We start from the raw sequence: 110,930 nt of genomic DNA, 5'->3' as shown, positions 1-110,930 counted from the left end.
TCACGACGCTCGGTGGTGCGCTGCTGGGCGTGCTCGCCGTCATCGGCGGACCGCTGACGATGTTCAAGGGCCTCAACGAGACCGGTGCGCTGCTCTCCGACCCCGGTGCCTACTCGGCGGGGCAGCTCGCACTGTTCGCCGGGGTGAAGCTCGTCGCGCTGGTGATCGCCGCGGCGGCCGGGTTCCGTGGCGGCCGGGTGTTCCCGGTCGTGTTCATCGGCGTGGCCCTCGGACTGCTCGCCGCAGCACTTTTCCCCGGCATCCCGCTCGCGCTCGCGGTGGCCTGCGCGGCGCTCGGCGCGACGCTGGTCGCCACACACGACGGCTGGATCGCCCTGTTCCTCGCGGTCGCGCTCGTCGGCGACATCACCGTCCTGCCCCTGCTGTGCGTGATCATCCTGCCGCTCTGGCTGGTCGTCACGGCGGCGCCCGAGTTGATCGTGGCGCCGAGGAAGGACGAGCCCGCGACGGCCTGACGAGAGTCGTCAGTCCCAGTGGCCCGGACGCTCCAGCACGTGCGACGAGACGGTCGCGCCGCCGGCGCCGACCGCGGCCGTGGCGTAGAGCAGCGACAGCGTCGGGTAGCCGTGCGAGGTGTTGTCGCGGATGATCGCGCGGTCGTCGTCGGGGTCGAGCGCGGCGGTCTCCCGCAGCAGCGCGGTCCAGTCCTCCGGATCGGATGCCCGGAACCGCGGCAGCCAGGCGGCGATCCGCGCCGTGGCGGGGTCGTCGAGGTCGTCGTGCGCGATCATGTGCACGCCCGGCTCGACGGGGGTCTCGCGCAGTGCCTCACCGTCCCAGGCGAGCACCCGTGCGCCCTCGGGCGAGACCTCGAGCAGGTTGAAGCCGTGCATGCGCGGTGAGCCTGCGGGAGAACGGCCGGCGACCGACTCCAGCGCGAGCGAGCCGCGCGAGAGCGCCTGATCGTCGGGCAGATCGAGCAGGTCGGCGCGATTGAGCAGCACGGCCAGGCGCCGGGAGGCCGGATCGATGGCGAGCCATGCGCCGCCGGCGCGACGGTCGCGGATGCCGATCACGCCTGGGTACTGCTCGGGCCACCACGGGCCGAGGTCGTCCCAATCGCGCTGCGGGTCCTCATCGCGGACGGCGAGCAGTCGGGCCGAGCCCGGTTCGGTCTCGATCACGACGGTGCACACGCGGCCAGTCTATGGGCGGTGCGGCCCCGGGGATCCGAGCGCCCTTCGCCACGAAGGGCGGTCAGCGCCGGTCGGCGGGAACCCGGTTCCAGTCCGTGGGGACCGGACGGTAGCCGTCGCGGCGGAGCTCGACGACGGTCGCGATGAGACCCCACAGGGCCACTGCACTGAGAAGGATCACGATGAACATGGCAGTAACGCTACGTCTGGTGGAAAACCGCCACGAGTGGCATGATGGACAGCATTCGCAGGAAAACTGCCAACTTGAATCGAGTGCCGATGAAGACCGTCGCCTGCATCATCCAGCCCGGGTTCGCCCCCTTCGAGTTCGGCATCGCGTGCGAGGTGTTCGGCCTCGACCGCTCCGACGACGGCGTGCCGAACTTCGACTTCCGCGTGGTCGCCGCCGATGCCGGAGAGGTGCCCTCGAAGCTGGGCTTCACCGTCGGGGGAGTGGGCGACCTCTCCTTCGCGCGCGAGGCCGACGTGCTCGTGCTGTGCCCGTTCCCGCGCGAGCAGTGGGACTCGGTCGATCCCCGCATTCTGGACGTGGTCCGCGAGGCGAGCGAGCGCGGCGCGTGGATCCTCAGCGAGTGCAGTGGCGTCTTCGCGCTCGCCGAGGCCGGGGTGCTCGACGGACGCCGCGCGACGACGCACTGGATGTACGCCGACGTGCTGGCCGAGCGGTATCCCGCGGTCACGGTCGACCCCGACGTGCTGTTCGTGCACGACGGCCGCATCATCACCAGCGCCGGCACCGCGGCCGGCATCGACGCGTGCCTGTCGCTGCTGCGCATCGAGCTGGGGGCCGAGCTCACCAACCGCATCGCGCGCCGGATGGTCGTGCCTCCGCAGCGCGACGGCGGGCAGGCGCAGTTCATCGATCGGCCGATCCCGGTCGTCGTCGAGGCCTCGCTCTCGAGCCTGGCGAACTGGGCCGTCGAGCACCTCGGCGACGACCTGCCGGTCGAGCGCCTCGCCGAGCGCGCGCACATGTCGCCGCGCACGTTCGCACGACGGTTCAAGGCAGAGCACGGTGTCACGCCCGCAGTCTGGCTGACCAGGCAGCGCGTGATCCAGGCGCAGCGGATGCTGGAGCGCACCGAAGCGGGCATCGATCAGATCGCCGCGGAGTGCGGCTTCGGATCGGCGGCGGTGCTGCGGCAGAACTTCGCCCGCATCGTCGGGACCAGCCCTACTGCCTACCGCGCGGCGTTCAGCTGCGTCGAGGAGTCCGTCGTCTGATCCTCGAAACATTCCGAAACTCTTGCTTATTGTCTCGGCATCCTTCTATGTTTTTGTTGCAAGCAGAAACATATGCGTCACGCCTGTGACGTCTGTGTCCGACGACGAAGTCAGGAGAGAGATCCATGCGCCGATCGACCCGTTCCCTGTTGGTGGCCACGGCCGCCGCAGCACTGGTGCTGCCGTTGTGCGGCGTCACCGCAGCGAACGCCGCCCCGCCCTCGTTCAGCAACTCCGACAAGGACGCGCTGCGCAACCAGGCTCCCGTCGATCTCGCGATCGGCAGCGCGGCCTGGGGGCAGCAGGAGCTGACGGACTACGACCCCGCAGCCCCGACCGAGTTCCAGAACGTGCTCAGCAGGCAGTTCTCATCGATCTCGCCCGAGAACGACATGAAGTGGGACGCTGTGCACCCGGCACCCGACGTCTACGACTTCACGTCGGCCGATGCGCTCGTCGCATTCGCTCAGGCGAACCACCAGAAGGTGCGCGGCCACACCCTGGTCTGGCACAGCCAGAACCCGGCATGGGTCACCGAGGCCAGCAAGACCTGGACCTGCGACGAGGCGAAGAGCGTTCTGGAGGACCACATCCGCACGGTCGTCGGCCACTTCAAGGGCCAGGTGTACGAGTGGGACGTCGCCAACGAGATCTTCAAGGACACCTGGGATGCCGGCGGCGTGTCGCTCCGCACCGACAGCAACCCCTTCCTCAAGGCCTGCGCCGACGACCCGGTCGGCCTCCTCGCCGACGCGTTCACCTGGGCGCATGAGGCGGACCCCGACGCGGTGCTGTTCCTCAACGACTACAACGCCGAGGGCATCAACGAGAAGACGGACGCCTACTACGACCTCGCGCAGCAGCTGCTCGACCGTGGCGCCCCGCTGGGTGGGTTCGGCGCGCAGGCGCACCTGAGCCTGCTGTACGGCTTCGACACGTCACTCCAGGCGAACATGGAGCGCTTCGCCGCGCTCGGGCTGAAGGTGGCCATCACCGAGGCCGACGTGCGCATCCCGCTGCTGGACGGAGAGATGGAGCCGACCGCCGACCAGGTCGCCACCCAGACGGAGCGGTACCAGGCGCTGCTCGAGGCGTGCCTCAACGTGAAGGCGTGCTCGTCGTTCACGGTCTGGGGCTTCTCGGACGCGCACTCCTGGGTGCCCGGCGTCTTCCCCGGTGAGGGCTGGGCGACGATCATGGACGAGTCCTACGCGCCGAAGCCCGCTTTCCAGGCGCTGCTGACCTCGCTGGAGGACGCGACGCCCGGCGTCTCCCCGCGCCGCGGCTGACCCGCATCGAGTGAGACCGGAGCCGCGGGGGAGCCCGACCTCCTACAGCTCCGGTCTCAACCGTTGCGGGTGTTCGCCCGCCGCACCCGCATCGAGTGAGACCGGAGCAGGGGTGGGCGGAGCCGAACTACGGCAGACTTGACGGTGTGAACATCGTCGTCGGGGTCACGGGCGGGATCGCCGCCTACAAGGCAGTGCAGCTGGTCCGGCTGCTGACCAAGGGGGGTCATGACGTCACCGTCGTGCCCACCGACGACGCGCTGCGCTTCGTCGGCCTGCCGACCTGGGAGTCGCTCAGCCGCAACCCGGTGACCACGAGCGTCCACGAGGACGTCGCCCGAGTGCGGCACGTCGCCCTCGGGCAGAATGCCGATCTCGTCGTCATCGCGCCCGCCACGGCCAACACCATCGCGAAGATGGCCGCGGGCATCGCCGACGACCTGCTCGGCACCACCCTGCTCGCGACCGAGGCGCCGGTCGTGATCGCCCCGGCCATGCACGCCGAGATGTGGCGGCATCCGGCGACGCAGGCGAACATCCGCACCCTGCGCGAGCGCGGGGTGCTCATCGTCGGTCCCGCCGAGGGTGAGCTGGCCGGCGGCGACTCGGGTCCGGGACGCATGTCCGAGCCGGAGGAGATCCTGGATGCCGCGCACGCGGCGCTCGCGCCGCAGGACCTCGTCGGCCTCACCGTGGCGGTGTCAGCGGGCGGCACCCGCGAGCCGATCGACCCGGTGCGCTTCCTCGGCAATCGCTCCAGCGGTCGGCAGGGGGTCGCGCTCGCGGCAGCCGCCGCCGCGCGCGGCGCCGACGTGGTGCTGGTCGCCGCGCACGTCGAGCAGGACGTGCTGGCGGATGCCCGGCACCCGGGCATCCGCGTCGAGAAGGTCGAGACGGCGGCGGAGCTGGCCGACGCGATGCGTGCGGTCGCGCGCGACGCGGACGTGATCGTGATGGCCGCGGCCGTCGCCGACTACCGGCCCGCCGAGCCCGCCGCGCACAAGCTCACCAAGGAGGACGGCGTGCTCACGCGCATCGACCTCGTCGAGAACGAGGACGTCGTCGCCGGTCTGGCGGCGAACCGCCCGGGTGAGCAGACGATCGTGGCCTTCGCAGCGGAGACGCTCGCCGACCCCGAGCAGCGGCGCGAGCGCGCTCGCCGCAAGAGGGAGCGCAAGGGCGTCGACCTGCTCGCGGTGAACAGAGCGGATGCCGCGCATGGCTTCGAGCGCGCAGACAACGCGGTCGAGATCATCGGCGACGGCGGCGAGGTCGTTGCCGAGCGGTCCGGCTCCAAGACCGAGGTCGCAGACGCGATCTGGGATGCGGTCCTCGTCTACCGCGCAGAGTGAACAGGTACAGTTGCACGACCCGGGAACACCCGCACGAGCGGATGCCGATTCTCGGCGTGCATCCGTTCCCGCGTCGTGCATCCGTGCCGGGGCATGCTGGCGCCGTCCGATTCACCGCGCTAAACTTTTCGTACTGTAGAAATCTACTTCCATGAAATGGAATAACTAATGAACGCTCCGCTGCCCGCCTCGAACACGCGCGAGATCGCGCCCGAGCTCGCCCGTTCCTGGCTGCTCGTCGCGGCGACGCGCCCCGACACCTTCGACGCCGCCGCCGCCTCCCATGCCGACGCCGTCGTCCTCGACATCGAGGACGCAGTGGACGCCAGTCACAAGGATGAGGCCCGCGACGACGTCATCCGCTGGCTGAGCACCGAGGGCAACAGCGCCTGGGTGCGCATCAACGACGCCACCAGCGAGCACTGGAGTGCCGACATCGAGGGCCTGCGATCGGCCCGAGGTCTGCGCGGCGTGATGCTCGCGAAGACCGAGTACGGCGGGCAGGTCATGGACACCTTCAACCGCCTCGGCGCCCAGGTGCCCGTGGTCGCTCTGGTCGAGTCGGCGATCGGCATCGAGAACGCCACCGAGATCGCTCGCGCCAAGGGTGCCTTCCGCCTGGCCTTCGGCAGCGGCGACTTCCGCCGCGACACCGGCATGTCCGCCGACCGCGAGGCGATGGCGTATCCGCGCGCTCGCCTGGTGATCTCCAGCCGCGCCGGCGGCCTGCCCGGTCCGATCGACGGCCCGACCGTCGGGTCCAGCCACCCCATCCTGCGCGAGCAGTCCGCGATCACCGTGTCGATGGGGATGACCGGCAAGCTCTGCCTCTCGACCGACCAGACACCCGTCGTCAATGAGGTCATCAGCCCGACGCGCACCGACGTCGAGTGGGCCTACGAGTTCCTCGAGGACTTCGACGCCCGCGGGCGCATCGTGCGCGACGGCAGCGACCTGCCGCGCCTGGGCCGCGCACGCAAGATCATGCAGCTCGCGGAGGCCTTCGGAGTCACGCCGAGCGGCCTGTGACCGCCCTGCGACGGGCTCACGGACCCATACCGAAGAAGAAGGAGACACCCATGTCCGAACGACTCGCCGCGGGCGACGTCGCCCCCGCGTTCACCCTGTCCGACGCCGACGGCGTCACCACCGCGCTGTCCGACTACCGCGGGAAGAACGTCGTCGTGTACTTCTACCCGAAGGCGGCGACGCCGGGCTGCACCACCGAGGCATGCGACTTCCGCGACAGTCTGTCCTCGCTCGCCGCCGCCGGCTACGCCGTCGTGGGTGTCTCGCCCGACGAGGTCGCCGACATCAAGTCGTTCTCGGATGCCGAGGGGCTGACCTTCCCCCTCCTGGCCGACACCGACGCCTCCGTCGCGCGCGCCTGGGGCGTGTGGGGCGAGAAGACGGTCGACGGCCGCACGTTCGAGGGCGTCATCCGCTCGACCTTCGTGCTGGACGGCGAGGGCGTCGTGCAGCGTGCCGAGTACGGCGTCGACGCGAACGGTCATGTCGCGCGCCTGCGCGAGGAGCTCGGCGTCTGAGTTCTCGCGTCGCGGAAGAATCTTGGCGGGCGGGGTTGACAGACCCCGCCCGCCTTCTGCATACTAATTGCACATGCTGAAAGAACAGTTCCGGGATACGGAATCGAATCTTCTCGGAGATTCCCGTATAGCCTTACACCCCGGATGCCAGCATGACTTGAGGTACGAAGATGTCGCTCGAGGAGTTCAACGCTCTTCCGCGTGAAGACGCAGTCAGCATCGTCAAGCCGGCGCTCGATGTCGCCCGCTGGATCGATGCGATCGTCGATTCCCGTCCGTTCGGATCGGTCGACGAGATCACCGCAGCCGCCGCCGTCGTGGCAGCGCCGCTCTCCGAGGCGGAGATCGACGGGGCGCTCGCGCACCACCCCCGCATCGGTGAGCAGCCGAAGGGCGCCACAGCCGAGGCCGCGCACTCGCGCAACGAGCAGGCCGGTGTGGACGCATCCGCCGCGGCAGCCCTCGCCGAGGGCAACCGCGCCTACGAGGCGAAGTTCGACCGCGTGTACCTGGTGCGCGCCGCCGGGCGCTCCGCGGACGACATCCTCGCCCTGCTGCAGACGCGGCTCGGCAACACCCCCGAGCAGGAGCTCGCCGTCATCGACCAGCAGCTGCGCGAGATCGCGGCGCTTCGTCTGGTGGCGGCCATCGAGACTGAAGGAGCGCGCGCATGAGCGTCTCTCACGTGACCACCCACATCCTGGACACATCGATCGGGCGCCCCGCGCCCGGCGTCGCCGTCGAACTCGAGGCCCGAGTCGGCGACGGATGGGTCGGGATCGGTTCGGGCCTCACCGATGCTGACGGGCGGGTGAAAGCGCTCGGCCCGGAGCGGCTGGAGAGCGGTGCCTACCGCCTCCGGTTCGACACCGCGGCCTACTTCGCCGGCATCGAAACGGACACCTTCTTCCCGGAGGTGGTGTTGACCTTCCTGGTCGACGCTGAGCAGGCGCACTATCACGTGCCGCTGCTGCTCAGCCCGTTCGCCTATTCCACTTACCGAGGAAGCTGAGTACGAAAATGACCAACATCATTCTGGGCAAGAACCAGTACGGCAAGGCCGAGAACCGTGTCGTCCGCATCACCCGCGACAGCCCCCGCCACGAGATCGAGGATCTCAACGTCACCTCGCAGCTGCGCGGCGACTTCGCCAGCGCCCACTTCGAGGGCAACAACGAGCATGTCGTCGCCACCGACACGCAGAAGAACACGGTCTACGCCTTCGCCAAGGACGGCATCGGCAGCCCGGAGGAGTTCCTGCTGCGTCTCGGGCGGCACTTCACCGGCGAGTTCGACTGGGTGACCGGTGGCCGCTGGGCCGCCGAGCAGTACACCTGGGCACGCATCGAGAGCGACGGCGGCGAGCACGACCACTCGTTCGTGCGCGCAGGCACCGAGACCCGCACCGCCGTCGTGCAGATCGACGGCGACGACACCACCGTCATCGCCGGCCTGCAGGACCTCACGGTCCTCAAGTCGACCCAGAGCGGCTTCGTGGGCTACCCGCGCGACAAGTACACCACCCTCCCCGAGACCGAGGACCGCATCCTCGCCACCTCCGTCACGGCGAAGTGGCGCTACAACCGCACCGACCTCGACTTCAACGAGGTCTACGCGGACGTCCGCCGCGTGCTGCTCGCCGCGTTCTCGCGCAACTACTCGTACGCCCTGCAGCACACGCTGAAGGAGATGGCCGAGGCCGTGCTCGAGGCGCACCCGGAGATCGACGAGATCCGCTTCTCGACCCCGAACAAGCACCACTTCGTGGTCGACCTGTCGCCGTTCGGCCTGGAGAACCCCAACGAGGTGTTCTTCGCGGCCGACCGCCCGTACGGCCTGATCGAGGCGTCCTTCCTGCGCGAAGGCGCCGACACCGACCACTGGTCGTGGGACGGCATCGCCGGCTTCTGCTGAACCGGCGCAGCTGAGTCGGCGAACGCCGAACAGCCAGGGGTGGGCCCGTGGGGGCGGGCCCACCTTCTTCCGTCATGCCCCCGAACGCATGCCCACCCCGAATAGCGGGTCACCGGACAAGGAGGTCCACCAATGACTGCTGCACGCAGCTCGGCCAAGAGCAAGACCAACGACAAGACAGAATCCACACGTCCGGAGGACGAGAAGCTCAGCGTCGGCTCGGCGTTCACCTACGGACTCCAGCACGTCCTGACCATGTACGGCGGCATCATCGCCCCGCCGCTCATCATCGGCAGCGCCGCGGGCGTCGACCCGCAGATGATCGGCGTCCTGATCGCCGCCTGCCTCTTCGTCGGCGGCCTCGCGACACTGCTGCAGACCCTCGGCCTGCCGTTCTTCGGATCCCAGCTGCCGCTGGTGCAGGGTGTCTCGTTCGCCGGTGTCGCGACCATGCTCGCGATCGTGAACGGCAACAAGGAGACCGGCCTCACCGACATCTTCGGCGCGGTGATGATCGCGGGACTGATCGGCCTCGTGATCGCACCGTTCTTCGCGCAGATCGTGCGCTTCTTCCCCCCGGTGGTCACGGGCGTCGTGATCACCACGATCGGTCTGTCGCTGATGCCGGTCGCCGCCCGCTGGATCACCGGCGCGGTTCCGGACGCCCCCGGCTACGCCGATCCGGTGAACGTCGGCATCGCGGCCTTCACGCTCGCGACGATCATGCTGCTGAGCAAGGTGGGCAACGCGTTCATCTCCCGTCTGTCGATCCTGATCGCGATGGTCGTGGGCACCGTGTTCGCCGTGATCATCGGCAAGGCCGACTTCACCAAGGTCTTCGAAGGGCCGGTGTTCGCCTTCCCGACGCCGTTCGCCTTCGGCGTGCCGACCTTCAACGTCGCCGCCATCATCTCGATGGTCATCGTCGTGCTGGTGATCCTCACCGAGACGACCGCCGACATCCTCGCCGTCGCCGAGATCACCGGGTCGAAGGTCGACCGGAAGCGCATCGCCGCCGGTCTGCGCGCCGACATGGCGTCTACGGCACTCGCGCCGATCTTCAACTCCTTCACCCAGAGCGCGTTCGCCCAGAACGTCGGCCTGGTGGCGGTCACCAAGATCAAGAGCCGCTACGCGGTCGCCGCCGGAGGCGCGGTGCTGATCATCCTCGGCCTGTTCCCGGTGCTCGGCCGCGTCGTCGCCGCGATGCCCACCGCCGTGCTCGGCGGCGCCGGGATCGTGCTGTTCGGCACCGTCACCGCATCCGGCATCCGCACCCTCGCGAAGGTCAAGTACGAGGGCAACATGAACCTGATCATCGTCGCCGCGTCGATCTCGTTCGGCATGATCCCGGTGATCAACCACGACATCTACTCGAACTTCCCGACCTGGTTCCAGGTGATCTTCGACTCGGGCATCAGCTCGGCCGCCATGATGGCGATCCTGCTGAACCTCGTCTTCAACGTCTGGACGAAGGGCACCCCGGAGAACCCGTCCGTGTTCGGCGCCGCGCCGGTGCGCACGATCAAGACCGACGTCATCCGGGTGCTGAAGGAGGGTGACCGTGTGAAAGACGGCAAGCTCGTCGACGCGGACGGCAAGGACGTGCTCGTGCTCGACGACGAGGTCGACTCGTCGCACCACTGACGCAGGACGCAGACGGAAGCGGGGTTCGCAGGGCCGGAAGGCCTCGCGGACCCCGCTTCCGTCTTGACAACCTCGCCGCAGAGGGCGCACACTTGTTTACGTATGATGAAAGGTTTCTTTCACATGGTGAAAGAGGATGGAAGAACGGACGAGGAGGTCCGCATGATCGGCTCCCCGCTCCGCGGATCAGCCGCGACCGCCGAAAGGCATCCCCGCCGCGGTCACCACCATTCCGGTGATGTTCGCCTCCGGTGGCAGCTGGGCCATGAACAGCACGGCTCTGGCCGCGTCGTCGACGTCGAACGTCGGCTCCACCAGGCGCGACCCGTCGGGCTGCAGGGCGCCGGAACCCACGCCGATCTCGGTCATGATGCTCGTGGCCGCGTTGCCGATGTCGATCTGGCCGCAGGAGATGCCGTCGGCACGGCCGTCCAGGTCGATCGACTTCGTCAGCCCGGTGATGGCATGCTTGCTCACCGCGTAGGCCACGGACTGCGGACGCGGCACATGCGCCGCGATCGACCCGTTGTTGATGATCCGGCCGCCGCGTGGCTGCTGGGCGCGCATCGCGCGCATCGCGGCGCGCGCGCAGAGCAGCGCGCCGGTCACGTTCACCTCGATCGTCGCGCGCCACTCGTCCGGCTCCACGTCGGCGGCGGATGCAGCGGGGCCGAAGGTGCCGGCGTTGTTGAACAGCACGTCGACGCGGCCCCATTCGGCCACGACGGCCGCGAACGCGGCATCCACGTCGGCCTCCGACGTCACGTCGGCCGGCAGCACCAGCATCCGCTCCCTGCCCTGCGCGGTCTCCTGCAGCGCCGCCTCACGGCGCCCGATCAGCGCCACCCGGAACCCGGCCTCCTGCAGGACGTGCGCGGTCGCCCGGCCGATACCCGAACCCGCACCCGTCACCACGGCGATGCGTCCGTCCATCTTCAGACCTCCTGGCGTTTCGTCTCGCTTCGCTCGCTCAACGACCGAGCTGACTCCTACATCTAACAAGAAAGGCCGACCATGTATGCAGATCGCAGCACCGGCGCACTCGGCTCCGACACCACGGACCATGACCCCGAAGAGACCGCCGAATGGCTCGAGTCGCTCGATGCGCTGATCGCGCTGCGCGGCGCCGACCGTGGCGAGTACATCGTCCGTGAACTGGTCGATCGCGCAGGGGTCGCGGCAGAGCCCAGCGCGACCACCGACTACGTCAACACCATCCCGGCATCCGCCGAGCCGGAGTACCCCGGTGACGAAGAGCTGGAGCGGCGCTACCGCGCCTGGATGCGCTGGAACGCCGCCGTGCTCGTGCACCGCGCACAGCGCCCCGGCATCGGCGTCGGCGGGCACATCTCCACCTACGCCGGAGCGGCGACTCTGTACGAGGTGGGCTTCAACCACTTCTTCCGCGGCAAGGACCACCCCGGCGGCGGCGACCAGGTCTTCTTCCAGGGCCACGCCTCGCCGGGCATGTACGCCCGCGCGTTCATGGAGGGGCGCCTCACCGAGGAGGACCTCGACGGCTTCCGCCAGGAGAAGTCCCGCGAAGGCCACGCACTGAGCTCGTACCCGCACCCCCGCCTGATGCCGGAGTTCTGGGAGTTCCCGACCGTGTCGATGGGCATCGGCCCGATGAACGCGATCTATCAGGCGCAGTCGAACCGCTACCTGCACAACCGCGGCCTGAAGGACACCTCCGACCAGCACATCTGGGCGTTCCTCGGCGACGGCGAGATGGACGAGCCGGAGAGCCGCGGTCTGCTGCAGCTCGCTGCCAACGACGGCCTCGACAACCTCACCTTCGTCGTGAACTGCAACCTGCAGCGACTGGACGGTCCTGTGCGCGGCAACGGCAAGATCATCCAGGAGCTCGAGGGCTTCTTCCGCGGCGCCGGCTGGAACGTCATCAAGGTCGTCTGGGGCCGTCAGTGGGACGACCTGCTGGAGCGCGACACCGAGGGCGCGCTGCTCGACATCATGAACACCACCCGCGACGGCGACTACCAGACCTACAAGGCCGAGTCCGGTGGCTTCATCCGGGAGAACTTCTTCGGCCGCGACCCGCGCGCAAAGGCGCTGGTCGAGAACCTCACCGACGACGAGATCTGGGGCCTCAAGCGCGGCGGTCACGACTACCACAAGGTCTTCGCGGCCTACCAGCAGTCGATGCAGCGCAATGGCAAGCCCACCGTGATCCTTGTGAAGACCGTCAAGGGCTACGGCCTCGGTCCGCACTTCGAGGCGCGCAACGCGACGCACCAGATGAAGAAGCTCACGCTGCAGGACCTCAAGGACTTCCGTGACCACCTGCGCGTGCCGATCACCGACGCGCAGCTCGAAGAGAACCCGTACCTGCCGCCGTACTACCACCCGGGTCAGGATGCTCCCGAGATCCAGTACCTGCAGGAGCGCCGCCGCGCGCTCGGCGGCTACCTGCCCGAGCGGCGGCCGAACGCCTCCGGCGAGATCGCGCTGCCCGACGCGAAGGCGTACGAGGTCGCGGCACGCGGCTCCGGCAAGCAGCAGGCGGCCACCACGATGGCCTTCGTCCGCGTGCTGAAGGACCTGATGCGCGACAAGGAGTTCGGCAAGCGCATCGTGCCGATCATCCCCGACGAGGCGCGCACGTTCGGCATGGACGCGTTCTTCCCGACCGCGAAGATCTACAACCCGAACGGCCAGAACTACCTCGCTGTCGACCGCGAGATCGTGCTGTCGTACAAGGAGTCCGAGGCCGGTCAGATCCTGCACATCGGCATCAACGAGGCGGGCTCGATCGCCGCGTTCACCGCCGCGGGCACCGCGTACGCCACGCACGGCGTGCCGCTCGTGCCCGTGTACGTGTTCTACTCGATGTTCGGCTTCCAGCGCACCGGCGACTCGCTGTGGGCGGCAGCAGACCAGATGACGCGCGGCTTCCTCATCTCGGCCACCGCCGGCCGCACCACGCTGACCGGTGAGGGCCTGCAGCACGCCGACGGGCACTCGCCGCTGCTCGCGGCGACGAACCCGGCCGTGGTCACCTACGACCCTGCGTTCGGCTACGAGATCGGCCACATCATGCGCGCCGGCCTGGAGCGGATGTACGGAGCGGACTCCACCGACCGCAACCACATCTACAACCTCATGGTGTACAACGAGCCGATCGTGCAGCCGGCCGAGCCGGAGGACGTCGATGTCCAGGGCATCCTCGGCGGTATCCACCGGATCGCTCCCGTGGCCGCGCCGAAGGCGCACCTGCTGGCATCCGGCATCGGCGTGACCTGGGCGCAGGAGGCGCAGCAGCTGCTGCGCGACGACTGGGGCGTCGACGCGGACATCTGGTCCGTGACCTCGTGGACCGAGCTGCGCCGTGACGCGGTCGCCGCCGAGGAGGAGGAGTTCCTCGGTCAGGGATCGCGAGTGCCGTTCATCCGGCAGCAGCTCGCGGACGCGCACGGCCCGGTCGTCGCGGTCAGCGACTACGCGAAGGACTGGGCCGATTCGGTGCGCCAGTTCGTGCCGAACGACTGGGCGACCCTCGGTGCCGACGGCTTCGGCTTCTCGGACACCCGCGCCGCCGCCCGCCGGTACTTCAAGATCGACGGCCCGTCAGTCGTCGTGCGCACCCTGCAGCTGCTCGCCAAGCGCGGCGAGGTGGATGCCGCAGTGCCGGCGCAGGCGGCCGAGAAGTACCGCCTGCTCGATGTGAACGCCGGCAGCAGCGGCTCCGACGCGGAGTGACCCGCTGACGGGTCGCTCAAGGATGGGAAACGCGGCTCCCTTCGCCGGGGGAGCCGCGTTTTCCATCTCCGGCTGCTGTCAGGGCGTGAGGGTGCGCGGCCGCCGCATCACCACGAGACCTACGACGCCGATCCACAGGACGGTCAGTCCGTTGAAGGTTGCGACCGATCCCCACCCGTTCGCCGCGAAGAACTCCGACGAGTTGTAGCCGAGGAACATCGTCGGGATCAAGGCGACCTGCAGCACGAGCACGCCCATCGCGCTCCAGCCGACCCACTTCGGCAGCACCGAGGTCTTCAGCACCGCATAGCCGAAGGCGGCGGCGAACACGGCGAGCATGATGTGGCTGATCGCGCCGTACAGCAGGTAGGTCGGCACGACCCGGGTGGGGTCGATCCACTCCTCGGTGCGGATCGCGGTGCTGCCCTCGAGGCCCTTGGCGGTCAGGTCGACGATCGTCCAGGCGACGCCCGCGGTGCCCGCCACCGCGCCGAACCACTCGTACCGTGCGTCTCGCTCTGCGATCAGGTATCGGATCCCGGTCATGAAGACGAGGATGCCGGTCAGCGCGAGGAAGCTCAGCAGTGTCCGGGTGAGGATCAGCTCGTCGGGCATGAGCGAGCCGTGGTCGGTTCCGCAGACGGACTCCTCGCAGGCAGGCACCACGAAGTACAGCGGGATCTCGATCATGGCGAAGAAAGCGCCGAGGACCGCAGACAGGCCGGCCCAGCGGCGGGCGCGGGATGGAAACTGTGTATGCAATGAAGTGTTCATGCCGTACACAATATGACTAACTGTGCAAGCCGTCTACTATTTCTTTCAGGAGGATGCTGCACATGACCGATCTCGACGCTCTGCCCCCCGGGCTCGCCGCCGCCTGGGGCGTCGCCGAGCCGTCAGGACGACGCGGGCCGAAGCCCGCGCACTCCGTCGACGAGATCGTCGCCGCCGCGTCCTCGCTCGCCGACGAGGAGGGCATTGCCGCCGCGTCGCTGCCGCGGGTCGCCGCCGCCGTCGGTGTCAGCACGAACGCGCTCTACCGCTACGTGTCGTCGAAGGAGGAGCTGATCGTCCTCGTCGCCGACCGTGCCTGGGGTGAGCCACCGCAGCTGCCCTCCGGAGACTGGCGCGCTGCCGCGCGGTCATGGGCCCGCCGTCTCTTCGAGCGGTTCTCGGCGCGGCCCTGGCTGCTGGACGTCCCCGCGACCGTGCCTCTCACGCCGCACAACGCCGCGTGGCTCGATGTGCTGATCACCGCGCTCGAGCCCACCGGAATGGCGCCGGACGAGATGCTCGACTGCGCCTACCTGCTCGACAGCCACGCGCGGTACGGCGCGAACCTGCGTCGCAGCAGGCCGACGCCCGCGGCGCTGCGCGGCGCGGGGCCGGAGCGGGCGGGGACGGTGGGCGCGGTGCGCGGATTCCTCGACGAACAGCTTCGCGCGCGCGGGCTCGACGCCGTGGCGCGGGTGATGAAGGACCCGTCCTTCCTCGCCGAGGAGCCTTCGATCGACGGCTTCGAGTTCGGTCTCGCGCGCATCCTCGACGGCATCGAGGCGCACCTGCAGTGACCGACGAAGAAGGCCCCCGGATCGCTCCGGAGGCCTCCTCGTCACCGCGGCCGTCAGGCCGCGAGATCCGCAGAAATCGCGTCGGCCGCCTGCCGCAGCAGCGGGATGGCGCGCGAGGCGAACTCCTCGGTGACGCGCGAGATCGGTCCGGACACCGACACGGCCGTCAGCGTCGGAGCATCCGGCACCGCCATCGCGTAGCACCGAACGCCGATCTCCTGCTCCTGCTCGTCGATCGAGTAGCCGCGCTCGCGGATGCGGTCGAGTTCGGCGATCAGGTCCTCGACGGTGCCGATGCTGTACTCGGTGGGTGTCGCCATGCCAGTGCGGCTGACGATGCCGCGCACCGTGTCGTTCGGCAGTTGCGCGAGGATCGCCTTGCCCACGCCGGTGTCGTGCACGTTGGCGCGGCGCCCGACCTCGGTGAACATGCGCATCGAGTGCTGGGACTGCACCTGCGCGACATAGACGACCATGTCGCCGTCGAGCACGGCCATGTTCGCGCTCTCGCCGAGCTGATCGACGAGGTTCTTCAGCTGCGGGCGCGCGAGCGCGCCGAACTGGCGGGCGGCGCCCTCGCCGATGCGGATCAGCCGCGGGCCGAGTGCGTAGCGCCGGTTGGGCAGTTGGCGGGCGTACCCGAGGGCGACCAGGGTGCGCAGCAGACGGTGGATGGTGGGCAGCGGCAGGTCCGTCGATGCGGATAGTTCGCTGAGGGTGACGTCGCCGCCGGCATCCGTTATCAGCTCGAGCAGCTCGAAGACACGCTCCACTGACTGGACTCCGGACGCCGAGCTCTTGGCGGGCTTCATCGCATCGACCATGGTCACTCCTCAATATTCGTCTTGTAATTCCATCATGCGAAAGGCCTTTGCCGGAAACTCGGCAACCATTCGGTATACCACTTGCGGAAAACTTTCGCTAAGTAGATAATAGTGTCCACGATACGAAAAACAAGCTCTCGAAGGGGAGGCATCATGGCGAACCCGGGTCCCGGAAACTCCATCACCCTGCGCATCGACGCGCCGTCCAACTTCAGCGTGACCAGCGAGCTCGCGGCGACCGCCGCCGACGCGGGGGCGGTCATCACCGCACTCGACGTCGTCGAGTCGCACCCGACGACGATCGTCGTCGACCTGACCTGCAACACCATCGACGAGGACCACGCCGACCGCATCCGCGACGCCGTCGAGGCGCTCGACGGCGTCACCGTGCGTCAGGTCAGCGACCGCACCTTCCTCATGCACCTCGGCGGCAAGCTCGAGGTCGTCCCCAGCGTCCCGCTGCGCAACCGCGACGACCTGTCCCGCGCGTACACCCCCGGTGTCGCCCGCGTCTGCATGGCGATCGCGGAGGACAAGAGCAAGGCCCGCAAGCTCACCGTCAAGCGCAACACCATCGCCGTGGTCACCGACGGCTCCGCCGTCCTCGGCCTGGGCAACATCGGCCCCGAGGCCGCGCTGCCCGTCATGGAGGGCAAGGCCGCCCTCTTCAAGCAGTTCGCCAACGTCGACGCCTGGCCGGTCTGCCTGGACACCCAGGACACAGAGGAGATCATCAAGATCGTCAAGGCGATCGCGCCCGTCTACGGCGGAGTGAACCTCGAGGACATCGCCGCCCCACGCTGCTTCGAGATCGAGGCCCGTCTGCGCGACGAGCTCGACATCCCCGTCTTCCACGACGACCAGCACGGCACTGCGATCGTCACCCTTGCGGCGCTGCACAACGCGCTGAAGGTCACAGGCAAGAAGATCGAGGACGTCCGCATCGTGCTCTCCGGCGTCGGCGCGGCAGGCAACGCGATCGCCCAGCTGCTGCTCGAGCAGGGCGCGGTCGACATCGTCGCCTGCGGCCGCAACGGTGCGATCAACCGCGACGACGAGTACACCGACGCGCACCGCATCGAGCTCGCCGCCACCACCAACCCGCGCAACTTCAAGGGCTCCCTCAAGGAGGCCGTGGTCGGCGCAGACGTGTTCATCGGCGTCAGCGCCCCGAACGTGCTCGACGAGAACGACATCGCCGCGATGGCGGACGACGCGATCGTGTTCGCCATGGCCAACCCGACCCCCGAGGTCGACCCGGTCGTCGCCTCCAAGCACGCCGCCGTCGTGGCCACCGGCCGCAGCGACTTCCCGAACCAGATCAACAACGTGCTGGCGTTCCCCGGCTTCTTCCGCGGTCTGCTCGACGCGGGCGTGTCCGACATCACGCCACCTATGCTGGTCGCAGCCGCCGAGGCGATCGCGAGCCGCGTCGACGATGAGGAGCGCAACGCCAGCTTCATCATCCCCAGCGTGTTCGACCCCGAGGTGGCGGGCGCCGTCGCCGAGGCGATCGTGCGCGTCGTCAAGGCCGGCAAGGAGTGAAGGATTTGACCGTCGATTCCACACTGGGCGAGCAGGACCTCGCCGTCGTCGACTCCGCGCTGAGCGGCACCGACACGCTGCTCGCGACCGAGTATCCCGGGGATGACGGCTCGCGCCAGCCCGTGCACACACTGTACGTGCCGGCCGACCGCTTCACCCCGGAGCTGACCGCGCAGCTCGGCACGGATGCCGCCGCCGCGGCATCCGCGTTCGGCGGCATCGCCGCACTGGCCGAGGCCGTCGGGCTCGGGCACCTCGCCGGCGAGCTCGCCCCGCTCGTCGAGGCCAAGCTCGCGAACGAGCCGGTCGAAGACCTGCGCCTCGACTTCGAGGACGGCTACGGCTCCCGTCCCGATGCGGAGGAGGACGCCGACGCGGTCCTGGCCGCCCAGCGCGTCTCGCAGGCGGTCGCCGCCGGTGTCGCGCCGCCGTACATCGGCATCCGGTTCAAGTGCTTCGAGGCGCCGACGCGGCGCCGCGGTATCCGCACCCTCGACCTGTTCCTGACCACGCTGGTGCGCAACGGCGGCCTGCCGGATGGCCTCGTGCTCACGCTGCCGAAGGTCACGACTGTCGAGCAGGTCGAGGCGATGGTCTCGCTCTGCGAGATCTTCGAGGAGCGGCTCGGCCTTCCCTCCGGCCGTCTGCGCTTCGAGGTGCAGATGGAGACCCCGCAGCTCATCGTCGCCGCGGACGGGAGCGTGCCGGTCGCGACGCTGCTGCACCGGTCGAACGGCCGCGTCACCGCGCTGCACTACGGCACCTACGACTACAGCGCCTCGCTGCAGATCGCCGCGGCATACCAGTCGATGGAGCACCCCGCAGCCGACTACGCCAAGCAGGTCATGCAGGTCGCGGTCGCAGAGACCGGCGTGCGCCTCTCGGACGGGTCGACGAACGTCATCCCCGTCGGCGAGAATGCGGAGGATGCCTGGAAGCTGCACGCCCGCCTGGTGCGGCGCTCGCTCGAGCGCGGCTACTACCAGGGCTGGGACCTGCACGCCGCACAGCTGCCCACCCGCTATCTTGCGACCTACGCGTTCTACCGCGAGGGCTTCGCCGCCGCCGCGAAGCGCCTGGACAACTACCTGCACGGCAGCGACGCGACCATCATGGACGAGCCCGCCACCGCCCGCGCGCTGGCGCGATTCGTCGTCCGCGGCGCCGAGTGCGGTGCGATCACCGAGGCCGAGGTGCGAGAGGCGACCGGCGCCGAGCCCGAGGAGCTGATCCGGCTCGCGCACCCGAAGCTCGCCGCGTCCGAAGCATCCGTTCGATAAGGAGAAGCCATGAGCTACTACACCCCCGCCGGCGGCCTGCCGCCGCAGACCGACCTGCTCACCGACCGCGCGATCGTCAAGCTGGCGTACACCGTGATCCCGAAGGGCGTGCTGCGCGACATCGTCACCAGCAGCCTGCCCGGGTTCACGAACACCCGCGCGTGGATCATCGCCAAGCCGACGCCGAGCTCCGCGATGACGTTCTCGCAGCTGATCGTCGAGATCGCCCCCGGCGGTGGCGCGGCGAAGCCCGAGGTCGAGGCCGGGGTCGAGGGCGTGGTGTTCGTCACCACCGGTCGGCTGACCCTGACCCTCGAGGGCGAGGAGCACGTTCTCGAAGAGGGCGGCTACGCCTTCCTCGCGCCTGGGGCGAACTGGTCGCTGAAGAACGAGGGCGACGAGATCACCAGCTTCCACTGGATCCGCAAGGCCTACGAGTGGATCGAGGGCATCGACGCACCGGCATCCTTCGTCACCCGCGACCAGGACATCGAGCCGACCCCCATGGTCGGCACCGACGCCTGGCTGACCACGCGCTTCGCCGACTCGAACGACATGGCGCACGACATGCAGGTGAACATCGTCACCTTCAAGCCGGGTGGATCGATCCCGTTCGCCGAGACCCACGTCATGGAGCACGGCCTGTTCGTGCTCGAGGGCAAGGCCGTCTACCGCCTCAACGACGACTGGGTCGAGGTCGAGGCCGGCGACTACATGCTGCTCCGCGCGTTCTGCCCGCAGGCTTGCTACGCCGGTGGCCCCGGTGACTTCCGCTACCTGCTGTACAAGGACATGAACCGCCAGATCAAGCTGACCTGACGCTCGGTCCTGCCGCCGAAAGATCAGAAACGCACCTTCCCGCCGCTGGGGAGGTGCGTTTCTGATCTTTCATCGGCGGGATGCGAGGGCGCGGCGGAGACGGGGGATGAACGACGAAGCCGGAGAGAGGTCGTGCTGAGTGAGGCGGATGACGATCCAGCCGCGGTCCTCGAGGTCGCGCTGCCTGCGGATGTCTCTGCGCCACTGAGTCTGGCTGGTCCTGTGGCCGTCGCCCTCGTACTCGACGGCGATGCGCAACTCGGGATACGCGAGGTCGACGCGCGCGATGAGGACTCCGCGGTCCCGGACCTCGTGCTGGAGGACTGGCTCGGGAAGCCCGGCGGACACGATGAGCCATCGGGTCTCGGTCTCCTTCGGCGACTCGACGCCTGCTCGCACGAACGCCAGGGCGCGGCGGATCGTCGCGCATCCGGGAAAGCGTCCCCAGGCGTCCAGCCGCGCCTCGATCTGCGCCGGCGTGGTGCCGGGGCGGCCGGGCCTGAGTCCGGGATAGTTGTCCGCCTCCGTGATGAGCGCATCGATCAGGATCACAGCCTGCAGGATGGTGAGGCCAGGCGCGCACTGGAACAGTGCGGCGATCGGATCGATCACCGGCGCGCCATCGACTCGCCAAGTCTCCGCCCTGCCCGCGGCGAGGCGGTGGCCTGCGGTGCCACGTGCCCTGGGCGGGGTAGAGGTCGGCAGCACCGTCACGTCGACAGGTTCGTCGGGCTGCCAGCGCTGCGGGAAGGGCATCCCCCAGAGGCGGAGGGCGGTCCGCGCAGCGAGCCGCTGCCCCGGGCGGAGCCGGGGGAGATAACAGGCGACACGCACCGAGAAGCTCTCCGGTACGACTTGGGATCGGATGCCGTGGAAGGGCCGAGCCAGATCGGCAGCATCCCGGCGCCCGCGCCCGACGCCGTGGGCGGCGGCTTCGGACACGGAGAAGTGCGCCCCCAGCTCACGGGGCAGGCTGATCCGATGCCGCATCCGCCGATCCTCCTCGGCCGCGGCATTCCCGCCCGCCCGGTTTCCCCTGTCTGTGGACTCTCCCGCCGCCAGTGCCGCCTGTGCAGGCCGAATCACCGTGACGCTCGAAGATCGGAAACGCACCTCCACGGCCGCAGGGAGGTGCGTTTCCGATCTCTGAGCGGCGGCGGCCCGGAGTGAGTAGCCCGCAGCCCGTTGACATCCCCGGCATCCGCGCGTACGATTTCAGATAACAGAACTTTTCTTCCACGATTCGAAATCAAGGAAGACGAACCACGAGAACGAATCAAGGGTGATCACATGAGCTACACCGTGAACTGCTCGATCCTGCTGACCGACCTGCCGGTGAACGAGCGTCCGGCCGCCGCCAAGGCCGCCGGCTTCGACGCCGTCGAGTTCTGGTGGCCCTTCGCCTCGGCCGTTCCCGCGGCATCCGAGGTCGACGCCTTCGTCACCGCGATCCAGGATGCCGGTGTGCAGCTGACCGGCCTGAACTTCTTCGCGGGCGACATGCCCGCCGGTGACCGCGGCCTGGTCTCGTGGGTCGGCCGTGAGGGCGAGTTCCGCGACAACGTCGACGTCGTCGTCGCGATCGGTGAGCGCCTCGGCACCAAAGCCTTCAACGCGCTCTACGGCCTCCGCCAGGAGGGCGTCTCCGAGCAGGAGCAGGACGACCTCGCGGTCGAGAATCTTGCGATCGCGGGCCGCGCCGTCGCCGAGCTGGGCGGCATCGTTCTGCTCGAGCCGGTCTCGGGCGCCGACGCCTACCCGCTGAAGACCGCTGCGGACGCGCTGGCGATCATCGAGCGGGTGAAGAACGAGCAGGGCGTCGACAACGTCAAGCTGCTCGCCGACTTCTACCACCTGGCCGTCAACGGCGACGACGTCGCCGCCGTGATCGCCGGCCACGCCGCCGACTTCGGCCACATCCAGATCGCCGACGCCCCTGGCCGCGGCGAGCCGGGCACTGGTGACCTGCCGATCGCGCAGTGGATCGCCGACGCCCAGGCCGGTGGCTACGAGGGCGTCATCGGCCTCGAGTACAAGGCCACCCAGGCCGACCCGTTCGCCTGGACCGCGGCAACCGCGCAGGCCTGACCACACTTTCCGCGAAGGAGCGAAGACATGACCAACATCGCATTCATCGGGCTCGGCATCATGGGCCTGCCGATGGCCAAGAACCTCGTGAACGCCGGCTTCGACGTGACCGGCTTCAACCGCAGCCCGGAGGCGATCGAGAAGCTCGTCGCCGCCGGCGGCAAGGGCGCCACCAGCATCGTCGACGCCGTGAAGGACGCCGATGTCGTCGTGACCATGGTCCCGGACTCCCCGGATGTCGCGGGCGTCGTGCAGGGTCCGGACGGCGTGTTCGCGAACGCCAAGGCCGGTGCGCTGTGGATCGACAACTCGTCGATCCGCCCCGACGTCGCGAAGGAGCTCGCCGAGGAGGCCGTTGCTGCCGGCTTCGGCGCCGTCGACGCGCCCGTCTCCGGTGGCGAGCAGGGCGCCATCGACGGCGTCCTCTCGATCATGACCGGTGGCTCGCCGGAGGACTTCGCCAAGGCGGAGCCCGTTCTGAACGCGGTCGGCAAGACCATCGTGCACGTCGGCCCCGCCGGCGCCGGCCAGACCGTCAAGGCCGCCAACCAGCTGATCGTCGCCGTCAACATCCAGGCGCTCTCCGAGGCGATCCTCTTCCTCGAGGCCTACGGCGTCGACACGGATGCCGCGCTCAAGGTGCTCGGCGGAGGCCTGGCCGGCTCGAAGGTGCTGGACCAGAAGGGTCAGAAGATCCTCGATCGCGACTTCACCCCCGGATTCCGCCTGGCCCTGCACAACAAGGACCTGGGCATCGTCACCGCCGCCGCACGACAGGCCGGCATTTCCGTTCCGCTCGGCTCGGCAGTCGCGCAGCTGGTCACCTCGCTCGTCGCCCGCGGCGACGGCGGCCTCGACCACTCCGGACTGTTCAAGCTCACCGCCGAGCTCTCCGGTCGCGACTGAGCGATCCCACACAGGGCGCCCTTCGTCTCGCTCCGCTCGCTCAGGACCCGGTTCCTGAGCGAGGAGCGGAGCGACGAGACGAAGGATCCCGAACAACTTTCTAAGGACTGAAATCATGACTCGCATGCGCGCAGTGGACGCCATCGTCCAGATCCTGATCAAGGAGGGGGCCGACGAGGCCTTCGGCCTGCCGGGCGCCGCCATCAACCCGCTGTACTCCGCGATGCGCGCCAACGGCGGCATCCGGCACACCCTGGCCCGCCACGTCGAGGGCGCCTCGCACATGGCCGACGGCTACAGCCGCACCGGCGACGGCCGCATCGGCGTCTGCCTCGGCACCTCCGGCCCCGCCGGCACCGACATGATCACCGGCCTCTACGCCGCGATCGCCGACTCCATCCCGATGCTGTGCATCACCGGCCAGGCGCCGGTAGCGAAGCTCGACAAGGAGGACTTCCAGGCCGTCGACATCGCGTCCATCGCGAAGCCGGTCACGAAGTTCGCCAAGACCGTCCTCGAGGGCGCGCAGGTCCCCGGCGTCTTCCAGACCGCGTTCCAGATCATGCGCTCCGGCCGCCCCGGCCCGGTGCTGATCGATCTGCCGTTCGACGTGCAGATGACCGAGATCGAGTTCGACATCGACACCTACGAGCCGCTTCCGGTGGCGAAGCCGGTCGCGACCCGCGCGCAGGCCGAGAAGGTGCTCGACATGCTCCTGGCCGCGAAGCACCCGGCGATCATCGCCGGTGGCGGGATCGTCAACTCCGGGGCATCCGACAAGCTCGTGGAGCTGGCCGAGACCCTCGGCGTGCCCGTGTTCCCCACCCTGATGGGCTGGGGTGCGATCGCCGACGACCACCCGCTGGCTGCGGGCCTGGTCGGCATCCAGACCTCGCAGCGCTACGGCAACGCGAGCTTCCTGGAGAGCGACTTCGTGCTGGGCATCGGCAACCGCTGGGCCAACCGCCACACAGGTGGCCTGGACACCTACCGCAATGGCCGCACCTTCGTGCACGTCGACATCGAGCCCACCCAGATCGGCCGCGTGTTCGCGCCCGACTATGGCGTGGTCTCCGACGCCGGCGCGTTCATCGACGCCCTGCTCGAGGCCGCCCGCGACCGCGTCGCCGAGCTGCCCGACTACAACGGCTGGGCCGAGGAGTGCCGCGACCGCAAGGCGCGCCTGCAGCGCAAGACCAACTTCGACAACGTGCCGATGAAGCCGCACCGCGTGTACCAGGAGATGCTCTCGGCGTTCGACCGCGACACCACCTTCGTCACGACGATCGGCCTGTCGCAGATCGCCGGCGCGCAGCTGCTGCACGTCTACGGCCCGCGCAAGTGGATCAACGCCGGCCAGGCCGGCCCGCTGGGCTGGACCGGTCCCGCCGCCCTCGGCGTCGTCCGCGGCAAGCCGGGCGAGCAGGTCGTCGCGCTCTCGGGCGACTACGACTTCCAGTTCATGATCGAGGAGCTCGCCGTGGGCGCGCAGCACAAGCTGCCCTACATCCACGTCGTGGTGAACAACAGCTACCTGGGCCTGATCCGTCAGTCGCAGCGCGGCTTCGAGATGGACTACGAGGTGTCGCTGGCGTTCGACAACGTCAACACCCCGCAGGACTCCTCGTCGATCGCCACCGGCTACGGCGTCGACCACGTCAAGGTGGCCGAGGGCCTCGGCTGCAAGGCCCTGCGCGTCGAGCGTCCCGAGGACCTCGCCGCCGGCTTCGCCGAGGCGACCCGCCTGCGCGACGAGTTCCAGGTGCCGGTCGTCGTCGAGGTCATCCTCGAGCGCGTCACGAACATCGCCATGGGCGCCGACCTCGACACCATGAACGAGTTCGAGGACCTGGCCGCGACTCCCGCAGACGCCCCCGAGGCGATCTACGCGCTGCTCGACTGAGCCGACGCTGATCATGCGCATTCTCATCGCGTCCGACAAGTTCAAGGGCTCCGCGACGGGGGCCGAGGTCGCCGCCGCTCTCGGTGAGGGGATCCTGTCGGTCCGTGCGGATGTCGTGATCGAGTCGGTGCCGGTCGCCGACGGCGGCGAGGGGACGGTCGACGCCGCCCTCGCCGCCGGTTTCACGGCGGATGCCGCAGAGGCGACGGGCCCGGTGGGGGATCCCGTCACGGCGGTGTTCGCGGTCCGCGGCCCGCAGGCCATCATCGAGATGGCCGCCGCGAGCGGGCTGGACGTGCTCCCGGGCGGTGTGCGCGCCGCCCGGGAGGCCACCAGCCGCGGCACCGGCGACCTCATCCGCGCCGCCCTGGACCGCGGGTGCACGCAGGTCGTGCTCGGCATCGGCGGCAGCGCGAACACCGACGCCGGGGCGGGGATGCTGCAGGCCCTCGGCGTCTCGCTGAAGGATGCCTCGGGGGAGGAGCTTCCCGGCGGAGGAGCCGCGCTCGCGTCGCTCGCGACCGTCGACGTCTCCGGCCTCGATCCGCGGCTGGCCGATGCCGACATCGTGCTGGCCAGCGACGTGGACAACCCGCTGCTCGGTGAGCGGGGCGCTGCGGCCGTGTTCGGGCCGCAGAAGGGGGCATCCGCTGCGGATGTCGCGGAGCTGGACGCCGCCCTCGCACACTTCGCGGCACTGCTGGAAGCCGAGCCGGGAGTCCGGCCGTCGACCGCCGAAGCAGGGGCCGGTGCCGCCGGCGGCGTCGGCTACGCGGCGCTCGCCGTGCTCGGCGCGCGTCGCGAGCCCGGCGTCGAGGTCGTGCAGCGACTGACCGGACTGGCCGAGCGCGTCGTCGGCGCCGACCTCGTCATCACGGGCGAGGGCAGTCTCGACGATCAGAGCCTCGGCGGCAAGACGCCGCTCGGCGTCGCCGCGATCGCCCGGGCGGCAGGCGTGCCGGTCATCGCGGTGTGCGGCCGGTCGACTCTGGATGCCGCGGCCGTGGCATCCGCCGGATTCGCGCGCGTCTACGCGCTGTCCGACATCGAGCCCGATATCGCGAAGAGCATTGCGAACGCGAAGACCCTGCTGGTCGACGTCGGGCGCACCGTCGCCCGCGACATCCTCTGACCACAGACTCGGCGGGGCGGGGACAACGGCGTCCGCCTCCCGTCGTGCCCAGCTCCTCCTCCTGGAATAGGGACATTCCTCGGGTAAGAGGGGGAGGCGTGCCAGGATGTTGCCGAGGAGGCCGGCGATGGAGCAGACCGCGGAGGCGCAGACCCAGAACGCACCGCGCAGGAAGAAGCGCGATGTCTTCGACGTGATCGCGGTGTTCGTGCTGTCGATCACCGCGGTCGTCACGGCATGGTGCGGGTTCGAGGCGTCCAAATGGGGCGGCGACATGTCGATCTCGTTCAGCCAGGCCTCCAGCGCCCGCGTGCAGGCCACGGCGGCTGAGGGGCAGGCCCGCGACGCCCGTCAGTACGACCTCACGATCTGGACGCAGTACGTGCTCGCCGAAGCCGAGGGGAACACGCAGCTCGTCTCCTACATCGAGCAGCGGTTCACTCCGGAGTTCCGCACGGCCTTCGACGCCTGGAACGCGGACGGCCGGGTCGAGCAGGGGCCGTTCGTGATGGAGGAGTACGTGCCGCCGGGCACGCTCGAGGCGAAGAAGCTCGCCGAACGCGCGGACGCGAAGTACGAGCGGGCGCTCGCGAGCAACCAGCGCGGCGACGACTACACGCTGCTGACCGTGCTGTTCGCGCTCGTGCTGTTCCTCACCGCGATGTCACAGCGCGACCTGGTGCCTTGGGTGCGCTGGACGCTGCTGTCGCTGGCGATGGTCGTCGGCGCCGCCGGGATCGTCATCATGCTGACCTTCCCGATCCTGATCTGACGCATCTGGAGGGTGCGCTTCTCCCGTTCCGGTCTCACTCGTTGCGGGTGTCGGCACCCGTGGACCCACATCCGTTGAGACCGGAGCAGTGGGGGAGGCTACTCGCGCGACCAGTCGCCCGACTTGCCACCGGACTTCGCGAGCACCTGGATGTCGGTGATCACGGCGCGGTTGTCGACTGCCTTGATCATGTCGTAGAGGGTCAGCGCGGCGACGCTCGCGGCGGTGAGCGCCTCCATCTCCACTCCGGTCACGCCGTTCGTGACGGCGGTCGCGACGATGCGCACCCGGTCGCCGCCCGGCTCCAGGTCGACGGCGAGCTTCGTCAGCGGCAGCGGGTGGCACAGCGGGATGAGGTTCGAGGTCTGCTTCGCGCCCATGATGCCGGCCAGCCGGGCGGTGCCGAGCGCCTCGCCCTTGGGTAGGGTGCCGTCTGCGATCGCGGCGACCACCTCCGGGGTGGTGATGAGCACCGCCTGTGCCTTCGCCTCGCGGCGCGTCACGGCCTTCTCGGTCACGTCGACCATGTGGGCAGAGCCGTCGGCACGCAGGTGGGTGAGCTGGGGTCCAGTCTCAGTCATCGATCCTCCAGTAGTCGACCTCGGCGCCGGCGGGCAGGGAACCCACTCCTACAGGGAGGTGCACGAGCGCATTCGCCGTGGCGTACGCGTGCAGCAGGTGGGAGCTCGGGGCGCCGACCTCGACGCTACCGTCTGCGTGCACCGTGCCGCGCCGCACCTGGTGCCGGGCGGGCGGCGAGGTGACCGGATGCGCGAGCGCGCCGCGCTCGGTGCGGCGCTGCGCCGGCAGCCCGGCGAAGCCGCGCAGCAGCGGCCGCAGGAACAGCTCGAACGAGACGAGCGCCGACACAGGGTTCCCGGGGAACGCCAGCACCGGCATCCGCCGTCCGCTCGGCAGCACGGCGGTGCCGAGGCCCTGTGGGCCTCCCGGCTGCATCGCGACAGGGCCGAACTCCACGCCGAGCGGCGCGAGCGCGTCGCGCACGACCTCGAACGCACCGGCGCTGACGCCGCCCGTGGTCACGACCAGGTCGACGTCCGGATGCTGCTCGATGGCGTCCACGACGGCGGGGGCGTCGTCCGGCGCCGACGCGGTCACGGCGGTCGCGCCGGCGGCCATGACGGCGGCGGCCATCATCGCGGAGTTCGAGTCGTAGATCGCGCCGCTGTCGGCCACCGGATCGAGCCGGATGCCCGGCATCCGCAGTTCATGGCCGGTCGAGAGCACGAGCACGCGGACCGGGTTCTGCACGCGCACGAGCGGCACCCCGGCCGCCGCGAGCGACCCGAGCTGTGCCGGCCCGAGCCGGGTGCCTGCGGGCAGCAGCAGCGCACCCTCCCGGATGTCGGTGCCGACGGCCCGCACGAACGTGCCGGATTCGACGGGTGCGCGGAACGCGACGGTCGTGCCGGCCGGGGCGTCGTGCGTGCCCCCGCCGATGCCGACGAAGTGCGCGGGATCGCACTGCTCGATCGGCACCACGGCGTCGGCGCCGTCCGGCACCGCCGCGCCGGTCATGACAGGGGAGGCGGTTCCCGGAGCGATCGTGCCGACAGGATCGCCGGCGGCGCTGGTCGGGCCGACCGGGAGGCGCACGGGATTGTCGGCGGATGCCGCGGCGAGATCCACCGCGCGCACGGCGTAGCCGTCCATCTGCGAGTTCGCGAAGCGGGGGAGGGAGATCGGGGAGGTCACGTCCTCGGCGAGGATCCGGTCCAGAGGTGAGTTCTCGGCATCGACGGGCCAGACGCCGGAACGAGAAGGATCCGTCAGGCGCTCAGCGAGCGGCGCGAGCAGTTCCGCCGCCGCGGCGGCGTGCTCGAGGTGCGTGCGCACGGTCATCCGCCCGCGAACGGAGGCAGCACGTCGACGTTCGCCGAGATCGGCGAAGCGGGGTCGCGGCGCACGATGCCGTCGACGAGGAACGACCCGGAGCGCAGCACCTTCTCCATCGCTGCGCCGTAGCGCTCCTGCAGGGCGTCGCGCAGCGCGCCCACGGTCGCGCCGGAGCTGAGCTCGAGCTGCTCCTGCTCGCAGCCGGCCGCATCCGCCGCCGCCGCGAAGTACCGCACCGTCACCATCGCCATGTCTCCATCGTACCCGCGATGCGGAATCCGGCATCCGCGAAGTGGAAGTGAATATCCGCCTGGCGGACAGCGAAAGCGTAGACTCGGAACCATGTCTCCGCTCGTCGAGCCGGGTCCGCCGCTGGACTCCGACCGGGTCTCCCGATACAGCCGTCAGCTCATGCTGCCCGGGTTCGGCGAGGTCGCCCAGCGCCGGCTGCGCAACGCTCGCGTGCTGGTCATCGGAGCCGGCGGTCTCGGCAGCGCCGTTGTCCCGTCGCTCGCCGCGGCAGGTATCGGCACGATCGGCATCATCGACGATGACGACGTCGAGCTTTCCAACCTGCACCGTCAGCTCAGCCATGGCGTCGCCGACATCGGCCGTCCCAAGGTCGACTCGCTCGCCGAGACCGTCGCCGCGATCGATCCGGAGTGCCGAGTGAATCGGCATCCGGTGCGCGTGACCAGCGCGAACCTGCCCGAGATCCTCGCCGGTTACGACCTGTTGATCGACGGCAGCGACAACTTCCCGACGCGGTACCTCGCCAACGACGCCGCCGTGCTGGCGGGCGTGCCGCTGGTGTGGGGTGCGATCCTGCGGTTCCACGGCCAGGTCGGCGTCTCCTGGCACGGCCACGGCCCCACCTGGCGCGACCTTTTCCCGGCCCCGCCGCCCGCCGACGAAGCGCTGTCCTGCGAGCTTGGCGGCGTGCTGCCGACGCTCTGCCCGGCGATCGGGGCGTTCCTGGCCACCGAGGCCATCAAGCTCATCACCGGTGTCGGCGAACCGCTGATCGGCCGCGTGCTCGTCTACGACGCGCTCACCGCGCGCACCCGCGAGATCTCGTACGGCGTCTCCGACGAGACCCCGGAGGTCACCGAGCTGATCGACTACGACCTGTTCTGCGGCGTGGACGCCGATGACGACCTCGTCGCGGTCGCCGCCGCCGATCTGCTGCGCCGGATGCGCGCCGGCGAGCGGCTGCGCCTGCTCGACGTGCGCGAGCAGCACGAGGCCGACGCGCGCCGCATCGACGGCAGCATCCTGCTTCCCATCGGCGACCTGCGCAGCGGTTCGCTGCCGGATGCCGGTGACGAGACGCTCGTGGTCTACTGCGAGAAGGATCCGCGGTCGCGCAGCGCGGCCCGCATCCTGAACGAGCGCGGCTTCGACGACGTCGTGTACCTCGCCGGCGGCATCCAGGCCTTCGCAGCCGTCGGCGGCGAGACCGTATCCAGCATCCGGGAGGCGCTGTGAACTTCGACCTGATCTCCGAGACGCCCCTCGACGAGGTCGCGATCCGCACGGCCGTCGAGGCCGATGCCAGCGGTGCCGTGGTGATGTTCTGCGGCGTGGTGCGCGATCACGACGGCGGCAAGCCGGTGCGCTCGCTGGACTACCGCGCGCATCCGGATGCCGCGCGCTTCCTCGAGGCCTGCGTCACGCGGATCCGTGAGGAGACCGGCTTCGCGGTCGCCGCGTCGCACCGCGTGGGCGATCTGCGCATCGGCGACGTGGCGCTGTTCGCCGCGGCATCTGCTCCGCACCGCGCCGAGGCGTTCGACGCCTGCGAGCGTCTGGTCGAGATCATCAAGCACGAGGTGCCGATCTGGAAGCGCCAGCACTACGACGACGGCGTCTCGGAGTGGGTCGGGCTCTGAACAGCCTGTACAGCGTCGTGGGAGGATGACGGCGTGATCGAAGCGCTCGCCGAACTCCTGCCCATGGCCTTCGTGCTCGCGCTCAGCCCGCTTCCGATCATGGCGGTGATCCTGGCGCTCATGGCGCCGGCGGGACTGCGCGGCGGAATGGCGCTGGCGCTCGGCCGGCTGATCAGCCTGCTCGTCGCGGTTGCGCTGGCGGGTGTCGCGGCCGAGTACCTCGCTGAACTCTCCGGGAGCGGAGTCTGGGGCGCTGTCCTGCAGTTACTCCTGGGGGCCGGGCTCGTCATCGCGGCCTTCGTGAGCTGGTCGCGCCGCCCGCGCGACGGCTCGGCCTGCTTGCCCGCCTGGCTGGCGTCGATGACGCAGGCCACACCGGCGCGTGCCTTCGGGCTGGGCCTGCTCGTGACGGCGACGAATCCGAAGGATCTCGCGATCGCGATCGGTGCCGGGCTGACCATCGGTGCCACCATCGATGACATCCCGGGTGCCTTCGGTGCGGCGACCGTGTTCGCGCTGCTCGCGACGCTCACGGCGATTGCGCCCCTCGTCGCCTTCGTGATGCTGGGGGATCGTGCGGGCGATGTGCTCTCCGCGGCCCGCGACTGGCTGACGGCGAACCTGAAGCTCGTAGTGTCCGTGATCCTGCTGCTGATCGGTGTGCTGCTGATCAGCGATGGCCTCGCCTTCTTCGGCGACGGCATCTGAACGGCGGCGGTCAGCCGCCGATGTAGCTCATCTCGATGCGCTTGCGCTGCTCGCGCAGTTCAGGCGTGAGGCTGGAGCGGATCTCGGAGTAGCGGTCCTCGCGGCCGCCCCAGATCGACGCCATCGCCGCGGAGAGTTCTTCATCGGATGCTCCGCCGCGCAGCAGCGCGCGCAGGTCGTGGCCCTCCGAGGCGAACAGGCACGTGAACAGCCTGCCCTCGGTGGAGATGCGGGCACGGTTGCAGGTGCCGCAGAAGGCGTTGGTCACGCTGGAGATCAGGCCGATCTCGCCGGAGCCGTCGGCGTACCGCCAGCGCTTCGCGGTCTCGCCGTGCACGGCCTCACCGACCGGCTCGAGCGGGAACACCGCATTGATGCGCTCCACGACCTCCGATGACGGGACGACCTCGTCGAGCGACCAGCCGTTGGTGTTGCCGACGTCCATGTACTCGATGAAGCGCAGTGTGTAGGGCGTGCCCTTGAACCGGCGTGCCATGTCGATGATCTCGCCGTCGTTGAGTCCGCGCTTGACCACCATGTTCAGCCGGATCGGGCCGAGACCGGCCTCATGGGCGGCGTCGATGCCGTCCAGCACCCGGCTCACCGGGAAGCGGACGTCGTTCATCTTCTGGAACAGCTCGTCGTCGAGCGAGTCCACCGACACGGTGACCCGTGTGAGGCCGGCCGCCTTCAGCGCCGCGGCCTTCACAGCCAGTGCTGATCCATTCGTGGTCAGGGCGATGTCGAGCTTCTCGCCTTCCGATGTGCGCAGCTCGGCGAGCTGTCCGATGAGCTCCTCGATGCCGCGGCGCAGCAGTGGTTCGCCTCCGGTGAGGCGGATCTTGTGCACGCCGTGGGCCGCGGCGACCCGCGCGATCCGGGTGATCTCCTCGAAGGAGAGCAGTTCATTCCTATCGAGGAATGCGTAATCGCGACCGAATACCTCTTTCGGCATGCAGTACACGCAGCGGAAGTTGCACCGGTCGGTGACAGAGATCCGCAGGTCTCGCAGCGGGCGCCGGTACTTGTCTGTCAGCGCGATGGGCATGCCGGTGGACGGCAGCCTCACGGCACCGTCGGAACGGTCGTTGTGCGTGATCGACATCGGTCACCCCCTTACGGATCGCAACGGTAGCACCGGTTTCGGTGTGCCGGATGCCGGGGTGGCCGGATCATCTCCTGCCGATCGCCGCGTGCGCTCTGGTCGCAGTTCGCCTCGGTCTGGGCGGCCGCGATCGTTCAGGTTGCAGTTGGTCCCGCTGCGGCACCGGGATTCCGGGACCAAGTGCGACCTGGAGGGGACGGTGCGCGGATCAGGCCCGGCGCACCGACACATCGTCGGGATGCACGGTGAAGCGCAGCCGCACGCCGGGGGCGACCCCGGCGGCGACGGCCACGGTCGACGGGCAGTCCACGGCGATGCCGGGCTGCTCCGCGGTGCGGAGCCGCATGCCGCCGGGCAGCGGCTCGAGCGTCGCGACGGTACCCTCCCAGGTGTTCGCCGCGGTCGTCGCTGCGGCATCCGGCTGTTGGATCCGCACCGATCCCGGCGCGAATGCGATCGTCGCGGCAGCACCGACAGCCACGGCGTCGCCGGCGCCTCGCCACACGAGGTCGGAGCTCGGTGATGTCGGAGCGCTGGATGCGGGGCCGGTCCGGTCAGCGATTTCGGGCGCCGTGAGGTCGGGGCCCTCCCCGGTGGATCCCGCCCCGGCCGATACTGCGCCTGCCGGGGCCGCGCTGAGCACGGTGCCGTCTGCGGATCCGTACCCGGCCACGAGGTTCACCCCGGCCAGCGCGGCGACGAAAGCCGAACGTGGATGCCCGAGCACTTCGGCCGTCGGTCCCTGCTGCACGATCCGGCCGTCGTGCACGATCGCCGTCCGCGCCGCGAGAACGACCGCGTCGAGCGGGTCGTGGGTGACCAGGACGAGCGGGATGCCTGCGCTGTCGCGCTGCTCGGCCACCAGGCGGCGTGCCTGCGCGGCAGTCTCCACGTCGAGTGCGGCGAACGGCTCGTCCAGCAGCAGCGCGGCGGGCCGTGCCGCCAAGGCTCTCGCCAGAGCGACGCGCTGCTGCTGCCCACCGGACAGCTGCGCGGGGCGGTGCCCGGCGAGGTCGCCGAGCCCCACCCGATCGAGCCAGCTCGCCGCATCCGTCCGCGCCTCCGCGCGCGGCACCCCCTGCGCGCGCGGGCCGAACGCCACGTTCTCGAGCGCGGACAGATGCGGGAACAGCAGGGGTCGCTGCCCGAGCAGCCCGACACGGCGCTGCGCGGGCGCAACGCGCACAGCGCGACCGTCGCCGCCCCGACCGTCGAGCATCCGCCCGTCGAGGGCGACGTGCCCGTCGTCGATCTCCAGGTGTCCCGCGAGTGCGGCGAGCAGCGTCGACTTGCCGGAGCCGTTCGGCCCGAGGATCGCGAGGACCTCGCCCGGCCCGGCATCCAGAGCCATGTCGACCCGGAACGCGCCGACCCGCGCACGGAAGTCAGCCGACAGCGTCATCGTCGCCGCCCCGCTCGTCGAATGCACGTCCTGCTGCCGAGTGCACGGCGTGTTGACGTCGAAAGCCCGTGCGCTCGACAGGAAGCCGTGCGCTCGACGCCGCGCGTGCACTCCGAGTGGGACCCAGACACCTCACTCATCGCACCGCATCCGCTCGCCAGCCGCGCATCAGCACGAGCACTGCGATCGCCACCAGGATCAGCATCAGCGACAGCGCGATGGCCGTGTCCTCGCCGACACCCGCGCCGTTGAACGCGGTGTAGATCGCGAGCGGCATGGTGCGGGTCACGCCCGCGGCGTTGCCGGCGAACAGCGCGGTCGCGCCGAACTCCCCGAGCGCCCGGGCGAAGCACAGCACCGTCCCCGCGATGAGACCGGGCGCCACCAGTGGCAGCGTCACCCGGCGGAACACCGTGAACGGCCGCGCGCCGAGCGTTGCGGCGACCAGCTCGTGCGCGGTGCCGCCGGTGCGCAGCGACCCCTCGACCGAGATCACCAGGAACGGCATCGCCACGAAGGTCTGCGCGATCACCACGGCGGCGGTCGTGAACGGCACGCGGATGCCGACCTCGGCGAGCAGGTCTCCGAGCACGCTCTGCCGCCCGAGCAGAGCCAGCAGCGCGATGCCGCCGACCAGCGGCGGCAGCACCAGCGGCAGCGTGGTCAGCGTGCGCAGCACCGCGGCCAGCCAGGCGGGCGCGCGGGCGATGAGCATCGCGAGCGGCACTCCGAGCAGCAGGCACAGTGCGGTCGCGACCGATGCGGTGCCGAGCGACAGTCCGAGCGCCTGCAGCGCGGCATCCGACGTGATCGCGGCCGGCACACCGGCCCAGTCGAGCCTCGCCAGCAGGGCGACGAACGGCAGCACCAGCAGCGCCGTGCCCAGCGCCGCGGGGGCGATCAGCCAGGCGGGCAGTCGGGTGCCGGTCGCCGTGCTCACGGCGCCTCGAAGCCGAACTCCTCGAGCACCGCGCGGCCCTCCGGGCTGGTCACGAATGCCACGAACGCCGCCGCCGCGTCGGCGTTCGGCGCGTCCTTCAGCGCGGCGATCGGGTACACGTTGGTCGCGGCATCCGCACCGTCGATCGGGATGCCGGTGACGGCGTCGCCCGCGGCCTCGACGTCGGTCACATACACGAGCCCGGCATCCGCCTCGCCGCTGGCGACCTTCGTCAGCACCGCCGTGACGTTCTGCTCCTCGCTGGCCGGTGCCAGCGTCACGCCGGCGTTCTTCAGCAGCGTCTGCGACGCCGCGCCGCAGGGCACCTCGGGCGCGCACAGCACGACCGTGAGGCCCTTCGCCGTCAGCGACGCGAGATCTGTGATGCCCTTCGGGTTCCCCGGCGCCGTCGCGATCTGCATGACGTTCGCGGCGAAGTCCACAGGCTCCTCTGCGAGACCGGCATCCGTGACCTTCGCCATGTTCTTCTCGTCGGCCGAGGCGAACACGTCGGCGGGTGCCCCGCCGATCAGCTGGGTGGCGAGCACCGAGGACCCGTCGTAGCTGATCGGCTTGACGGTGACGCCAGGATGCGCGGCGGAGAACTCCTTCGCGAGCTCGTCGAAGGCGCCGGACAGGGATGCCGCGGCGTAGACGGTCAGGTCGCCGGAGAGCGAGTCCTCCGTCTGCGTGGCTGTCGGCTCGGCGACGGGGGAACCTGAGCAGCCTGCCAGCAGCAGGACGGCGGTCACGGCAGCGGCGAGGACGCCGGTTCGGTGCATGCTCACGGGTGGGTCTCCTTGGCGGTTGCTTCGATGATGACGGTGGTGGCCTTCACGATCGCGACGCCGCGGTCGCCGACCTCGAGGCGCAGATCGCGCGCGGCCTCGGCCGACATCAGCGACACCACGCGGAACGGCCCGCATTGCAGCTCGACCTGAGCCATCAGCCCCTCGATCTCGACCCGGGTGACGAGCCCGACGAACCGGTTGCGGGCGCTGAGCCGCCGGTCGCCGTCCTCGTTCGCCGCGCTGGCCAGCCACTGCGCATGGGCGGCCAGTTCGTCGCCCGGCACGACCTGGCGCCCGGCTTCGTCGTGTGACACGGTGAGCAGCCCGTCGCGCGCCCAGCGCCGGACGGTGTCATCGCTCACTCCGAGGAGAGTCGCCGCCTCAGCGATCCGAAAATGCGTCATGGGAGCGACTGTAGCGCCGCAAATGCGGAAGCGCAAAATGAAATACCGCGATGCGGTAAAGGACTTTCGAAATCGCTGGACGAAGCGGGAACCGGTTGTTATGCTCGTCAGGCCGCGACGCTCACGAATTGCGCCCGGCAAGAAGGAAAAACCTAGCGGTTCGACGTATATCTCGTGGAACGACCCGATCCGGGCCCGACCCGATAAGCCGTATCACTGCGACGACAGCAAGGGAGCTTTCCGTGCACAGCACCGCTATATCCGAATCCGCCACTCGGCCGACGCCGGCGGAGTATCTCGCCGAGGCGGTTCGCATAGCCGTCGACAACGTCCGCAACGAAGGCGGCCCGTTCGGGGCGATCGTCGTCTCCGCGGACGGACAGGTCTTCGAGGGCGTCAACCGGGTCACCGCGAACCTCGATCCGTCGGCGCACGCCGAGGTCACCGCCATACGGAACGCCTGCCAGGGTCTCGGCACGTTCGACCTCTCCGGCGCCACGCTCTACACGAGCTGCGAGCCCTGCCCGATGTGCCTCGCGACATCGCTGTGGGCTCGGCTCGACCGCGTGTACTTCGCGGCCAGCCGTGATGACGCGGCCGACGGCGGCTTCGACGACGCCGTGTTCTACCGCTACTTCGAGGGCGATGCGGCCGATCGCGTGATCCTGCCCGTCGCACAGGAGCCGCTGCCGGCAGAGGAGCGCGTCGCGCCCTTCACCGAGTGGAAGCTCACCACCACCCGCGTCGAGTACTGACGCGCGACCTCACCACCGCGTCGAGTACTGACGCGTAACCGAAACGTACTGACAACCCGGAGCCGATGATGTCTTCAGAACGCCCTGCTTCCACACGCCCATCCGCCCCCGACACGTCGTCGAATGCCGTCCCAGGCAACGACGCGACGGGACTCTTCACCCGCAGCGAGGAGGAGCTGCCGCCCCTGTCCACGGGGGCGACCACGACCGTCGAGGGAGAGCCGAAGAACGCCTTCGACCGCTTCTTCGAGATCACCCGCCGAGGCTCGACACTGGGCCGTGAGATCCGAGGCGGCATCGTCACGTTCGTGACGATGGCCTACATCGTCATCCTGAACCCGCTGATCCTCGGCGGCGTCGACGACGTCGCAGGGAACGCCCTCGACGCCGCGCAGATCGGCGCGGCGACCGGCCTCACCGCCGGTGTCATGACGATCCTGTTCGGCGTGATCGCGCGGTTGCCGTTCGCGCTCGCCGCCGGCCTCGGCATCAACTCCTTCCTGGCCGTGTCCGTCGTCGGACAGGTCACCTGGCAGGAGGCCATGGGCCTGGTCGTGATCAACGGCATCCTGATCGTGATCTTCGGTGCCACCGGCATCCGGACCGCGATCTTCAAGGCGGTGCCGCAGCCGCTGAAGGCGGCGATCACGGTCGGAATCGGCCTGTTCATCGCCTTCATCGGCTTCGTCGACTCCGGGTTCGTCACGCGCACACCGGGTGGCCCGCCGGTGCAGCTGGGTACCGACGGATCGATCACCTCCGTGCCGACGCTGATCTTCCTGCTCGGCCTGGTGCTGATCGGCATCCTCGTCGCGCGGAAGGTGCCCGGCGGCATCCTGATCGGCATCGTGGCCACCACCGTCGTGGCGCTCATCGCCCAGTCGGTGCTGAAGCTCGGTCCCTCGTTCGAGGACCCGAACGGCTGGCACATGACGATCCCCGAGCTGCCCAGCTCGTGGGTGACGATCCCCGACTTCGGACTGATCGGGCAGTTCGATCTGTTCGGCTCCTTCGGCCGCGTGGGCGTGCTGTCGGCGACGATGCTCGTGTTCACCCTGGTGTTCTCGAACTTCTTCGATGCCATGGGCACCATGACGGGGCTGGCCAAGAACGCCGGTCTCGCCTACAAGGACGGCACGTTCCCTCGTCTGCGCTCGGCGTTCGTCGTCGAGGGCTTCGGCGCCGTCGCCGGCGGTATGACCTCGACCTCGTCGAACACGGTCTACGTCGACAGCGCCTCCGGCATCGGCGAGGGAGCACGCTCCGGCGTTGCTTCGCTGGTGGTGGGTGTGCTGTTCCTGCTGTCGATGTTCCTCACGCCACTCACCCTGGTGGTGCCGATCGAGGTCGGCTCGGCGGCGCTGGTCGTGGTCGGTGCGATGATGATGGCGCAGATCCGCGAGATCAAGTTCGACAAGTTCGCGGTCGCTCTGCCCGCGTTCCTCACGATCGTGACGATGCCGCTGACCTACTCGATCGCCAACGGCATCGGCATCGGGTTCATCTCGTGGGCGCTGGTCAACGCGTTCTCAGGTCGAGCCCGCAAGGTGCACTGGCTGATGTGGGTGGTCGCGGCCGGCTTCGCCCTGTACTTCGTCCGCGGCCCCATCGAGGCGATGCTGGGGAGCTGACGCACGGAAAAAGAAGACCCGGTCCCCGAAAGGGACCGGGTCTTCTTTTGTGTGTATTCCTCGCGCGATGAGAAATGCGAATATCCCCCAACGGAATTCGCTGCGGGATATCCAGAAAGAATTCAGGCGGATGCCGCGGGCGCGGACTCCTCGATCAATTGCAGAATTCGCGCCGCGACGCTCACGGCGATCACGGCGGGCTGCTTTCCGGAGACCTCGGGAATGCCGATCGGGGTGGTGACGCGTTCCAGTTCCTCGGCGGAGTGCCCGGCCTCGCCGAGCTTCTTGCGGAACCGTGCCCACTTCGACGCCGATCCGATCAGGCCGATCGACGCCGGAGCATCCGATCTCAGCGCCTGATCGACGATCGCGAGGTCCTCGACGTGGTCGTGCGTCATGACCAGCACGTGCGCGCCTGCCGGGATGTCGGCGAGGGCAGCCTCCGGCACGGGGGAGTGGTGCACCTGCACCCGGGCCACGGCGCCGGTGCGCACCGGCTCGAGGCGCTCGGCATCCAGCATCTCCGCGCGGGAGTCGACCAGATGCAGGTCGAGCTCGTGCCGCGACAGGATGCGGGCGAGCTCGACGCCGACGTGTCCGAGACCGAACACGGCCACCGTCGGCACGACGCGGACCGGTTCCAGCATGATCGTGACCTCTCCTCCGCAGCACTGCACGCCGTACTCCGTCGTGGCCCTGTCGCTCAGCGTCAGCGTGAGCAGCTCGGGCTCGGCGGTGCCCGCGGCCAGCATGGCTCGGGCACGGTCGGCGGCGGTCGCCTCGAGGTTCCCGCCGCCGATCGTGCCGAACATCCGGTCCGGTGAGACGACCATCTTCGCGCCGCCGTTGCGAGGCGCGTGCCCGCGCACCATGGCGAGCGTGACGATCACCGCAGGGGTGCGCGCGTCACGCAGGTCGCGCAGCGCGTCGAGCCAGTCCATGGGTCGCTTCCTTCTCGCTCAGGTCGCAGAATCCGTCGTCACGCGCGAGTCAGAGCGACATCTTCCGCGACCTGGGCGCCGACGGAGGCGGCGGATGCCGCTGCGCGGGCAGCCTCAACGGCCCAGTAGACCGACTCCGGCGTCGCCGGAGAGGCCAGTTCGACGACGTGACCGGCGGGCCCGAAGGCCCCGACCGCCTGACGCAGCGCCTCGCGGGCGCTGAACGCCAGCATGAACGGCGGCTCGCCGACGGCCTTCGAGCCGTACACGGCGCCGTCCTCGCGGGCGTTCTCGAACAGGCGCACGTTGAACTCCTCGGGCATCTCGGAGAAGCTCGGCAGCTTGTACGTCGAGGCGGACTGGGTCTGCAGACGGCCGCGGTGCGGACCGTCCGTCTCGTCCCAGCGCAGGTCCTCGAGCGTGAGCCAGCCCATGCCCTGCACGTACGCTCCCTCGATCTGGCCGATGTCGAGCATCGGTGAGAGCGAGTCGCCCACGTCGTGCACGATGTCGACGCGACGGATGCGGTACGCACCGGTGAACCCGTCGATCTCGACCTCGGTGGCGGCCGCGCCGTAGGCGAAGTACTTGAACGGCGAACCCTGCATGATCTCGGGGTTCCAGTGCAGTCCTTCGGTGCGGTAGTACCCGGCGGCGAACAGCTGCACGCGCTGGAAGTACGCCTCCTTCGCGACCTGGGCGAACGTCAGCCGGTCGGGCTTGCCGAGCGCGGTCACGTATCCGCCGCCGAAGCGCACGTCGCGGCCGTCGACGCCGAGCAGGCGCCCGGCGACCGCGGACATTCGGTCGCGGATCTGCTCGCAGGCGTTCTTCACGGCCCCGCCGTTCAGGTCGGCACCCGAGGATGCCGCAGTGGCAGAGGTGTTCGGCACCTTGTCGGTGCGGGTCGGTGCGAGGCGCACCTGGTGCAGTTCGAGGCCGAGAGCGGTCGCGGCGACCTGCAGCATCTTCGTGTGCAGGCCCTGGCCCATCTCGGTGCCGCCGTGGTTGACCAGTACCGAGCCGTCCTTGTAGACGTGCACGAGGGCCCCGGCCTGGTTGAAGGCCGCGAAGTTGAACGAGATGCCGAACTTGATCGGCGTCATCGAGATCGCGCGCTTCACGTCGGGGTTCGCCGCGTTGAAAGCGTCGATCTCTGCGCGCCGCTCGGCGATCGTCGCCTCGCCGGCGAGCTGGTCCCAGATCGTCGGCATACGGTCGGCGTCCTTCACGACCTGCCCGTACGGCGTGCTCTGGCCCTGCCGGTAGAAGTTGCGGCGACGCAGCTCCAGCGGATCGATGCCGAGCGCCGGGGCGACCCGGCCCAGGATGTCCTCGATGAGGAACACGCCCTGCGGGCCGCCGAACCCGCGGTACGCGGTGTTCGACTGCTTGTTGGTCTTCGCGATCTGCCCGTAGGCGTGCACGTTCGGGATCCAGTAGGCGTTGTCGAGGTGGCACAGCGCGCGGCCGAGCACCGGCTCGGACAGGTCGATCGACCAGCCGCCGTCCGCCGTGAGCACGGTGTCCAGCGCCTGCAGCATCCCGTCCTCGTCGAGACCGACCTTCCACGTGATGTGGAACGGGTGCCGTTTGCCGGTCATCGTGAGGTCCTGCGTGCGGTTCAGGCGCACGCGCACCGGACGCCCGGTGAGCTTGGCGCCCAGCGCCGCGACCGCGGCGAAGCCGTGCGGCTGCATCTCCTTGCCGCCGAACCCGCCGCCCATGCGCAGGCACTGCACGGTGACCTCGTTGGCGTGGATGCCGAGCACGTGCGAGACCAGATCCTGCGTCTCCGACGGATGCTGCGTGGAGCACTGGATGAAGTACTGCCCCTCCGAGTCGCGCACGGCGAAGGACGCCTGCGTCTCGAGGTAGAAGTGCTCCTGACCGGCGAACTCCGTGACGCCTTCGAAGACGTGCGCCGCCGACGCGAGGGCGGATGCCGCGTCGCCGCGCTCCACCGTGCGCGGGGTGCCCATGAAGGACTGCGCCTCTATGGCGTCCTGCACCGTGATCAGCGACGGCAGCGGCTCGTAGTCGACCTTCACCCGCGCAGCACCCAGGCGCGCGGCCTCGGTGCTCTCGCCGAGCACCCACACCAGCGCGTGCCCGTAGAACATCGCCTCGCTGGGGAAGAGCGGCTCGTCGTTGCGGATGCCGGCGTCGTTCAGCCCGGGCACGTCGTCGGCGGTGAGCACGCGGACGACGCCGGGCACGTCGTAGGCGCCGGAGACGTCGATGGTCACGCGCGCGTGCGCGCTGGTGGACTGCACCGGCCAGGCCGTGAGCACACCGGCGGTCTGTTCGGCGACGTCGTCGGTGTACATCGCCGCTCCGGTGACGTGCAGCGCCGCACTCTCGTGCGCGTGGTGCTGTCCGACGACGGGGTGCTCGGGGCGGTCGGCGAGAGCGCTCATGCCGACACCTCCTTCGACTGGATGACGGTCTGGCTGTAGAACTTCAGGAGTGCGGAGCCCAGCATGTGCGCGCGGTAGTCGCTGCTGGCGCGGTGGTCGGACATCGGGGTGCCCTCGCCCTGCAGCACGGCGGATGCCGCCTTGACGGTGGTGATGTCCCACGGCCGCCCGATGAGGGCCTCCTCGGTGTCGCGGGCGCGCAGCGGCGTGGCGGCGACACCGCCCAGGCCGATCCGCGCGCCGGTCACGACGCCGTCCTCGACGTCGAGCGCGAAGCCGATCGCGACCGAGGAGATGTCGTCGAAGCGGCGCTTGGCGATCTTGTGGAAGGCGGTGTACTCGGCCAGCGGCAGCGGGATGCGCACGGCGGTGATCAGCTCGTCCTTCGCGCGCACCGACTGTCGGTAGCCGGTGAAGTACTCGGCGAGGTCGACCTCGCGTTGACCGTCGACGGATGCCAGCACGAGGCGCGCGCCCAGGGCCAGCAGCGCAGGCGGGGTGTCGCCGATCGGGGATCCGGTGCCGAGATTGCCGCCGAAGGTGCCGCGGTTGCGGATCAACCGGGAGGCGAACTGGGGGAACAGCTTCGCCAGCAGCGGGATGCGGCCGTCCAGCCGGCGCTCGACCTCGGACAGCGGCAGGGCCGCTCCGATCTCGACGTACTCGTCGGTCTCGGTGAGACCGCGCAGCTCCTCGAGCTGGTCGATCGCGACGACGAACGGGGCGCGGCTGCCGCGGATGTTCACCTCGACGCCCCAGTCGGTGGAGCCGGCGACGACGAGCGCGGTGGGCTCGTCGCGCAGCACCTGGAGTGCCTCGGCCAGGGTGGCGGGCCGGAGGAAACGGCTGCCGTCGACCACGGCGTCGGTCGCGACCGGCGCAGGGGCGGGGCCGGCGAGTCGCTGCTGCAGCGGGTCGTCCGCCTCGGGGGAACCCAGCGCGTACGCGGCATCCCGGATCGGGCGGTAGCCGGTGCAGCGGCACAGGTTGCCGCTCAAGGCGTGCAGGTCGAAGCCGTTCGGGCCGTGCTCGGCGTCGTGGGCGTCGTCGTGGACCGGGCAGGTCTCGTCAGCGGCCGCGCCACGGTCCGGCCGGTAGTACTCCGCCGCCATCGAGCAGGCGAAGCCGGGGGTGCAGTAGCCGCACTGCGAGCCGCCCGCCTCGGCGAGCTTCTCCTGCACGGGGTGCAGATCCTCGACGGTGCCGAGGCCCTCTGCGGTGACGATCTCCTGGCCGTCCAGCGCGTACACCGGCACGAGGCAGGCGTTCACCGGGGTCCAGGTGGTGCCGCCGGCGGCGTCCGGCGTCGCGAGCATCATCGCGCACGCTCCGCACTCGCCCTCGGCGCAGCCCTCCTTGCTTCCGGACAGGCCCGTGTCGCGCAGCCAGTCCAGCGCCGTCGCGTGCGTCGCGACCCCGTCGAGCGGGCGGCTGCGCCCGTTCACGGTCACGGCGGGAGCGGTGACAGCGATGTCAGTCATTCTGTGTCTCCTCAGGTCCTGCGCCGAAGCGCTCTGGCGGCACGTCCATGCGTGCCATCTGGAGATCCCGAGGTCCCGCTCCGGCGGGCTGATCAGACGGCGCGCGCGGATGCGGTGAGTCTACGCCGCTTCGGCGTAGCGGTGGCGGCCTCGGAATCGTGGGGATTCCGGGCCTGCTCAGGCGCCGTGTGCGTACCAGTTGCCCCAGGCGAAGGGGCGCTCGGAGGAGGGGGTGCAGGCGTCGATGTGCGGCATGACGTCCCCTCTCTTCTTCGAGTTTCCGGGATTCGGAAAGTCAGTTCTGACCAATGGACATCGTAAGCTCTGGCGGGCGCGGGGTCAAGATGGTAAACTTGAGTCGTCTTAACTCAACTTTGATAAGGAGTCTCCCCAGGAGGAACGGAATGACCAACCCCAGCCAGCAGCAGGAAGAGCAGCAGAGCGCGCTCGAGCAGTTCGGAATCAACCTCACCGATCGCGCCCGTCAGGGCAAGCTCGATCCGGTGATCGGCCGCGACGGCGAGATCCGTCGCGTGAGCCAGGTGCTCACCCGCCGTACCAAGAACAACCCCGTGCTCATCGGCGAGCCCGGCGTCGGCAAGACCGCCGTCGTCGAGGGGCTCGCCCAGCGCATCGTCGCCGGCGACGTCGCCGAGTCGCTCAAGGACAAGGAGCTGATCAGCCTCGACATCTCCGCCCTCGTCGCCGGTGCCATGTACCGCGGCCAGTTCGAGGAGCGTCTGAAGAGCGTGCTCAAGGAGATCACCGAGTCCGACGGCAAGGTCATCACCTTCATCGACGAGCTGCATGTGCTGATGGGCGCGGGCGGCGGTGAGGGATCGGTCGCGGCATCCAACATGCTCAAGCCCATGCTCGCCCGCGGCGAGCTGCGCATGATCGGGGCGACCACGCTCAACGAGTACCGCGAGTTCATCGAGAAGGATGCCGCTCTCGAGCGGCGCTTCCAGCAGGTCTACGTCGGTGAGCCGTCCGTCGAGGACACCATCGCGATCCTCCGAGGGCTGAAGGGGCGGTACGAGGCCCACCACGGAGTGACGATCGCCGACAGTGCGCTCGTCGCCGCCGCTGCGCTCTCGAACCGCTACCTGCCCAGCAGGCAGCTGCCCGACAAGGCCATCGACCTCATCGACGAGGCCATGTCGCGGCTGAAGATGGAGATCGACTCCTCGCCGGTCGAGATCGACGAGCTCAAGCGACAGGTCGACCGGATGAAGCTCGAGGAGCTCGCCCTGAAGAAGGAGAAGGACGACGCCTCGAAGGAGCGACTGGCCACGCTGCGCGAGCAGCTCGGCGACCTCGAGAAGGAGCTCGCCGTGCTGCAGGAGCGGTGGTCGCGCGAACGGCAGGGCCTGAATCGGGTGGGCGAGCTGAAGAAGCAGCTCGACGACGCGGTCACCCAGCGCGATCTCGCGATGCGCAACGCCGACTACACGAAGGCGTCCAAGCTCGAGTACGAGACCATCAAGCGCCTGGAGCGCGACATCGCCGAGGCCGAGGCTGCCGAGCAGGCCGTGTCGAGCGAGGGGCGCATGGTCAACGAGCAGGTCACCGACGAGGACATCGCCGGCGTCATCGCCGCGTGGACCGGCATCCCGGTCGGCCGGCTCATGCAGGGCGAGAGCGAGAAGCTGCTGCACCTCGAGAACGAGCTGGGCAGGCGGCTGATCGGGCAGAAGGATGCTGTTCGCGCCGTCTCCGACGCGGTTCGGCGCTCGCGCGCAGGCATCAGCGACCCCGGTCGCCCGACCGGATCGTTCCTGTTCCTCGGCCCCACCGGCGTCGGCAAGACCGAGCTGGCCAAGGCGCTCGCTGAGTTCCTCTTCGACGACGAGCACGCCATGGTGCGCATCGACATGTCGGAGTACGGCGAGAAGCACTCCGTCTCGCGGCTGGTCGGCGCCCCTCCGGGGTACGTCGGCTACGAGCAGGGCGGTCAGCTCACCGAGGCCGTACGGCGGCGTCCGTACAGCGTGGTGCTGCTCGACGAGGTCGAGAAGGCGCACCCCGAGGTGTTCGACGTGCTGCTGCAGGTGCTCGACGACGGGCGGCTCACCGACGGCCAGGGGCGCACGGTGGACTTCTCCAACGTCATCCTGATCCTGACGAGCAACATCGGCTCCCCGATCCTCATCGACCCGACGATGTCGACGGAGGTCAAGAGCGAGCAGGTGATGGCGCTGGTGCGGCAGTCGTTCCGCCCTGAGTTCCTGAACCGTCTCGACGACATCGTGATGTTCCAGGCGCTGTCGGAGGACGACCTCGCGCAGATCGTCTCGCTGTCGGTCGACCAGCTGCAGAAGCGGCTGCACGAGCGCCGTCTCTCGCTCGCCGTCACGCCGGATGCCCGGTCGTGGCTGGCAGAGCGCGGGTACGACCCGGTGTTCGGAGCGCGACCCCTGCGTCGCCTCATCCAGACCGAGGTGCAGAACCGCCTCGCGACAGCGCTGCTGTCTGGCAATGTGCACGACGGCGACACCGTGCGGGTGGACGTCGCAGCCGACGGGTCGGGTCTGGTACTCACCAGCGCCGCGGTCTGAACGGCCGCGCTCGACGAGAAGGGGCGGATGCGCGGCATCCGCCCCTTCTCTCATCTCCGGAACCGCTCGGCGATCCAGCCGGCGGCCACCGACGGGGCGTACCGCGGGTGCATCGTGCCGGAGTGGTGCGTCGGCCACCAGCGGGAGACGAGCGCGACGCCAGCGCGACGATACGCACCCAGCAGCCGCGTCGAGAGCGGTGCGGGCGCGACCTCGTCGAAGCGCGCGGCGTCGATACGCACCGGCGCACGGAAACCGGTGAGCCCGGCGACCTCGTTGGCACGGAACGATTCATCCAGCAACCGGAACAGCTCCTCGCCGGCGGGCCCACCGATCCGGGAGGGGGCGATCCCGCCCCATGACGTCGGTGCGGCGAGCTCCGTGAGGCACAGCCGGTCCAGGTCGGTCCACTGCGCCGCGGCGCGTGTGCTCAGTCCTTCGCCGGCGATGAGCCGCTCCATCCGCTCGTCGGTCACCGCAGCTCCGCGCAGCATGAGTGCGATGAGCGCCGAGACGACCCCGGAGCCCGGAAAGCGGCCTGGTACGCGGCGCGCTGCGCGGATGCTGAGGTCCATCCGGGTGACGGGAGCGAAGGCCGCGGTGCCGACCAGATGCGTCCCGGCATCCGGCTCCGCTGCGACGGAGGCGTGCAGCGCGGCGACCGCGCCCTCGGAGTGCCCGGCGGCGACCCAGGCGTCGCCGAGGCCGGCGTCGAACAGCTCTCTGGCGCGCATCATCCCGGTCATCGACGCGGCCAGCGACGATCCGATCAGGTAAGGGTGGATGCCGGGCCCTCCGATGCCCTCGTAGTCCGGGCGCAGCACCGCGATTCCCCGGACGACGAGGGCCGCGCACAGGGCGTCTCCCTGCGACATCCGCCGCCATTCGGGGTGCGAGGGCTCGCCGCCGCTGGGTGCCGAGCGCGGCGAACCGCCGGTGGTCATGTGTCCGTACACGACGACCGGATATCCGCGGCGCGGTGGGGCCGCGGCGGGGACGTGAAGCAGCCCGGTCTGCTGCTGCACCCTCCCGTCGATCCCCGTCGTGGGGAAGGAGACGACGCGGCCGCTCACCAGCGTCCTCTCGGCAGACGACGCCGCAGACCCGAGGGAAGGGTGCCGAGCCTCCGCCCGTCGTGGCGCTCCGCATCGTCGACGACGTCGGCGAAGAAGCGGGCGACGGGAACGAGCTGGGCGCGGTCGATGCGATCGATCGTGTCGGCGTCGTCGTAGAGATAGAGGGGCCCTGAGATCAGGCTGATCGTCGGCACCCCGCTGACGAACGTGAAGGAGGCGTCGGTGGGGATGCCCGAGGCGAGGAACTCCAGCGCGCCGGCGCCGAGCAGGCTCGTTCCGTGGAGGCCATGTCGGCGCACGGCGCGGCCGATGCGCCAGGTGAACGCCGGATTCACGTTCACGAAGATGCCGCGCGGCTCGGTCTCGCCGGTGGACGCGAAGCCGCCGTCATCGCCCTCCACCGCGCGCAGTCCGATGTGCTCGATCGTGGTGTTCAGCACGATGTTCCAGGGGGCATCAGATGACAGCACGTGCCGGGCCGCGAACTCGCGATGCGCCTGGTATCCGGTGAAGTGAGTGTCGAATGTGACGAACAGCAGCGTCTTCTCCCGTTGGACGCCCGCCGCTGCAGCCGCGCCGTAGTGCTCGGCGAGGGCGATCACCTCGGCCGTGCCGGAGGCGTCCTCGACGGCCCCAGGGCCGATCGAATCGTGGTGCGACTGGATCATCACAGCATCCGTCGACCTGCCGGGCAGCACGCCGATCACGGTGCGGGACACGACCTCCTCCCGGGCGATGTCGAGCGTCAGCCGGGCGCGAGCCCCGTCCTGCAGCAGGGTGCGCAGGCGGACCCCGTCGGCCCGGGTGACCCAGACGCCGGGCAGCGGGAACAGCGTCCTGCGGTAGTACTCGTTGTGGTAGTTCCGGGAGTCGGGGTAGTCCCGCAGTACGCCGATCACGCCGACCGCTCCCGCGGCCGCGGCATCCGTCATGGTGCGTGCGAGGGACGTGACGTAGGGGTTGCGGCTGCCGAGCACTTCTCGGCGCAGCACCCGGCGGCCGGGGTCGTGCAGGTAGAGGGTCAGCGGAAGCGAATGCGCGACTGTCATGTCGAAGGTGAGATCGAAGAGCACGATCGCCCCCCGCACGTCACGGCGGCCCACCCGGTCGGCGCCGATGTCGACCACGCGCGCCTCGACGCGATGTTCGGCGGCACCGGTCCATCCGTGCGCGGGGAGTGCGGAATGCAGGATCGGAGCGCAGCCGACGGACTCGCCGCCGACCTCGACGGCGCAGCGCTCCGCGCGCCAGGAGAAGGACGGAACCTCGAGCACCTCGGTCGACAGTCCCGCGGTGTCGAAGCGCTGCTGCACGTACGAGGCGGCGCGCTCGCCGCCGGGGGAGCCGGTGGCTCGGGGAGCCATCGAGACGAGGTCCTCGACGGTCGCGAGGATCTCCTCTTCGGTCATGCTCATGGCTCTGAGGCTAGAGAGAGCTCGAGAATCCAGATCTACGCACATCGAATCCTTCAGAACTGAGCTATCACTTCGTACGATTCGTCACATGGAACTCCTCAACGACGACGGGCCCCGGATGCTCGGCGAACTCGACCTCGCCATCGTGCACGCACTGCAGATCGATGCACGCGCGCCGTGGACGCGTGTCGCCGCGGCCGTCGGAGCGGATGCGGCCACCGTCGCCCGGCACTGGCAGACGCTGCGTGAGGAGTCTCTGGCCTGGCTCACCTCCTGGCCCACGCCCGAGCGATGGTCGTCGACGACCGATGTGGCCGTCGTGCTGCTGGACCCGCGCACCGCGCCGTCGGTGGTCGACGAGGTCGCCGCGCGCCCGTGGGTGCTCAGCGTCGACGAGACCTCGGCGGGCTGTCTCGCACTCGTCGCGGGTGCGGGCGGTCTTCTCCTGCTCGGCGAGCGCGTACGCGAGATCGCCGCGCTCGGTGCCAGGGTGCGGCGGATGGATGTCGCCGCGGCCGTCACCGCGGAGGACTCCGGCTGGCGGCTGCGCGTGCTCTCCCGTCAGCAGCAACGGGTCCTGCGCGACCCGAGTCGCCCGGACGAGGCCCGACCGCCGCGGCCGGAGGTCGTCGCCGAACTGGCCGAGGTGCTCGACGAGGACCCCCGCATGCCCGCCTCGGCCGTCGCCGCGGCGGTCGGCGTCTCCGAGGCGACGGCGAGACGCACCGTCGATCGCGCGGTGTTCGCGGGGCTGCTGCGGCTGGGCTGCGACTTCGCGATGCCGTGGGCCGGGCACCGTCGTGGAGCGGTGCTCTGGGCGCGATCGTCGGATGCGGGGAGCGCGGCCATGCTCGCCGCACGTCTGCCCGAGGCGCATCGCGTCGGCGTCGTCGTCGGCCGTGCCCCGCTCTTCGTCTGCGTGCGTGCGCGCTCGCTGACGGACCTGCAGCGGATCGAGGAGGCGTGGGGGAGCGACGTCGACATCGTCGATCGGTGGACCGTCCTGCGCAGCGTCAAGCGCAACGGCCACCTGCTCGACGCGCAGGGGCGGACGGCGGGCCGCGTCCCGCTGAGGTGGTGACGGCCGGCCGGCTCAGGCCGCGCGCAGACGCGCGTCGAGGCGGTAACGGGAGAGTGGCACCAGACTGATCGCGCACAGTGCCGCCGGTATCACCGAGACGCCGAGCACGATCGCCCACTGCGCGGAGTCCGACTGGACGACCTCGGTGCCGGTGGAGGCCACGTAGCCGCCGATGCTGAGGACCAGGCCGAGCAGCGCAGGGCCCAGGGCGTAGCCGAGCAACTCGAATCCCGACCACACCCCCGAGATCATGCCGATCCGGTTCATGCCGCTCCGCCGTGCGTCCTCGGCGGCGAGGTCGGGCAGCATCGCCAGCGGGAACAGCTGCGCACCGGCGTATCCGACACCGACGACACCCGCGGCGATCAGCATCGGCGTGGCGTCGCCGCCACGAGCACTGAGCAGAGCCAGCAGCCCCGCGGTCATGACGACGGTCGCCGCCGCGAATCCGCCCTTCTTGCCGATCCGCCGTCCGAGCGCCGACCAGAGCGGCGTGAGCACCACCGCCGGTGCCACGAAGCAGACGAACGCGATCGTCGCGACGGCTGGGTCGTGCACGACGTGCCGCGCCACGTAGACCACTCCGCCGAGCACCATCCCGATCGCGACGGCCTGCAGCACGAACGAGACGATGAGCGTGCGGGCGTCGCGGTCGCGGAGCACGATGACGAGCTGTCCGAACAGCCGGCCGCCGGCGTCCTCGGTGCGGGTGAGCGGCACCCTGCGCGTTCCCCACCACACGCCGGCGGTGCCGATCAGGATCAGCGCTGCCATCGCTCCGGCCATGATCCGATAGCCGGCGACGCCGCCGAAGGTCTCGACGAGGGCGGGCGCCGTCGCTCCGGAGACCAGGATCGCGAGAGTGAACACGATCACCCGCCAGCTGATCAGCCGGGTGCGCTCTGCGTAGTCGTCGGTGATCTCGGCCGACATCGCGAGATACGGGACCTGGAAGAACGCGTACACGGTGGCGGAGGCGAGGAAGAGGATGAGCACCCAGAGAGCTGCCGCGACCGGTGGCGCCGTGGGGCCGAAGAACATCGCGAGGAACGAGAGGGCGAGCAGGACTCCGGCCCGCAGGATGAACGGCCGTCGGCGGTCGTGCGGATGCCGGGAGCGATCGCTGAGCCGTCCGGCGAGCGGGTTGAGGAAGAAGTCCCAGGCCTTCGGCGCGAACACGATCATGCCGGCGATCGCCGCCTCCACGCCGAGGAGGTCGGTGAGGAACGGCATGAGGATGAGGCCGGGCACCGTCCCGTAGGTGCCCGAGGCGATGCCTCCGAGGGCGTAGCCGGCCCGGGTGCGACGGGAGAGGGCGATCATAGGGCCGATGCTAGGGGCGGCCGCTCATGTCAGTCGCAGAGATGAGGCCGATCCGTCAGCCGGCGCGCGCGGACGTGCGGCATCCGTCGTGTGCGCGAGACGCAACGCGTTGAATTAGATTCCGAACTGCGGAATCAAGCATCCGTTATTCGGAAGAAATCATTGACGCGCGGAAAGTGCCCGTGGTAGATCTTTATGAGCCTCCGACGAGGGAGGCCCCTGGATCAGCAGACAGGGACTAACTGAGCTGGCACCTCCGGGTGCCGCTCCGTGCGGCCCCGCCGATCCGAGGATGGAGCCACTGAATGTCCGCACTGCAGCCCACGACCTGGCTGAAGAACCCGCTCGGGATCCACACCGGCGACGCCGCCGACGCACGAGGCGGCCTGGTCATCGCCGGGGATCGCGTGCTCGAGAGCGTCCCGCTCGGCGGAGAGCCGTCGCAGCCTGTCGACGAGATCGTCGACGCCTCGCGCCACGTGATCATCCCGGGCCTGATCAACACGCACCACCACTTCTACCAGACCCTCACCCGGGCCTGGCGGCCGGTCGTCAGCGCCGAGCTGTTCCCCTGGCTGAAAGGCCTCTACGGCGTCTGGGCGGGCCTGACCCCGCGCGACCTCGAGCTCGCGACCACCGCCGCGCTCGCTGAGCTGCTGCTCTCCGGATGCACCACTGCGGCCGATCATCACTACCTGTTCCCGAGCGGGCTGGAGGAGGGCATCGACGTGCAGGTCGAGGTCCTGCGCAGCCTCGGGATGCGGGCCACGCTGACGCGCGGGTCGATGTCGCTGGGGGAGAAGGACGGCGGCCTGCCGCCGCAGAGCACTGTGCAGGACGCCGACACGATCCTCGCCGACAGTGAGCGACTCATCGGCGCGTACCACGAGCGCGGCGAGGGCGCGAAGGTGCAGATCGCGCTCGCCCCGTGCTCGCCGTTCTCCGTGACCACGGGCGTCATGCGCGACACCGCCGACCTCGCCGCCAGGCACGACGTGCGCCTGCACACCCACCTCGCCGAGACCCTCGATGAGGAGGACTTCTGCCGCGAGATGTTCGGTCTGCGCACGGTCGACTACCTCGAGAGCGTGGGCTGGCTCGGCGATCGCACCTGGCTCGCGCACGGCATCCACTTCGACGATGCGGAGATCGCGCGACTGGGCGCAGCGGGCACGGCCGTGTCGCACTGCGCGACCTCGAACATGCGCCTCGCGTCCGGCATCGCGCGCGCCGTCGAGCTCGAGGAGGCCGGTGTGCCGGTCGGCCTCGGCGTCGACGGCTCCGCCTCGAACGACGGCTCGAACATGATCCAGGAGGTGCGTCAGGCGCTCTATCTGCAGCGGCTGCGCTACGGTGCAGCATCCGTCACGCCGGAACGCGCGCTGGACTGGGCGACCGCAGGATCCGCGCGTGCCCTCGGCCGCAGCGACATCGGCGTGCTGGCACCGGGAAAGCAGGCCGACCTGGCCATGTTCACGCTCGACGAGCTGCGCTTCTCGGGCAGCCACGACCCGGTCGCCGCACTGCTGCTGTGCGGCGCCGAGCGCGCCGACCGCGTGATGGTCGGCGGCACCTGGCGCGTGCTCGACGGGCAGATCGTCGGACTCGACGTGCCCCAGCTCGTCGCCCACCACAGCGAAGCGGCCCGCGCGCTGCTCGCCCGCCATTCCTGAACCCACCCGAAACCCACACCCACCACGACGAAGAGGTCGAACAATGTCGAAGAGAGACAAGAAGGTCGCCGCGCGACCCGAGGATGAGCGCCTGCCGATCGGGCCCACCATCGGCTACGGCATACAGCATGTGCTCACGATGTACGGCGGCATCATCGCCCCGCCGCTGATCATCGGGCAGATCGCGGGCCTGAGCCAGGGCGAGATCGGCGTGCTGATCGCCGCGTGCCTCTTCATGGGCGGTCTCGCCACGATCCTGCAGACCGTCGGCGTGCCGTTCTTCGGTTCGCAGCTGCCGCTGGTGCAGGGCGTCTCGTTCGCCGGCGTCGCCACGATGGGTGCCATCGTCACGAGCGGCGGCGGGCTGCCCGCCGTGTTCGGATCGGTGATCGCGGCCTCCGTGATCGGTCTGCTCATCGCCCCCGTGTTCGCGACCGTCATCCGGTTCTTCCCGCCGGTCGTGACCGGCACCGTGATCACCACGATCGGTCTGACCCTGCTGCCCGTCGCGGCCGGCTGGATCATCGGCTCCGGCGAGGATGCCGCAGAGGGCGCCACCCCCGACAACCTGCTGCTCGCAGGCATCACCCTCGTCATCGTGCTGGTCCTCAGCAAGGTGCCGGTCGGGGCGATCTCGCGGCTCGCGATCCTGCTCTCGATCGTGCTCGGCACGATCGTCGCGGTCTTCCTCGGCAAGGCCGACTTCAGCTCGGTGGGCGAAGGACCGATCTTCGCCTTCCCGCAGGTCTTCGGATTCGGCATGCCCACGTTCGAGCTCGCCGCGATCATCTCGATGTTCATCGTGATCCTGGTGACATTGACCGAGACCACCGCCGACATCCTCGCGGTGAGCGAGATCGTCGGCACCAAGGTCGACTCCAAGCGCATCGCGGCCGGTCTGCGTGCCGACATGCTCTCCAGCGCCGTCTCGCCGATCTTCGGCACCTTCACCCAGTCCGCGTTCGCGCAGAACGTCGGCCTGGTCGCGATCACCGGTGTGAAGAGCCGCTTCGTGGTCACCGCCGGCGGTGGCGTGCTGGTGATCCTCGGCCTGCTGCCGGTGCTCGGCCGGGTCGTGGGCGCCATCCCGTCGCCGGTTCTCGGCGGTGCCGGCCTGGTGCTGTTCGGCTCGGTCGCGGCATCCGGCATCCGCACGCTCGCCAAGGTCGAGTACAAGGGCAACATGAACCTCGTCATCGTCGCCACGTCGCTGGCCGTGGGCATGCTCCCCATCGCCGTGCCGACGATCTACGAGCAGATGCCGGCCTGGTTCGTGACGATCTTCCACTCCGGGATCAGCTCGGCCGCGGTCACCGCGATCCTGCTGAACCTGCTGTTCAACCACCTGGGCAGCCGCGCGTCGAAGGGCGCCAACAGCTTCGTCGCGGCGCCGACGCGCAGCATCCCGGTCGCGTACCTGGAGGCCTTCGAGGACGGCGACTCGATCATCGACGGCAAGATCGTCGACCGCGACGGCAACGAGGTGGAGCTGGCAAGGCCCGAGCACTGATGGCCCTCGCCTGCTGACGACCGCCGCCCCTCCTGATCCGGAAGGACCAGGAGGGGCGGCGCGCAGAACTGTAGCCTGGGCACGTGACCCTGCTGAACAAGGACATGACCTTGTGCATCTCGTTGTCGGCCCGGCCCAGCAACAACGGCACTCGGTTCCACAACCACCTGTACGAGGCGCTCGGGCTGAACTGGATCTACAAGGCGTTCGCGCCGACCGACCTCGCCCAGGCGATCGCCGGCGTGCGGGGGCTCGGCATCAGGGGATGCGCGATCTCGATGCCGTACAAGGAGGACGTCATCGCGCTGGTCGATCGGATGGATGCCTCCGCGACCGCGATCGCTTCGGTGAACACGATCGTGAATGACGACGGCGTGCTGTCCGCATACAACACCGACTACTCGGCGATCGCGCAACTCATCGAGCGGAACGCTCTCGATCCGGCATCCTCCGTGCTGCTGCGGGGTTCCGGCGGCATGGCGAAGGCGACGGCGGCGGCCTTCCGCGACGCGGGATTCGGCCGGGTGACGATCGTCGCCCGCAATGAAGGGGCCGGGCGCGACTTGGCCGATCTCTACGGGTTCTCCTGGCGGCCGGAGGCCGGCGCGGCGAACGCCGACGTGCTCGTCAACGTCACCCCGATCGGCATGGCCGGTGGGGCGGAGGAACGCGCGATGTCGTTCTCCGCGGAGGCCGTCGACGCGGCGGCGGTCGTCTTCGACGTCGTCGCACTGCCGGCGGAGACGCCGCTGATCGCGGCCGGCAGAGCTGCGGGCAAGACCGTGATCACGGGGACCGAGGTGGCGACCCTGCAGGCGCTGGAGCAGTTCGTGCTGTACACCGGCATCCATCCCTCGGCCGAGCAGGTGAGAGCCGCCGAGGCCTTCATGCGTGCCGGGAACTGACGGTCTCGCGCACGCGCCGCGGAACGATCAGAGCAGGAACAGGGTCGCCGCCAGCAGGGCGATCGTGATGCCGTTGAGCGCGACCCGCAGCGGCAGCAGAGAGTCCCAGCGCGCCTGCAGGGCGCGGGCGTCGGCGGGAACCTCGTCCGCGAGAGCGGCCGCGGTCATCGCGGTGTTGATCGGCTTGGCGAGGCGCGCGTAGACGAGCAGCCAGGTGACGAGCAGCACGAGTCCCGCCGCCGAGAGGATGCCGGAGAGCGTCGTGCCCCAGAGGAACGCGGCGGCAGTGGTGAGGGCGGTGAGGACCGTCGCGGGGATGCCGATGGCCGGCATCCGGCGGTCGGCGTAGTAGTGGCCGCGCCCGACCACCTGCACCAGGGTGCGGTCGTCGAGGTCGGCGTAGACCGAGCGCTGGACGAGGACGCCGACGACGTCGGCGCCGAAGATGACGGCGAGGCCGAGGATGGCGAGTGCTCCGGTGATGGCGATGATGACGGTCATGATTCCTCCGCGGTCGTGGTGTTAGCAATGCTAAGAGTTAGCGGTGCTAATATAACGACATGCCCCGATCAGCGCAAGAGACCGAACGGATCCGTGACCGTGAGCGGCAGATCGTCCGCGCTGCCCGTGAGATCGCGGAGCAGGAGGGATGGCCGGCGGTCACGGTGCGTCGCCTCGCCGATGCGATCGGGTTCAGCCAGCCGATCCTGTACCGGCACTTCCCGCGCGGGCGGGACGAGATCGTCGAGCACGTGGTCATCGACGGCTACGCCGACCTCCTCGCGGCGATCAGCGCCGGCGGCGAGGGGCTGGCGGCTCTCGTCGCCGCCTATCTCGCGTTCGCTGGTGAGCACCCCGCCGTCTACTACGCGATGACCACGGCGCGCACCGGCATCGTGTTCGCCTCCGACGAGACGCCGGAACTGCTGCGGCAGGGGTTCGCGATGTTCGAGCGCGCCGTCGGCGGTGAGACGCCCCGCGAGCGCGCGGTGCGCGCCGAGCTGCTCTGGAGCACCCTGCACGGCGTCAGCCGGTTCGCGGCCGACGGGCGGCTGGATGCCGCGCTCGACGATGTGCGCGAGGAGGAGATCGTCGCGCTGTTCAGCGCCCCCGCGTCCGGCTCCGGCTCCTGAGCGAGGAGCGCCAGCGACGAGACGAAGGACGCCCTTCGTCTCGCTTCGCTCGCTCAGGGTGCGGGTGACTCCGGCGAGGGACGCCCTCCTGATGCTCCGGTCTCACTCGTTGCGGGTGTTTCCGCTCACAGACCCGCAACGAGTGGGACCGGAGCTGGAAGAGCGTCGGTCAATGGCGAGGTCTCGGTGGCCCAGGGGCTGATCAGCGGGCGGACGACGTCGCCCAGTCCGCCGGGCCGGTCGACCCCGCCGGGTAGTCCTCGATCGGGACATCCCCTCGGTTCCAGGCATCCCGCACCGGCTGGATGATGCGCCAGCACTGCTCCGCGGCATCCGCCCGCACCGACAGCGCGACATCGCCGTCGAGGATGTCGCTGATGACCTCGGTGTAGGCGAGCAGAGTGCCTTTGCCGAGCTTGGTGGAGAGCACGTCGCGGCGCAGCGCGAACGGGTCGTCGCCACCGTTCACATTGAGCTCGAGGTCGATCCGGTCGGGGCCGAGCACGAAGCGCAGCACGCCGCCGTCGTCCGGCTTGCCCGTGAGCCCCTCGGGGATGTGCCGCACCGGGCGGAACGTCACGACGATCTCGGCGTGGCGGTCGGCCAGCGCCTTGCCGCTGCGCAGCGTGAACGGCACCCCGGCCCAGCGGGCCGTGCGCACTTCGCAGGTGATCTCGGCGAGCGTCTCGGTGTCGAGGGCGGGGTCGACGCCGTCCTCGTCGACGTACGACGGCACGTCGCGGCGATGATCCTTGTCGCCGATCGTGCCCGCGGTGTACCGGCCGCGCCGCGACGAGCGCACCGGGTTGTCGTCCCAGACGTAGGTCGCGCGCAGCGCCGCGGCCATCGCGTCGCGCAGGTCGATCTCGTCCAGGTCGGCGGGCTGCTCCATCGCCAGGATCGCCAGCACCTGCAGCAGATGGCTCTGGATCATGTCGATCATCGCGCCGGCCTTGTCGTAGTACCTGGCCCGGTTCTCCAGGGCCAGCGACTCGTCGTAGCGGATCAGCACGGACTGCACATGATCGGCCGACCAGACCGGCTCGACCAGACGGTTCGCGAACCGCACGCCGATCACGTTCAGCAGTGTCGAACGGCCGAGGAAGTGGTCCACCCGGAAGATGCGCTTCTCGGGTACCAGCTGCTGCAGCAGGTCGTTCAGCTCGCGAGCGCTCTTCTGGTCGCTGCCGAACGGCTTCTCCAGCGCCAGCACGGTGTTCTCCGGCAGCTTCACGTCGCGCAGCACCTCACATGCCGCGACGGCGACCGCCGGCGGCAGCGCGAAGTAGATCACGAGCGGACCCTCGACGCCCTCGACGAGCCCTGCGAGGGCGTCGCGATCGGTGACATCAGCCCTGGTGTACGTCGTCCCTGCGATGCGGTCGAGCTGGTCCGCGGCATCCGACGAGGTGAACGCCTTCTGCACGGCCTCCTGCCAGCGCTCCGCGCTCCAGTCGTCCGACCCTGCGCCGTGCAGGGTGAGCTTGCGTCCCGGTTCGCGGCGCAGCAGCTGGCCGATCGCAGGCAGCAGCAGTCGCGAGGTGAGATCGCCGGAGGCGCCGAGGATGAGCAGCGTGGTGTCCCTGGACATGCCTTCACGATAGGCCGCGCGGGTGGAAGACTGCGAGCATGTCTGTGCCGATCGAGGATTACGCCCTGCTGAGCGACTGCCGCACGGCGGCGCTCGTCTCGCGCGAGGGGAGCATCGACTGGTTCTGCCCGCCGCGGCTGGACGCGGCATCCGTCTTCGGCGCGCTGCTCGGCGACGCCGAGCACGGATGCTGGTCGCTGCGGCCCACCGACCCGGATGCCGTGGCCACGCGGCGCTACGACGGGGAGACGTTCACGCTCGTGACCCGGTGGGAGACCGACGGCGGCGTCGCCGAGGTGCGGGACTGGATGCCGGTGGCGGGCGACCGACCGGAGCGTACCGACATCGTGCGCGAGATCATCGGGGTGTCCGGCGAGGTGGAATTCGCGCATGAGCTGCGGCTGCGGTTCGACTACGCCAGGGCGCTGCCGTGGGTGCACCAGAGTGGCACGACGGACGCGCCGGAGCTCACCGCTGTGGCAGGTCCCGACGCCGTGGTGGTGCGCGGTGCGGCGCTGCGTCCGCACGGGCACGTGCACGTCGGCTCCACGACCATCGCTCCGGGGGAGCGCGCGGCGATGACCCTCACCTGGCATCCGTCGTTCCTGTCCGTGCCCGACTCGCTCGACCTGCGGGTCGCCGACCTGCGCACCCGCGACTGGTGGCAGGAATGGGCAGCCGGCATCGCGCCGGACGGACGCTACGACGACGCCGTGCGGCGGTCGCTGCTGATCCTGCGCGCGCTCACCAACCGCGACACCGGCGGCATCGCCGCGGCCGCGACCACCTCGCTGCCAGAGGACTTCGGCGGGGAGCGCAACTGGGACTACCGGTACGTCTGGCTGCGCGACGCCGCACTCACCCTCGAGGCGCTGCTCGGGCACGGCCTCATCGACGCGGCCTGGCACTGGCGCGACTGGCTGGTGCGGGCGGTCGCGGGTGACCCCGCCGACGCGCAGATCATGTACGGACTGGCGGGCGAGCGCGACCTCACCGAGCACACGCTCCTGTCGCTGCCCGGGTACGAGGGCTCGGCGCCGGTGCGCGTCGGCAACGGAGCATCCGTCCAGTACCAGGCCGACGTCGTCGGCGAAGTGATGGTCACGCTCGGTGCCGCGCGCCGCGCGGGGCTCGCCGAGTCGCACCGGTCGTGGGCGGTGGAGCGAGCCCTGCTCAAGCACGCGGAGTCCCAGCTGGACCGGCCCGACAACGGGCTGTGGGAGATCCGCGGCGAACCGCGCATGTTCACCCATTCCAGGGTGATGATGTGGGCGGCGTTCGACCGCGGCATCCGCGGCGTCGAGGACTTCGGACTGCCCGGGCACGTGGAACGGTGGCGGGCGGCGCGCGACCGGCTGCGCGCCGAGATCGACGCGCACGGCGTGCACGACGGCGCGTTCGTGCAGCACGCCGAGACCGACGAGATGGACGCCTCGCTGCTGCTCATCCCGCAGGTCGGCTACTGCGCGGCCGACGACCCACGGATGCTGGCCACGGTGGCGCGCATCGAGCAGACCCTGATGCGCGACGGGCTGCTGATGCGGTACCGCACCGCATCGGGCGTGGACGGGCTCGCCGGGGCCGAGCATCCGTTCCTGGCCTGCTCGTTCTGGCTCGTCGAGCAGTACGCGGCCACCGGCCGGCTGGACGATGCGCGGGCGCTGATGGACCGGCTGTGCGCGTTCCGCAACGACGTCGGCATGCTCTCAGAGGAGTACGACCCGGTGGGCGCGCGCCAGGTCGGCAACATCCCGCAGGCGTTCTCGCACCTCGCCCTGGTGCGCGCCGCCGACGCGCTCGCCGCAGCCGCCCAGCGGGAGAGGTGACGCTCTTCCCTGCTCCGGTCGCAACGGTTGCGGGTGTCTCCTGCTGCGTACCCGCAACGAGTGAGACCGGAGCTTCCGAAGGGTGATCCTCCTGCTGCTCCGGTCGGGGCGGTTGCGGGTCCGACTCAGAACCGCTGGTCGCCGATCGTGCGGTTTCCGGTCACCGCATCCGCCTCGAGCTGCTGCCCGAGAAGCGAGTGCCGGCGCGAGTAGCCGAAGTAGATGACGAAGCCGATCGCCAGCCAGATCACGAACCGCAGCCAGGTCTCGGTGGACAGGTTCAGCATCAGCCAGAAGCACGCGATCGCCGAGATCCACGGCAGCCACGGCGACAGTGGCACCGTGAACGGACGCTGCAGGTCGGGGCGGGACTTCCGCAGGATCGGCACGCCGACGCTCACCAGCACGAACGCAGACAGCGTGCCGATGTTGATCATGTCGCCCAGCACCTGCACGTTCGTGAAGCCGGCGATGATCGCGATGATCACGCCCACGATGATCTGGATGCGGATCGGCGTGCCGCGCTTGGCGTCGGTGACGCTCAGTGAGCGGGGCAGCAGCCCGTCGCGGCTCATCGCGAACACGATGCGTGCCAGACCCAGCAGCAGCACCATCACGACGGTGGTGAGGCCGACGAGGCTGCCGATCGAGATGATCTTCGCCGCCCAGGTGGCCCCGACGATCTCGAAGGCGCTCGCCAGCGAGGGCTCCTCGAGCGCCGCCAGTTCGGTGTACGACACCATGCCGGTGATCGTGATCGCGACCAGCACGTAGAGCACGGTCACGATTCCGAGGCCGAGCAGGATGCCGCGGGGCACGGTGCGCTTGGGATCCTTCGCCTCCTCCGCACTGGTGGCGACGACGTCGAAGCCGATGAAGGCGAAGAACACCAGTGCGGCGCCGGACAGGATGCCGAAGATGCCGTAGACCTGCGGCGAGGCACCGGTGAGCAACGAGAAGAAGGACTGCGTCCAGGCGCTGTCGGCGGCGGGGCCGGGCTGTGCCGGCGGCACGAAGGGGGTGAAGTTGGCCGGGTTGATGAAGAAGAGGCCGACGACGATGACGAACAGCACGATCGCGACCTTGATCGTGGTGAACACCGCGTTGACGCGGCTGGAGAGGCGCGTGCCGAGTGCGAGCAGCAGGGTGAAGATCGCGACGATCACGACCGGGCCCCACTCGAACTGGAGCGAGCCGATCGGAACGGTCATAGGGATGTCCAGATCGAACAGCGAGACCGTGTCGCCGAGGTAGACGCCCCAGTACTTCGCGATCACCGCGGCGGCCATGAGCATCTCGAGGATGAGGTCCCAGCCGATGATCCAGGCGAGGAACTCGCCGAGCGTGGAGTAGGTGAACGTGTACGCGGAGCCGGCGACGGGGATGGACGACGCGAATTCGGCGTAACAGAGGATCGCGAGGCCGCACACCACGGCGGCGATGACGAACGACACGATCACCGCAGGGCCGGCGTGGTGGGCTGACGCCTCGGCGCCGACCGAGAAGATCCCCGCGCCGACCGCGACCGCGACGCCCATGACGGCGAGGTCCCAGGTATTCAGCGCGCGTTTCAGTGAGCGCTTCTCATCATGCGTCTCGGCGATGGACTGCTCGACGGTCTTGATCCTGCGCGTACTGCTCATGCCCCGTAGCGTACGCGCGGGTGCACCGCCGCGACGCGGGAACCGCCCGGATACGACGGATGCCGCGACCGTCACGGTCGCGGCATCCGGGGTGCGAGGCGGGATCAGGCGCTGAGCAGCACCGTCTCGTCGAGCGGGCGGCGCACGCGCGGCGCGACCTCGCGCTCCTGCAGCGGCTCGGGCAGCACGCCCGCGTCACCGAGCTCGCCGAGGGCGATGACGGTGGTCGGCGCGAAGCGCTCGTCGAGGTCGGCGATCTCGCGGATCTGCTCGGCGACGAAGCCGCTCATCTGGTGCACGACGAGGCCGTCGTGGTGAGCCTGCACGGAGAGGTGCGCGACGGCCTGGCCCAGGTCGTACACAGCGTGCGAGATCGGGGTGCCCTGCTCGTCGGCGGTCTCTGCGACGGCGACGATCAGCACTGCGGCGTTGCCCGCCCAGACCTGGTTGAAGCCCATCAGCGCGGCGTGGATCTGCTCGTGCAGCGCGGTGCCGCGGCGCGCGACGATGAAGCGCCAGGGCTGGGTGTTGTTGGCGGACGGCGTCCAGCGCGCGGCCTCGAGAGCCGATGCCAGCTTGGCCTCGTCGATCGGGGAGGAGGCGTCGTACGCGCGGGGGCTCCAGCGGTCGGCGAGCACGCTCAGGACGGGGTGCTCGGTGGCTGCGGTGCGGTCGGCGGTGGCGGTGGTCATCGGGGTCCTTCGGGGGGTGGCGATCTCCGCGGTACCCCCTTGTCCGCGCTCAGCACACTGTAACTCATGCGGCTGAATGGATATTCCCGCTCGGCATGCGGATGCCCCGGAGCGGCGCTCCGGGGCATCCATCCCCTCCGGTCGCCCGGGTCAGCCGCGCAGGGCCTCCCCGAGCTTGACGCGTGCCCCCATCCGCAGCAGCGAGTTCTCGTAGATCTTCGCGGCGACGAGGATCGCGGCGATGCACGTCGCGATCAGGATCACGAGCGAGAGCAGCGGCTCCCACCACTGCGCCTCGCCGACGAACAGCCGCACCGGCATCGCGACCGGTGCCGAGAACGGCACGTAGGACAGGATCGTCATCACGACGGGGTTGTCGTTGAAGAAGATCACCAGGAAGTACGGCGCCATCACCAGCATGATCAGCGGCATGGTCGTCGAGCCGATGTCCTCCTGGCGCGAGACCATCGAGGCCGCCGCCGCATACAGCGAGGCGAGCAGCACGAAGCCGAACAGGAAGAACACCGCGAACCACAGGATCGGCGCGCCGATGCCGCCGAGCACCTCGTTCTGTCCGGTGATGATCAGTCCGACGACGGCGATCGCGGCCAACAGCAGGATCTGCGCCATGGCCAGCACCGTGTTGCCGATCACCTTGCCGGCCAGCAGCGCGCGGGTCGGGATGGCCGAGATCAGCAGCTCCACGACGCGGGTGGACTTCTCCTCCACCACGCTCTGCGCGATCGTGCCGCCGAACGTGGACGCCGCCATCAGGAAGATCACGCCGAACCCGATCGCCACCAGGTAGCGGATCAGGGGGTTGGTCCCGGCCGGTTCCAGGATCACGACCTGCGGGGACTTCGACAGCGCGCCGACGAGCGACTGCGGGGCGTCCTGCTTGGCCAGCACCACAAAGCCGAAGCCGTCGTCCTCACCGGGCACGACCGCGGCCTTGACCTCGTCGGCCTTCACCAGCTTCTCGGCCTCGGCGCGATCCGCCACCTCGACGACCTTCACGTTCGGCAGGGCGGAGACGACGGCCGAGGTCTGCGAAGTCACGGCGATCTCGTCGGGAGTGGGCGACTTGCTCGCGAATCCGCCGATCAGCACGCCCGCGAGCGCGATCAGCAGCAGGATGCCGGTCGAGATCATGAACGCCTTGCTGCGCAGCTTCGACGAGATCTCGCGCTCGGCGACGAGCCAGACGGCGGATGTCGTGGATGCCGGTGCGGGGGTGCTCATGAGATGACCTCCTTGAAGATCTGGGCGAGAGACGGATGCTGCGGCGTGAAGCTCGTGACCGCGCCGCGCTCGACGGCGGTGCGCAGCACGCGCTGTGCGGTCTCCGCGCTGTCGACGTCGAACACGGCGTCGCCGCCCTCGAAGTCGACGACGGTGACGCCGGGCTCAGCGCGCAGCCATCCGGCATCCGCCGAGGTGGCGAGCTCGTAGCGCGGCGCGGAGTGCGCGGCGCGCAGAGCGTCGCGGGAGCCGGCCGCGCGGATGGTGCCGCCGGCGATGATGACGAGGTCGTCGCAGAGCCGCTCGACCACGTCGAGCTGGTGGGAGGAGAACAGGATGGCGGCGCCCTGCGCCGCGCGCGCCTGCAGGACTCCGGCGACCACGTCGACTGCGAGCGGGTCCAGCCCAGAGAACGGCTCGTCGAGGATGAGCACCTCGGGGTCGTGCACGAGGGCGGCGGCGATCTGTGCGCGCTGCTGATTGCCCAGCGAGAGCGACTCGATCAGGTCGTTCAGGCGCTCGCCAAGGCCGAGCTCGGTCAGCAGCGCGGTGGCGCGGGCCGTGGCATCCGCCTTGTCGAAGCCGTGCAGCCGGGCGAGGTAGACGACCTGCTCCAGCACCTTCATCTTGGGGTAGAGCCCGCGCTCCTCGGGCATGTAGCCGAAACCGCGCCGGTCGGCGGTCGAGACGGGCGCTCCTCCCAGCGATACGATGCCGCCGTCCGAGGCGAGCACTCCGAGGATGATGCGCATCGTCGTGGTCTTGCCCGCGCCGTTGCCGCCGACGAAGCCGGTGAGGCGTCCTGGCGCGACGTCGAAGCCGATGTCGTCGAGCACGCGCCGCGAGCCGTAGCTCTTGGTGATGCCCTCGAGATGGAGTGTTCCTGTTCGCATGCCTCAACGCTATTGACGGCGGCTGCCGCCGGGCATCCCCCCGGAGGGGGATCACGGCGAATCCACCCTGCGGGGGATCGCAACAATTTCCATTCATGGGAATGCACCGCGCGGATGCCGCGTTTCATCCCGCGTCAGACCAGAAAGGGACACCCTCGTGACTCACAAGATCGGCTACATCGTCGGCAGCATCTCGTCCACCTCGATCAACCGCCAGCTGGCCACCGCGCTGGCGAAGCTGGCCCCGGAGGGCGTAGAGCTCGTGGAGATCCCGATCAAGGACCTGCCGTTCTACTCGCCCGACCACGACGCGGACTTCCCGCAGGTCGCCCGCGACTTCAAGCAGGCCATCGCCGACGTCGACGGCGTCATCATCGTCACCCCGGAGTACAGCCGCTCTATCCCCGGCGTGCTGAAGAACGCCCTGGACTGGTCGGCCCGTCCGTACGGTCAGGCCTCCTTCGACGGCAAGCCCGTCGCCGTGATCGGCGGCTCGGGCGGCGGCATCGCCACCGCCGCCGCGCAGCAGCACCTGCGCGCGATCCTCGGCCACTACAACGCCGTCACCATGGGCCAGCCCGAGGGCTTCATCCAGATCACGCCCGGACTGATCGCCGAGGACGGCACCGTCACCGTCGACAGCACCCGCGAGTTCCTGAGCGCGTTCCTCGCGGCGTTCGACCTGCTCGTCTTCCGCGTCGAGGCCGCGCGCACGCACGTCGTCGCCTGATCGTCGCGTCACACCTGGATGCCTCGGAGCCGCACGGCTCCGGGGCATCCGTCGTCTTCCGGCACGGCACGGCCGCTCGGGTGGCACTTCGTCCCGGAAAGAGCGCCGCTGAACGTGACGGACCGCGACGTGAACGGGGCTTCCGCGCTACGCCAGCCCGTGGCGGTGCGCGAGCACGACCGCCTGCACGCGATCGCGGGCGCCGAGCTTCTGCAGGATGCGCGACACGTGCGTCTTGACGGTCGCCTCGCCGATGTACAGCGCGGTGGCGATCTCGGCGTTGCTGCGGGCATCGGCCATCAGCGCCAGCACCTCGGCCTCGCGGTCGGTGAGCGGCTCGGCGAGGACGCTGGTGTCCACCGCGCGCACAGGGCCAGGCGTGTCGACCGGGGCGTGCGAGAACCGGGTCAGCACGCGCCGGGTGACCTCCGGCGCGAGCATCCCGTCGCCGGCGGCGAGCGCGCGCACGGCGGTGAGCAGCTCCTCGGGGCCGGCGTTCTTCAGCAGGAAGCCGCTCGCACCGGCATCCAGCGCGTCGAAGAGGTAGTCGTCGCGGTCGAAGGTCGTCACGATCACGACGGCGGATGCCACGGCCGGGTCGCCGACGATCCGCCTCGTCGCCTCGAGCCCGTCCATGTCGGGCATCTGCACATCCATCGTGATCACGTCGGGTTGCAGAGCGGATGCCGCGGCCACGGCCTCGGCACCGCTCGAGGCCTCGCCGACGACCTCGATGTCCGGCTGCGTGCCGAGGATCGTGCGGAACCCCGCACGCAGCATCGCATGGTCGTCGACCAGGAGTACCCGGATCATCGAGTTCCCTCCAGAACATGCAGCGGCACAGTCGCCCGCACCCGGAATCCGCCCTGCGGCCGAGGGGCGAGCTCGATCGTGCCGCCGGAGGCGTGCGCGCGCTCGCGCATGCCGAGCTGGCCGAGTCCTGGTCGCAGCGCGGTGATCGCGCGCCCGGTGTTGACGATCTCCAGCTCTACGGCATCCGGCTCGTACCGGACGCGCACGTCGGCCGTCGCGCCGATGCCGGCGTGCCTGCGGGCGTTCGTGAGCGCCTCCTGAGCGATCCGGTACAGGTTCACGGACACCACGTCCGGCACATCGACCGGATCGCCGACCACCGTGTAGGCGGTCGGCAGTCCGGCATCCGTCGACGACGAGGCGAGCTGCGCGATGTCGTCCAGCGCGAAGGTGGAGGCGGGCTCGTCGGTCTCGCCGCCGGGAGTGCGCAGCGTCTCGAGCAGCTGCCGGAAGTCGCCGATCGCGGCCCGGGACGCCTCCTCGATTCCTCCGAGGATCCGCTTAGCCTGCTCAGGATCCTGGTCGACCACCAGCCGGGCGGCCCCCGCCTGCACGCCCATCACCGACACATGGTGCGCGACCACATCGTGCAGCTCGCGGGCGATGCGCACCCGGTCCAGCGCGACCGCCTGCGCGGCGGAGACCTCACGCTCCGCCTCGAGCTCGGCGGTGCGGCGGGCGAGCGTGTCGCGCTCCTGCGCGGCGAGCCAGGAGCGCTCGCCGAAGTAATAGGCCCCGCCGAAGTACAGCACGTTCACGAGCAGGTTCAGCATCATCATCGCCACGTAGGGCGAGAACAGTCCGGCCGCGACATCCGCCTGGTCTGCCTGCTCGATCGCATCGCGGTACATGACGATGATCAGCCAGACGAACATGCCGAGGATGATCGCCACGCGCACGTACATCGCACCGCGACGGTTGTTCATCCACGCGCCGACCGTGTACAGCGCGATGAACATCGCGATGTTGCCGACGTACATCTCCGGGATGCGCAGCGTGACCGCGACGAAGTACGCGACCGAGACGACGATCGCCACGGTCGCGGGGTGGCGTCGGCGCAGTGCCAGTGGAGCGGTGACGATCAGCACGTACGGGAGCGCGGTCCAGGGCTCTGCCTGCGCGTCGCCGTAGATCCCTGCGATGGAGCTCAGCGCCGCGCTGAGGATGCCGCCGACGAACAGCACGCCCGCGAGCAGCAGGTCGCCGCGCAGGTCGCGCTCGGACGGGATGCGGGTGAACGACATGCTTCCCACGGTAGGGGGAGGCCGGTCGTGCGGCATCCCCCGCGAGGCGGATGCCGCATTGCTCGGCGCGTCGTGCAGATCGCGATACCCGTCGGTATCTCCGGCCGAGCATCCGCCCAGGTCGCGATTCCTGTCGGAATTGCGCGCCGGGAGCGACGGAATCTGCGACCCGAGCCGGGTGGCGGGGCGGATGCGGGACCAAGCGCGATCCGGGGGAGAATCGAGCGTGACCAGACCTCGGCTCGCACCGCTGTATCTCGCCGGCTTCACCACCGCCTTCGGCGCGCACGGCATCGCCGCAGCCCTCGGCGCCGAGTCGGAGGACATCGGCTGGACGCTGCTGGCTTTCGGATTCACGCTCGCGCTCTACGACCTCGCCGAGGTGCTGCTCAAGCCCGTGTTCGGCGCGCTCAGCGACCGGATCGGCGTGCGGCCGGTGATCGTCGGAGGGCTGCTGGCCTTCGCGGCGTTCTCGGTGCTCGGCGCGCTGATGCCCGGCACGGTCGGCCTCGTCGTCGCGCGATTCGGGCAGGGGGCGGCGGCATCCGCGTTCTCGCCGGCGTCGTCGGCGGCGGTCGCGCGCCTCTCCGACGACTCGTCGCGGGGGAAGTACTTCGGCCGGTACGGCTCCTGGAAGAGCCTCGGCTACGCGCTCGGGCCGCTCATCGGCGCCGTGCTGGTGACCTGGTCGGGGCTGCCGGCGCTGTTCTGGGCGCTCGCCGTGCTGGGGCTCGCCGCTGCGGCCTGGGTGCTGTTCGCCGTACCCGCGGTGCCGGTGCTGCCGCGCAAGCGGGTGACCCTCGCCGACCTCGGCCGCGAGCTCACCGCCCCGGGATTCCTGCTGCCGACGCTCGTGCTCGCCGCGACCACCGGAGCGCTCGCCGTCGCGGTCGGCTTCCTCCCGCTGCTCGGGCGGCAGCTCGGCATCGGCACCATCGGAAGCATGGCGCTGGTCACCGTGCTCGCCGTGTGCTCGAGCATCGCGCAGCCGCTGGTGGGCGCCTGGCATGACAGAGGGCGCATGCCGGTGCGCGCCGGCGCCGCGGGAGGACTGGCGCTGATCACGGTGGGCGTCGCGCTCGCCGCGGCGGCCGCGTTCGCGGCATCCTCGTGGGTCGTGATCGCCGCACTCGTGGCATCCGCTCTTCTCGTCGGCGCCGGCGTCGGAATGGCGACGCCGGTCGCCTTCTCGCATCTGGCCGCATCGACTCCTGCCGACCGGATGGGCCGCACGATGGGCAGTGCCGAGCTCGGCCGCGAGCTCGGGGATGCCGGCGGGCCGCTCGTCGCGGGGGCCGTGGGAGCGGCATCCGTTCCTGGCGTCGGCCTGGCGGTCGTCGCGGCGCTGACCGCCGGTGCGGGGGTGCTCGCGGCGGTGGGTCTGCGCCGCCGCTGATCCGGTTTTCGCTTGCTATTGACAAGTGTGGTTGTTTTTTACAAGCTGGCTTCGACGGGCTCAGCAACCGTGCTTCGCCGGCCGCCATCGACAGAGGAGTCGTCATGACCAAGGTCTTCGTCAACCTGCCCACCACCGATCTCGAGCGTGCCAAGGCGTTCTACACGGCGCTGGGGTGCACCATCAGCCCCGAGTTCACCGACGAGAACGCCGCCTGCGTCGTGTGGAGCGACGACATCTACTTCATGCTCATCACGCGTGCGTATTTCGCCACCTTCACCGACAAGCCGATCGCCGACCCGAACCAGACCCTTCAGGTCTCCACCGCGTTCAGCCAGGACTCCCGTGAAGAGGTCGACGCGATCATCGCCAAGGGCCTCGCGGCCGGCGGTGTCGAGCCCAAGCCCGCGCAGGACTACGGCTTCATGTACTCGCGCGACCTGGACGACCCGGACGGCAACTCGCTCGGCTTCATCTTCATGGAGCCCGCGGCGGCCGAGCAGGGTCCCGAGGCGTACATGGCCTCGCAGGCGGACGCGTCGGCCTGAGATGGCGGCGCGCAGCTACGGCCAGTACTGCGGAATCACGACGGCCGTCGAGCTGGTCGGGGAGCGATGGGCGATGCTCATCATCCGCGACCTGCTCGTCGGCCCTCGGCGCTACACCGATCTGAAGCAGGGACTGCCGCGCATCCCCACAAACATCCTGTCCACCCGGCTCAAGGAGCTGCAGGAGGGCGGGGTGGTGCGGCGCGTGCCGCTGCTGAACTGCGGACTGGTCTACGAGCTGACGCCCTATGGCCGGGCACTCGAGCCCATCATGCTCGCCCTCGGACGGTGGGGGTTCCAGGCCATGGGCGATCCGGACGAGGGCGACGTGGTCACCCCAGACTCGCTCACCATGGCGCTGCGCACGTCGTTCCAGCAGGGGGCGGACGACCTCGACGTCGAGCTGCACGTCGGCGACGTCGCGCTGCGCGCGCAGATCTCCGGCGGCGAGCTCAGCGTCGCGCAGCTCGCCCCGCCGGCCCCGCCCGTCGGCGGTCGGCTTCCCGACGGCGAGGCGGATGCGGTGATCGTCGCCGGTCCAGGCATCCGTCGGCTGATCGCGGGGGAGGTGACCGCCGCCGAGGCGGTCGCGCAGGACATCGTCGCCGTGGTGCGCGGCGACGAGCGGATGCTGGAAGTCTTCGCATCCGCCTTCCACATCGCACCGATACCGATGGGAGTTCTCTCATGACCGGACGCATCATCATCGACCTGTTCACCACGCTCGACGGCGTCGCCCAGGCCCCCGGCGGGCCCGAGGAGGACGAGTCGGGCGCGTTCCCGTTCGGCGGCTGGCAGGCCGGCTATCCGAGCGAGGCCGTCATGCGCAGCGTGAGCGCGGGGATGGAGACCCTCGACGCGCTGCTGCTCGGCCGGCGCACCTACGACATCTTCGCCGGGTACTGGCCGCAGCACACGACGGGTCCGGAGGGATTCATCGGCCAGCTGTTCGACCGGGTGCCGAAGTACGTCGCCTCGCGGGATGCCGGGATCCGACTGGACTGGCAGGGGTCGACGCGGGTCGGCGACGACCTGGCCTCCGAGATCGCTGCGATGCGCGAGAGGCACCGGGACGTGCACGTGATCGGCAGCATCGACCTCGTGCAGACCCTCCTCGCCGAAAAGCTCTACGACGAGTTGCAGCTGTGGGTGTACCCGGTTGTACTCGGGCAGGGGAAGAAGGTGTTCCCCGACGGCGCCGCGCCCGGGAACATGGAGCTGCTGAGCGCCGAATCGGGCGATGGCGGAGCGCTGCTGCTGCGCTACGCGCCGCTGCCCGGAGACGTGCGCACGGGCACGATGGGGGAGTAGCGGGTCAGTCCGCCAGCATCCGCTCGATCACGACGGCGACGCCGTCGTCGACGTTCGATGGGGCGTGCTCGTCGGCGGCCTCGCGCACGGCCGGCTCGGCGTTCGCCATCGCGACGCCGCGGCCGGCCCAGCGCAGCAGCTCGAGGTCGTTCAGGGCGTCGCCGAAGGCGATCACCTCGGAGCGGTCGATGCCCAGACGCGTGCACAGCTGCGCGACGCCGGTCGCCTTCGTGACGCCCTCGGCCATCACCTCGACGAACGGCGCCCCCGACAGCGTCGCCTCGAACCCGGTCAGCCCGAGGCTCTGCAGGGCGGCGAAGATCTCAGGGATCGGCACCGACGGATGCCGGATCACGAGCTTCAGGCTCGGCGCGTCGAGCACGGACTCGAGCGGCACACCGCCCATCGTCGCGGGGTCGCGCTTGTGATCGCTGAGGTCGGCGAGGTCGGCGTAGCCGTGCTGCGCGACGAAGCTCTCGCCCGCGTCTCGCACGCTCGCGAAGACGAGGTCGGGGATCACTGCGCCGAGCGCCTCTGCCAGCTCCTGCTGCACGGGCACCGGGATCTCCTCGGCGAACAGGTGCTCGCCGGTGGTCAGATGCACGCCGTAGGCGCCGTTCCCGCACAGCGCCCAGTCGTCGAACCCGGCACCGGAGGCGATCAGCCGCAGTCCGATCGGCTGCCGGGCCGTCACCGGCACCGTGCGGATGCCTGCGGCGCGTGCCGCGTCCAGCGCGGCGCGCGTGCGGGCGGAGACGGTGCTCTGCCCGTTCAGCAGCGTGCCGTCGAGGTCGGTCGCGATCAGCCGGATCATGGGTACCTGAGCCCGTCGAAGGTCAGGCGAAGATCATCGGCATGTCGTCGTCCTCCTCGGCGCCGCCGAGATCGAGGTCGACGACCACCGGCACATGGTCGCTGGGCTGCTCGCCCTTGCGCTCGTTGCGGTGGATGCTCGCGCCGGTGACGGCGTCCGCGAACGGCTTCGACCCGAGGACGAAGTCGATGCGGATGCCCTCGTTGCGCGGGAACTTCAGGCGCTGGTAGTCCCAGTAGGTGAATCCCTCGGGGATCAGCGGGCGCACCACGTCGCTGACGCCGGCGGACTCCAGGGCGAAGAACGCTGCGCGCTCCTCGGGGGAGACGTGTGTGGAGCGGCCGACGACGATGTCGGGGTCGCCGTTGTCCTTGTCGAACGGGATGATGTTGAAGTCGCCGACCAGCGCCAGCGGGAGGTCGGGGCTCCCGGCGATCTCGGCGGCGGTCGCCTCGCGCAGGGCGTTCAGCCAGTGCAGCTTGTAGGCCAGGTGCGGGTCTCCGAGTGCACGGCCGTTGGGAACGTACAGGCTCCACACCCGCACGCCGCCGACGGTCGCGCCGAGCGCACGGGCCTCGAGCGGAGCATCCGGACCCTCGTGACCCTTCGCGAATCCGGGCATCCCGGCGAAGTGCGTCTCGACGTCGGTGATCGGCTCGCGGCTGATGATCGCGACGCCGTTCCATTGGTTCAGGCCGTGCGCCTCGACGTGATAGCCGGCGTCCTCGAACGGCCCGTACGGGAACTGCTCGGGCTTGCACTTGATCTCCTGCAGCGCGAGCACGTCGATGTCCTCGCGCACCACGAAGTCGACGGCGCGGCTCACGCGCGTGCGGATCGAGTTGATGTTCCAGGTGGCCAGACGCATGGTTCCAGGCTATCGGTGGGGACGGACGTCGCCTCGCCGTCCGGGGCACCGGATCAAGACGATGAGGGGCGGATGCTGTGCAGCATCCGCCCCTCATCGATCATCCGCTCAGCGCGCGGCCTGCTCGGCCTTCTTCTCGCGGCGCAGGCCGTGCAGCAGCGGCTCGGTGTAGCCGCTGGGCTGCGCGGCGCCCTCGACGATCAGGCGGCGGGCCGCGGTGTACGCGATGCCGGGCCCATCAGACTCCCCGAAAGAGAGGTTCTGATAGTTCGGGTCGCCGGCGTTCTGCTCGTCGACGACGACCGCGAGGCGACGGAGGCTGTCGTCGATCTGCTCCTCGGTGATGACGCCATGGGTCAGCCAGTTGGCCAGCAGCTGGCTGGAGATGCGCAGCGTGGCGCGGTCCTCCATCAGGCCGACGTCGTGGATGTCCGGAACCTTCGAGACACCGACGCCCTGGTCGATCCAACGCACCACGTAGCCGAGGATCGACTGCACGTTGTTGTCGATCTCGGTGGCGACGACCTCGTCCGTGAGATCCCCGGGAGCGGCGAGCGGCGGCACCAGCAGGGCGTCCAGCGCCTCGTCGCCGACCTGCGGCAGGGTCGCGCGCACGGCGAACGGGTTCACCTGGTGGTAGTGCAGCGCGTGCAGCGTGCCTGCCGTCGGCGACGGCACCCAGGCGGTCGATGCGCCGGACTGCGGGTGCGCGATCTTCTTCTCGAGCATGTCGTGCATGAGGTCGGGCTCGGCCCACATGCCCTTGCCGATCTGCGCGCGGCCGTCGAGGCCGGACGCCAGGCCGATGGCCACGTTGCGGTCCTCGTAGGCCTTCATGAACGGCTGCTGCTTGATCTGCGCCTTCGGCAGGAACGGACCGGCGTGCAGCGAGGTGTGGATCTCGTCGCCGGTGCGATCCAGGAAGCCGGTGTTGATGAACACCACTCGGTCGGATGCGGCGGCGATCGAGGCGGCGAGGTTCGCCGAGGTCCGTCGCTCCTCGTCCATGATGCCGACCTTCATGGTGCGCGCGGGCAGACCCAGCAGTTCCTCGACGCGGCCGAACAGCTCGGCGGCGAACGCGACCTCTTCCGGTCCGTGCATCTTCGGCTTCACGATGTACATCGAGCCGGTGCGCGAGTTGGCGCCCCTGTTCGGGCCCTCGAGTTCGGGCAGCGAGCCGAGTGCGGTCATGATCGCGTCGACGATTCCCTCGAAGACCTCGTCGCCGTTGCGGTCCAGCACGGCGGGGGTGCGCATCAGGTGCCCGACGTTGCGGATGAACAGCACGGCGCGACCGGGCAGGGTCACCTCGCCGCCGTCCGCAGTGCGGTACACGCGGTCGGGGTTCAGCGCGCGTGTGAACGTGCGGCCGCCCTTGGTGACGCTCTCGGTGAGCGTGCCGTCCATGAATCCGCGCCAGTTGCGGTAGCCGAGCGCCTTGTCCTCGCCGTCCACGGCGGCGACCGAGTCCTCCAGGTCGAGGATCGTGGTGATCGCCGACTCCAGGACGATGTCCTGCACGCCGGCGGCGTCCGTCGCGCCGATGCGGCCCGCGCGGTCGATGACGATCTCGGCGTGCAGGCCGTTGTGCACCAGGAGGACGCCGGCGGGGGCATCCGCCTCGCCGGTGTAGCCGACGAAGGCGGCGGGCGTCGCGAGGCGGCGGTCGCCGGCGGCGGTCTGCACGAGCAGGCCCTCCGCATCGATGCGGTAGCCCGTGGCGTCCGTGTGCGATCCGTCTGTCAGCGGCGCGATCTCGTCGAGGAACTGCCGTCCGCGGGCGACGACAGCGGCGGCGCGGGTGAAGTTGAACTCCTTGCCCGGGGCCAGTTCGCCGGTCTGGTCGATGGCGTCGGTGCCGTACAGGGCGTCGTAGAGCGAGCCCCAGCGGGCGTTCGCCGCGTTGATCGCGAACCGGGCGTTCAGCAGCGGCACGACCAGCTGGGGGCCGGCCATCGTGGCGATCTCGGGGTCGACGTCCTCGGTGGTGATCGCGACGCTCTCGGGGACCGGCACCAGATAGCCGATCTCGTGCAGCAGCGCGCGGTAGGCGTCCTTGTCGGGAACGCCCGGGTTCGCGCGGTGGAACTCGTCGATGCGCTCCTGCAGCTCGGCGCGCTTGGCGAGCAGGGCGGCGTTGCGGGGGACCAGGTCGTGCACGATCGCACTCGCGCCGGCCCAGAACGCGTCGACGTCGCGACCGGACTCGGCGAGCGACGCCTCAGCGAACTCGACGATCGGCGCGGCGACCGAGAGGTCTGCGCGGGTGAGATGCGAGGTCATATTTCCATTCCTTCTGTACGTGCGCCGAGGCGCGTGAGGGTCTCGATGGCGATCGCGGCATCCACCGCGGGCGGCCCGCCGGCGATGCCGAGGCCGCCGACGTGCACGTCGCCGAAGATGATCGGCACGCCTCCGTCGATCGTGGTCAGTGCGCCGCCCGTCCCGAGCGGCAGGGTGCTCGAGAGCGCATCCGGGATCTGCGCCGTGCGGCGCCGGACGGATGCCGCGGTCGCAGCCTTCCTGCGGCTGGTCTCTGCGCTGTGCGGGGTGGCGTCGTCTGCCATCCCGTAGGCGATCAGGGTCATGGCCGGGTCGGCGACTGCGGCGACGACGCGCACGTCGTGCTCCGCGCCGACCTCCATGGCGATGGCGACCGCGCGGGCGGCCGTCTCATAGGTGATCGTGGCGATCTGACGGTGCGTGGACAACGATGTCTCCTCACTTCTCGACCAACAAGAATTCACATAGCGAAACCGAAGTCTCGCATGATGGAAGTATATGTCTTGATATCGAGAAAAGTCCAGTGCCGCCGCCGGGCACGCCGAACACCGCCCCGGCTGAGGGTCCCGATGGCGGCGCGTCAGCGCTCGGCGGGGTCGGCCGTGCCGATCAGCACGCCGCGGGCCAGGCAGTGGAAGTGCCTGTTGAAGCCCAGGTAGGCGGGCGTCTCGTCGCCGTCCAGATCGATCGCCTCGACGTCGAGCGCATCCACCACGAAGAAGTAGCGGTGCACCCCGGTCCCGGGCGGGGGCGCGGCGCCGATGTAGCGCTGCAGCCTGGCCTCGTTCGGCAGCACGACCGCGCCGGCCGGCAGCGATGCGGCATCCCCGTCGCCCGCGGCCAGCGACCGCAGGTCGGCGGGCAGGTTGCCGACGGCCCAGTGCCAGAAGCCGGAGCCGGTCGGGGCATCCGGGTCGAAGCAGGAGATCGCGATGCTCTTCGTGCCGGCCGGCGGCTGCGACCATTCCAGAGTCGGATGCCGGTCTTCGCCGCCTCGGCTCGACGACCAGGCCCAGACGGGCACCGGCCCGCCGGCCTCGAAGTCGGGGCTGGTCAGTTCGAGCGGGGCGACGGGTCGCAGCTCGGCGAGAGCGGCGTACGGGTCGTAAGAGAACATGGACGACCTCCTCGGATGCCACGATAGGCGGCCGCGCCCGGCCTGAATAGACTTGAGGGGTGACCGACCTCGCCGCAGACCGCCAGAACCTGCTCGACCTGATCAAGGGAGAGGCGGTGTTCCACGGTGACTTCACGCTCTCCAGCGGCAAGAAGGCCACCTACTACGTCGACATGCGCAAGCTCACCCTCGACCACCGCGCCGCTCCGGCGATCGGGCGCATCATGCTCGACCTGATCAAGGACACCGACGTGGTCGCCGTCGGCGGGCTGACGCTCGGCGCCGACCCGATCGCGAACGCCGTGATGCACGCCTCGGTGGATTCGCCCGAGCGCCCGCTGGATGCCTTCGTGGTGCGCAAGGAGCCCAAGGATCACGGCCGCGGCCGCCAGATCGAGGGCGCGGAGGTCAAGGGCAAGCGCGTCGTCGTGCTCGAGGACACCTCGACCACCGGCCAGTCCGCGCTGAAGGCCGTCGAGGTCCTGCGTCGCGAGGGCGCCGAGGTGATCGCCGTCGCCGTGATCGTCGACCGCAAGACCGGCGCGCAGGCCGCGATCGAGGCCGAGGGCCTGCAGTGGCTCGCCGCCTTCGACCTCGACGACCTGGGCCTGGACCCGCAATAGTCCGCACGATCTCGGAGAGCCGCACGATCTCGGATCCTGCCGCCGCGTGCTCTCCGAGTCCCCGCAGATCTCCGAAGTGATGCGCAGACTCAAGGAACAGCCATGACCCGCACCGCACTCGCCGTCGACATCGGCGGTACCAAGCTCGAGGCCGCCCTCGTCCGTGAGGACGGCTCGCTCATCGCCGCGAGCCGCGTGCGTCGGCCCACCGGTCGCGACGCGGATGCCGCGGCGCTGGGTGCCGCGATCCGGGAGGCGGTCACGGAAGCGCTCGCCGTGCTGCCCACCGACGACGAGCTCGTCGGCGCCGGCATCGGCAGCGCCGGGCCCGTCGACCGGTCAGCAGGCGTGATCTCGCCGGTGAACATGCCTCTCGCCCACGGCTTCGACGTCGTCTCTGCGGTCCGCAGCGCGGCATCCGCCACGCTCGGCCGAGACCTGCATCCGGTGCTGGGCCACGACGGCGGCGCGCTCGCGCTCGCCGAATCCTGGCTCGGTGCCACGCAGGGCGCGAAGGCGTCGCTGTCCATCGTCGTGTCGACGGGCGTCGGCGGAGGCTTCGTGCTGAACGGCGAGTACGCCCCCGGTGCGACCGGCAACGCCGGCCACCTCGGCCAGGTGCGCCGCGAGGGCGGCCTCACCCTCGAGGAGATCGCCTCTGGCCCGGCATCCGCCGCCTGGGCCAGGACGCAGGGCTGGACCGGCGAGACCGGCGAGGACCTCGCCCGCGACGCCGCGGCTGGCGACCAGATCGCCCGCGCCGCGATCGAGCGCTCGGCCAAGGCCGTCGGCGAGGCACTGGCCGACGCCGCGACGCTCGTCGATCTCGACGTCGTCGCGATCGGCGGAGGCTTCTCGCACGTCTCGCACGACTACGTCGATCTCGTCCAGCACGCGCTCTCGGCATCGGCGGCGCACGCGTACTCGCGCCGCACCCGCGTGCTGCGCTCCGCGCTCGCCGGCGAGGGCCCCCTCATCGGCGCTGCAGCCTTCGTGCTGCGCTGATTCCGCGCGTCGAGACCAGGCGGTGATGATCCCGCTGCTGCAGATCATGGTCGCTGCGGGCATCCCCAGCGGCGCCGTCGCCGATCCTGCTCGGCACGTACTTCGTCGGCGGCCTGATGTCGGGCTCGGTCAAGGGATAGCCCCCCCCCCGACCGAGCCCGCCTGGCGGGCTACTGCGCGACGCGCCCCCGCACAGTCACGATGCTGCGCGGGGGCAGCGTCAGCGTCAGCCGGTCGCCGCTCACGCGCACCCCTTCGAACGCGGTCACCGTGACGGCATCCGGGTTCTCGAAGGTGTTGTGCGCGTCGGCCTGCTCGGCGGTGAGGATGTCGCTGCGCAGCAGCTCGCCGATCGCGCCTGGCAGCACGATCTCGATCTCGGCCGGGCGCTCCAGGCCGTAGTTCACCGCGCTCGCGGTGTACGCGCCGTCACGGTGCGAGAGCGTGACGTCGGTGTGCGCGGGCAGCACGCCGCGCACCGGAACCGACGTCGCGTCCTGGTGATCGGTGTAGAGCGCGAACGCGTGATAGGTCGGCGTCTTCAGCAGCCGCTCGCCGTCGGTGAGCAGCATGGCCTGCAGCACGTTGACCATCTGCGCGATGTTCGTCATGCGCACGCGGTCGGCGTGCCGGTGGAACACGTTGAAGTTGAGCGCCGCGACCACTGCGTCGCGCATCGTGTTCTGCTGGAACAGGAAGCCGGGGTTCGTGCCCTGCTCGACGTCGTACCAGGTGCCCCACTCGTCGACGTAGAGCCCGACCCGCTTGCCGGGGTCGTGCTTGTCCATCAGCTGGCCGTGCCTGGTCAGCAGGGTGTCCATCATCAGGGTGCGACGGATCGTGTCGTACCAGTCGGCGTCGCCGAAGCCGACAGCGGCGCCCTTCACGTCCCACTCGCCGGTCGGCAGCGTGTAGTAGTGCAGGCTGAGCGCGTCCATGTGGTCGGTGGCCCGTGCCATCAGCACGTCGGTCCACTCGTAGTCGTCGGCGTTCGCGCCGCAGGCGACCTTGGTGATGCGGTTGTCGCCGTAGTTGCGCACGTAGGTCTGGTACTGCCGGTACAGGTTCGCGTAGTGCAGCGAGGTCATGTTGCCGCCGCAGCCCCAGTTCTCGTTGCCGACGCCGAAGAACTGCACCTTCCAGGGCTGCTCGCGGCCGTGCCGCTTGCGCAGTTCGGCCATCTCGGTGTGGCTGTCGAGCGTCATGTACTCGATCCAGTCCTGCATCTCGGCGACCCCGCCGCTGCCGACGTTGCCGTTGATGTAGGCCTCGGCGTCGAGCTGGTTCAGCAGCTCGAAGTACTCGTGGGTGCCGAACTCGTTCGGGTCGACGACGCCGCCCCAGTGCGTGTTGACCATCGCGCCGCGCTGGTCGCCGACGCCCTTCAGCCAGTGGTACTCGTCAGCGAAGCATCCGCCCGGCCAGCGCACGACGGGCACCTTGATCGCGCGCAGCGCGTCGATCGCATCGATCCGGAGGCCGTTGCGGTTCGGGATCGGCGAATCAGGGCCGACCCACAGCCCCTCGTAGATGCCGCGGCCGAGATGCTCGGCGAACTGCCCGTAGATGCGGCGGTCGATGACGGGGGAGAGGGCGGAGGGAACGGCGGTGATCATGGTGCTCCAGGCGGTGGGGGATGGCAGAAGGTCGAGAACAATCTAGGGGGTCGGGAAAGCGTTGTCCAACGTTGTACGGCGTCAGCCGATCGAGGTCCACGCGCTCCCGGCCGCCGAGCTGCGCTCGACGGCGTCGAGCACGCGCTGCACATGCAGGGCTTCGGCGAACGAGGGCCGCGGCTGCGCGCCGGCGGCGACGGCCGGCACGAAGTCGACGACCTGGTGCGTGAACCCGTGCTCGTAGCCGAGCATGTGCCCGGTGGGCCACCACGATCCGGTGTACGGGTGCTCGTGCTCGGTGACGAGGATGCGGCGGAAGCCCTGCTCGAGCGCGGGGGCGGTGGCGTCGTAGAACTCCAGCTCGTTCATGCGCTCCATGTCGAAGGAGAGTGCGCCCTTCGATCCCGAGATCTCGAAGCGGAACGCGTTCTTGCGGCCGGTGCGGAACCTCGTGGCCTCGAACGAGCCGAGGGCGCCGCCGTCGAACCGGCCGTGGAACAGCGCCACGTCGTCGACGGTCACCGCACCGCGCTCGGCGGACGCGGTGCCGGAGAGCCCGACGCCCTCGCCCAGCAGCGGACGCTCGGGCACGAGGGTCTCGAGCACGCCCGAGACCGACTCGAGCCGCGAGCCGGTCACGTACTCGACCATGTCGATCGCGTGGGCGCCGATGTCGCCGAGCGAGCCGGAGCCGGCCCGGTCCTTCTGCAGCCGCCAGGTCAGAGGCGCCTCAGGATCGGTCAGCCAGTCCTGCAGATACTCCGCGCGCACCTGGCGGATCTCGCCCAGGCGCCCCTCGGCGACCAGCTGTCGTGCGAACACGGCCGCCGGGACGCGCCGGTAGGTGAAGCCCACCATCGAGAGAACACCACGCGTTGCCGCATCCTCCGCGGCGCGAGTCATGGCCACCGCCTCTGCGACGGTGTTCGCGAGCGGCTTCTCGCAGATCACATGCTTGCCGGCGGCCAGTGCGGCGAGCGCGATCTCGGCGTGCGTGTCGCCCGGGGTGACGATGTCCACGACATCCACGTCGTCGCGCTGCACGGCCTCACGCCAGTCCGTCGACGTCTGCGCCCAGCCCCATCGACCGGCGGCGTCCTCCGTCTTCGACGGATCCCGCCCGACCAGCAGATGCATCTCGGGGCGGAGCGGCAGGTCGAAGAACCGGGGCGCGACGCGCCATCCCTGGGAATGGGCGGCGCCCATGAAACCATGGCCGACCATGGCGATTCGCAGTGTAGACATCCGACCTCCGCGCGTATAAGTTGTCTCAAGCAACATAAATGTTGCGCGCCCGGATGTCCAGGAGAGAACCGAAGCAATGACAGCACCAACGCGTTCCGCGCTCATCGTCAGAGGGGGATGGGACGGGCATCATCCCGTCGAGGCCACCGACCTGTTCCTGCCGTTCCTGGAGAACAGCGGCTTCAGCGTCCGGATCGAGGACGGCCCTGCCGTGTACGCGGATGCCGAGACGATGGCGGGCGTCGACCTGATCCTGCAGTGCAACACGATGAACACCATCGAGCACGCCGAGGTCATGGGGCTGCGTGCCGCGATCGAGGCCGGCACCGGGATGGCCGGATGGCACGGCGGCATCGCGGACTCCTACCGCAACAGCTCGGACTACCTGCAGCTGATCGGCGGCCAGTTCGCGACGCATCCCGGTCGCCGGCCGGACGAGCGACCGGGCGACGAGCGCGACAACTATCTGCCCTACACGGTGAACATCACCGAGCTCGGCCGCACCCACGAGATCACCGAAGGTGTCTCCGACTTCACGCTCGACACCGAGCAGTACTGGGTGCTGCACGACGACCTGATCGACGTGCTGGCGACCACGACGCACCCGGTGCAGCCGTACCACCCGTGGCACCGGCCGATCACGTCGCCGGCGGTGTGGACCAGGCTCTGGGGCGAGGGGCGCATCTTCGTGGCCACCCCCGGTCACTCGCTCGACGTGCTGCAGGATGACAACGTGCGCGGGATCATCGAACGGGGGCTGCTGTGGGCGAGCCGATGACTCCGCTTCGCGTCGGGATCGTGGGGTGCGGGAACATCTCGGCCCAGTACCTCGACACGTTCTCGCGACTGGACACCGTCGAGCTGGTCGCAGTCGCCGACCTCGTGCCCGAGCGGGCCGCCGCAGTCGCCGCCGGGGTACCCGGTGCGCGTGCCCTCGGGATCGACGAGCTGCTGGCGGACCCGCAGGTGCAGCTGGTCGTGAACCTCACGATCCCGGCCGCGCACGCCGACGTGTCGCTGCGTGCGCTCGCCGCGGGCAAGGAGGTCTACACCGAGAAGCCGCTGACGGCGGACTCCGCATCCGCCGCGCAGGTGATGGATGCCGCGGCCGCGGCCGGCCTGTGGGTGGGGTGCGCACCCGACACGGTGCTCGGCACCGGCATCCAGACCGCGCGGAAGGCCGTCGACGACGGCCTGATCGGCCGACCGATCTCAGCGACGGCGACGATGATCACCTCTGGGCATGAGCGCTGGCACCCGAATCCCGACTTCTACTACCTCCCCGGCGGCGGGCCTCTGCTCGACATGGGGCCGTATTACGTCTCGGCGCTGATCCAGCTGCTCGGCCCTGTGGCCTCCGTGACCGGTGTCGCGAGCCGCCTGCGGGACGAACGAGTCATCGGGTCCGGCCCGCGTGCGGGCGAACGAATCCCGGTCGAGGTCGACACGCACGTCACGGGTGTGCTGACGCATGCGTCGGGCGCGCTGTCGACGCTGGTCATGTCCTTCGACGCGGTCGCGACCAGGGCGTCGAACATCGAGGTGCACGGCGAGAGCGGATCGCTCGTGGTGCCCGACCCGAACAACTTCGACGGCGAGGTGCTGCTGAACATCCTCGGCGGCGACGGCTGGACGGCGCTGCCGGTCTCCGCCGGCTACCCGCACGCGGGCCGGGGGATCGGCATCCACGACCGTGCCCTCGTCGGCCCGACGGAGGCGCGGGCATCCGGTGCTCTCGGACAGCACGCTCTCGATGTCATGCTCTCCGTGCTGCGATCCGCCGACGAAGGTGGCACGCTGCACCTCACCACTACCTGTGAGCGGCCATCGGCCGTGCCACTGTCCCCTGCCGAGGAGTACGCATGACCGAGACCACCGCCCCGATCCGCGTCGTCGTGTGGGGTGAGAACCGCCATGAGCAGATCGAGCAGAAGGTGCGTGACATCTATCCGGACGGGATGCACACCACGATCAAGGAGGGCATCGAGGAGAACCTCGGCGACCGCGCCGTCGTCAGCACAGTCACCATGGACGATCCCGAGCACGGACTCACCGAGGAGGTGCTCGCGAACACCGACGTGCTGGTGTGGTGGGGGCACATCGCACATGGCGACGTCTCGGACGAGGTCGTCGAGCGCGTGCACCAGCACGTGCTCGCCGGCATGGGCCTGCTGGTGCTGCACTCCGGGCACTGGTCGAAGATCTTCGGCAGGCTGATGGGCACCACCTGCACCCTGCGCTGGCGGGCGAAGGACGACCGCGAGATCGTGTGGACCGTCGATCCCACGCATCCGATCGCCCGCGGCATCCCGCATCCGTTCATCATCCCCGAGCAGGAGATGTACGGCGAGTTCTTCGACGTGCCGGCTCCCGACGAACTGGTCTTCCTGTCGACGTTCTCGGGCGGAGAGGTGTTCCGCAGCGGCATGACCTACCGACGCGGCTTCGGCAAGATCTTCTACTTCAGCCCTGGCGACCAGGACTACCCCGTCTACCACCAGGCCGAGGTGCGCCGGGTCATCGCCAACGGCGTCGAATGGGCGCGCACCGTGCGCCCCGAGCGCGTCAGCCCGGTGCTGCTGCGCTACGAGACCGAGGACTTCTACAACGGCCAGGGCTACCAGGGGGCGCTGGAGCGATGAGTTCGTTCCGGACCCTGCCCGGCGACCGCCCGCTGCGGATCGTGCAGGTCGGCGCCGGCGGGATGGGGCGCGCCTGGATCGGCACCATCGGCGATAACCCGGACGTCTCGCTGGTCGGCCTCGTCGATCTCGATCTGGACGTCGCGAGGGCGGCGCTGGCGGAAGCCGGACTCGAAGGCATCGAGATCGGCCGCAGCGCCGCCGAGGTGGCGCGCGTGACCGGGGCCGATGCCGTCGTGAACGTCACCGTTCCCGAGGCGCATCTCGTCGTCAACCGGGAGGCGCTGAACGCCGGGCTGCCCGTGCTCTGCGAGAAGCCGGCCGCGCCGACCGTGGCCGACGCGTCGTCACAGGCGGTCCTCGCCGAGTCGGCGGGCGAGCTGCTGATGATCAGCCAGTCGCGGCGATTCCTGCCGGGCCTGCGGGCGCTGCGGCGCGAGGTCGCCGAGCTCGGCGCGATCGGCACGGTGACGACCGACTTCTTCAAGGCCCCGCGCTTCGGCGGGTTCCGGGAGCGGATGCCGCACGTGCTGCTGGTGGACATGGCGATCCACGCCTTCGACGCGGCGCGGTACGTCGCCGATGCCGAACCGGTGTCGGTGTACTGCGAGGAGTACAACCCCGAGTGGAGCTGGTTCGACGGCGCGGCGAACGCGGTGGCCGTGTTCGAGTTCACCGGCGGCATCCGCTACGTGTACGACGGCAGCTGGTGCGCACCGGGAATGGAGACGTCGTGGAACGGCGCCTGGCGCGTGTCCGCGGCTCTCGGCTCCGCGGAGTGGGACGGCGAGGGTGCGCCGCTCGTGCACCGGCCGGATGCCGGTGAGCCGGTCTCTGCCGCGGTCACGGAGTCGCCTCGCGAGCTCGCCGGGTCCCTGGCGGCGTTCGTGTCGGCACTGCGCTCCGGATCGGCACCCGAGAACGCGGCATCCGACAACATCCGCAGTCTCGCGATGGTCGAGGCCGCTGTGCTCTCTGCCGAGAGCGGTCAGCGGGTGCTCATCCAGGACGTGATCGACGCGGCGCAGCGGTAGGCCGGGTCAGCGGCCGTCCGGCCTCCCGCCGCGGGGCTTGTCGTCGTCGTCCCAGGGGCCTTCGTACCAGGCGCCCTTGTCGTCGCGCTTCGGCCGCCGGAGCAGCTGCACGGCGAAGACGGCGAGGGTCGCCAGGCCGATGGTGATCATCACCAGGAACAGCAGGTCCTGCTGGTTCATGGGCGCTTCCCCTCTGCGGCATCCGCCACGATCTTCGCGATCCGGCTCGCGCGGGTCTCGGCGCGCTTCGCCATCGCGATCTGCGTGAGACCCATCTTGCGCGATGAGGCCGGGAACGCGTCCCAGCCGGCGCGCGCCGCAGGCGCGGCGTCCAGCGCCGCGGTCAGGTCGGCGGGCTCGATGCCCGCCTCGGGGCCGTCCAGCACCTCCCAGGCGCCGTTCGCCTTGGCGATCTCGATCGCCCGGATGCCGGCGGGTGCCAGCATCCCCTCGGCTTCGAGTCTCGCGACGCGGGCCTTGTTCGTCGCCGCCCAGCCGCTGGACGCGCGGCGAGGGGCGAACCACAGTCCGCCGATGCGTTCGTCGAAGCTGCGCACCGGGCCGTCGATCCAGCCGAAGCACAGCGCCTGCAGGATGGAGTCCTCGTAGCCGATGTGCACGTCGTCGTTGCCGGGTCGCGGGCGCACCAGCCAGGCGCCCTTCGAGGTGCCGTGGTTCTCGGTGAGCCAGGCGCGCCAGGTCTCGGCATCCGCCGCCACCACGCGCTCGCCCTCGTCGAGCGCGCCCATCAGCGATCCTCCGGCAGCAGGTCGGCGACCGAGCCGACGACCTCGTCGGGGCGGAACGGGTACTTCTCGATCTCGGCGCGGTCGCTGATCCCGGTGAGCACCAGCACGGTGTGCAGGCCCGCCTCGATGCCCGCGACGATGTCGGTGTCCATCCGGTCGCCGATCATCCCGGTCCGCTTGGAGTGCGCGCCGATCTTGTTCAGCGCCGAGCGGAACATCATGGGGTTCGGCTTGCCCACCACGTACGGCTCACGGCCGGTGGCCTTGGTGATGAGCGCGGCGATCGCACCGGTCGCGGGCAGCGGTCCCTCGGCGCTCGGCCCGGTGGCATCCGGGTTGGTGACGATGAACCGCGCCCCGGCGTCGATCAGCCGGATCGCCTTCGTGATCGCCTCGAAGGAGTAGTTGCGGGTCTCACCGACGACCACGAAGTCGGGGTCGGACTCGGTCATGATGAACCCCGCGTCGTGCAGGGCGGTGAGGATGCCGGCCTCGCCGATCACGAACGCCGATCCGCCGGGCACCTGCTGGCTGAGGAAGTCGGCCGTGGCGAGCGCCGAGGTCCAGATGCGGTGCTCCGGCACGTGCAGCCCACTGGCACGCAGGCGCGCGGAGAGGTCGCGCGCGGTGAAGATCGAGTTGTTCGTCAGCACCAGGTACGGGATGCCGGCGTCCTCCCAGCGCGCGAGAAGCTCGGCCGCGCCGGGAATGGCGTCGTTCTCGTGCACGAGCACGCCGTCCATGTCGGTGAGCCAGCATTCGATCTCGGAGCGTTCTGCCATGACGCCCAGCCTAGAGCGGCACGTGAGTCACGGGTGCGCGGTGAAGAACTCCGCGACGCGGTCGGGCCAGGCCTTGATCGTCGCGATGTCCTCCGCGACCTCGAGCTCCGCGTGCGGCATCAGCTCGGCGAGACGCTCGGCGGTGGAGAGCGGATGCCCCGGGTCCGTCGCCCACGGCAGGATCAGTGCGGGGGTCCCGATGCGGGCGACCTCCTCCTGTGCGGGCAGGTCGCTGACGCCCGCGCCGCGGAACACCGCGGGCAGCACGGCCATGTCGATGCTCGGCGGTCCGGGGTTCCAGCGCTCGGCGAAGATCTCCGGCACGGGGGCTGTGGCGGATGCCGCCACGAAGTCGTCGAGCGTCATCGTCTCGGCCGCTGCAGCGGTCGCCTCGTACACGCGCTGCTGGAGCTGCCTGGTCTCCCACGCGGTCGGCGGCGCGGTGAGCGCGACCGAGCGGAAGCGCTCCGGGCGGCGGGTCAGGGCGTGCAGGATCGTCGCCGTTCCCATCGACGAGCCGATCGCGTGCACCGCTTCATCCGGCGAGATCGCCTCGGCGAGCGCGAGCAGGTCGGTCGCCAGGTTCTCCCAGCGGTAGTCGTCCGGCTCGTCGCGGCCGGCGGTCTCGCCGTGGCCGCGGGCGTCGTACGCGACGACGCGGAACCCCTTCTTCACGAGCCGGTCCCACTCGGTGAGCGCCTGCTCGCGGTCCGCAGCGCGGCTCATCGTCAGGCCGTGCGCGATGATGACGACCGGCCCTTCACCGTGTGCGTCGAAAGCGAGCTGCGCGGTGCCGACGTCGAAGAAGCGCGTTCCCATGCGCACAGCCTATGGGTGGGCTCAGGCCGTCAGCCAGATCACGCCCGCCGACCCTTCGGGCAGCGCCACGGCGCGCCCGTCCTGCTCGACGCCGGCGGCCGTCACGACGAGCTCGGATGCCACGCCGATGCCGAGCGCCTCCAGCGCCCGCAGCAGTTCCGGATCGCGGTCGTCGACGCGCAGCACGCGGCCGGCGTGGCCGGGCGCGGCATCCGCCAGCAGCACGAACGGCTCGCGGGTGACATGCCCCGCGGCATCCGGGATCGCGTCGCCGTGCGGATCGAATCGCGGGCGGCCGAGCCGTTCGTCGATGCCCTCCAGAAGGCGGTCGCTGATCGTGTGCTCGAGCACCTCGGCCTCGTCGTGCACCTGGTCCCAGGCGTAGCCGAACTCGCGCACCAGCCAGGTCTCGATGAGGCGATGCCGGCGCAGCATCTCGAGGGCGCGGCGCTCACCGGCATCCGTCAGCTTCACGGCCCCGTAGGGGACGTGCGAGACGAGACCGGCGGATGCCAGCTTCTTGACCATCTCGGTCACGCTCGACGGGGCGATGCCGAGCTTCGCGGCGAGCTGCGACGGGGTGATCGGTGCGTCCTGCCACTCGGTGTGCGAGTAGACGGTCTTCAGATAGTCGTCTGCGGCGGGGGAGGCCATCAGCCCTGTCCGACCATGCGCACGATCTCACCGAAGGCGATCTGACCCGCGAAGAAGCAGATCGCGAAGCCGGCCATCGCGGCCAGCAGCGAGAGGCGGCCGTCGTAGTCCTCGACCCCCTGCGTGCCGATGCGACGTGCGCGGAACGCGAGGACCAGGGTGATCACGCCCAGCGCCAGCTGCACCCACGGGCCGCCGAACGGCAGCAGATAGGGCATGAACAGCAGCAGCACGCCCAGCGCGCCGGTGCCCAGCGAGAACCAGGTGCACAGGCGCATCGCGCGGCGCGCATCGGAGTCGTCTCGATTCTGGGTGGCGGCCATCACTCCAGCCTACTTTGCGCTCCGATCACGTCTGCACGACGGCGACAGGTGCGGAAGGCACCGTATGCAACGTTGGAATGAATCGTGTCAAAACGCTTGACGGTGCCGGTGCCGGCGAGTAGCTTCGGGCACGGAAAGCGCTATCCAATCGGGCCCCGGCCCAGAGGAGATTCGATGATGAACCCCAGATCCCATCCGTTCCGATCCGCGCTGGCGGTGGTCGCCGCGGGATGCCTGCTCGCCGGAGGTGCGCAGTCCGCCTTCGCCGCACCGCCCGCTGCACCTGCGGCGGCCCACAAGCCGGCCACCAGCACTCCCCAGCACGAGACCCTCGACCGTGGCCTCGTCGCGGTGTCCACCGGCTCCGGCGTGTTCCTCAGCTGGCGGCTGCTCGCCTCGGAGGCCACCGGCGCGACCGCCACCGGCCTGACCGGCGCGGACTTCGCCGTCTACCGCGACGGCGAGCGCATCGCGGTCGTGACCGACAGCACGAACTACTCCGACGAGGCCGGTACGGCCGAGTCCGAGTACACCGTGGCCCCGGTCGTGAACGGGGTCGAGCTCGCGGCATCCGCTCCGGTGACCGCGTGGGCGCAGGGCCACTACGACCTGCCGCTGCAGAAGCCCGCCGACGGCGTCACGCCCGCAGGCGAGGCGTACACGTACTCGGCCAACGACGTCTCGGTCGGCGACGTCGACGGCGACGGTCAGTACGAATACGTCGTCAAGTGGGACCCGTCGAACTCGAAGGACGTCTCCCAGCGCGGCTACACCGGGAACGTCTACCTGGACACCTACGAACTCGACGGCACGCTGCTGAACCGGCTCGACCTCGGCGTGAACATCCGCGCCGGCGCGCACTATACGCAGTTCCTCGTCTACGACTTCGACGGCGACGGCCGCGCCGAGACCATGCTGAAGACCGCACCGGGAACGAAGTCGATCCAGTACCGGGCCGACGGCACGGTGAAGAGCGAGAGCTACATCACCATGCCGAAGTCCGACCTGAAGGCCGGCTACGCGAACACCGACGACTACCGCCTGAGCGCCGCCGACTACGAGGAGCACCTCGTGGAGATGTTCCTCGGCTGGAGCGAGCGCCCCGAGGTGGTCTCCGGCCAGTGGCCGGCGACGCTCGAGGAGGCATGGGGGATGCCGGTGACCCACGAGTATCCGCTCACGCGTGAGAGCGCCGAGGAGCTCGCCGACACGTTCATCGACGTGTACGCGCCCAGCCGCAGTTCGAAGAACCTGCTGCGCGAGTTCGAGGGCTTCATCGTCGACGGCCCGGAGTACCTCACGGTCTTCGACAGCGCGACGGGTGAGGAACTGCAGACGATCGACTACCCGACCGAGCGCGGTGACGACGGTCTGCTCTGGGGCGACTACGCGATGGCTCGTATCGAGCCGGGCAACCGCGTGGACCGCTTCCTCTCCGGCGTGGGCTACTTCGACGGGCAGCATCCGTCTGCGGTGTTCGCCCGCGGGTACTACACGCGCACCACCGTCACCACACTCGACTGGGACGGCAAGAAGCTCACCCAGCGCTGGCAGGTCGACAGCGGCCAGGTGCCGATGACGAACCCGTTCAACGACGGCCCGCACGGTCGCGACGGCACCGATCCGGTGTACGGCGGGATCACCACGCAGGGCGACCACTCCCTGAGTCTCGCCGACATCGACGACGACGGCCGTTCGGAGCTGATCTACGGCTCGGCGACGCTCGATGACGACGGAAGCCTGCTGTACAGCTCGCACGACGTGCTGCCCGAGGGCAGCGCGGATCCCGGTGCCGACGTCCGGCTCGGGCACGGCGACGCGATGCACGTGACCGACATCGATCCGAGCCGGCCCGGCAAGGAGATCTGGACCGCCCACGAGGGCGGCACGTACGCGCCCTACGGCTCGGCGCTGCGCGACGCCGCGACCGGCGAGGTGCTGTTCGGCGCCTACTCGGGCAAGGACACCGGTCGCGCGATGATCGGCGACGTGCGTCCGGACGTGCCCGGCATCGAGGTGTGGTCGAGCATGCCCGGCGGCACCGACGCGAGCGGCCTGCTGAGCGCGAAGGGCGAGATCCTCTCGGCGGCCACGCCCGGCACGAACATGTCGATCCGCTGGGCCGGCGACCTCACCACGCAGATCGTGAACGGCAGCGGCACCGCGACGCCGACGATCGACGACTGGACGCGCGGCACGCTGCTCACCGCGGACGGCGCGCTCACGAACAACGGCACCAAGGGCAACCCGTCGCTCGTCGCCGACGTGCTGGGCGACTGGCGCGAGGAGCTGCTGGTGCGCACGGCGGACTCGAGTGCGCTGCGGTTCTACACGACCACCGAGCCGACCGAGCACAAGCTCACGACGCTGATGCAGGACGTGCAGTACCGCACCGAGACCGCGCGTCAGCAGACGGTCTACAACCAGCCGGCATACACCTCGTTCTACCTGGCGAGCGACGTCGACTGGGCGAACGTTCCCGTGCTGACCGCACCCGTGGCCCCGGCAGCGCCGGTGTTCAAGGACCGTCCTGGCACCGCGCATGACGAGGTGCAGCTGCCGCGCACCTCAGGCGTCACGTACTACGTGAACGGCGAGAAGGCGGATGCTGCCAACCACAAGGTCCGTGTGACCGGCGAGGCGACGGTCGTGGCCGTGCCGGATGCCTGGTACCGCATCGCCGACGGCGCCCTGTCGCAGTGGACGGAGACGTTCGCAGGCTGATCGCAGAGCGCCCCGGGGTCGTCGTCTTCGCGACGGCCCCGGGGCGTCACGGTCGGGCGCTGACCCGTCTCGCGGCGCCGACTGCACCGCTTCGCGACGACCGCACGGGTTGTCGACGTCGACAGGCGGTGCTGTCGACGACAACCGGTTCACTCGGCGGCAACCGGTTCAGCCGTCGGATGCCGGTGCCCTACCGCCATCACCCGGTCGCGATCAGCACGAGCAGCGTCGCGTTCAGCGCGATCAGCAGCACCGAGCACAGGATGCCCAGTGCGGTGGTCAGGCGCCGGTTCGCGTGGCCGCCCAGGGTGCGGCGCTGCGCCGTGAGGACGACCAGCGGGATGAGCGCGAACGGGATGCCGAACGACAGCACCACCTGGCTCAGCACGAGCGCGAGTGTGGGATCGAAGCCGATGGCCAGGATGAACAGCGCCGGGATCAGGGTGACCAGGCGTCGGGTGAGCAGTGGCACTCGCACCGACAGCAGTCCGTGCATGATCTCCGCGCCCGCGTAGGCGCCGACCGACGTGGACGCCAGCCCCGAGGCCAGCAGACCCACGGCGAACAGGGTGCCGATCACGGCGCCGAGGTTCTCGCTGATCGCAGCGTAGGCACCCTCGAGCGAGTCCGTGCCGTCGACGCCGGCGAGGTTGGCCGCGGCGAGCAGCAGGATCGCCAGGTTCACGGAGCCGGCGATGATCATCGCTACGGTGACGTCCCAGCGGGTGGCGGTGAGGAGGGTGCGGATGCTCGGCGGATCGGGGTCGCGAGGATCCCCGAAGCGGTCGCGTGCGAGGGCGCTGTGCGCGTAGATCGCATGCGGCATGATCGTCGCGCCCAGGATCGACGCCGCCAGCAGCACCGATCCGCTGTCGGTGAAGCGCGGGATCAGCCCGCTCGCGACGCCGGCCGGATCGGGTGGGGCGACGAACAGGCCGGCCACGAAGCCGATCACGATCAGCGACATGAGGCCGATGATGACGAACTCGAAGTGCCGGGGGCCGCGGCGCGACTGCACCAGGAGCAGTCCCATCGACACCGCGCCCGTGATGATGCCGCCGAGCAGCAGCGGGATGTCGAACAGCAGGTTCAGGGCGACCGCCCCGCCGAGGACCTCGGCGATGTCGGTCGCCATCGCCACCAGCTCGGCCTGGAGCCAGTAGGCGCGCCGCGCCCAGCGGTTGCGGATGCGCTCGCCGAGGACCTCGGGAAGGCTCTGCCCCGTGACGACGCCGAGTTTCGCGGAGAGGTACTGGATCAACCAGGCCATCAGGTTGCCCGCCAGGACGACCCACACCAGGAGATAGCCGTAGCGAGCGCCGGCGGTCATGTTGCTGGCGACGTTTCCCGGGTCGAGATAGGCGACGCCCGCGACGAGTGCCGGTCCGAGCAGCCAGATCCCGCGCAGCGGTGACCGTCTCGCGCCGCGCACCGGGGCGAGAGGCGTCGTCGTCGCAGATTTAGGCATACCGAAATCCTAGCCAGTTTTCGGCATACCTAAAAGTCTGTCGCGTGTCCGCCGCGGCTACGCTGGTCGGGATGGAAGAGCAGACTCCCGACGCCTCGACCGGCTCGGCGACCCAGCCGGGATACGGCGTCGGTCCGTGGCCCGGCGAATGGCCGGAGGGCCCGCAGTACGACCCGGAACTGCTCGAGCGGGGCGACACCCGCAACGTCATCGACCGGTACCGGTACTGGCGCATGGAGGCGATCGTCGCCGATCTCGACACGAAGCGGCACCCGTTCCACGTCGCCATCGAGAACTGGCAGCACGACATGAACATCGGCTCGATCGTGCGCAGCGCCAACGCGTTCCTCGCCGACACCGTGCACATCATCGGCCGTCGCCGGTGGAACCGGCGCGGCGCGATGGTCACCGACAGGTACCAGCACGTGGTCCATCACGAGGACGTCGCGACGTTCGCGGCCTGGGCTGCGGATGCCGGCATCCCGATCATCGCCGTCGACAACGTCGGCGAGGCCGTGCCGGTCGACCGTGCCGACCTGCCGGAGCAGTGCGTGCTGCTGTTCGGTCAGGAGGGTCCCGGGCTCTCCGATGAGGCGCTCGCCGTGGCATCCGGCCACATCGAGATCACCCAGTACGGGTCGACCCGCTCGATCAACGCGAGCGCCGCCGCGGCCGTCGTGATGTACGAGTGGTGCCGCCGGTACGCAGTCTGATCAGGATCGATCAGTCGCGCTGGATGCCGAAGCTGTGCTTCATGAGCGCGTTGACGTCACTGTCGAGGCGGTCGATGCGCTGATGCATGCCGCGGAACTCCGAAGAGATCTCCGTGCGCAGGGCCCCGATCTCTGTGCGGATGATCCTGATGAACATCGTCGACATGAGGGTGATCATGCCGAAGAGCGCGGCGGCGAAGACGCCGATCAGCGTCCAGACCTGCGGTTCATTCATCGTGAGCACTTCTCCATCATGTCCTGTTCCCCGCGAGCGTGCCACGGTCTGCCGACGGCACCGTGTGCTGGCCCTGCGCACGCGGACAACTCGCCGGACGGCATGACTGTGGAGGATCACTCGCATCACCCGCCGGGGTGATGCGGCCCGCCCGGCCGCATGCCAGCATGGGGGCATGCCGCGCGCCTCCCTCCGGCTCGACCTGCTCGTCCCCGTGCTGCTCGCGGTGATCCTGCTGCCGGCGTCGCTGGTCGCGCTCGCCCAGCAGCCGACCGCGCTGCCCCTGCCGTTCGCGCTCGCCGCCGGGGTCCTGTTCGTCGCGCTGCACGTCGTCTCCTTCCTCGCGTCCCGGCATCCGCTCGGTGCGTTCGCGACGGCCAGCGCGATCATGCTGCTGCTGGCCGTGTTCCCCGTGGCTGTCGGCGTGACCACGGCGCTGTACCCGTCCGCGCTCGCCTACCTGGTGTGCGTGCATCAGGTGGCGGTTCGCTGCGAGCGGCGTCATGCGCTGCTCGCGATCATCACCGCCGTCATCGGGTCGGGGTTCGTGGCGCTCACCGCCCCCGAGCTGATCGACCCGATCTGGAAGCTCGGCGCCTTCCTCGGCCTCGTCGCCGCGAACGCCGCGGCGTGGGCGTTCGGTCTGCTGCAGCGACTGCGCCGCGCGCAGGCGGCCGCGCAGGAGGAGGCGCGCGTGCGCGCGGCGCTCGCCGATGAGCGGACGCGCATCAGTGCCGAACTGCACGACGTGGTCGCGCACTCGCTGACGGTGATGATCGCGCAGGCCGAGGTCGCCCGCGGATTCCTGCGGGAGCAGCCCGAGGTGAGCGAGCGCGCCCTCGATGTGGTGCTGGACAGTGGCCGCAGTGCGCTGCGCGGCATGCGGGGGATCGTCCGGGATGATGCGCCGCTGCAGCCGACTGAGGGGCTCGACGCTCTCGAGGACGTCATCGCCGGCGCCCGCAGTCCGGAGACCCGCATCGACCTGAGCGAGCAGGGCGCGCGACGCCCGCTCGCCGCACCCGTGCTGCTGGCCGTGCTGCCGGTGGTGCGCGAGGGGCTGACGAATGCGATCCGGCACACCGCCCCTCCGCGCGCGGTGCAGGTGCGGTTGGAATGGGGCACTGACCTGGTGATCACGATCGACGATGACGGCGGCTCCGGAGCATCCGGAGCGGGACTCGGCAGCGGAACCGGGCTCGCCGGACTCGCTGAGCGCGTGCGCCTGGCCGGGGGATCGCTCGAGTCCGGGCCGATGGGGCACGGCTGGCGGCTGCGCGCAGCGCTGCCGGTGGAGGAGGACGCATGACCGTGCGGGTGCTGCTCGCGGACGATCAGGAGCTGCTGCGCGAGGCGCTCGCCATGATGCTCTCGCGCGACGAGCGCATCGAGATCGTCGGGTCGGTGGGCTCCGGCGACGAGGCGATCTCGTTCGTGCACGCGCGCGCCGTCGATGTGGTGCTGATGGACGTGCGGATGCCCGGGACCGACGGTATCGCCGCGACCGCAGAGGTGCGCCGCATCCGCCCCGGCACCCGCGTGCTGGTGCTGACGACGTTCGACCTCGACGAGTACGTGTTCGGCGCGATCCGCGCCGGGGCGAGTGGATTCCTCACCAAGGACGCGACGCCGCAGGCGGTCGCCGACGCGGTCGTCGCCGTCGCGGACGGCGAGGCGGCGATGGGGGATGCCGCGATCACCGCGATGGTGGGATTCGTGCGCGAAGGCGCGTCGGCGGGGGATGCGGATGCTGCGCTCGCGGCACTGAGCCCGAGGGAACAGGAGGTGCTGCGGCTGCTGGCGTCGGGCGCGGGCAACGACGTCATCGCGCAGCGGCTGTTCGTGTCGCCGAACACGGTGAAGACGCACGTGAAGGCGGTGCTCGCCAAACTGGGCCTGCCCGACCGGCTGCACGTCGTCATCTGGGCGTACGAGAACGGGATCCTGCGGCCCGGTGGCGGGCAGGGAAGTCACCCGCAGGGGTGAGGACGATCGTCCCGGCGGGCGACGCGGGCGGATGCCGCGGATTTCTACCGTCGAGTCATGGACATTCGGACGAGAACGACCCTGCCCCTGCTGGCCGCCCTGTGCGCTGCGGCGATCGCGGCCCTCTCCCTGCTCCGGCTGGCGGCTCCGGTATTCGCCGCCTGGTACGCCGGGCTGCCGCCTAGCCTGCTCGACCGGGTCGTGGATCCGTTCGTCGCGGCGGTGATCGGGCTGCTCGTCGGCGTCGTCGGCGTCGTCGTGTCGCTGGCGCTGTTCGCCAGGGCACGCGGGCGCGAGATCTCCGGCGCGACCGGGGTTGTCGCCGTGGCCGTCACCGTCGTCGCACTCGTGCTCGCGCCCGGCAACGCCATCCCGGTCGCCGGCTACACGTTCGCCCTGACGGCGATGGGGATCGTCATCGTCGGGACGGTGCTGCTGGCGATCCGGCGGCCGCTCGTCGGGATCCCGGTGGCGGCCGCGCTCGTCGCGGTCGGCGTGTACGCAACGATCCGGCTGGGCGGCGAGCCGCTGCTGCCGGACGTGCTCGCGAGCCTGATCGATGAGATCCCGCAGATCGCGGTCACCGGCGCCTATCTGGTGCTCGCCGCCGGCATCGTGCTGAGCGCGATCGGTGACGGACGGGGCCGTGGTGCTGTCGCTCGGTGGGTGCTCGCGCACCGGGTCGCGATCACTGTGGTCGCCGCATCCTGCGCCGCGCCGTACGCGTTCGTGCGGGCGACCTGGCTCACTCCCTGGCCGCTGTTCGGCCCCGGAGCCGAGGTGCTGGCCTCCACCCCGGACGTGATGGTCATCGGGCTTTCGCTCGGGTTCGGGATGCTGATGGCCGGGCTGCTCACGCTGGGCCTGGTGCTTCCGTTCGGCGAGCGGTTCCCGCGGTGGTTCGCGGGCATCGGCGGGCGCGCGGTGCCGGTCGGCCTGCCGGTCATCTCGGCGATGATCGTGGCCGTGCTGTTCATCGCCGGCGGGGCCGAGTTCCTCACCTCGGTCATGGAGGGGCGCTTCGCGCCGGTGGGCGCGGCGGCGCAGATCGAGTTCGTCGTCGTGTTCCCGTTCTGGTTGTGGGGCCCCGCGCTGGGGCTGGCGGCCTGGGGGTATGCGATGAACCGGGCTGATCGGGCGACGGCCGAGTCGGATGCCGCAGAGCGGGGGCCGGTGGCGGCGCCGACAGCGGATGCTGCGCTCCGCTCGCGCAGGCTCTATGAGCTCGAGTTGCACGAGAGCCGGGAGGCGTGAGGCGGCGGTGTTCGCGTGCGCGGCTGCGGAACCTGTGCGCAACTGCGGATCCGGAAGGCGACGCGCCGGCTGATGGCAGCGGACACCGGCGGGTCGTGCCGCGGCATCCGAAGTTGGGCACGCTGCGCCACCAAGATCCGGTGCCCGTCTGGCCTTCGGGTCAGGCGGGCAACCGCATCCAGGCATCCGTCCTGACTCGCCAGCCGAGCGTGCCGAGGCGCGCGAGCAGGTAGACGCCGAAGAACGCGACGGCGAGCCAGACGAGGCCGGCGGTGCCGTCGACGCCGGTGGCGGCGATGATCCAGAGCGCGGGCAGGAACGGGACGAGATTGAGCACGCCGACCACGGCGAGGTACTTCGCGTCGTTCGCGCCCATCAGCACCCCGTCGAGCACGAACACGATGCCGGCGATCGGCTGGGCGATCGCGAGCACGATGAGGGCGGGCTGGATGAGTGCGGCGACGGTGGCGTCGCCGGTGAAGAGCAGGCCGAGCACGCCGGAGAGCGCGGCGATGATCGCGCCGACGATGACGCCGAACCAGGCGCCCCAGGCGACTGTGCGGCGCAGCACGTGGTGCACCTCGCCTTCGTCGCCCGCGCCGAGGGACTTGCCGATCAGTGCCTGCGCGGCGATCGCGAGGGCGTCGAGGGCGAACGCGGCGGTGGAGAACATGGTGAACACGATCTGCCACCCGGCGAGTTCGTCGGTGCCGATGCCGGTCGCGACGCCGACGGTGGCGAGCAGGGCGACGCGCAGGCTGACCGTGCGCAGGAACAGCCAGCCGCCGGAGCGTGCGGTGCCGCGGATGCCGTCGCGCTGCGCGCGCAGCGAGGCGCCGTGGCGGCGGGCGAGGCGCTGCACGACGAGGGCGTAGGCACCGACCATGCCCCACTGGGCGAGCACGGTGCCGAAGGCCGAGCCGGCGATGCCCCAGCCGAAGCCGTAGATGAACAGCCAGTTCAGCAGGGCGTTCGCGGCGAAGCCGAGGCCGGCGATCCAGAGCGGGGTGACGGTGTTCTGCATCCCGCGCAGCAGGCCGGTCGCGGCGAACACGATGAGCATCGCCGGCAGGCCCCACATCGAGATGGAGAGGTAGATGCGGGCTTCGGATGCCACGGCCTCGGAGGCGCCGAAGAGCGAGACGAGCCACGGTGAGGCGAGCGCGCCTACGACGGCGAGCACCGCGCCGAGGCCGAGGGCGAGCCACATCCCGTCGATGCCTGCAGAGACCGCGTCGCCGGGCTTGCCCGCGCCGAAGCGGCGGGCGACGGCGGGGGTGGTCGAGTAGGCGAGGAACACCATCAGGCCGACGATGGTCTGCAGCACCGCGCTGGCGATGCCGAGCCCCGCGAGGGGGACGGTGCCGAGGTGACCGACGAGAGCGGCGTCGACGATGAGGAACAGCGGCTCGGCGACGAGCGCGCCGAGCGCGGGGACGGCGAGCCGCAGGATCTCGCGGTTCAGGGTCGGGTTCGGCACGGGTTCGAGCCTATTCGAGTGCGGGGACGGTCCTTCGTCTCGCTGGGGGTCGGGGTATCCGAGGAGCCGAGGCGCAGCCGGAAGCCGGGGCCCGGAACCGCGTGAGCCGCGGCCGTCCGGAGAGACCGCAATCGGAGGAGCGGGGCGCTGATCTCTCAGGAGCCGGGAGCGTCGTCGGGTTGCGGCGCATTCGCGCTGAGCCGGGGCGCCGGGCGATCGGGTGCCCGACGTGCCTGCGAGACGGGGTTCCGGGCCAGGATGCGAGGGGCGTCATGGGTCACGCCCCACTCCCGCGAGCGCCGGGGAGCCTGGCCAGCCCGCGCTCAGGACCGGACCTGGATCAGGCAGCGATCGCGTACCGAGCCCGGCCGCCGAGGCGGGGCGTGCGGGACGGGTCGACGTGCGGAGGTGGGAGGAACCAGACGCGGGCGGCCGTGCCGGTGCCGTCGATGCGGATCTCCCAGCCGTTGTCGTGGATGCGATGGTGGCAGCTCTCGCAGAGCAGGATGCCGTTGTCGAGGTCGGTGGGACCTGCGTCGCGTTGCCACCATCGCAGGTGATGGACCTTGGTCATGTCCGGCGGAAGGTCGCACATCGCGCATCCGCCGTCGCGTTCGGCCAGCGCGAGCTTCTGCGCCCTGGTGAACAGCCGCCGCTCACGGCCCCAGTCGAGGATCTCGCCCTCAGAGTCCAGCACGCACGGGATGATGCCGCCGCCGGCGGCCATCCGGCGCACCGCGCTGACGCTGATCGGGGCGTCGGTGCCGTCGATCGTGCCGTGACCGATGCCGGAGGTGAGGTCTTCGAGGTCGATGCGCACGACGACGGTCGCGCCGTGCAGCGGCACGTCCGTGTGGGTGCACGAGAGCATGTGCTGGCAGAACAGCGTGATGGCGTCGGCCTGCATCATCTGCACGGTGCGGTGGTCGGCGTCTGGACCGTCTGGGTCGACGGCGTCTTTGCGGGCGGCGAACTGGGCGGACACATAGCCCTGCACAGCTGCGCGGATCGCAGCGCCCTCTTCGACCGGGGTGACGAGATTCACGTGCAGGTTGCCGTCGCGCTCGAACATCGTCGCCGACCGCTGTGCCCGGCGCTCCTCTTCGGAGGGTTCGATGCCGTCGGGGTCGAGGTGGGCTTCGAGGTTCACGATCAGCTTGCGCACGTTGTCGAGCGACTGGCCCGCCGCCCGGTCGGAAAGGAATTCCTCGGCCTCGGCCGTCTGCTCGGCACCGATCTTGATGCGCACCCGGTCGAGGAGCGCGATGATCTGCGCGGCGGCAGCCATGCTCAGCTCACCGGCGGCGATGCCCCTCTGCAGGAACGGGTACTTCGCCGGCAGCTTCTCGCCGAGCAGGTTGGAGCGCGGTGCGATCGCCTCGCCGACCCTCACCAGCTGGGCGGCCTCGCCCGTGGTGCCGCGGGTCGACGCCGCGATCAGCTGCGTGGTGCTGCGATATCCCTGCTGCTTCGCCAGGGCATCCGGACCGAGCTCGGTCCGAGATTCGTGCGAGATCTCGGCGGCGACCTCGGCGAGCAGGGCATCCATCTGGCGGCGCGCCAGCGTGAGTTCCTCGCTCGCGCGCATCAGCTGTGCGCGTGTCATATCGGTCGCATCCTCAGCATCCGCCCACGCCGCCTCGAGACCGGTGACGGTCTCGAGAAGTGCTGACAGGTGCGTTGTCATGCCTCCAGGATATAGAATCTATCTACGATAGTAAAGCAAGTTCTTGAGAATCGAGAATAGAAGATTTGAGTGACCTGCATGCCGTCGACCGCACCACTTGCCGACGAGCGCTGCTGCCGGAATGCGCCCCGCGGGTCGAGCGTTTCACCCTGCATGGACGCTCCCGAACCCGACCGCCTCGCCGACGCCACCCGTATGGGTGCGGTGACTCTGCTGGTCGGCGACCTCGACGCGATGACCCGGTACTACCGCGATGTCGTCACGCTGCAGGTGCTCGCCGCCGACGGCGACGCCGTGACGCTCGGCCGGGCGGGGAATCCGATCGTCGTGCTGCGTCATGAGGCGGGGCTGCGGCACGCGGCATCCGGCTCTGCGGGGCTGTACCACACGGCCATTCTCTCCGAATCGCAGGCCGCGCTGGCCGCCGCGGTCTACTCGGTGGCCAGGAACGCTCCTGGCACGTTCACCGGCAGTGCGGATCACCTGGTCAGCCAGGCCTTCTACTTCACCGATCCGGAGGGCAACGGCATCGAGCTGTACTGGGATCGGGCGCGCACCGAGTGGTCGTGGACGCACGGACAGGTCGAGATGGCGACGCTGTACCTCGACCCGAACGCGTACCTCGGCGAGCATCTGACCGAGGCCGTCATGCAGGGATCGACGGCCGCGGATGCGGCATCCGTCGGTCACGTGCACCTGTCGGTGGGCGACGTGGCGACGGCGCGCAGCTTCTACGTCGACGCGCTGGGCTTCGACGCCACGGCGGAACTCGGTACGAGCGCCCTGTTCGTCAGCGCCGGCGGATACCACCACCACATGGCGATGAACGTGTGGGAGTCGCGCGGAGCAGGACGGCGGATGCCGACTCTCGGCCTGGGGCGTGTCGATCTGACGCTCCCTGATGCCGATGCGCTGGGCGCTCTCTCCGAGCGGCTGCGCGACCACGGCCTCGCCGTGCGCGACGACGGCCGCACGGTGAGCTTCGACGATCCGTGGAGCAATCTGCTGCAGGCATCCGTCGGGTGAGTCGCACGCGCCGGCCGACGTAGGCTGGCGGTGACGGAGGTGCACGATGACCGATCCGAAGGATGAGCAGGATGCTGCGGCGTACGCCCCTCGTGGTTCCGCGCTGAACGCGCAGAACATGGCCGAGCAGGTCGAGACGGCGATCCAGATCGCGATCCGGCAGGGAGCGTTCGACAACCTGCCCGGCGCGGGAAAGCCCATCGAGGGACTGGGCACGCACCACGATCCGGACTGGTGGATCAGGCGCAAGATCGAGACCGAGAACCTCACGGGCATCGGGCCACCGGCGATCATGCTGCGCGACGAGGATCGTCGGATGCCGGAGACGCTCGACGGGTTCCGGCGCGAGGTGGACGTCCGGGAGTATCTCGAGGACTTCAACAAGCGCGTGATCGATGCGCGGCGGCAGCTGCTGGGCGGGCCGCCGGTCGTCACGAAGACGCGGGACGTGGATGCCGAGGTCGCGAGCTGGCGGGAGCGTCGGCAGCCCGGTCGTTGAGCGAGCGGAGCGAGACGAAACGTGACTCGTGGTGTGTGGGTCGCGGGTCGGGGCGTGCCCTGCGCTCGCAGAGTGGGACCTTCCCGCCGGCTGGAGCGGGCAAGCCCGCTCCAGCCGGCGGGCCCCTCCCAATGCTCGCTCCGGGAATGCCCCGACCCGCTCATGCATCTGGAGGTGGCGCTGCACGCGCGGGGGGAAAGGTATGGGGGAGAAGCGTGAGGGAGGGTGAGAGACTCATCGGTCGTTGAGCGAGCGACGAAGGAGCGAGACGAAACGTCTGGTCTGCTGCGGGGCGAAGGGCCTAATCTCGGGAGTGGGCGCTGGGGAGTGCCCGATCGAGTCTCGGAGAGGTCTGGGGACGAATGGCTCGTGGAGACAGGGGAAAGCCGCACGTGCGCACGGAGACCGTGCTCATCTGGTCTGCGCTCGGAGTGTTGGCGATCGGGTTGGCAGTCCCGATGTCCGGGATGCTGGGCGACGTGTGGTCCGACGGAACGGACAGCGGCGTCGTGGACGAGGCGCTGCCGCCGGCGTGGCAGGTCGTCGAACTGGAGACACCGGAACCCGTGGTGAGTACGGAGCCCTCGGTGGAGCCTCCGGCGGAACCCGTCGCGACCTGGAAATGCGGGTGGGATCCGACGTACAACGATGACTGGCACGACGACGTGCTCTGCACGAAGGGAATGGAGTCGGACCGTCCGGCACTCCTCCCCGAGCAGGAGTTCATCACGAAGGCCGACATGATGGTCGCCGCGCGCGAGTACGAGAAGAAGCTCAATGGATGACTTCGAGAGCGGGTTCTCTCTCTTCGGGATGCTCGCCGGAGTCGGTGTGCTGCTGGCGCTGGTGGTGTATCTCGGGCTGACGTTCCTCGTGCTGTGGGGCATGTACTGGCTGATCAGGCTCGCCGTGCGACACGGCACGATGGACACCGCGCGCTGGCAGCGGGCCGGCATGCCGGATCGGATGCCGAAGCGGATGAAGCGTCCCCGGCGCGTGCCGCCGCCGTCGTATTTCGACGATCGTCCGCGGGGCCCGCGCGATTGGTGACGAGCCTCGGGCTCATCAGGGCGGCGTTCCGGTGAGGCCCGAAACAAGATAGTTGTGAATAGAGCTTGCTTTCAGCGAACTCCAAGGTCCATGATTCTCGCAGGGAGAGAGCCCGCTGGGGAGTGGGCGTCTTGATCTGGCTCTGGGGGCCGGGGAGATCCGGACGTTTGGCGTATCTGGGGACATACGTCGGTCTGCAGAGTGCGTTACCCAACCCACTCGAAAGGACAATTCCCATGCTCAAGGCATACGCAAAGGCGCAGGCTTTCATCAATTCGCGTCGTGTCGTCGAGGCTGAAGAGGGCGCGACCGCAGTCGAGTACGCGCTCATCGTCGGGCTCGTCTCGCTGATCATCATCGGGGCGCTCGCCCTGATCGGTCCCGCGGTCGTCAGTTTCGTCAACACTGACATCATCCCCAAGCTCTGAACTCATCGCAGCGGGGTCATGCGACGCGACGCGCGTACTGTGCCATTGCGTCGCATGACCGTCGTCCGATCATGAGAATCCAAGATTCAGAGCGCGGAGCAGCCGCCGTTGAATTCGCTCTGATCGCGGTGCCGTTCCTGCTGCTGATCTTCGCGCTCCTGGACCTCGGCTGGATCTTCAACCAGCAGCTGGCGGTCACGACTGCGGCGCGCGAAGCGGTTCGCATCTATGCGGTCGAGCAGCAGAACGGAAGCGCCGCCGCGATCGCAGAGGCTGAGAGCCGCGCGAGCGACCTCGTGCAAGGCGCGCTCAGTTTCGACTGGCAGGAGTGTTCGAGCAACGTCGAGAACGAAGACGCCACGGTGACCGTCAGCACCCCGCTCACAGACCTGACCGGATGGGTCGTGGTCATCGCACCGGAGTCGACGCTGTCAGCGAGAGGAACAATGAGATGCGGCGGATGAACGCGCGTGACGCGAGCTTGAGCGAACGCGGCGCTGTGGCGGTGCTGTTCGCCTTCCTCGCGGTACCTCTGCTCGTCGTGCTCGCCTTCGTCTGCGACGCCGGCCTGCTTTACTGGGAGAAGGCGGAACTGCAGAACGGTGCTGATGCGGCAGCGCTCGCGGTCGCACAGAATTGCATCCAGAACGCCTCCGACTGCAGCAGCGGCGCCAACACCGTCGCCGCGGCCATCGCGAGTGACAACGCGAACGACGACGCGAGCGCGGCAACGGTTGATCCCGGGCAGTCTCTGCTGCAGCAGAGTCACGGGAAGGCGTTCGTCACGGCAAGTTCGCCAGCGGGCAACGGGGTGGCGCATCCCTTCGCGTCGCTGCTCGACCCGCAGACGTCCACCACGCTCCAGGCGACGGCGAGCGTCGAGTGGGGTGCGCCGGTCAGCGGCAGCGCCGTCGCGCTGACCATCGCGAAGTGCGAGTTCGTGGACCTGCCTCCGCAGGAAGCCGACGTCGCAAACCCGGTGCGGACCTGGATCACCATCGAAGAGGACGGGAACGGTGTCAAACAGTCGAACTGCAGTGACGGTTCACCCGGTGGGTTCGGGTGGCTGGATGGGACGAACTGCGTCGCGGAGATCTCCATCGACACCACTGTCGGCGGAACTACAGGTATCCAGCCCAACTCGAACAAGAACGGTTGCTCGGCATCTGTACTGCAGAGCAACCTCTGCAAGGTGATTCTCATCCCTCTCTATTCGTCGAGCACCGGCTCCGGTGCGAGCGCAACTTTCACGATCGAGAGGTTTGCGGCTTTCAAGCTGACGGGCTTGAAGACCAGCGGCGCCAACTCCGACGTCTATTGCGGGGGCAATGCCCTGGCACCGGAGCCGCCTGCGCCTAAGGGAAAGACCAAGGGCATCCAGGGCTATTTCGTCCGTTACGTCGAATTGGGCGAAGACTTCCAACTCGGCAGTGGCGGGCCGGACGGAGCTCTCACGATCGTGAGATTCACCTCATGAGACGAGCGTCCACCGGGAACAGCGCACATCACCTCGCAGGACAACTCGAAAGCCACTGAACATCTCATGAAAACCCGAATCATCGGGGCGGTCCTCGCCCTCGTCCTCGCGATCGTGGGCGCCTTCTTCCTCATCACGTATGTGAACAATGCGAATGCCCGGGCTCAGAAAGGTGCCGAGCTGACGGAGGTCTACGTCGTGAAGACCGAGATCCCGCGGGGGACCTCCGGTGAAGCGGTCAAGGACTTCGTGGTCACCGACACCGTGCCGAAGCGCAACGAGGTGCCGGATGCAGTCACCGACCTCGCCGACCTTGATGGCCTCCTCGCCTCGGAGAAGCTGCTTCCGGGAGAGCAGCTGAGTGCCGCGCGCTTCGTCACGCCCGAGGGGCTTGCCGCGACCGGTGAGATCCCGGTGCCCAAGGGCATGCAGAAGCTGTCGTTCACCGTGCCGGCCGATCGCGCCGTCGGCGGCGAGATCAAGGCCGGCGACTACATCGGTCTGATCGGTACGGCCGACCCTGACGAGCCAGGCGACCAGGAGGACGTACTCAACCCGCAGTCGCACTTCGCCTTCCACAACGTGCTCGTCACGAGGGTCCAGGGTGTCAGCAAGCCAGCGAAGGAAGGCGAGTCCGCTGAGCAGGCTGCCGGCTCCAAGATCATGCTCACGATCGCCCTGTCGGCGCCGGACGCCGAGCGCTGGGTGTGGTTCACCGAGGGGGACAATGAAGACGACGAGATGGGTCACGCGCAGATCTGGCTGACTCTTGAGAATCCGGACACCGACAACTCCGGAACTCGCTGGGTGACTGGAGCGAACGCCTGGTGACCACCCCGTTCCTCCTCGTCAGCCGATCCGCCGAGTTCGAGACGCGCCTGCGCGACCTGCTCGGCGGGCGGTTGGCCGTCGTGCCGGGAGCGTTCCTGACCTTCGGCGCCGAAGCGACCATCGAGCAGGTCGCCGAAGAGCCGCGCGTCGCCTTCATCGGCCCGGTGGTGAACTTCGACGAGACTCGATCCCTCGCCGACGAACTCCACGCCCGCTACCCGGGCATCGCCCTCGTCGTCGTGCGCGAGCAGAGCAGCGATCTCGAGGACTGGGCCGACGAGCTGCAGCTGCACGCCGTCGTCAGTCCGCTCGCCACCGACGACGAGCTGAAGATGTTCATCGTCGAGGTCGTGCGCTGGGCGATCGTCGAGGGCGGCGCCACGATGGACGAGTTCCGTCCGCGTGCCGGCGGGGCCGACCCGCGCGCGCAGGCGTTCGCCGAGCTCATGGGCATCCCGATCGAGCCCCAGTCAGAACCCGAACCCGGCCCCGCCCCGGAACTCGAGCCAGAGCCAGAACCCGAGGAGCCCACCCCGACCTGGGAGTTCCCGCCCCTCGATTCCGACCAGCGTCCCGAGGCCTTCGCCGTCGTGGCCCCCAAGGGTGGCCAGGGCAAGACCACCGTCTCGATCAACCTCGCCGCCGGCCTCGCGCGCATCGCACCGAACTCCGTCGTGCTGGTCGACGCCGACACCCAGTTCGGCGACATCACCGCGGCCCTCGATCTGCGTCCCGAGGGGACGATCGTCGAGGCGACATCCGATGCGGCATCCGACGAACTCATCCTGAAGACGACCCTGACCCACCATGCCGGGGACTTCTTCGTCGTCGCCAGCGCGCCCTCGCCCGAGCTGGGTGACGCGATCAGGCCGGAGGCGCTCGCGCGCCTCATCCAGCAGCTGCGCGGCATCTTCCGCTACGTGGTCGTCGACACCACGCCCGGGCTCGGCGAGCAGACGCTCACCGTCATCGAGCACGTCACCGACGCGGTCTTCGTCGCCAACCTCGGCGTCCCCGCGCTGCGCGCGCTGCGCACCGAACTCGAGATGCTGCGCACCATCGGCCTGCTGCCCGCCAACCGCCGCATCGTCGTGAACCAGAGCGAGAAGAACGTCGGCATCACCGTGAAGGACGCCGAGCAGATCATCGGGGCCCCTGTGAACGTCGAGGTGCCGCGCTCCTCGGCCGTCGTCCTGGCCGGCAATCGCGGCGTGCCGCTCATCGACGACGACCCGCGCGACGCCGCGGCGCGCGCGCTGATGACGCTCGTCGCGCAGATCGCCCCCGAAGCGAGATCCCGATCAGCGAGGAAGGCCCGCCGATGAGTCTCTATGACCGGCTCAACGCCGCCCGCAACGCGCAGACGACGGATGCTGCGATGACTGCGCCTCCGGTGCACTCCCCCCTCCCCGCACCGGAGGCGCGCCCCTCGGTCGCGCTGCAGAACATCCCGCAGCCGCCACCTCCCACCGGAGCGCCGACGCCTTTGCCGCCGCCGACGGAAGTGACGGATGCAGGACCCTTAGACAAGCTCAGGGACCCCGTGGTTGATGCCTCATTGGCCGATGCCCCCACAGGAGAAGCCCCCGCCGCACCCGCATCCCCCGCGCTGGCTGCGCAGCCCCGGGAACCCGTCATCGACCCGCTCGCGGGTGTCAAGGAGAAGGCCGCGCAGGAGCTGTTCGGCCGAATCGGAGCGCGCCTGAACGACTCCTCTCTCACCGAGGAGCAACTGCACGCCCTCGCCCGCAAGGAGCTCGCCGAGATCGTCGCCGGCGAGCAGCTCGCCCTCACCGTCGCCGAGCGCAAGCGACTGATCGACGACATCAGCGCCGACGTGCTCGGCTACGGACCCCTCGAGCCGCTCCTCGACGACCCGAACGTCACCGAGATCATGGTCAACCGCTTCGACAAGATCTACGTCGAGGTGCGCGGCCGCATCCTGCCCGTCGCCACCCGCTTCACCGGCGAACCGCAGCTGCGCCGGGTGATCGAGCGCATCGTCGCCCGTGTCGGCCGCCGCATCGACGAAGCCTCGCCGATGGTCGATGCACGCCTCGAGGACGGCTCTCGCGTGAACGCCGTCATCCCGCCGCTCGCCGTCGACGGCTCATCGCTCACCGTGCGGAAGTTCGCCGCGACGCCGTACACCGTGAGCGACCTGATCGGCTTCGGCTCACTCACCCCCGAGGTCGCGGCTGTGCTGGATGCCGCAGTCAAGGCAAAGCTCAACGTGATCGTCTCGGGCGGAACCGGCACCGGAAAGACCACGCTCCTGAACGTGCTCTCGGCCTTCATCCCCGGCGACGAGCGCATCGTCACCATCGAGGACGCTGTCGAGCTGCAGCTGCAGCAGGAGCACGTCGTCCGCCTCGAGGCCCGCCCGCAGAACATCGAGGGCCGCGGCGAGGTGACCATCCGCGACCTGGTGCGCAACTCCCTCCGCATGCGCCCAGACCGCATCGTCGTCGGCGAGGTGCGCGGCGCCGAGTCGCTCGACATGCTGCAGGCCATGAACACCGGTCACGAGGGCTCGATCTCGACCATCCACGCGAACTCGTCGCGCGACGCGATCAGTCGCCTCGAGACCCTCGTGCTGATGGCCGGCATGGATCTGCCGCTGCGCGCCATCCGCGAGCAGATCGCATCGGCCGTCGACGTGATCGTGCAGATCCAACGTCACAAGGACGGCGGACGCCGCGTCACGCACGTCACCGAGGTGCACGGCATGGAGGGCGAGATCATCACCCTGCAGGACGCCTTCGCCTTCGACCACTCCGCCGGCTACGACCAAGAGGGTCGCGTGCTCGGCCGCATCAAGCCGACCGGCGTGCGCCCCCGTTTCGCGGAGCGCATCGCCGATGCCGGCATCACGCTGCCCATGTCACTGTTCCAGGAGCACGACTTCGACGCACCGCAGCCGGGGATGCCGCGATGAACCCGGCGCTCCTGCTGGGCGGCATCCTGCTCGGGATGCTGGCGCTGTTCGCGCTGCTGTTCCTGGTGATCGCGCCCGCGCCGCCGCGCGTCGCACGATCGCGCCGGCTCGCACCGGGGCAGGAGCACGTCAGCGCGCTGTCGCGCCTGACCCAGCGAACGACGGATGCGCTGGATGCCGCCGGCGCGAAGCGTCGCAAGCGGCTGTTCGGTGCCGAGGAGCTCGAGCTCGCCGGAATCAAGACCGAACCCTCGGGTTTCCTCATCCTCGTCACCGCCGGCTCCGCGGTGCTCGCCGTGCTCGGTGCTCTGCTCGGACTCTCCAGCGGTCTGTCCCTGTTGCTCGCGATCCTGTTCGCCGTGCTCGGGCCGGTGATCGCGAAGCTGATCGTCAGCTCGCGCACCTCCGCACGGCAGGCGAAGTTCGGCGAGCAGATCGACGATGTGGTGCAGATGATCGCCGGCAGCCTGCGCGCCGGCCACGGCCTGAACCGGGCTATCGCCGCCGTCGCCGCGGAGGCCGAGGAACCGGCATCCGAAGAGCTGACCCGCGTCGTCAACGAGACCCGCCTCGGGCGTCCGCTCGCCGATGCCCTGCGCACCGTCGCCGAGCGGATGAAGAGTCCCGACTTCGAGTGGGTGACGCAGGCGATCGCCATCAGCCAGGAGACCGGGGGCAATCTCGCCGAGGTGCTCGACCAGGTCGGCGCGACCATCCGCGAGCGCGGGCAGATCCGTCGTCAGGTGCGGGCGCTGTCCGCAGAGGGGCGGCTGTCCGCCGTCATTCTGGTGCTATTGCCGATCGGATTGTTCGCCTTCGTGGCACTGGCTAGGCCGGAGTACATCGGGGTCTTCTTCACGAATCCGATTGGGATCATCGCGATCATCGTGGCCGCCATCCTTCTCGTCGTTGGGACGATTTGGGCCTCCTATGCTGTGAAGGTCGAGTTCTGATGCCGATCGCCGTGCTCATCATCGCCGTCGTCACGGCGCTGCTTTTCGGACTGTTCGTGTTTCTGCTGTTCCCGAAGAGCAAGCCGAAGGGCGCGGCTGCTGCGGCCGCCGAGGCGGAGGCAGCGGGAGCCGTCGTCATGCCCGAGGTCGGTCCCGTACAGCAAGCACCGCTCGGAGCCCGCCTGGTGGCAGCTGCGCCGCGGGGATACATCGCCTGGCTGGAGAAGCAGATCGTGTTCGCGGGGCGGCCCGCTGGCTGGACGCCGAACGCGATCGCGGTTTGGAAGATCCTGCTGCCCTTGTCCGGGATCGTGTTCGGGTTGCTCGTGCTCAGCCGAACCGGGGGCACCCAGCTGATGGTGTTGCTTGTCTTCTTCGCCGTGATCCTGCTGTTCTTCCTGCCCGACGTGCTGATCAACTCCCGTGCGCACGACCGGCAGGAGGCGATCAAGAAGGCGCTGCCCGATCTGCTCGACCAGATGACCATCGCCGTCGAGGCCGGGCTCGGATTCGATGCGGCCATGGTCAAGGCCGCCCGCGGCAGCACGGGTCCGCTGGCAGACGAACTGGTCCGCGTGCAGCAGGACATGGCCATCGGCCGCACCCGCCGCGACTCCTTCCACGAACTCGAGAAGCGCACCAGTGTCGAAGAGTTGCGACGCTTCGTGCGCGCCGTCGTGCAGGCCGACGCCTACGGCATCGCGCTCGGCGACGTGCTGCGGGTGCAGGCGGGGGAGATGCGCCTGAAGCGGCGTCAGCGTGCCGAGGAGCAGGCCCAGAAGGTGACCGTCAAGATCCTCTTCCCGCTGATCTTCTGTCTGCTGCCAGTGCTGTTCATTGTGCTCATGACGCCGGCGCTCATCAATATCCTCGACACGTTCGCCGTGTTCGGTTGAACCACTCCGCGATCGTGCCCGGACTATTTCCCCTGATCGCTGCAGCAACTGGTGCGGCCGCCGCAGGTGTCGCGATCGGCTGGTGGCCGCTCTTCCTCTGGGCGACCGACTCGGTCAAGACCGCCACCCTCGGCACGCCGACCCGCGTCGTGACCGCGTCGCTCACCGCGGCATCCTTCGCGCTGCTCACCTGGCTGACGGATCCAGCGATCCTCCCGGCCGTCCTGACCTTCGCGGCCGTCGGCACCGTGCTCGCTGTCGTCGACGTCGCCGAGCGACGTCTGCCGAACACCCTGATCGTGTGGCTGCTCGGCCTGCTCATTCCCGCACTCGCGCTGGCATCCACCCTGACCGGCGACTGGCTGCGCCTGGCCTGGGCGGCCGCGGGCGGAGCCGCGATGTTCGCGTTCTACCTGCTGATGTCGCTCATCTCGCCGAAGTCGATGGGCATGGGCGACGTGAAGCTGGCGGCGCCCATCGGTCTGCTGCTCGGCTGGTTCGGTCTGAGCACCTGGCTGCTCGGCCTGCTGGCCGGCTTCATCTGCGGCGGTGTGATCGCCGTCGTCATGCTCGCCCTGCGCCGGACCACTCTGCGCGGCGCGCTGCCCTTCGGCCCGTCGATGCTGGCGGGCGCGCTGGTCGCACTGCTGCTCGCGGGCTGATTCTGGACCACAGCATCCCCACCCCGTACCTCCCCGCGCCCGGCACCGCCAGCACCACCGCGCTCAGCAGCACCATCACCGGGTACTGGTCGACGAGCTGGTCCGAGCCCCAGTAGAGCATCAGCGTCGCGATGGACGCCAGTGCGGCGAGCCGCGTGAACAGCCCGGCGATCAGCGCAACACCCAGCAGCACCTCGAGCGCGGGGATCGCGAATCCGAACAGCACCGGGACTGCCTGCATCCCGGCATCCAGTGGAGCGAACCACCACGGCGTCCGCGGATTCTGCGCGGCGCCGTCGGCGACGAGCAGGATGTCGGATGCACCGAACCCGGCGCGGTACTTCTCGAAGCCCTCGAGCAGCCACAGCACGCCCACCGCGACCCTGGCCGCGCCGCCGATCAGCGGCCCGGCCAGGGCGGTGCCGCGGATCATGACAGCTTCGCCGCCCCGAACACGGCCTTCGCCTTGTCGCAGTGGATCACGACGTACGAGTACTTAGACACGTCGGCGCCGTCGAGCATGAAGGTCTGCGACGCCTTGTCGAACGCCACCGCGTCGACCAGCATCCCCTCGCCGACGGCAGCCTCATCGGTGCCGTTCGTCAGGTACACGTGCAGGTCGGGACCCTCGTCCGACGAGAAGCCGGAGAGCACGACCTTCCCGTCCTCGACGGCGACCATGCCGCTCACCGTCTTGCCGTTCAGGCCCTCGAACTCGCCCGAGACCTTCGCCATCATCATGTCGTCGGCCGACGCCGACGGCGCCATGCTCTCCTCGCTCATCGGCTTGCTGTCCTTCTCCGCGGTGCCGGCCCCGCTGCAGCCGGCCAGGGCGAGTCCGAGAGCGAGCAGAGCGGTCGCGATCACAGGGGTCCTGCGCATGATGTTCTCCTTCCGCCGGGCGGCGGGATGCCGCATCCGAAGCGTGGGATCGACGTTAGGAACCGAGCGGATGCCGGAGGGCGGAGCTTTCAGAACCGTAAGGACCCTCGGCCGCGAGCGACTGCGCGATTAGCGTTGTCGACATGGAGCAGCCGAACCGCGTCGTGGTCGTCGAGGACGACCCCACCGTGCGCGGCGCGGTGCACGACTACCTGGGCCGGCACGGCTACGCCGTCGACGCCTACGGCGACGGGGTCGCCGCGAGCCAGGCGCTGCGGGAGCGGATGCCCGATCTGGTGATCGTCGACCGGATGCTGCCCGGCATCAGCGGTGACGAGCTTTGCCGCGACATCCGATCACGCAGCGACGTGCCGATCATGATGCTCACCGCGCTCGGCGAGGTGGAGCAGCGCATCGAGGGACTCGAGTCCGGCGCAGACGACTACGTCCCCAAGCCGTTCGCGCTGCGCGAGCTGCTGCTGCGCGCCGACGCCCTGGTGCGCCGCACGAAGGCGTCGCCGGCGCAGGCCGCCTTCACCGCCGGCGACTTCGAGATCGACGCGGCGAGGCGCCGGGCTCGCGTGCGGGGATCCGAGATCTCGCTGACCGGCCGCGAGTACGAGCTTCTGGTGTTCCTGGTCGGGAATCCCGACCGCACACTGCCACGCGAGGAGATCCTGCGCGAGGTGTGGGGGTGGACGGTCGGCGATGCGTCGACGGTCACGGTTCATGTGCGCCGGCTGCGCGAGAAGATCGAGCAGGATCCGCGTGAGCCGCGGTACCTGCACACCGAGTGGGGCGCGGGCTACCGCTTCTCTGTCACCGGGAGCGCAGCCTGATGCCGGAGATGATGCCACTCGGTGCGGTCGACATCCTGCTCATCGCCGGCACCAGCCTGCTGTGCACGGCGGTCGTCTCGGTCATCGGACTGCTCGTGCTGCGCGGCATGCGCCGCAGCACCCTGCTCGTACAGCTGCTCGTGCTGGCATCCGTCGCAGCCGTGTCGATGACGGTGTCGGTGCTGGCGATCTCCCTTGAGATGTACATCTCACCGCATGACCTCAGCGTGCTGGTGTGGGTGATCGGCATCTCGCTGCTGTTCAGCCTCGCCGCCGCCTGGGTGGTCGCGCGCATCGCGCGGCACCGCCTGTCGCGGCTCTCCGCGGCGGTGCGACGGGTGGGGGAGGAGGCCGTCGTCGTCCCGGAGACGCACGGGATGCGAGAGTTCGACGATCTCTCCACAGAGCTCGCGGACGTCTCCTCCCGGCTGCACGCGGCCCGCGAGGAGCTCGAGCAGCTCGACTCCGCCCGCCGGCGCTTCTTCGCCTGGATCTCGCACGACCTGCGGACCCCGCTGACGGCGGTGCGTGCGCTGTCCGAGGCGATCGAGGACGGCGCCTCCTCGCACCCGGAGCGGTACGCGGCCGAGGTGCGGGCCCAGATCGACACGATGAGCCGCATGGTGGACGACCTGTTCGAGCTCTCCAAGCTGACCTCGGGGGCGGTGCGGCTGCGCACGGAGC

The 110,930-nt window shown here is 69.7% G+C and carries 110 protein-coding genes (2 of these 110 only partly in view); 63 read left to right on the top strand and 47 right to left on the bottom strand.

Features of this window, described 5'->3' with window-relative positions:
- On the top strand, window positions 1-476 hold the final stretch of the coding sequence (locus GON06_RS16835) for an ion channel protein (RefSeq protein WP_157313463.1). The gene continues 811 nt to the left of window position 1, outside the view; only the last 476 of its 1,287 coding nucleotides appear in the window; its start codon lies beyond the left edge, outside the window; its stop codon occupies window positions 474-476.
- 9 nt (window positions 477-485) lie between these two features.
- Here the strand turns inward: GON06_RS16835 and GON06_RS16830 are convergent, their stop codons facing one another.
- Together GON06_RS16830 and GON06_RS19005 are read right to left on the bottom strand one after the other, a co-directional pair.
- Window positions 486-1,157 carry an NRDE family protein gene (locus tag GON06_RS16830; RefSeq protein ID WP_332837659.1) on the bottom strand — a complete coding sequence of 224 codons (672 nt, stop codon included), beginning with the start codon at window positions 1,155-1,157 and terminating at the stop codon, window positions 486-488.
- Window positions 1,158-1,218: 61 nt separating this feature from the next.
- Window positions 1,219-1,347, bottom strand: coding sequence for a hypothetical protein (locus GON06_RS19005; protein ID WP_269778458.1), 129 nt, complete (start codon window positions 1,345-1,347; stop codon window positions 1,219-1,221).
- An 89-nt stretch (window positions 1,348-1,436) separates the two neighbouring features.
- On the opposite strand from GON06_RS19005, the gene GON06_RS16825 reads away from it, so the two are divergent.
- The 9 genes from GON06_RS16825 (at window position 1,437) to GON06_RS16785 (ending at window position 10,151) form a co-directional block, all read left to right on the top strand.
- Complete coding sequence (locus GON06_RS16825; RefSeq protein ID WP_157313462.1) at window positions 1,437-2,402, top strand: GlxA family transcriptional regulator; 966 nt, start codon at window positions 1,437-1,439, stop codon at window positions 2,400-2,402.
- Between the two features lie 125 nt (window positions 2,403-2,527).
- Window positions 2,528-3,691 (top strand): endo-1,4-beta-xylanase, encoded by a 1,164-nt coding sequence (locus tag GON06_RS16820; RefSeq protein ID WP_157313461.1) that lies wholly within the window; start codon window positions 2,528-2,530, stop codon window positions 3,689-3,691.
- Between the two features lie 146 nt (window positions 3,692-3,837).
- Window positions 3,838-5,043, top strand: a complete 1,206-nt coding sequence (coaBC, locus tag GON06_RS16815; RefSeq protein WP_332837658.1) for a bifunctional phosphopantothenoylcysteine decarboxylase/phosphopantothenate--cysteine ligase CoaBC — start codon at window positions 3,838-3,840, stop codon at window positions 5,041-5,043.
- A gap of 168 nt (window positions 5,044-5,211) precedes the next feature.
- On the top strand, window positions 5,212-6,072 hold the full coding sequence (locus GON06_RS16810) for an HpcH/HpaI aldolase/citrate lyase family protein (protein ID WP_157313460.1): 861 nt from the start codon (window positions 5,212-5,214) through the stop codon (window positions 6,070-6,072).
- A 50-nt stretch (window positions 6,073-6,122) separates the two neighbouring features.
- Complete coding sequence (bcp, locus tag GON06_RS16805) at window positions 6,123-6,590, top strand: thioredoxin-dependent thiol peroxidase (protein ID WP_157313459.1); 468 nt, start codon at window positions 6,123-6,125, stop codon at window positions 6,588-6,590.
- Between the two features lie 170 nt (window positions 6,591-6,760).
- On the top strand, window positions 6,761-7,264 hold the full coding sequence (gene uraD / locus GON06_RS16800) for a 2-oxo-4-hydroxy-4-carboxy-5-ureidoimidazoline decarboxylase (protein ID WP_157313458.1): 504 nt from the start codon (window positions 6,761-6,763) through the stop codon (window positions 7,262-7,264).
- Window positions 7,261-7,602 carry a hydroxyisourate hydrolase gene (gene uraH, locus GON06_RS16795; RefSeq protein WP_157313457.1) on the top strand — a complete coding sequence of 114 codons (342 nt, stop codon included), beginning with the start codon at window positions 7,261-7,263 and terminating at the stop codon, window positions 7,600-7,602. Before uraD ends, uraH begins: the two co-directional genes overlap by 4 nt.
- 8 nt (window positions 7,603-7,610) lie before the next feature.
- The gene (gene pucL / locus GON06_RS16790) at window positions 7,611-8,504 is read left to right on the top strand and encodes a factor-independent urate hydroxylase (RefSeq protein ID WP_157313456.1); all 894 of its coding nucleotides are present in this window, start codon (window positions 7,611-7,613) and stop codon (window positions 8,502-8,504) included.
- A 132-nt stretch (window positions 8,505-8,636) separates the two neighbouring features.
- Window positions 8,637-10,151, top strand: coding sequence for a nucleobase:cation symporter-2 family protein (locus tag GON06_RS16785; protein WP_157313455.1), 1,515 nt, complete (start codon window positions 8,637-8,639; stop codon window positions 10,149-10,151).
- A gap of 186 nt (window positions 10,152-10,337) precedes the next feature.
- On the opposite strand, the gene GON06_RS16780 is transcribed toward GON06_RS16785, so the two are convergent.
- Window positions 10,338-11,084: an SDR family oxidoreductase gene (locus GON06_RS16780; RefSeq protein ID WP_157313454.1), complete on the bottom strand. Its 747-nt coding sequence runs from the start codon at window positions 11,082-11,084 to the stop codon at window positions 10,338-10,340.
- 81 nt (window positions 11,085-11,165) lie between these two features.
- Here GON06_RS16780 and aceE point away from each other — a divergent pair, with 81 nt between their 5' ends.
- Window positions 11,166-13,871: a pyruvate dehydrogenase (acetyl-transferring), homodimeric type gene (aceE, locus tag GON06_RS16775; protein ID WP_157313453.1), complete on the top strand. Its 2,706-nt coding sequence runs from the start codon at window positions 11,166-11,168 to the stop codon at window positions 13,869-13,871.
- 78 nt (window positions 13,872-13,949) lie between these two features.
- Here aceE and GON06_RS16770 read toward each other — a convergent pair whose 3' ends face one another.
- Window positions 13,950-14,561: a hypothetical protein gene (locus GON06_RS16770; protein ID WP_157313452.1), complete on the bottom strand. Its 612-nt coding sequence runs from the start codon at window positions 14,559-14,561 to the stop codon at window positions 13,950-13,952.
- Window positions 14,562-14,707: 146 nt separating this feature from the next.
- Between GON06_RS16770 and GON06_RS16765 the strand changes: the two genes are divergently transcribed.
- A complete protein-coding gene (locus tag GON06_RS16765; protein ID WP_198346742.1) occupies window positions 14,708-15,442 on the top strand; it encodes a TetR/AcrR family transcriptional regulator in 735 nt (244 codons plus the stop codon).
- A gap of 53 nt (window positions 15,443-15,495) precedes the next feature.
- Here the strand turns inward: GON06_RS16765 and GON06_RS16760 are convergent, their stop codons facing one another.
- Complete coding sequence (locus GON06_RS16760; protein ID WP_198346741.1) at window positions 15,496-16,266, bottom strand: IclR family transcriptional regulator; 771 nt, start codon at window positions 16,264-16,266, stop codon at window positions 15,496-15,498.
- Window positions 16,267-16,419: 153 nt separating this feature from the next.
- On the opposite strand from GON06_RS16760, the gene GON06_RS16755 reads away from it, so the two are divergent.
- From GON06_RS16755 to GON06_RS16745, 3 genes are read left to right on the top strand one after another with little or no spacing between them, the layout of a single operon-like run.
- Window positions 16,420-17,811: an NAD-dependent malic enzyme gene (locus GON06_RS16755; protein WP_157313450.1), complete on the top strand. Its 1,392-nt coding sequence runs from the start codon at window positions 16,420-16,422 to the stop codon at window positions 17,809-17,811.
- Window positions 17,812-17,816: 5 nt separating this feature from the next.
- Window positions 17,817-19,091: a DUF6986 family protein gene (locus GON06_RS16750; protein WP_157313449.1), complete on the top strand. Its 1,275-nt coding sequence runs from the start codon at window positions 17,817-17,819 to the stop codon at window positions 19,089-19,091.
- A 9-nt stretch (window positions 19,092-19,100) separates the two neighbouring features.
- A complete protein-coding gene (locus GON06_RS16745; RefSeq protein ID WP_157313448.1) occupies window positions 19,101-19,910 on the top strand; it encodes a bifunctional allantoicase/(S)-ureidoglycine aminohydrolase in 810 nt (269 codons plus the stop codon).
- Window positions 19,911-19,979: 69 nt separating this feature from the next.
- Here GON06_RS16745 and GON06_RS16740 read toward each other — a convergent pair whose 3' ends face one another.
- A complete protein-coding gene (locus GON06_RS16740; protein WP_157313447.1) occupies window positions 19,980-20,900 on the bottom strand; it encodes a hypothetical protein in 921 nt (306 codons plus the stop codon).
- A gap of 300 nt (window positions 20,901-21,200) precedes the next feature.
- Between GON06_RS16740 and GON06_RS16735 the strand changes: the two genes are divergently transcribed.
- From GON06_RS16735 to GON06_RS16715, 5 genes are all read left to right on the top strand, one after another.
- Complete coding sequence (locus GON06_RS16735; protein WP_157313446.1) at window positions 21,201-21,998, top strand: hydroxypyruvate isomerase family protein; 798 nt, start codon at window positions 21,201-21,203, stop codon at window positions 21,996-21,998.
- Window positions 21,999-22,025: 27 nt separating this feature from the next.
- On the top strand, window positions 22,026-22,904 hold the full coding sequence (locus tag GON06_RS16730; protein WP_157313445.1) for a 2-hydroxy-3-oxopropionate reductase: 879 nt from the start codon (window positions 22,026-22,028) through the stop codon (window positions 22,902-22,904).
- 115 nt (window positions 22,905-23,019) lie between these two features.
- Window positions 23,020-24,807, top strand: a complete 1,788-nt coding sequence (gene gcl, locus GON06_RS16725; protein ID WP_157313444.1) for a glyoxylate carboligase — start codon at window positions 23,020-23,022, stop codon at window positions 24,805-24,807.
- A 13-nt stretch (window positions 24,808-24,820) separates the two neighbouring features.
- A complete protein-coding gene (locus GON06_RS16720; RefSeq protein WP_157313443.1) occupies window positions 24,821-25,939 on the top strand; it encodes a glycerate kinase in 1,119 nt (372 codons plus the stop codon).
- A gap of 127 nt (window positions 25,940-26,066) precedes the next feature.
- Complete coding sequence (locus tag GON06_RS16715; protein ID WP_157313442.1) at window positions 26,067-26,711, top strand: hypothetical protein; 645 nt, start codon at window positions 26,067-26,069, stop codon at window positions 26,709-26,711.
- Between the two features lie 98 nt (window positions 26,712-26,809).
- On the opposite strand, the gene moaC is transcribed toward GON06_RS16715, so the two are convergent.
- From moaC to GON06_RS16700, 3 genes are read right to left on the bottom strand one after another with little or no spacing between them, the layout of a single operon-like run.
- On the bottom strand, window positions 26,810-27,292 hold the full coding sequence (moaC, locus tag GON06_RS16710) for a cyclic pyranopterin monophosphate synthase MoaC (RefSeq protein WP_157313441.1): 483 nt from the start codon (window positions 27,290-27,292) through the stop codon (window positions 26,810-26,812).
- Window positions 27,285-28,574, bottom strand: a complete 1,290-nt coding sequence (locus GON06_RS16705) for a molybdopterin molybdotransferase MoeA (protein ID WP_157313440.1) — start codon at window positions 28,572-28,574, stop codon at window positions 27,285-27,287. The genes moaC and GON06_RS16705 overlap by 8 nt, the downstream gene beginning before the upstream one ends.
- Window positions 28,571-28,819 (bottom strand): MoaD/ThiS family protein, encoded by a 249-nt coding sequence (locus GON06_RS16700; protein WP_157313439.1) that lies wholly within the window; start codon window positions 28,817-28,819, stop codon window positions 28,571-28,573. Before GON06_RS16700 ends, GON06_RS16705 begins: the two co-directional genes overlap by 4 nt.
- A gap of 91 nt (window positions 28,820-28,910) precedes the next feature.
- Between GON06_RS16700 and GON06_RS16695 the strand changes: the two genes are divergently transcribed.
- The 3 genes from GON06_RS16695 to GON06_RS16685 are packed head-to-tail and all read left to right on the top strand — an operon-like array spanning window position 28,911 to window position 31,168.
- Entirely contained in the window at window positions 28,911-30,056 is a 1,146-nt protein-coding gene (locus tag GON06_RS16695) for a ThiF family adenylyltransferase (protein WP_157313438.1), read from the top strand.
- The gene (locus tag GON06_RS16690) at window positions 30,053-30,460 is read left to right on the top strand and encodes a molybdenum cofactor biosynthesis protein MoaE (RefSeq protein ID WP_332837656.1); all 408 of its coding nucleotides are present in this window, start codon (window positions 30,053-30,055) and stop codon (window positions 30,458-30,460) included. The genes GON06_RS16695 and GON06_RS16690 overlap by 4 nt, the downstream gene beginning before the upstream one ends.
- A 33-nt stretch (window positions 30,461-30,493) precedes the next feature.
- Window positions 30,494-31,168 (top strand): GAP family protein, encoded by a 675-nt coding sequence (locus GON06_RS16685; protein ID WP_157313437.1) that lies wholly within the window; start codon window positions 30,494-30,496, stop codon window positions 31,166-31,168.
- 10 nt (window positions 31,169-31,178) lie between these two features.
- Here the strand turns inward: GON06_RS16685 and moaA are convergent, their stop codons facing one another.
- From moaA to GON06_RS16660, 5 genes are all read right to left on the bottom strand, one after another.
- Complete coding sequence (moaA, locus tag GON06_RS16680) at window positions 31,179-32,273, bottom strand: GTP 3',8-cyclase MoaA (RefSeq protein WP_157313436.1); 1,095 nt, start codon at window positions 32,271-32,273, stop codon at window positions 31,179-31,181.
- 208 nt (window positions 32,274-32,481) lie between these two features.
- Window positions 32,482-33,675, bottom strand: coding sequence for an ABC transporter ATP-binding protein (locus GON06_RS16675; RefSeq protein WP_157313435.1), 1,194 nt, complete (start codon window positions 33,673-33,675; stop codon window positions 32,482-32,484).
- A 136-nt stretch (window positions 33,676-33,811) separates the two neighbouring features.
- Window positions 33,812-34,615, bottom strand: coding sequence for an ABC transporter permease (locus tag GON06_RS16670; protein ID WP_332837655.1), 804 nt, complete (start codon window positions 34,613-34,615; stop codon window positions 33,812-33,814).
- Window positions 34,612-35,397, bottom strand: coding sequence for a molybdate ABC transporter substrate-binding protein (gene modA / locus GON06_RS16665; RefSeq protein WP_157313807.1), 786 nt, complete (start codon window positions 35,395-35,397; stop codon window positions 34,612-34,614). The genes GON06_RS16670 and modA overlap by 4 nt, the downstream gene beginning before the upstream one ends.
- 2 nt (window positions 35,398-35,399) lie before the next feature.
- On the bottom strand, window positions 35,400-35,810 hold the full coding sequence (locus GON06_RS16660) for a TOBE domain-containing protein (RefSeq protein WP_157313434.1): 411 nt from the start codon (window positions 35,808-35,810) through the stop codon (window positions 35,400-35,402).
- A gap of 242 nt (window positions 35,811-36,052) precedes the next feature.
- On the opposite strand from GON06_RS16660, the gene GON06_RS16655 reads away from it, so the two are divergent.
- Both GON06_RS16655 and GON06_RS16650 read left to right on the top strand, forming a co-directional pair.
- Window positions 36,053-36,565 carry a nucleoside deaminase gene (locus tag GON06_RS16655; protein ID WP_332837654.1) on the top strand — a complete coding sequence of 171 codons (513 nt, stop codon included), beginning with the start codon at window positions 36,053-36,055 and terminating at the stop codon, window positions 36,563-36,565.
- 68 nt (window positions 36,566-36,633) lie between these two features.
- The gene (locus GON06_RS16650; RefSeq protein WP_157313432.1) at window positions 36,634-38,196 is read left to right on the top strand and encodes an NCS2 family permease; all 1,563 of its coding nucleotides are present in this window, start codon (window positions 36,634-36,636) and stop codon (window positions 38,194-38,196) included.
- Window positions 38,197-38,318: 122 nt separating this feature from the next.
- Here the strand turns inward: GON06_RS16650 and xdhC are convergent, their stop codons facing one another.
- The 3 genes from xdhC to GON06_RS16635 are packed head-to-tail and all read right to left on the bottom strand — an operon-like array spanning window position 38,319 to window position 43,038.
- Window positions 38,319-39,137 carry a xanthine dehydrogenase accessory protein XdhC gene (xdhC, locus tag GON06_RS16645; protein WP_157313431.1) on the bottom strand — a complete coding sequence of 273 codons (819 nt, stop codon included), beginning with the start codon at window positions 39,135-39,137 and terminating at the stop codon, window positions 38,319-38,321.
- 38 nt (window positions 39,138-39,175) lie between these two features.
- Window positions 39,176-41,557 (bottom strand): xanthine dehydrogenase molybdopterin binding subunit, encoded by a 2,382-nt coding sequence (gene xdhB / locus GON06_RS16640; protein WP_157313430.1) that lies wholly within the window; start codon window positions 41,555-41,557, stop codon window positions 39,176-39,178.
- Window positions 41,554-43,038 carry a xanthine dehydrogenase small subunit gene (locus tag GON06_RS16635; RefSeq protein WP_157313429.1) on the bottom strand — a complete coding sequence of 495 codons (1,485 nt, stop codon included), beginning with the start codon at window positions 43,036-43,038 and terminating at the stop codon, window positions 41,554-41,556. Before GON06_RS16635 ends, xdhB begins: the two co-directional genes overlap by 4 nt.
- A 404-nt stretch (window positions 43,039-43,442) precedes the next feature.
- Here GON06_RS16635 and GON06_RS16630 point away from each other — a divergent pair, with 404 nt between their 5' ends.
- The gene (locus GON06_RS16630) at window positions 43,443-45,596 is read left to right on the top strand and encodes an ATP-dependent Clp protease ATP-binding subunit (RefSeq protein WP_157313428.1); all 2,154 of its coding nucleotides are present in this window, start codon (window positions 43,443-43,445) and stop codon (window positions 45,594-45,596) included.
- A gap of 50 nt (window positions 45,597-45,646) precedes the next feature.
- Here GON06_RS16630 and GON06_RS16625 read toward each other — a convergent pair whose 3' ends face one another.
- Both GON06_RS16625 and GON06_RS16620 read right to left on the bottom strand, forming a co-directional pair.
- The gene (locus GON06_RS16625; protein ID WP_157313427.1) at window positions 45,647-46,669 is read right to left on the bottom strand and encodes a lipase family protein; all 1,023 of its coding nucleotides are present in this window, start codon (window positions 46,667-46,669) and stop codon (window positions 45,647-45,649) included.
- Entirely contained in the window at window positions 46,666-48,087 is a 1,422-nt protein-coding gene (locus GON06_RS16620; protein WP_198346740.1) for a M28 family peptidase, read from the bottom strand. The genes GON06_RS16625 and GON06_RS16620 overlap by 4 nt, the downstream gene beginning before the upstream one ends.
- 88 nt (window positions 48,088-48,175) lie before the next feature.
- On the opposite strand from GON06_RS16620, the gene GON06_RS16615 reads away from it, so the two are divergent.
- On the top strand, window positions 48,176-49,168 hold the full coding sequence (locus GON06_RS16615; RefSeq protein ID WP_198346739.1) for an AsnC family transcriptional regulator: 993 nt from the start codon (window positions 48,176-48,178) through the stop codon (window positions 49,166-49,168).
- Between the two features lie 12 nt (window positions 49,169-49,180).
- On the opposite strand, the gene GON06_RS16610 is transcribed toward GON06_RS16615, so the two are convergent.
- The gene (locus GON06_RS16610; RefSeq protein WP_157313424.1) at window positions 49,181-50,491 is read right to left on the bottom strand and encodes an MFS transporter; all 1,311 of its coding nucleotides are present in this window, start codon (window positions 50,489-50,491) and stop codon (window positions 49,181-49,183) included.
- 305 nt (window positions 50,492-50,796) lie between these two features.
- On the opposite strand from GON06_RS16610, the gene GON06_RS16605 reads away from it, so the two are divergent.
- From GON06_RS16605 to GON06_RS16595, 3 genes are all read left to right on the top strand, one after another.
- Entirely contained in the window at window positions 50,797-52,164 is a 1,368-nt protein-coding gene (locus GON06_RS16605) for an 8-oxoguanine deaminase (RefSeq protein WP_157313423.1), read from the top strand.
- A gap of 43 nt (window positions 52,165-52,207) precedes the next feature.
- Window positions 52,208-53,674: a nucleobase:cation symporter-2 family protein gene (locus GON06_RS16600; RefSeq protein WP_157313422.1), complete on the top strand. Its 1,467-nt coding sequence runs from the start codon at window positions 52,208-52,210 to the stop codon at window positions 53,672-53,674.
- 83 nt (window positions 53,675-53,757) lie between these two features.
- Window positions 53,758-54,579 (top strand): shikimate 5-dehydrogenase, encoded by an 822-nt coding sequence (locus GON06_RS16595; RefSeq protein WP_332837653.1) that lies wholly within the window; start codon window positions 53,758-53,760, stop codon window positions 54,577-54,579.
- Window positions 54,580-54,606: 27 nt separating this feature from the next.
- Here GON06_RS16595 and GON06_RS16590 read toward each other — a convergent pair whose 3' ends face one another.
- On the bottom strand, window positions 54,607-55,080 hold the full coding sequence (locus tag GON06_RS16590; protein WP_157313421.1) for a DUF1772 domain-containing protein: 474 nt from the start codon (window positions 55,078-55,080) through the stop codon (window positions 54,607-54,609).
- 59 nt (window positions 55,081-55,139) lie between these two features.
- On the opposite strand from GON06_RS16590, the gene GON06_RS16585 reads away from it, so the two are divergent.
- On the top strand, window positions 55,140-55,712 hold the full coding sequence (locus GON06_RS16585; RefSeq protein WP_157313420.1) for a TetR/AcrR family transcriptional regulator: 573 nt from the start codon (window positions 55,140-55,142) through the stop codon (window positions 55,710-55,712).
- 202 nt (window positions 55,713-55,914) lie between these two features.
- Here the strand turns inward: GON06_RS16585 and GON06_RS16580 are convergent, their stop codons facing one another.
- The gene (locus tag GON06_RS16580; RefSeq protein WP_157313419.1) at window positions 55,915-57,303 is read right to left on the bottom strand and encodes a glucose-6-phosphate dehydrogenase; all 1,389 of its coding nucleotides are present in this window, start codon (window positions 57,301-57,303) and stop codon (window positions 55,915-55,917) included.
- 38 nt (window positions 57,304-57,341) lie between these two features.
- On the opposite strand from GON06_RS16580, the gene GON06_RS16575 reads away from it, so the two are divergent.
- Window positions 57,342-59,129 carry a glycoside hydrolase family 15 protein gene (locus tag GON06_RS16575; RefSeq protein WP_157313418.1) on the top strand — a complete coding sequence of 596 codons (1,788 nt, stop codon included), beginning with the start codon at window positions 57,342-57,344 and terminating at the stop codon, window positions 59,127-59,129.
- A gap of 125 nt (window positions 59,130-59,254) precedes the next feature.
- Here GON06_RS16575 and GON06_RS16570 read toward each other — a convergent pair whose 3' ends face one another.
- From GON06_RS16570 to GON06_RS16555, 4 genes are all read right to left on the bottom strand, one after another.
- Window positions 59,255-60,772, bottom strand: coding sequence for an APC family permease (locus GON06_RS16570; protein ID WP_157313417.1), 1,518 nt, complete (start codon window positions 60,770-60,772; stop codon window positions 59,255-59,257).
- 104 nt (window positions 60,773-60,876) lie between these two features.
- Window positions 60,877-61,464 (bottom strand): nitroreductase family protein, encoded by a 588-nt coding sequence (locus GON06_RS16565; protein ID WP_157313416.1) that lies wholly within the window; start codon window positions 61,462-61,464, stop codon window positions 60,877-60,879.
- A gap of 150 nt (window positions 61,465-61,614) precedes the next feature.
- On the bottom strand, window positions 61,615-62,706 hold the full coding sequence (locus GON06_RS16560) for an ABC transporter permease (protein ID WP_157313415.1): 1,092 nt from the start codon (window positions 62,704-62,706) through the stop codon (window positions 61,615-61,617).
- Window positions 62,703-63,599 carry an ABC transporter ATP-binding protein gene (locus tag GON06_RS16555; RefSeq protein ID WP_157313414.1) on the bottom strand — a complete coding sequence of 299 codons (897 nt, stop codon included), beginning with the start codon at window positions 63,597-63,599 and terminating at the stop codon, window positions 62,703-62,705. Before GON06_RS16555 ends, GON06_RS16560 begins: the two co-directional genes overlap by 4 nt.
- 157 nt (window positions 63,600-63,756) lie before the next feature.
- Between GON06_RS16555 and GON06_RS16550 the strand changes: the two genes are divergently transcribed.
- Window positions 63,757-64,329 (top strand): NADPH-dependent FMN reductase, encoded by a 573-nt coding sequence (locus GON06_RS16550; RefSeq protein ID WP_332837652.1) that lies wholly within the window; start codon window positions 63,757-63,759, stop codon window positions 64,327-64,329.
- Window positions 64,330-64,476: 147 nt separating this feature from the next.
- On the opposite strand, the gene GON06_RS16545 is transcribed toward GON06_RS16550, so the two are convergent.
- The gene (locus GON06_RS16545; RefSeq protein ID WP_157313413.1) at window positions 64,477-65,142 is read right to left on the bottom strand and encodes a response regulator; all 666 of its coding nucleotides are present in this window, start codon (window positions 65,140-65,142) and stop codon (window positions 64,477-64,479) included.
- Window positions 65,139-66,386 carry a sensor histidine kinase gene (locus tag GON06_RS16540; RefSeq protein ID WP_198346738.1) on the bottom strand — a complete coding sequence of 416 codons (1,248 nt, stop codon included), beginning with the start codon at window positions 66,384-66,386 and terminating at the stop codon, window positions 65,139-65,141. Before GON06_RS16540 ends, GON06_RS16545 begins: the two co-directional genes overlap by 4 nt.
- A gap of 226 nt (window positions 66,387-66,612) precedes the next feature.
- On the opposite strand from GON06_RS16540, the gene GON06_RS16535 reads away from it, so the two are divergent.
- From GON06_RS16535 to GON06_RS16520, 4 genes are all read left to right on the top strand, one after another.
- Window positions 66,613-67,782 carry an MFS transporter gene (locus GON06_RS16535; RefSeq protein WP_332837651.1) on the top strand — a complete coding sequence of 390 codons (1,170 nt, stop codon included), beginning with the start codon at window positions 66,613-66,615 and terminating at the stop codon, window positions 67,780-67,782.
- A gap of 104 nt (window positions 67,783-67,886) precedes the next feature.
- A complete protein-coding gene (locus tag GON06_RS16530) occupies window positions 67,887-68,330 on the top strand; it encodes a VOC family protein (RefSeq protein ID WP_157313410.1) in 444 nt (147 codons plus the stop codon).
- A 1-nt stretch (window position 68,331) separates the two neighbouring features.
- A complete protein-coding gene (locus tag GON06_RS16525) occupies window positions 68,332-69,021 on the top strand; it encodes a winged helix-turn-helix transcriptional regulator (protein ID WP_157313409.1) in 690 nt (229 codons plus the stop codon).
- Complete coding sequence (locus GON06_RS16520) at window positions 69,018-69,641, top strand: dihydrofolate reductase family protein (RefSeq protein WP_157313408.1); 624 nt, start codon at window positions 69,018-69,020, stop codon at window positions 69,639-69,641. Before GON06_RS16525 ends, GON06_RS16520 begins: the two co-directional genes overlap by 4 nt.
- A 4-nt stretch (window positions 69,642-69,645) precedes the next feature.
- Here GON06_RS16520 and GON06_RS16515 read toward each other — a convergent pair whose 3' ends face one another.
- The 5 genes from GON06_RS16515 to GON06_RS16495 all read right to left on the bottom strand — a co-directional run bounded on the left by GON06_RS16515 (window position 69,646) and on the right by GON06_RS16495 (window position 74,726).
- Complete coding sequence (locus GON06_RS16515) at window positions 69,646-70,455, bottom strand: HAD family hydrolase (RefSeq protein WP_157313407.1); 810 nt, start codon at window positions 70,453-70,455, stop codon at window positions 69,646-69,648.
- 22 nt (window positions 70,456-70,477) lie between these two features.
- On the bottom strand, window positions 70,478-71,323 hold the full coding sequence (locus GON06_RS16510) for an exodeoxyribonuclease III (RefSeq protein ID WP_157313406.1): 846 nt from the start codon (window positions 71,321-71,323) through the stop codon (window positions 70,478-70,480).
- A 108-nt stretch (window positions 71,324-71,431) separates the two neighbouring features.
- On the bottom strand, window positions 71,432-73,609 hold the full coding sequence (locus tag GON06_RS16505; protein ID WP_157313405.1) for a malate synthase G: 2,178 nt from the start codon (window positions 73,607-73,609) through the stop codon (window positions 71,432-71,434).
- Window positions 73,606-74,037 carry a GlcG/HbpS family heme-binding protein gene (locus GON06_RS16500; RefSeq protein ID WP_157313404.1) on the bottom strand — a complete coding sequence of 144 codons (432 nt, stop codon included), beginning with the start codon at window positions 74,035-74,037 and terminating at the stop codon, window positions 73,606-73,608. The genes GON06_RS16505 and GON06_RS16500 overlap by 4 nt, the downstream gene beginning before the upstream one ends.
- Before the next feature lie 152 nt (window positions 74,038-74,189).
- Window positions 74,190-74,726 carry a YbhB/YbcL family Raf kinase inhibitor-like protein gene (locus GON06_RS16495; RefSeq protein WP_157313403.1) on the bottom strand — a complete coding sequence of 179 codons (537 nt, stop codon included), beginning with the start codon at window positions 74,724-74,726 and terminating at the stop codon, window positions 74,190-74,192.
- A 59-nt stretch (window positions 74,727-74,785) separates the two neighbouring features.
- On the opposite strand from GON06_RS16495, the gene pyrE reads away from it, so the two are divergent.
- Together pyrE and GON06_RS16485 are read left to right on the top strand one after the other, a co-directional pair.
- A complete protein-coding gene (gene pyrE / locus GON06_RS16490) occupies window positions 74,786-75,349 on the top strand; it encodes an orotate phosphoribosyltransferase (RefSeq protein WP_332837650.1) in 564 nt (187 codons plus the stop codon).
- 102 nt (window positions 75,350-75,451) lie between these two features.
- Entirely contained in the window at window positions 75,452-76,354 is a 903-nt protein-coding gene (locus GON06_RS16485; RefSeq protein WP_157313402.1) for an ROK family protein, read from the top strand.
- A gap of 170 nt (window positions 76,355-76,524) precedes the next feature.
- Here GON06_RS16485 and GON06_RS16480 read toward each other — a convergent pair whose 3' ends face one another.
- Both GON06_RS16480 and GON06_RS16475 read right to left on the bottom strand, forming a co-directional pair.
- The gene (locus GON06_RS16480; protein WP_157313401.1) at window positions 76,525-77,970 is read right to left on the bottom strand and encodes an alpha-N-arabinofuranosidase; all 1,446 of its coding nucleotides are present in this window, start codon (window positions 77,968-77,970) and stop codon (window positions 76,525-76,527) included.
- A gap of 81 nt (window positions 77,971-78,051) precedes the next feature.
- Window positions 78,052-79,194 (bottom strand): Gfo/Idh/MocA family protein, encoded by a 1,143-nt coding sequence (locus GON06_RS16475; RefSeq protein ID WP_157313803.1) that lies wholly within the window; start codon window positions 79,192-79,194, stop codon window positions 78,052-78,054.
- A gap of 97 nt (window positions 79,195-79,291) precedes the next feature.
- Here GON06_RS16475 and GON06_RS16470 point away from each other — a divergent pair, with 97 nt between their 5' ends.
- The 4 genes from GON06_RS16470 to GON06_RS16455 are packed head-to-tail and all read left to right on the top strand — an operon-like array spanning window position 79,292 to window position 82,891.
- On the top strand, window positions 79,292-79,993 hold the full coding sequence (locus GON06_RS16470) for a ThuA domain-containing protein (RefSeq protein WP_157313400.1): 702 nt from the start codon (window positions 79,292-79,294) through the stop codon (window positions 79,991-79,993).
- Complete coding sequence (locus GON06_RS16465; RefSeq protein ID WP_157313399.1) at window positions 79,990-81,081, top strand: Gfo/Idh/MocA family protein; 1,092 nt, start codon at window positions 79,990-79,992, stop codon at window positions 81,079-81,081. The genes GON06_RS16470 and GON06_RS16465 overlap by 4 nt, the downstream gene beginning before the upstream one ends.
- Window positions 81,078-81,857 (top strand): ThuA domain-containing protein, encoded by a 780-nt coding sequence (locus GON06_RS16460; protein ID WP_157313398.1) that lies wholly within the window; start codon window positions 81,078-81,080, stop codon window positions 81,855-81,857. The genes GON06_RS16465 and GON06_RS16460 overlap by 4 nt, the downstream gene beginning before the upstream one ends.
- Entirely contained in the window at window positions 81,854-82,891 is a 1,038-nt protein-coding gene (locus tag GON06_RS16455) for a Gfo/Idh/MocA family protein (RefSeq protein ID WP_157313397.1), read from the top strand. The genes GON06_RS16460 and GON06_RS16455 overlap by 4 nt, the downstream gene beginning before the upstream one ends.
- A gap of 6 nt (window positions 82,892-82,897) precedes the next feature.
- On the opposite strand, the gene GON06_RS18565 is transcribed toward GON06_RS16455, so the two are convergent.
- Genes GON06_RS18565 through GON06_RS16430 form a run of 6 tightly spaced genes read right to left on the bottom strand, consistent with a single transcriptional unit; the run spans window position 82,898 to window position 86,218 of the window.
- A complete protein-coding gene (locus tag GON06_RS18565) occupies window positions 82,898-83,071 on the bottom strand; it encodes a hypothetical protein (protein ID WP_198346737.1) in 174 nt (57 codons plus the stop codon).
- Window positions 83,068-83,640 (bottom strand): YdeI/OmpD-associated family protein, encoded by a 573-nt coding sequence (locus tag GON06_RS16450; protein WP_157313396.1) that lies wholly within the window; start codon window positions 83,638-83,640, stop codon window positions 83,068-83,070. The genes GON06_RS18565 and GON06_RS16450 overlap by 4 nt, the downstream gene beginning before the upstream one ends.
- Window positions 83,640-84,422, bottom strand: coding sequence for an HAD-IIA family hydrolase (locus GON06_RS16445; protein WP_157313395.1), 783 nt, complete (start codon window positions 84,420-84,422; stop codon window positions 83,640-83,642). The genes GON06_RS16450 and GON06_RS16445 overlap by 1 nt, the downstream gene beginning before the upstream one ends.
- A gap of 27 nt (window positions 84,423-84,449) precedes the next feature.
- Complete coding sequence (locus GON06_RS16440; RefSeq protein ID WP_157313394.1) at window positions 84,450-85,241, bottom strand: alpha/beta fold hydrolase; 792 nt, start codon at window positions 85,239-85,241, stop codon at window positions 84,450-84,452.
- Window positions 85,242-85,262: 21 nt separating this feature from the next.
- Window positions 85,263-85,895: a metal-dependent transcriptional regulator gene (locus GON06_RS16435; RefSeq protein ID WP_157313393.1), complete on the bottom strand. Its 633-nt coding sequence runs from the start codon at window positions 85,893-85,895 to the stop codon at window positions 85,263-85,265.
- Entirely contained in the window at window positions 85,895-86,218 is a 324-nt protein-coding gene (locus GON06_RS16430) for a hypothetical protein (RefSeq protein ID WP_157313392.1), read from the bottom strand. The genes GON06_RS16435 and GON06_RS16430 overlap by 1 nt, the downstream gene beginning before the upstream one ends.
- A gap of 177 nt (window positions 86,219-86,395) precedes the next feature.
- On the opposite strand from GON06_RS16430, the gene GON06_RS16425 reads away from it, so the two are divergent.
- Window positions 86,396-88,942 carry a rhamnogalacturonan lyase gene (locus GON06_RS16425; RefSeq protein ID WP_198346736.1) on the top strand — a complete coding sequence of 849 codons (2,547 nt, stop codon included), beginning with the start codon at window positions 86,396-86,398 and terminating at the stop codon, window positions 88,940-88,942.
- A gap of 199 nt (window positions 88,943-89,141) precedes the next feature.
- Here the strand turns inward: GON06_RS16425 and GON06_RS16420 are convergent, their stop codons facing one another.
- Window positions 89,142-90,410, bottom strand: coding sequence for an Nramp family divalent metal transporter (locus GON06_RS16420; RefSeq protein ID WP_157313390.1), 1,269 nt, complete (start codon window positions 90,408-90,410; stop codon window positions 89,142-89,144).
- Window positions 90,411-90,481: 71 nt separating this feature from the next.
- Between GON06_RS16420 and GON06_RS16415 the strand changes: the two genes are divergently transcribed.
- Complete coding sequence (locus GON06_RS16415) at window positions 90,482-91,123, top strand: TrmH family RNA methyltransferase (RefSeq protein WP_157313389.1); 642 nt, start codon at window positions 90,482-90,484, stop codon at window positions 91,121-91,123.
- A 10-nt stretch (window positions 91,124-91,133) separates the two neighbouring features.
- On the opposite strand, the gene GON06_RS16410 is transcribed toward GON06_RS16415, so the two are convergent.
- Window positions 91,134-91,358, bottom strand: a complete 225-nt coding sequence (locus GON06_RS16410) for a hypothetical protein (RefSeq protein ID WP_157313388.1) — start codon at window positions 91,356-91,358, stop codon at window positions 91,134-91,136.
- A gap of 175 nt (window positions 91,359-91,533) precedes the next feature.
- On the opposite strand from GON06_RS16410, the gene GON06_RS16405 reads away from it, so the two are divergent.
- The 3 genes from GON06_RS16405 to GON06_RS16395 are packed head-to-tail and all read left to right on the top strand — an operon-like array spanning window position 91,534 to window position 94,598.
- Entirely contained in the window at window positions 91,534-92,667 is a 1,134-nt protein-coding gene (locus GON06_RS16405; RefSeq protein WP_157313387.1) for a sensor histidine kinase, read from the top strand.
- The gene (locus tag GON06_RS16400; protein ID WP_157313386.1) at window positions 92,664-93,344 is read left to right on the top strand and encodes a response regulator transcription factor; all 681 of its coding nucleotides are present in this window, start codon (window positions 92,664-92,666) and stop codon (window positions 93,342-93,344) included. The genes GON06_RS16405 and GON06_RS16400 overlap by 4 nt, the downstream gene beginning before the upstream one ends.
- A gap of 57 nt (window positions 93,345-93,401) precedes the next feature.
- On the top strand, window positions 93,402-94,598 hold the full coding sequence (locus GON06_RS16395) for a hypothetical protein (protein ID WP_157313385.1): 1,197 nt from the start codon (window positions 93,402-93,404) through the stop codon (window positions 94,596-94,598).
- A 160-nt stretch (window positions 94,599-94,758) separates the two neighbouring features.
- On the opposite strand, the gene GON06_RS16390 is transcribed toward GON06_RS16395, so the two are convergent.
- A complete protein-coding gene (locus GON06_RS16390; protein WP_332837648.1) occupies window positions 94,759-96,078 on the bottom strand; it encodes an MATE family efflux transporter in 1,320 nt (439 codons plus the stop codon).
- A 340-nt stretch (window positions 96,079-96,418) separates the two neighbouring features.
- Window positions 96,419-97,765, bottom strand: a complete 1,347-nt coding sequence (locus tag GON06_RS16385; protein WP_157313384.1) for an HNH endonuclease signature motif containing protein — start codon at window positions 97,763-97,765, stop codon at window positions 96,419-96,421.
- 153 nt (window positions 97,766-97,918) lie between these two features.
- On the opposite strand from GON06_RS16385, the gene GON06_RS16380 reads away from it, so the two are divergent.
- From GON06_RS16380 to GON06_RS16320, 13 genes are all read left to right on the top strand, one after another.
- Window positions 97,919-98,791: a VOC family protein gene (locus GON06_RS16380; protein WP_157313383.1), complete on the top strand. Its 873-nt coding sequence runs from the start codon at window positions 97,919-97,921 to the stop codon at window positions 98,789-98,791.
- 46 nt (window positions 98,792-98,837) lie between these two features.
- Window positions 98,838-99,290 carry a J-domain-containing protein gene (locus tag GON06_RS16375; protein WP_157313382.1) on the top strand — a complete coding sequence of 151 codons (453 nt, stop codon included), beginning with the start codon at window positions 98,838-98,840 and terminating at the stop codon, window positions 99,288-99,290.
- Between the two features lie 392 nt (window positions 99,291-99,682).
- Window positions 99,683-100,075, top strand: coding sequence for a hypothetical protein (locus GON06_RS16370; RefSeq protein ID WP_157313381.1), 393 nt, complete (start codon window positions 99,683-99,685; stop codon window positions 100,073-100,075).
- Window positions 100,068-100,340 carry a hypothetical protein gene (locus tag GON06_RS16365; RefSeq protein ID WP_157313380.1) on the top strand — a complete coding sequence of 91 codons (273 nt, stop codon included), beginning with the start codon at window positions 100,068-100,070 and terminating at the stop codon, window positions 100,338-100,340. Before GON06_RS16370 ends, GON06_RS16365 begins: the two co-directional genes overlap by 8 nt.
- A gap of 236 nt (window positions 100,341-100,576) precedes the next feature.
- Complete coding sequence (locus tag GON06_RS16360; RefSeq protein WP_157313379.1) at window positions 100,577-100,768, top strand: Flp family type IVb pilin; 192 nt, start codon at window positions 100,577-100,579, stop codon at window positions 100,766-100,768.
- Window positions 100,769-100,839: 71 nt separating this feature from the next.
- Window positions 100,840-101,232, top strand: a complete 393-nt coding sequence (locus GON06_RS16355; RefSeq protein WP_157313378.1) for a TadE/TadG family type IV pilus assembly protein — start codon at window positions 100,840-100,842, stop codon at window positions 101,230-101,232.
- Window positions 101,229-102,245 carry a pilus assembly protein TadG-related protein gene (locus GON06_RS16350; RefSeq protein WP_157313377.1) on the top strand — a complete coding sequence of 339 codons (1,017 nt, stop codon included), beginning with the start codon at window positions 101,229-101,231 and terminating at the stop codon, window positions 102,243-102,245. The genes GON06_RS16355 and GON06_RS16350 overlap by 4 nt, the downstream gene beginning before the upstream one ends.
- A 66-nt stretch (window positions 102,246-102,311) precedes the next feature.
- Window positions 102,312-103,076: a Flp pilus assembly protein CpaB gene (cpaB, locus tag GON06_RS16345; protein ID WP_157313376.1), complete on the top strand. Its 765-nt coding sequence runs from the start codon at window positions 102,312-102,314 to the stop codon at window positions 103,074-103,076.
- Window positions 103,073-104,401 (top strand): AAA family ATPase, encoded by a 1,329-nt coding sequence (locus GON06_RS16340; RefSeq protein ID WP_157313375.1) that lies wholly within the window; start codon window positions 103,073-103,075, stop codon window positions 104,399-104,401. Before cpaB ends, GON06_RS16340 begins: the two co-directional genes overlap by 4 nt.
- Window positions 104,398-106,014, top strand: a complete 1,617-nt coding sequence (locus GON06_RS16335; RefSeq protein WP_157313374.1) for a CpaF family protein — start codon at window positions 104,398-104,400, stop codon at window positions 106,012-106,014. The genes GON06_RS16340 and GON06_RS16335 overlap by 4 nt, the downstream gene beginning before the upstream one ends.
- Window positions 106,011-106,967 carry a type II secretion system F family protein gene (locus tag GON06_RS16330; RefSeq protein WP_157313373.1) on the top strand — a complete coding sequence of 319 codons (957 nt, stop codon included), beginning with the start codon at window positions 106,011-106,013 and terminating at the stop codon, window positions 106,965-106,967. Before GON06_RS16335 ends, GON06_RS16330 begins: the two co-directional genes overlap by 4 nt.
- Window positions 106,967-107,863, top strand: coding sequence for a type II secretion system F family protein (locus tag GON06_RS16325; RefSeq protein WP_157313372.1), 897 nt, complete (start codon window positions 106,967-106,969; stop codon window positions 107,861-107,863). The genes GON06_RS16330 and GON06_RS16325 overlap by 1 nt, the downstream gene beginning before the upstream one ends.
- Complete coding sequence (locus GON06_RS16320) at window positions 107,860-108,525, top strand: prepilin peptidase (RefSeq protein ID WP_157313371.1); 666 nt, start codon at window positions 107,860-107,862, stop codon at window positions 108,523-108,525. The genes GON06_RS16325 and GON06_RS16320 overlap by 4 nt, the downstream gene beginning before the upstream one ends.
- Here the strand turns inward: GON06_RS16320 and GON06_RS16315 are convergent.
- Together GON06_RS16315 and GON06_RS16310 are read right to left on the bottom strand one after the other, a co-directional pair.
- Window positions 108,428-108,958 (bottom strand): DoxX family protein, encoded by a 531-nt coding sequence (locus GON06_RS16315; protein WP_157313370.1) that lies wholly within the window; start codon window positions 108,956-108,958, stop codon window positions 108,428-108,430. The two genes, GON06_RS16320 and GON06_RS16315, sit on opposite strands and share 98 nt — an antisense overlap.
- A complete protein-coding gene (locus GON06_RS16310; protein WP_157313369.1) occupies window positions 108,955-109,407 on the bottom strand; it encodes a DM13 domain-containing protein in 453 nt (150 codons plus the stop codon). The genes GON06_RS16315 and GON06_RS16310 overlap by 4 nt, the downstream gene beginning before the upstream one ends.
- Before the next feature lie 143 nt (window positions 109,408-109,550).
- Here GON06_RS16310 and GON06_RS16305 point away from each other — a divergent pair, with 143 nt between their 5' ends.
- Both GON06_RS16305 and GON06_RS16300 read left to right on the top strand, forming a co-directional pair.
- Window positions 109,551-110,246, top strand: a complete 696-nt coding sequence (locus GON06_RS16305; RefSeq protein WP_157313368.1) for a response regulator transcription factor — start codon at window positions 109,551-109,553, stop codon at window positions 110,244-110,246.
- Window positions 110,246-110,930 carry the 5' portion of a sensor histidine kinase gene (locus tag GON06_RS16300; protein ID WP_232528516.1) on the top strand. Its footprint extends 524 nt past the window's final position, so the window shows 685 of its 1,209 coding nt (coding positions 1-685); the start codon lies at window positions 110,246-110,248; its stop codon lies off the right edge, out of view. Before GON06_RS16305 ends, GON06_RS16300 begins: the two co-directional genes overlap by 1 nt.

It is taken from the genome of Microbacterium sp. MAH-37, assembly GCF_009758255.1.
Classification (GTDB): domain Bacteria; phylum Actinomycetota; class Actinomycetes; order Actinomycetales; family Microbacteriaceae; genus Microbacterium.
Note: the sequence above shows the minus strand (reverse complement) of the source record. Positions and strands in the feature narration are given on the sequence as shown.

What these genes read in the sequence shown, in the direction of transcription:
- GON06_RS16360 (WP_157313379.1), top strand. Translation starts at nt 100,577, where the DNA reads ATGCTCAAGGCATACGCAAAGGCGCAGGCTTTCATCAATTCGCGTCGT.
- xdhC (WP_157313431.1), bottom strand. Translation starts at nt 39,137, where the DNA reads ATGGACTGGCTCGACGCGCTGCGCGACCTGCGTGACGCGCGCACCCCT.
- GON06_RS16485 (WP_157313402.1), top strand. Translation starts at nt 75,452, where the DNA reads ATGACCCGCACCGCACTCGCCGTCGACATCGGCGGTACCAAGCTCGAG.
- aceE (WP_157313453.1), top strand. Translation starts at nt 11,166, where the DNA reads ATGTATGCAGATCGCAGCACCGGCGCACTCGGCTCCGACACCACGGAC.
- cpaB (WP_157313376.1), top strand. Translation starts at nt 102,312, where the DNA reads ATGAAAACCCGAATCATCGGGGCGGTCCTCGCCCTCGTCCTCGCGATC.
- GON06_RS16650 (WP_157313432.1), top strand. Translation starts at nt 36,634, where the DNA reads ATGTCTTCAGAACGCCCTGCTTCCACACGCCCATCCGCCCCCGACACG.
- GON06_RS16570 (WP_157313417.1), bottom strand. Translation starts at nt 60,772, where the DNA reads ATGAGCAGTACGCGCAGGATCAAGACCGTCGAGCAGTCCATCGCCGAG.
- GON06_RS16350 (WP_157313377.1), top strand. Translation starts at nt 101,229, where the DNA reads ATGAACGCGCGTGACGCGAGCTTGAGCGAACGCGGCGCTGTGGCGGTG.
- GON06_RS16325 (WP_157313372.1), top strand. Translation starts at nt 106,967, where the DNA reads ATGCCGATCGCCGTGCTCATCATCGCCGTCGTCACGGCGCTGCTTTTC.
- GON06_RS16540 (WP_198346738.1), bottom strand. Translation starts at nt 66,386, where the DNA reads ATGTCGTTCACCCGCATCCCGTCCGAGCGCGACCTGCGCGGCGACCTG.
- GON06_RS16770 (WP_157313452.1), bottom strand. Translation starts at nt 14,561, where the DNA reads ATGATCGAGATCCCGCTGTACTTCGTGGTGCCTGCCTGCGAGGAGTCC.
- GON06_RS16305 (WP_157313368.1), top strand. Translation starts at nt 109,551, where the DNA reads ATGGAGCAGCCGAACCGCGTCGTGGTCGTCGAGGACGACCCCACCGTG.
- GON06_RS16520 (WP_157313408.1), top strand. Translation starts at nt 69,018, where the DNA reads ATGACCGGACGCATCATCATCGACCTGTTCACCACGCTCGACGGCGTC.
- GON06_RS16425 (WP_198346736.1), top strand. Translation starts at nt 86,396, where the DNA reads ATGAACCCCAGATCCCATCCGTTCCGATCCGCGCTGGCGGTGGTCGCC.
- GON06_RS16820 (WP_157313461.1), top strand. Translation starts at nt 2,528, where the DNA reads ATGCGCCGATCGACCCGTTCCCTGTTGGTGGCCACGGCCGCCGCAGCA.
- GON06_RS16405 (WP_157313387.1), top strand. Translation starts at nt 91,534, where the DNA reads ATGCCGCGCGCCTCCCTCCGGCTCGACCTGCTCGTCCCCGTGCTGCTC.
- GON06_RS16560 (WP_157313415.1), bottom strand. Translation starts at nt 62,706, where the DNA reads ATGAGCACCCCCGCACCGGCATCCACGACATCCGCCGTCTGGCTCGTC.
- GON06_RS16455 (WP_157313397.1), top strand. Translation starts at nt 81,854, where the DNA reads ATGAGTTCGTTCCGGACCCTGCCCGGCGACCGCCCGCTGCGGATCGTG.
- GON06_RS16315 (WP_157313370.1), bottom strand. Translation starts at nt 108,958, where the DNA reads ATGATCCGCGGCACCGCCCTGGCCGGGCCGCTGATCGGCGGCGCGGCC.
- GON06_RS16435 (WP_157313393.1), bottom strand. Translation starts at nt 85,895, where the DNA reads ATGGCCTCCCCCGCCGCAGACGACTATCTGAAGACCGTCTACTCGCAC.
- GON06_RS16810 (WP_157313460.1), top strand. Translation starts at nt 5,212, where the DNA reads ATGAACGCTCCGCTGCCCGCCTCGAACACGCGCGAGATCGCGCCCGAG.
- GON06_RS16730 (WP_157313445.1), top strand. Translation starts at nt 22,026, where the DNA reads ATGACCAACATCGCATTCATCGGGCTCGGCATCATGGGCCTGCCGATG.
- GON06_RS16705 (WP_157313440.1), bottom strand. Translation starts at nt 28,574, where the DNA reads ATGACCGTGCGCACGCACCTCGAGCACGCCGCCGCGGCGGCGGAACTG.
- GON06_RS16460 (WP_157313398.1), top strand. Translation starts at nt 81,078, where the DNA reads ATGACCGAGACCACCGCCCCGATCCGCGTCGTCGTGTGGGGTGAGAAC.
- GON06_RS16695 (WP_157313438.1), top strand. Translation starts at nt 28,911, where the DNA reads ATGTCTCCGCTCGTCGAGCCGGGTCCGCCGCTGGACTCCGACCGGGTC.
- moaC (WP_157313441.1), bottom strand. Translation starts at nt 27,292, where the DNA reads ATGACTGAGACTGGACCCCAGCTCACCCACCTGCGTGCCGACGGCTCT.
- GON06_RS16605 (WP_157313423.1), top strand. Translation starts at nt 50,797, where the DNA reads ATGTCCGCACTGCAGCCCACGACCTGGCTGAAGAACCCGCTCGGGATC.
- bcp (WP_157313459.1), top strand. Translation starts at nt 6,123, where the DNA reads ATGTCCGAACGACTCGCCGCGGGCGACGTCGCCCCCGCGTTCACCCTG.
- GON06_RS16765 (WP_198346742.1), top strand. Translation starts at nt 14,708, where the DNA reads ATGACCGATCTCGACGCTCTGCCCCCCGGGCTCGCCGCCGCCTGGGGC.
- GON06_RS16420 (WP_157313390.1), bottom strand. Translation starts at nt 90,410, where the DNA reads ATGCCTAAATCTGCGACGACGACGCCTCTCGCCCCGGTGCGCGGCGCG.
- GON06_RS16445 (WP_157313395.1), bottom strand. Translation starts at nt 84,422, where the DNA reads ATGGCAGAACGCTCCGAGATCGAATGCTGGCTCACCGACATGGACGGC.
- GON06_RS16480 (WP_157313401.1), bottom strand. Translation starts at nt 77,970, where the DNA reads ATGATCACCGCCGTTCCCTCCGCCCTCTCCCCCGTCATCGACCGCCGC.
- GON06_RS16760 (WP_198346741.1), bottom strand. Translation starts at nt 16,266, where the DNA reads ATGGTCGATGCGATGAAGCCCGCCAAGAGCTCGGCGTCCGGAGTCCAG.
- GON06_RS16630 (WP_157313428.1), top strand. Translation starts at nt 43,443, where the DNA reads ATGACCAACCCCAGCCAGCAGCAGGAAGAGCAGCAGAGCGCGCTCGAG.
- moaA (WP_157313436.1), bottom strand. Translation starts at nt 32,273, where the DNA reads ATGTCGATCACGCACAACGACCGTTCCGACGGTGCCGTGAGGCTGCCG.
- gcl (WP_157313444.1), top strand. Translation starts at nt 23,020, where the DNA reads ATGACTCGCATGCGCGCAGTGGACGCCATCGTCCAGATCCTGATCAAG.
- GON06_RS16365 (WP_157313380.1), top strand. Translation starts at nt 100,068, where the DNA reads ATGGATGACTTCGAGAGCGGGTTCTCTCTCTTCGGGATGCTCGCCGGA.
- GON06_RS16590 (WP_157313421.1), bottom strand. Translation starts at nt 55,080, where the DNA reads ATGACCGTCATCATCGCCATCACCGGAGCACTCGCCATCCTCGGCCTC.
- GON06_RS16355 (WP_157313378.1), top strand. Translation starts at nt 100,840, where the DNA reads ATGAGAATCCAAGATTCAGAGCGCGGAGCAGCCGCCGTTGAATTCGCT.
- GON06_RS16400 (WP_157313386.1), top strand. Translation starts at nt 92,664, where the DNA reads ATGACCGTGCGGGTGCTGCTCGCGGACGATCAGGAGCTGCTGCGCGAG.
- GON06_RS16565 (WP_157313416.1), bottom strand. Translation starts at nt 61,464, where the DNA reads ATGACCACCGCCACCGCCGACCGCACCGCAGCCACCGAGCACCCCGTC.
- GON06_RS16580 (WP_157313419.1), bottom strand. Translation starts at nt 57,303, where the DNA reads ATGTCCAGGGACACCACGCTGCTCATCCTCGGCGCCTCCGGCGATCTC.
- GON06_RS16470 (WP_157313400.1), top strand. Translation starts at nt 79,292, where the DNA reads ATGACAGCACCAACGCGTTCCGCGCTCATCGTCAGAGGGGGATGGGAC.
- GON06_RS16700 (WP_157313439.1), bottom strand. Translation starts at nt 28,819, where the DNA reads ATGGCGATGGTGACGGTGCGGTACTTCGCGGCGGCGGCGGATGCGGCC.
- GON06_RS16715 (WP_157313442.1), top strand. Translation starts at nt 26,067, where the DNA reads ATGGAGCAGACCGCGGAGGCGCAGACCCAGAACGCACCGCGCAGGAAG.
- GON06_RS16495 (WP_157313403.1), bottom strand. Translation starts at nt 74,726, where the DNA reads ATGTTCTCTTACGACCCGTACGCCGCTCTCGCCGAGCTGCGACCCGTC.
- GON06_RS18565 (WP_198346737.1), bottom strand. Translation starts at nt 83,071, where the DNA reads ATGAACCAGCAGGACCTGCTGTTCCTGGTGATGATCACCATCGGCCTG.
- xdhB (WP_157313430.1), bottom strand. Translation starts at nt 41,557, where the DNA reads ATGAGCGCTCTCGCCGACCGCCCCGAGCACCCCGTCGTCGGACAGCAC.
- GON06_RS16675 (WP_157313435.1), bottom strand. Translation starts at nt 33,675, where the DNA reads ATGACGCTGTCGGCTGACTTCCGTGCGCGGGTCGGCGCGTTCCGGGTC.
- GON06_RS16575 (WP_157313418.1), top strand. Translation starts at nt 57,342, where the DNA reads ATGTCTGTGCCGATCGAGGATTACGCCCTGCTGAGCGACTGCCGCACG.
- GON06_RS16660 (WP_157313434.1), bottom strand. Translation starts at nt 35,810, where the DNA reads ATGACGCATTTTCGGATCGCTGAGGCGGCGACTCTCCTCGGAGTGAGC.
- GON06_RS16465 (WP_157313399.1), top strand. Translation starts at nt 79,990, where the DNA reads ATGACTCCGCTTCGCGTCGGGATCGTGGGGTGCGGGAACATCTCGGCC.
- uraH (WP_157313457.1), top strand. Translation starts at nt 7,261, where the DNA reads ATGAGCGTCTCTCACGTGACCACCCACATCCTGGACACATCGATCGGG.
- GON06_RS16720 (WP_157313443.1), top strand. Translation starts at nt 24,821, where the DNA reads ATGCGCATTCTCATCGCGTCCGACAAGTTCAAGGGCTCCGCGACGGGG.
- GON06_RS16585 (WP_157313420.1), top strand. Translation starts at nt 55,140, where the DNA reads ATGCCCCGATCAGCGCAAGAGACCGAACGGATCCGTGACCGTGAGCGG.
- uraD (WP_157313458.1), top strand. Translation starts at nt 6,761, where the DNA reads ATGTCGCTCGAGGAGTTCAACGCTCTTCCGCGTGAAGACGCAGTCAGC.
- GON06_RS16505 (WP_157313405.1), bottom strand. Translation starts at nt 73,609, where the DNA reads ATGACCTCGCATCTCACCCGCGCAGACCTCTCGGTCGCCGCGCCGATC.
- GON06_RS16375 (WP_157313382.1), top strand. Translation starts at nt 98,838, where the DNA reads ATGACCGATCCGAAGGATGAGCAGGATGCTGCGGCGTACGCCCCTCGT.
- GON06_RS16620 (WP_198346740.1), bottom strand. Translation starts at nt 48,087, where the DNA reads ATGAGCATGACCGAAGAGGAGATCCTCGCGACCGTCGAGGACCTCGTC.
- GON06_RS16385 (WP_157313384.1), bottom strand. Translation starts at nt 97,765, where the DNA reads ATGACAACGCACCTGTCAGCACTTCTCGAGACCGTCACCGGTCTCGAG.
- GON06_RS16735 (WP_157313446.1), top strand. Translation starts at nt 21,201, where the DNA reads ATGAGCTACACCGTGAACTGCTCGATCCTGCTGACCGACCTGCCGGTG.
- GON06_RS16395 (WP_157313385.1), top strand. Translation starts at nt 93,402, where the DNA reads ATGGACATTCGGACGAGAACGACCCTGCCCCTGCTGGCCGCCCTGTGC.
- GON06_RS16740 (WP_157313447.1), bottom strand. Translation starts at nt 20,900, where the DNA reads ATGCGGCATCGGATCAGCCTGCCCCGTGAGCTGGGGGCGCACTTCTCC.
- GON06_RS16525 (WP_157313409.1), top strand. Translation starts at nt 68,332, where the DNA reads ATGGCGGCGCGCAGCTACGGCCAGTACTGCGGAATCACGACGGCCGTC.
- GON06_RS16825 (WP_157313462.1), top strand. Translation starts at nt 1,437, where the DNA reads ATGAAGACCGTCGCCTGCATCATCCAGCCCGGGTTCGCCCCCTTCGAG.
- GON06_RS16430 (WP_157313392.1), bottom strand. Translation starts at nt 86,218, where the DNA reads ATGGCCGCCACCCAGAATCGAGACGACTCCGATGCGCGCCGCGCGATG.
- GON06_RS16555 (WP_157313414.1), bottom strand. Translation starts at nt 63,599, where the DNA reads ATGCGAACAGGAACACTCCATCTCGAGGGCATCACCAAGAGCTACGGC.
- GON06_RS16515 (WP_157313407.1), bottom strand. Translation starts at nt 70,455, where the DNA reads ATGATCCGGCTGATCGCGACCGACCTCGACGGCACGCTGCTGAACGGG.
- GON06_RS16335 (WP_157313374.1), top strand. Translation starts at nt 104,398, where the DNA reads ATGAGTCTCTATGACCGGCTCAACGCCGCCCGCAACGCGCAGACGACG.
- GON06_RS16610 (WP_157313424.1), bottom strand. Translation starts at nt 50,491, where the DNA reads ATGATCGCCCTCTCCCGTCGCACCCGGGCCGGCTACGCCCTCGGAGGC.
- GON06_RS16475 (WP_157313803.1), bottom strand. Translation starts at nt 79,194, where the DNA reads ATGGTCGGCCATGGTTTCATGGGCGCCGCCCATTCCCAGGGATGGCGC.
- modA (WP_157313807.1), bottom strand. Translation starts at nt 35,397, where the DNA reads ATGCACCGAACCGGCGTCCTCGCCGCTGCCGTGACCGCCGTCCTGCTG.
- GON06_RS16600 (WP_157313422.1), top strand. Translation starts at nt 52,208, where the DNA reads ATGTCGAAGAGAGACAAGAAGGTCGCCGCGCGACCCGAGGATGAGCGC.
- GON06_RS16380 (WP_157313383.1), top strand. Translation starts at nt 97,919, where the DNA reads ATGGACGCTCCCGAACCCGACCGCCTCGCCGACGCCACCCGTATGGGT.
- GON06_RS16440 (WP_157313394.1), bottom strand. Translation starts at nt 85,241, where the DNA reads ATGGGAACGCGCTTCTTCGACGTCGGCACCGCGCAGCTCGCTTTCGAC.
- GON06_RS16780 (WP_157313454.1), bottom strand. Translation starts at nt 11,084, where the DNA reads ATGGACGGACGCATCGCCGTGGTGACGGGTGCGGGTTCGGGTATCGGC.
- pucL (WP_157313456.1), top strand. Translation starts at nt 7,611, where the DNA reads ATGACCAACATCATTCTGGGCAAGAACCAGTACGGCAAGGCCGAGAAC.
- GON06_RS16635 (WP_157313429.1), bottom strand. Translation starts at nt 43,038, where the DNA reads ATGACTGACATCGCTGTCACCGCTCCCGCCGTGACCGTGAACGGGCGC.
- GON06_RS19005 (WP_269778458.1), bottom strand. Translation starts at nt 1,347, where the DNA reads ATGTTCATCGTGATCCTTCTCAGTGCAGTGGCCCTGTGGGGTCTCATC.
- GON06_RS16330 (WP_157313373.1), top strand. Translation starts at nt 106,011, where the DNA reads ATGAACCCGGCGCTCCTGCTGGGCGGCATCCTGCTCGGGATGCTGGCG.
- GON06_RS16450 (WP_157313396.1), bottom strand. Translation starts at nt 83,640, where the DNA reads ATGGGCGCGCTCGACGAGGGCGAGCGCGTGGTGGCGGCGGATGCCGAG.
- GON06_RS16530 (WP_157313410.1), top strand. Translation starts at nt 67,887, where the DNA reads ATGACCAAGGTCTTCGTCAACCTGCCCACCACCGATCTCGAGCGTGCC.
- GON06_RS16545 (WP_157313413.1), bottom strand. Translation starts at nt 65,142, where the DNA reads ATGATCCGGGTACTCCTGGTCGACGACCATGCGATGCTGCGTGCGGGG.
- GON06_RS16785 (WP_157313455.1), top strand. Translation starts at nt 8,637, where the DNA reads ATGACTGCTGCACGCAGCTCGGCCAAGAGCAAGACCAACGACAAGACA.
- GON06_RS16310 (WP_157313369.1), bottom strand. Translation starts at nt 109,407, where the DNA reads ATGCGCAGGACCCCTGTGATCGCGACCGCTCTGCTCGCTCTCGGACTC.
- GON06_RS16410 (WP_157313388.1), bottom strand. Translation starts at nt 91,358, where the DNA reads ATGAATGAACCGCAGGTCTGGACGCTGATCGGCGTCTTCGCCGCCGCG.
- GON06_RS16510 (WP_157313406.1), bottom strand. Translation starts at nt 71,323, where the DNA reads ATGCGTCTGGCCACCTGGAACATCAACTCGATCCGCACGCGCGTGAGC.
- GON06_RS16745 (WP_157313448.1), top strand. Translation starts at nt 19,101, where the DNA reads ATGAGCTACTACACCCCCGCCGGCGGCCTGCCGCCGCAGACCGACCTG.
- GON06_RS16615 (WP_198346739.1), top strand. Translation starts at nt 48,176, where the DNA reads ATGGAACTCCTCAACGACGACGGGCCCCGGATGCTCGGCGAACTCGAC.
- GON06_RS16755 (WP_157313450.1), top strand. Translation starts at nt 16,420, where the DNA reads ATGGCGAACCCGGGTCCCGGAAACTCCATCACCCTGCGCATCGACGCG.
- GON06_RS16415 (WP_157313389.1), top strand. Translation starts at nt 90,482, where the DNA reads ATGGAAGAGCAGACTCCCGACGCCTCGACCGGCTCGGCGACCCAGCCG.